This window comes from Oceanithermus profundus DSM 14977, assembly GCF_000183745.1.
In the GTDB taxonomy this organism is placed as follows: domain Bacteria; phylum Deinococcota; class Deinococci; order Deinococcales; family Marinithermaceae; genus Oceanithermus; species Oceanithermus profundus.
This window is the reverse complement of the sequence record NC_014761.1, coordinates 1,720,516-1,830,127: the sequence shown is the minus strand read 5'-3', so window position 1 is coordinate 1,830,127 and position 109,612 is coordinate 1,720,516. Positions and strand designations below refer to the sequence as shown.

General features: G+C 68.9%; 112 protein-coding genes, 1 tRNA gene, 1 other RNA gene and 1 riboswitch (2 of these 115 running past the window's edge). Of the genes, 40 read left to right on the top strand and 74 right to left on the bottom strand.

Annotated features, from left to right (window positions below; translation table 11 throughout):
- Positions 1-344: the 5' end (the start) of a nitroreductase family protein gene (locus tag OCEPR_RS09160; RefSeq protein ID WP_013458438.1), read on the bottom strand. Its footprint begins 616 nt before the window's first position; only the first 344 of its 960 coding nucleotides appear in the window; the start codon lies at positions 342-344; its stop codon lies off the left edge, out of view.
- Between the two features lie 97 nt (positions 345-441).
- Between OCEPR_RS09160 and OCEPR_RS09155 the strand changes: the two genes are divergently transcribed.
- From OCEPR_RS09155 to OCEPR_RS09135, 5 genes are all read left to right on the top strand, one after another.
- Positions 442-1,584, top strand: a complete 1,143-nt coding sequence (locus OCEPR_RS09155; RefSeq protein WP_013458437.1) for a Re/Si-specific NAD(P)(+) transhydrogenase subunit alpha — start codon at positions 442-444, stop codon at positions 1,582-1,584.
- Entirely contained in the window at positions 1,581-1,874 is a 294-nt protein-coding gene (locus tag OCEPR_RS09150; protein WP_013458436.1) for an NAD(P) transhydrogenase subunit alpha part 2, read from the top strand. The genes OCEPR_RS09155 and OCEPR_RS09150 overlap by 4 nt, the downstream gene beginning before the upstream one ends.
- A 3-nt stretch (positions 1,875-1,877) precedes the next feature.
- Positions 1,878-3,251 carry an NAD(P)(+) transhydrogenase (Re/Si-specific) subunit beta gene (locus tag OCEPR_RS09145; protein ID WP_013458435.1) on the top strand — a complete coding sequence of 458 codons (1,374 nt, stop codon included), beginning with the start codon at positions 1,878-1,880 and terminating at the stop codon, positions 3,249-3,251.
- Positions 3,252-3,313: 62 nt separating this feature from the next.
- A complete protein-coding gene (locus OCEPR_RS09140) occupies positions 3,314-4,501 on the top strand; it encodes a glycine C-acetyltransferase (RefSeq protein ID WP_013458434.1) in 1,188 nt (395 codons plus the stop codon).
- A 99-nt stretch (positions 4,502-4,600) separates the two neighbouring features.
- Positions 4,601-5,719 carry a GGDEF domain-containing protein gene (locus tag OCEPR_RS09135; protein WP_013458433.1) on the top strand — a complete coding sequence of 373 codons (1,119 nt, stop codon included), beginning with the start codon at positions 4,601-4,603 and terminating at the stop codon, positions 5,717-5,719.
- On the opposite strand, the gene metK is transcribed toward OCEPR_RS09135, so the two are convergent.
- From metK to OCEPR_RS09110, 5 genes are all read right to left on the bottom strand, one after another.
- Entirely contained in the window at positions 5,716-6,894 is a 1,179-nt protein-coding gene (metK, locus tag OCEPR_RS09130) for a methionine adenosyltransferase (protein ID WP_013458432.1), read from the bottom strand. The two genes, OCEPR_RS09135 and metK, sit on opposite strands and share 4 nt — an antisense overlap.
- 67 nt (positions 6,895-6,961) lie before the next feature.
- Positions 6,962-7,783, bottom strand: a complete 822-nt coding sequence (rsmA, locus tag OCEPR_RS09125) for a 16S rRNA (adenine(1518)-N(6)/adenine(1519)-N(6))-dimethyltransferase RsmA (RefSeq protein WP_013458431.1) — start codon at positions 7,781-7,783, stop codon at positions 6,962-6,964.
- Positions 7,761-8,255, bottom strand: coding sequence for a CarD family transcriptional regulator (locus tag OCEPR_RS09120; protein WP_041554165.1), 495 nt, complete (start codon positions 8,253-8,255; stop codon positions 7,761-7,763). Before OCEPR_RS09120 ends, rsmA begins: the two co-directional genes overlap by 23 nt.
- Positions 8,256-8,265: 10 nt before the next feature.
- Positions 8,266-9,036 (bottom strand): metallophosphoesterase, encoded by a 771-nt coding sequence (locus OCEPR_RS09115; RefSeq protein WP_013458429.1) that lies wholly within the window; start codon positions 9,034-9,036, stop codon positions 8,266-8,268.
- Positions 9,036-9,551: a hypothetical protein gene (locus OCEPR_RS09110; RefSeq protein WP_049773534.1), complete on the bottom strand. Its 516-nt coding sequence runs from the start codon at positions 9,549-9,551 to the stop codon at positions 9,036-9,038. The genes OCEPR_RS09115 and OCEPR_RS09110 overlap by 1 nt, the downstream gene beginning before the upstream one ends.
- 95 nt (positions 9,552-9,646) lie before the next feature.
- Here OCEPR_RS09110 and OCEPR_RS09105 point away from each other — a divergent pair.
- Positions 9,647-9,722 (top strand) — tRNA-Ala (locus tag OCEPR_RS09105).
- Between the two features lie 44 nt (positions 9,723-9,766).
- On the opposite strand, the gene OCEPR_RS09100 is transcribed toward OCEPR_RS09105, so the two are convergent.
- Genes OCEPR_RS09100 through OCEPR_RS09085 form a run of 4 tightly spaced genes read right to left on the bottom strand, consistent with a single transcriptional unit; the run spans position 9,767 to position 16,272 of the window.
- Positions 9,767-11,377 carry an FAD-dependent oxidoreductase gene (locus OCEPR_RS09100; RefSeq protein WP_013458427.1) on the bottom strand — a complete coding sequence of 537 codons (1,611 nt, stop codon included), beginning with the start codon at positions 11,375-11,377 and terminating at the stop codon, positions 9,767-9,769.
- Positions 11,374-12,864: a glycerol kinase GlpK gene (gene glpK / locus OCEPR_RS09095; protein WP_013458426.1), complete on the bottom strand. Its 1,491-nt coding sequence runs from the start codon at positions 12,862-12,864 to the stop codon at positions 11,374-11,376. The genes OCEPR_RS09100 and glpK overlap by 4 nt, the downstream gene beginning before the upstream one ends.
- A 51-nt stretch (positions 12,865-12,915) precedes the next feature.
- Positions 12,916-14,535 carry a GGDEF domain-containing protein gene (locus OCEPR_RS12320; protein WP_049773533.1) on the bottom strand — a complete coding sequence of 540 codons (1,620 nt, stop codon included), beginning with the start codon at positions 14,533-14,535 and terminating at the stop codon, positions 12,916-12,918.
- Between the two features lie 36 nt (positions 14,536-14,571).
- Positions 14,572-16,272 (bottom strand): ABC-ATPase domain-containing protein, encoded by a 1,701-nt coding sequence (locus OCEPR_RS09085; RefSeq protein ID WP_013458424.1) that lies wholly within the window; start codon positions 16,270-16,272, stop codon positions 14,572-14,574.
- Between the two features lie 50 nt (positions 16,273-16,322).
- Between OCEPR_RS09085 and OCEPR_RS09080 the strand changes: the two genes are divergently transcribed.
- From OCEPR_RS09080 to OCEPR_RS09070, 3 genes are all read left to right on the top strand, one after another.
- Positions 16,323-16,772, top strand: coding sequence for a tRNA (cytidine(34)-2'-O)-methyltransferase (locus OCEPR_RS09080; RefSeq protein ID WP_013458423.1), 450 nt, complete (start codon positions 16,323-16,325; stop codon positions 16,770-16,772).
- 122 nt (positions 16,773-16,894) lie between these two features.
- On the top strand, positions 16,895-17,407 hold the full coding sequence (locus OCEPR_RS09075) for a hypothetical protein (protein WP_013458422.1): 513 nt from the start codon (positions 16,895-16,897) through the stop codon (positions 17,405-17,407).
- A 42-nt stretch (positions 17,408-17,449) separates the two neighbouring features.
- Positions 17,450-18,112 (top strand): hypothetical protein, encoded by a 663-nt coding sequence (locus OCEPR_RS09070; RefSeq protein WP_013458421.1) that lies wholly within the window; start codon positions 17,450-17,452, stop codon positions 18,110-18,112.
- Here the strand turns inward: OCEPR_RS09070 and OCEPR_RS09065 are convergent.
- The 5 genes from OCEPR_RS09065 to OCEPR_RS09045 form a co-directional block, all read right to left on the bottom strand.
- Positions 18,109-19,206 (bottom strand): [LysW]-lysine hydrolase, encoded by a 1,098-nt coding sequence (locus OCEPR_RS09065; protein ID WP_013458420.1) that lies wholly within the window; start codon positions 19,204-19,206, stop codon positions 18,109-18,111. The genes OCEPR_RS09070 and OCEPR_RS09065 overlap by 4 nt on opposite strands.
- Positions 19,203-20,366 (bottom strand): [LysW]-aminoadipate semialdehyde transaminase LysJ, encoded by a 1,164-nt coding sequence (gene lysJ, locus OCEPR_RS09060; protein WP_013458419.1) that lies wholly within the window; start codon positions 20,364-20,366, stop codon positions 19,203-19,205. Before lysJ ends, OCEPR_RS09065 begins: the two co-directional genes overlap by 4 nt.
- Before the next feature lie 149 nt (positions 20,367-20,515).
- Positions 20,516-21,319 (bottom strand): [LysW]-aminoadipate kinase, encoded by an 804-nt coding sequence (locus OCEPR_RS09055; protein ID WP_041554851.1) that lies wholly within the window; start codon positions 21,317-21,319, stop codon positions 20,516-20,518.
- Between the two features lie 126 nt (positions 21,320-21,445).
- Positions 21,446-21,727 carry a GIY-YIG nuclease family protein gene (locus tag OCEPR_RS09050; RefSeq protein WP_013458417.1) on the bottom strand — a complete coding sequence of 94 codons (282 nt, stop codon included), beginning with the start codon at positions 21,725-21,727 and terminating at the stop codon, positions 21,446-21,448.
- A 296-nt stretch (positions 21,728-22,023) separates the two neighbouring features.
- Entirely contained in the window at positions 22,024-23,046 is a 1,023-nt protein-coding gene (locus OCEPR_RS09045) for a phosphagen kinase (RefSeq protein ID WP_013458416.1), read from the bottom strand.
- A 156-nt stretch (positions 23,047-23,202) separates the two neighbouring features.
- Here OCEPR_RS09045 and OCEPR_RS12850 point away from each other — a divergent pair, with 156 nt between their 5' ends.
- On the top strand, positions 23,203-25,026 hold the full coding sequence (locus tag OCEPR_RS12850) for an RNA-directed DNA polymerase (protein WP_013458415.1): 1,824 nt from the start codon (positions 23,203-23,205) through the stop codon (positions 25,024-25,026).
- Here OCEPR_RS12850 and OCEPR_RS12845 read toward each other — a convergent pair.
- The 5 genes from OCEPR_RS12845 to argC all read right to left on the bottom strand — a co-directional run bounded on the left by OCEPR_RS12845 (position 25,012) and on the right by argC (position 29,350).
- Entirely contained in the window at positions 25,012-25,209 is a 198-nt protein-coding gene (locus OCEPR_RS12845) for an AMMECR1 domain-containing protein (RefSeq protein ID WP_148229344.1), read from the bottom strand. The genes OCEPR_RS12850 and OCEPR_RS12845 overlap by 15 nt on opposite strands.
- 167 nt (positions 25,210-25,376) lie before the next feature.
- The gene (amrA, locus tag OCEPR_RS09040) at positions 25,377-25,958 is read right to left on the bottom strand and encodes an AmmeMemoRadiSam system protein A (protein WP_013458414.1); all 582 of its coding nucleotides are present in this window, start codon (positions 25,956-25,958) and stop codon (positions 25,377-25,379) included.
- Between the two features lie 12 nt (positions 25,959-25,970).
- Entirely contained in the window at positions 25,971-26,753 is a 783-nt protein-coding gene (gene amrB, locus OCEPR_RS09035; protein WP_013458413.1) for an AmmeMemoRadiSam system protein B, read from the bottom strand.
- 13 nt (positions 26,754-26,766) lie between these two features.
- On the bottom strand, positions 26,767-27,840 hold the full coding sequence (gene amrS, locus OCEPR_RS09030) for an AmmeMemoRadiSam system radical SAM enzyme (RefSeq protein WP_013458412.1): 1,074 nt from the start codon (positions 27,838-27,840) through the stop codon (positions 26,767-26,769).
- A 475-nt stretch (positions 27,841-28,315) separates the two neighbouring features.
- The gene (gene argC / locus OCEPR_RS09025) at positions 28,316-29,350 is read right to left on the bottom strand and encodes an N-acetyl-gamma-glutamyl-phosphate reductase (protein WP_013458411.1); all 1,035 of its coding nucleotides are present in this window, start codon (positions 29,348-29,350) and stop codon (positions 28,316-28,318) included.
- Between the two features lie 108 nt (positions 29,351-29,458).
- On the opposite strand from argC, the gene OCEPR_RS09020 reads away from it, so the two are divergent.
- Positions 29,459-30,502 carry a hypothetical protein gene (locus tag OCEPR_RS09020; protein ID WP_148229288.1) on the top strand — a complete coding sequence of 348 codons (1,044 nt, stop codon included), beginning with the start codon at positions 29,459-29,461 and terminating at the stop codon, positions 30,500-30,502.
- Here the strand turns inward: OCEPR_RS09020 and OCEPR_RS09015 are convergent.
- The gene (locus OCEPR_RS09015; RefSeq protein ID WP_013458409.1) at positions 30,444-30,938 is read right to left on the bottom strand and encodes a DUF488 domain-containing protein; all 495 of its coding nucleotides are present in this window, start codon (positions 30,936-30,938) and stop codon (positions 30,444-30,446) included. The genes OCEPR_RS09020 and OCEPR_RS09015 overlap by 59 nt on opposite strands.
- Before the next feature lie 190 nt (positions 30,939-31,128).
- Here OCEPR_RS09015 and OCEPR_RS09010 point away from each other — a divergent pair, with 190 nt between their 5' ends.
- On the top strand, positions 31,129-31,665 hold the full coding sequence (locus OCEPR_RS09010; RefSeq protein WP_013458408.1) for a hypothetical protein: 537 nt from the start codon (positions 31,129-31,131) through the stop codon (positions 31,663-31,665).
- On the opposite strand, the gene lysX is transcribed toward OCEPR_RS09010, so the two are convergent.
- The 8 genes from lysX to cmk all read right to left on the bottom strand — a co-directional run bounded on the left by lysX (position 31,662) and on the right by cmk (position 37,791).
- The gene (gene lysX / locus OCEPR_RS09005; RefSeq protein ID WP_013458407.1) at positions 31,662-32,528 is read right to left on the bottom strand and encodes a lysine biosynthesis protein LysX; all 867 of its coding nucleotides are present in this window, start codon (positions 32,526-32,528) and stop codon (positions 31,662-31,664) included. The two genes, OCEPR_RS09010 and lysX, sit on opposite strands and share 4 nt — an antisense overlap.
- A 72-nt stretch (positions 32,529-32,600) precedes the next feature.
- Positions 32,601-32,765, bottom strand: a complete 165-nt coding sequence (gene lysW / locus OCEPR_RS09000; protein ID WP_013458406.1) for a lysine biosynthesis protein LysW — start codon at positions 32,763-32,765, stop codon at positions 32,601-32,603.
- Positions 32,762-33,061: a hypothetical protein gene (locus OCEPR_RS08995; RefSeq protein WP_013458405.1), complete on the bottom strand. Its 300-nt coding sequence runs from the start codon at positions 33,059-33,061 to the stop codon at positions 32,762-32,764. Before OCEPR_RS08995 ends, lysW begins: the two co-directional genes overlap by 4 nt.
- Positions 33,062-33,064: 3 nt before the next feature.
- Positions 33,065-33,589 (bottom strand): LeuD/DmdB family oxidoreductase small subunit, encoded by a 525-nt coding sequence (locus OCEPR_RS08990; RefSeq protein ID WP_013458404.1) that lies wholly within the window; start codon positions 33,587-33,589, stop codon positions 33,065-33,067.
- A complete protein-coding gene (locus tag OCEPR_RS08985; protein ID WP_013458403.1) occupies positions 33,586-34,824 on the bottom strand; it encodes a 3-isopropylmalate dehydratase large subunit in 1,239 nt (412 codons plus the stop codon). Before OCEPR_RS08985 ends, OCEPR_RS08990 begins: the two co-directional genes overlap by 4 nt.
- Before the next feature lie 109 nt (positions 34,825-34,933).
- Positions 34,934-36,076 carry a homocitrate synthase gene (gene lysS, locus OCEPR_RS08980; protein ID WP_013458402.1) on the bottom strand — a complete coding sequence of 381 codons (1,143 nt, stop codon included), beginning with the start codon at positions 36,074-36,076 and terminating at the stop codon, positions 34,934-34,936.
- Between the two features lie 826 nt (positions 36,077-36,902).
- Positions 36,903-37,040, bottom strand: coding sequence for a hypothetical protein (locus OCEPR_RS13035; protein ID WP_013458401.1), 138 nt, complete (start codon positions 37,038-37,040; stop codon positions 36,903-36,905).
- Between the two features lie 100 nt (positions 37,041-37,140).
- The gene (gene cmk, locus OCEPR_RS08975; RefSeq protein ID WP_013458400.1) at positions 37,141-37,791 is read right to left on the bottom strand and encodes a (d)CMP kinase; all 651 of its coding nucleotides are present in this window, start codon (positions 37,789-37,791) and stop codon (positions 37,141-37,143) included.
- Positions 37,792-37,849: 58 nt separating this feature from the next.
- Between cmk and lipB the strand changes: the two genes are divergently transcribed.
- The 5 genes from lipB to OCEPR_RS08950 are packed head-to-tail and all read left to right on the top strand — an operon-like array spanning position 37,850 to position 41,129.
- Positions 37,850-38,509: a lipoyl(octanoyl) transferase LipB gene (gene lipB / locus OCEPR_RS08970; protein WP_013458399.1), complete on the top strand. Its 660-nt coding sequence runs from the start codon at positions 37,850-37,852 to the stop codon at positions 38,507-38,509.
- A 10-nt stretch (positions 38,510-38,519) separates the two neighbouring features.
- Entirely contained in the window at positions 38,520-39,494 is a 975-nt protein-coding gene (lipA, locus tag OCEPR_RS08965) for a lipoyl synthase (protein ID WP_013458398.1), read from the top strand.
- Positions 39,487-39,813, top strand: coding sequence for a DUF3054 domain-containing protein (locus tag OCEPR_RS08960; protein ID WP_013458397.1), 327 nt, complete (start codon positions 39,487-39,489; stop codon positions 39,811-39,813). The genes lipA and OCEPR_RS08960 overlap by 8 nt, the downstream gene beginning before the upstream one ends.
- Before the next feature lie 13 nt (positions 39,814-39,826).
- On the top strand, positions 39,827-40,705 hold the full coding sequence (locus tag OCEPR_RS08955; RefSeq protein ID WP_013458396.1) for an NAD(P)-dependent oxidoreductase: 879 nt from the start codon (positions 39,827-39,829) through the stop codon (positions 40,703-40,705).
- A 46-nt stretch (positions 40,706-40,751) separates the two neighbouring features.
- Positions 40,752-41,129: a hypothetical protein gene (locus OCEPR_RS08950; protein WP_013458395.1), complete on the top strand. Its 378-nt coding sequence runs from the start codon at positions 40,752-40,754 to the stop codon at positions 41,127-41,129.
- Positions 41,130-41,283: 154 nt separating this feature from the next.
- On the opposite strand, the gene OCEPR_RS08945 is transcribed toward OCEPR_RS08950, so the two are convergent.
- The 6 genes from OCEPR_RS08945 to OCEPR_RS08920 are packed head-to-tail and all read right to left on the bottom strand — an operon-like array spanning position 41,284 to position 49,098.
- Positions 41,284-42,972: a sugar phosphorylase gene (locus OCEPR_RS08945; protein WP_013458394.1), complete on the bottom strand. Its 1,689-nt coding sequence runs from the start codon at positions 42,970-42,972 to the stop codon at positions 41,284-41,286.
- Positions 42,960-44,228, bottom strand: coding sequence for a glycosyltransferase family 4 protein (locus OCEPR_RS08940; RefSeq protein ID WP_148229287.1), 1,269 nt, complete (start codon positions 44,226-44,228; stop codon positions 42,960-42,962). The genes OCEPR_RS08945 and OCEPR_RS08940 overlap by 13 nt, the downstream gene beginning before the upstream one ends.
- A gap of 1 nt (position 44,229) precedes the next feature.
- The gene (locus OCEPR_RS08935; protein WP_013458392.1) at positions 44,230-45,465 is read right to left on the bottom strand and encodes a carbohydrate ABC transporter permease; all 1,236 of its coding nucleotides are present in this window, start codon (positions 45,463-45,465) and stop codon (positions 44,230-44,232) included.
- Position 45,466: 1 nt separating this feature from the next.
- Positions 45,467-46,726 carry a carbohydrate ABC transporter permease gene (locus OCEPR_RS08930; protein ID WP_013458391.1) on the bottom strand — a complete coding sequence of 420 codons (1,260 nt, stop codon included), beginning with the start codon at positions 46,724-46,726 and terminating at the stop codon, positions 45,467-45,469.
- Positions 46,727-46,786: 60 nt separating this feature from the next.
- Positions 46,787-48,118, bottom strand: a complete 1,332-nt coding sequence (locus OCEPR_RS08925) for an ABC transporter substrate-binding protein (protein WP_013458390.1) — start codon at positions 48,116-48,118, stop codon at positions 46,787-46,789.
- Positions 48,115-49,098 carry a LacI family DNA-binding transcriptional regulator gene (locus tag OCEPR_RS08920; protein WP_245544456.1) on the bottom strand — a complete coding sequence of 328 codons (984 nt, stop codon included), beginning with the start codon at positions 49,096-49,098 and terminating at the stop codon, positions 48,115-48,117. Before OCEPR_RS08920 ends, OCEPR_RS08925 begins: the two co-directional genes overlap by 4 nt.
- 158 nt (positions 49,099-49,256) lie before the next feature.
- On the opposite strand from OCEPR_RS08920, the gene OCEPR_RS08915 reads away from it, so the two are divergent.
- On the top strand, positions 49,257-50,507 hold the full coding sequence (locus OCEPR_RS08915) for a glycerate kinase type-2 family protein (protein ID WP_013458388.1): 1,251 nt from the start codon (positions 49,257-49,259) through the stop codon (positions 50,505-50,507).
- Between the two features lie 386 nt (positions 50,508-50,893).
- Here OCEPR_RS08915 and OCEPR_RS08910 read toward each other — a convergent pair whose 3' ends face one another.
- The 17 genes from OCEPR_RS08910 to OCEPR_RS08830 form a co-directional block, all read right to left on the bottom strand.
- Positions 50,894-51,892, bottom strand: coding sequence for a DHH family phosphoesterase (locus OCEPR_RS08910; protein ID WP_013458387.1), 999 nt, complete (start codon positions 51,890-51,892; stop codon positions 50,894-50,896).
- A gap of 11 nt (positions 51,893-51,903) precedes the next feature.
- Complete coding sequence (gene aroA / locus OCEPR_RS08905; RefSeq protein WP_013458386.1) at positions 51,904-53,247, bottom strand: 3-phosphoshikimate 1-carboxyvinyltransferase; 1,344 nt, start codon at positions 53,245-53,247, stop codon at positions 51,904-51,906.
- Positions 53,248-53,253: 6 nt separating this feature from the next.
- A complete protein-coding gene (locus tag OCEPR_RS08900; RefSeq protein WP_013458385.1) occupies positions 53,254-54,177 on the bottom strand; it encodes a thiamine pyrophosphate-dependent enzyme in 924 nt (307 codons plus the stop codon).
- Positions 54,178-54,185: 8 nt separating this feature from the next.
- Complete coding sequence (locus OCEPR_RS08895; protein WP_013458384.1) at positions 54,186-56,054, bottom strand: 2-oxoacid:acceptor oxidoreductase subunit alpha; 1,869 nt, start codon at positions 56,052-56,054, stop codon at positions 54,186-54,188.
- 52 nt (positions 56,055-56,106) lie between these two features.
- A complete protein-coding gene (locus OCEPR_RS08890) occupies positions 56,107-56,886 on the bottom strand; it encodes a PilW family protein (protein ID WP_013458383.1) in 780 nt (259 codons plus the stop codon).
- A 15-nt stretch (positions 56,887-56,901) separates the two neighbouring features.
- A complete protein-coding gene (locus OCEPR_RS08885; RefSeq protein ID WP_013458382.1) occupies positions 56,902-57,309 on the bottom strand; it encodes a type IV pilus modification PilV family protein in 408 nt (135 codons plus the stop codon).
- A complete protein-coding gene (locus tag OCEPR_RS12315; protein WP_013458381.1) occupies positions 57,306-57,716 on the bottom strand; it encodes a GspH/FimT family protein in 411 nt (136 codons plus the stop codon). The genes OCEPR_RS08885 and OCEPR_RS12315 overlap by 4 nt, the downstream gene beginning before the upstream one ends.
- On the bottom strand, positions 57,713-58,153 hold the full coding sequence (locus OCEPR_RS08875) for a hypothetical protein (protein ID WP_013458380.1): 441 nt from the start codon (positions 58,151-58,153) through the stop codon (positions 57,713-57,715). The genes OCEPR_RS12315 and OCEPR_RS08875 overlap by 4 nt, the downstream gene beginning before the upstream one ends.
- Entirely contained in the window at positions 58,150-60,267 is a 2,118-nt protein-coding gene (locus OCEPR_RS08870; RefSeq protein WP_013458379.1) for a hypothetical protein, read from the bottom strand. The genes OCEPR_RS08875 and OCEPR_RS08870 overlap by 4 nt, the downstream gene beginning before the upstream one ends.
- Positions 60,268-60,361: 94 nt before the next feature.
- The gene (locus tag OCEPR_RS08865; RefSeq protein ID WP_013458378.1) at positions 60,362-62,239 is read right to left on the bottom strand and encodes a DUF4900 domain-containing protein; all 1,878 of its coding nucleotides are present in this window, start codon (positions 62,237-62,239) and stop codon (positions 60,362-60,364) included.
- Positions 62,240-62,249: 10 nt separating this feature from the next.
- Positions 62,250-63,215, bottom strand: coding sequence for a PilW family protein (locus tag OCEPR_RS08860; RefSeq protein WP_013458377.1), 966 nt, complete (start codon positions 63,213-63,215; stop codon positions 62,250-62,252).
- A 4-nt stretch (positions 63,216-63,219) separates the two neighbouring features.
- On the bottom strand, positions 63,220-63,654 hold the full coding sequence (locus OCEPR_RS08855) for a type IV pilus modification PilV family protein (RefSeq protein ID WP_041554147.1): 435 nt from the start codon (positions 63,652-63,654) through the stop codon (positions 63,220-63,222).
- Entirely contained in the window at positions 63,651-64,115 is a 465-nt protein-coding gene (locus OCEPR_RS08850; protein ID WP_041554140.1) for a GspH/FimT family pseudopilin, read from the bottom strand. The genes OCEPR_RS08855 and OCEPR_RS08850 overlap by 4 nt, the downstream gene beginning before the upstream one ends.
- Before the next feature lie 99 nt (positions 64,116-64,214).
- Positions 64,215-65,600 carry a dihydrolipoyl dehydrogenase gene (gene lpdA, locus OCEPR_RS08845; protein WP_013458376.1) on the bottom strand — a complete coding sequence of 462 codons (1,386 nt, stop codon included), beginning with the start codon at positions 65,598-65,600 and terminating at the stop codon, positions 64,215-64,217.
- A gap of 9 nt (positions 65,601-65,609) precedes the next feature.
- Positions 65,610-66,959, bottom strand: a complete 1,350-nt coding sequence (locus OCEPR_RS08840; protein WP_013458375.1) for a dihydrolipoamide acetyltransferase family protein — start codon at positions 66,957-66,959, stop codon at positions 65,610-65,612.
- 15 nt (positions 66,960-66,974) lie between these two features.
- The gene (locus tag OCEPR_RS08835) at positions 66,975-67,949 is read right to left on the bottom strand and encodes an alpha-ketoacid dehydrogenase subunit beta (RefSeq protein ID WP_013458374.1); all 975 of its coding nucleotides are present in this window, start codon (positions 67,947-67,949) and stop codon (positions 66,975-66,977) included.
- Positions 67,950-67,964: 15 nt separating this feature from the next.
- Positions 67,965-69,074 (bottom strand): thiamine pyrophosphate-dependent dehydrogenase E1 component subunit alpha, encoded by a 1,110-nt coding sequence (locus tag OCEPR_RS08830; RefSeq protein WP_013458373.1) that lies wholly within the window; start codon positions 69,072-69,074, stop codon positions 67,965-67,967.
- A 157-nt stretch (positions 69,075-69,231) separates the two neighbouring features.
- Between OCEPR_RS08830 and OCEPR_RS08825 the strand changes: the two genes are divergently transcribed.
- Together OCEPR_RS08825 and OCEPR_RS08820 are read left to right on the top strand one after the other, a co-directional pair.
- A complete protein-coding gene (locus OCEPR_RS08825) occupies positions 69,232-69,666 on the top strand; it encodes a 23S rRNA (pseudouridine(1915)-N(3))-methyltransferase RlmH (protein WP_013458372.1) in 435 nt (144 codons plus the stop codon).
- An 84-nt stretch (positions 69,667-69,750) separates the two neighbouring features.
- Positions 69,751-70,044 carry a winged helix-turn-helix transcriptional regulator gene (locus OCEPR_RS08820; protein WP_013458371.1) on the top strand — a complete coding sequence of 98 codons (294 nt, stop codon included), beginning with the start codon at positions 69,751-69,753 and terminating at the stop codon, positions 70,042-70,044.
- Between the two features lie 57 nt (positions 70,045-70,101).
- Here OCEPR_RS08820 and groL read toward each other — a convergent pair whose 3' ends face one another.
- The 3 genes from groL to OCEPR_RS08805 all read right to left on the bottom strand — a co-directional run bounded on the left by groL (position 70,102) and on the right by OCEPR_RS08805 (position 72,961).
- Entirely contained in the window at positions 70,102-71,733 is a 1,632-nt protein-coding gene (gene groL, locus OCEPR_RS08815) for a chaperonin GroEL (RefSeq protein ID WP_013458370.1), read from the bottom strand.
- 12 nt (positions 71,734-71,745) lie between these two features.
- Complete coding sequence (gene groES / locus OCEPR_RS08810; protein WP_013458369.1) at positions 71,746-72,054, bottom strand: co-chaperone GroES; 309 nt, start codon at positions 72,052-72,054, stop codon at positions 71,746-71,748.
- A 130-nt stretch (positions 72,055-72,184) separates the two neighbouring features.
- The gene (locus OCEPR_RS08805; RefSeq protein ID WP_013458368.1) at positions 72,185-72,961 is read right to left on the bottom strand and encodes a TrmH family RNA methyltransferase; all 777 of its coding nucleotides are present in this window, start codon (positions 72,959-72,961) and stop codon (positions 72,185-72,187) included.
- Between the two features lie 76 nt (positions 72,962-73,037).
- Here OCEPR_RS08805 and glgC point away from each other — a divergent pair, with 76 nt between their 5' ends.
- Genes glgC through OCEPR_RS08790 form a run of 3 tightly spaced genes read left to right on the top strand, consistent with a single transcriptional unit; the run spans position 73,038 to position 75,378 of the window.
- On the top strand, positions 73,038-74,297 hold the full coding sequence (glgC, locus tag OCEPR_RS08800; RefSeq protein WP_013458367.1) for a glucose-1-phosphate adenylyltransferase: 1,260 nt from the start codon (positions 73,038-73,040) through the stop codon (positions 74,295-74,297).
- Complete coding sequence (locus OCEPR_RS08795; protein ID WP_013458366.1) at positions 74,294-74,992, top strand: SagB/ThcOx family dehydrogenase; 699 nt, start codon at positions 74,294-74,296, stop codon at positions 74,990-74,992. Before glgC ends, OCEPR_RS08795 begins: the two co-directional genes overlap by 4 nt.
- Positions 74,992-75,378 (top strand): gamma-glutamylcyclotransferase family protein, encoded by a 387-nt coding sequence (locus OCEPR_RS08790; protein ID WP_013458365.1) that lies wholly within the window; start codon positions 74,992-74,994, stop codon positions 75,376-75,378. Before OCEPR_RS08795 ends, OCEPR_RS08790 begins: the two co-directional genes overlap by 1 nt.
- On the opposite strand, the gene OCEPR_RS08785 is transcribed toward OCEPR_RS08790, so the two are convergent.
- A complete protein-coding gene (locus OCEPR_RS08785; RefSeq protein WP_013458364.1) occupies positions 75,347-75,646 on the bottom strand; it encodes a hypothetical protein in 300 nt (99 codons plus the stop codon). The genes OCEPR_RS08790 and OCEPR_RS08785 overlap by 32 nt on opposite strands.
- 122 nt (positions 75,647-75,768) lie before the next feature.
- Between OCEPR_RS08785 and OCEPR_RS08780 the strand changes: the two genes are divergently transcribed.
- From OCEPR_RS08780 to folE, 6 genes are read left to right on the top strand one after another with little or no spacing between them, the layout of a single operon-like run.
- The gene (locus OCEPR_RS08780) at positions 75,769-76,161 is read left to right on the top strand and encodes a helix-turn-helix domain-containing protein (RefSeq protein WP_013458363.1); all 393 of its coding nucleotides are present in this window, start codon (positions 75,769-75,771) and stop codon (positions 76,159-76,161) included.
- A gap of 3 nt (positions 76,162-76,164) precedes the next feature.
- Positions 76,165-76,908 carry an ImmA/IrrE family metallo-endopeptidase gene (locus OCEPR_RS08775; protein WP_013458362.1) on the top strand — a complete coding sequence of 248 codons (744 nt, stop codon included), beginning with the start codon at positions 76,165-76,167 and terminating at the stop codon, positions 76,906-76,908.
- Entirely contained in the window at positions 76,901-77,677 is a 777-nt protein-coding gene (locus OCEPR_RS08770; protein ID WP_013458361.1) for a CDP-alcohol phosphatidyltransferase family protein, read from the top strand. Before OCEPR_RS08775 ends, OCEPR_RS08770 begins: the two co-directional genes overlap by 8 nt.
- Positions 77,650-78,063 carry an NUDIX domain-containing protein gene (locus OCEPR_RS08765; RefSeq protein ID WP_013458360.1) on the top strand — a complete coding sequence of 138 codons (414 nt, stop codon included), beginning with the start codon at positions 77,650-77,652 and terminating at the stop codon, positions 78,061-78,063. Before OCEPR_RS08770 ends, OCEPR_RS08765 begins: the two co-directional genes overlap by 28 nt.
- Positions 78,056-78,769, top strand: coding sequence for a bifunctional dihydropteridine reductase/dihydrofolate reductase TmpR (gene tmpR / locus OCEPR_RS08760; protein ID WP_013458359.1), 714 nt, complete (start codon positions 78,056-78,058; stop codon positions 78,767-78,769). Before OCEPR_RS08765 ends, tmpR begins: the two co-directional genes overlap by 8 nt.
- Before the next feature lie 8 nt (positions 78,770-78,777).
- Positions 78,778-79,392, top strand: a complete 615-nt coding sequence (gene folE / locus OCEPR_RS08755; RefSeq protein ID WP_013458358.1) for a GTP cyclohydrolase I FolE — start codon at positions 78,778-78,780, stop codon at positions 79,390-79,392.
- 26 nt (positions 79,393-79,418) lie between these two features.
- On the opposite strand, the gene OCEPR_RS08750 is transcribed toward folE, so the two are convergent.
- Genes OCEPR_RS08750 through OCEPR_RS08730 form a run of 5 tightly spaced genes read right to left on the bottom strand, consistent with a single transcriptional unit; the run spans position 79,419 to position 85,380 of the window.
- The gene (locus OCEPR_RS08750) at positions 79,419-79,865 is read right to left on the bottom strand and encodes a hypothetical protein (protein ID WP_013458357.1); all 447 of its coding nucleotides are present in this window, start codon (positions 79,863-79,865) and stop codon (positions 79,419-79,421) included.
- 12 nt (positions 79,866-79,877) lie between these two features.
- Positions 79,878-83,069: a hypothetical protein gene (locus tag OCEPR_RS08745; RefSeq protein ID WP_013458356.1), complete on the bottom strand. Its 3,192-nt coding sequence runs from the start codon at positions 83,067-83,069 to the stop codon at positions 79,878-79,880.
- Positions 83,070-83,071: 2 nt separating this feature from the next.
- Positions 83,072-83,578: a hypothetical protein gene (locus OCEPR_RS08740; protein ID WP_013458355.1), complete on the bottom strand. Its 507-nt coding sequence runs from the start codon at positions 83,576-83,578 to the stop codon at positions 83,072-83,074.
- A gap of 10 nt (positions 83,579-83,588) precedes the next feature.
- Positions 83,589-84,452 (bottom strand): fimbrial biogenesis chaperone, encoded by an 864-nt coding sequence (locus OCEPR_RS08735; protein WP_013458354.1) that lies wholly within the window; start codon positions 84,450-84,452, stop codon positions 83,589-83,591.
- Positions 84,453-84,510: 58 nt separating this feature from the next.
- Complete coding sequence (locus OCEPR_RS08730) at positions 84,511-85,380, bottom strand: hypothetical protein (RefSeq protein ID WP_013458353.1); 870 nt, start codon at positions 85,378-85,380, stop codon at positions 84,511-84,513.
- A 252-nt stretch (positions 85,381-85,632) separates the two neighbouring features.
- On the opposite strand from OCEPR_RS08730, the gene OCEPR_RS08725 reads away from it, so the two are divergent.
- On the top strand, positions 85,633-87,423 hold the full coding sequence (locus tag OCEPR_RS08725) for a hypothetical protein (protein ID WP_013458352.1): 1,791 nt from the start codon (positions 85,633-85,635) through the stop codon (positions 87,421-87,423).
- On the opposite strand, the gene OCEPR_RS08720 is transcribed toward OCEPR_RS08725, so the two are convergent.
- The 8 genes from OCEPR_RS08720 to OCEPR_RS08685 all read right to left on the bottom strand — a co-directional run bounded on the left by OCEPR_RS08720 (position 87,420) and on the right by OCEPR_RS08685 (position 93,816).
- The gene (locus OCEPR_RS08720; protein ID WP_013458351.1) at positions 87,420-87,902 is read right to left on the bottom strand and encodes an HD domain-containing protein; all 483 of its coding nucleotides are present in this window, start codon (positions 87,900-87,902) and stop codon (positions 87,420-87,422) included. The two genes, OCEPR_RS08725 and OCEPR_RS08720, sit on opposite strands and share 4 nt — an antisense overlap.
- Position 87,903: 1 nt before the next feature.
- A complete protein-coding gene (locus OCEPR_RS08715) occupies positions 87,904-88,590 on the bottom strand; it encodes a uracil-DNA glycosylase (protein ID WP_013458350.1) in 687 nt (228 codons plus the stop codon).
- 7 nt (positions 88,591-88,597) lie between these two features.
- Positions 88,598-90,163, bottom strand: a complete 1,566-nt coding sequence (locus OCEPR_RS08710) for an acyl-CoA carboxylase subunit beta (protein ID WP_013458349.1) — start codon at positions 90,161-90,163, stop codon at positions 88,598-88,600.
- A gap of 24 nt (positions 90,164-90,187) precedes the next feature.
- The gene (locus OCEPR_RS08705; protein ID WP_013458348.1) at positions 90,188-90,592 is read right to left on the bottom strand and encodes a type II toxin-antitoxin system VapC family toxin; all 405 of its coding nucleotides are present in this window, start codon (positions 90,590-90,592) and stop codon (positions 90,188-90,190) included.
- On the bottom strand, positions 90,589-90,831 hold the full coding sequence (locus OCEPR_RS08700; protein ID WP_013458347.1) for an AbrB/MazE/SpoVT family DNA-binding domain-containing protein: 243 nt from the start codon (positions 90,829-90,831) through the stop codon (positions 90,589-90,591). The genes OCEPR_RS08705 and OCEPR_RS08700 overlap by 4 nt, the downstream gene beginning before the upstream one ends.
- A gap of 87 nt (positions 90,832-90,918) precedes the next feature.
- Entirely contained in the window at positions 90,919-91,884 is a 966-nt protein-coding gene (locus OCEPR_RS08695; RefSeq protein ID WP_013458346.1) for an electron transfer flavoprotein subunit alpha/FixB family protein, read from the bottom strand.
- A gap of 9 nt (positions 91,885-91,893) precedes the next feature.
- Positions 91,894-92,652: an electron transfer flavoprotein subunit beta/FixA family protein gene (locus tag OCEPR_RS08690; protein WP_013458345.1), complete on the bottom strand. Its 759-nt coding sequence runs from the start codon at positions 92,650-92,652 to the stop codon at positions 91,894-91,896.
- A 9-nt stretch (positions 92,653-92,661) separates the two neighbouring features.
- Complete coding sequence (locus tag OCEPR_RS08685) at positions 92,662-93,816, bottom strand: acyl-CoA dehydrogenase family protein (protein WP_013458344.1); 1,155 nt, start codon at positions 93,814-93,816, stop codon at positions 92,662-92,664.
- Positions 93,817-93,979: 163 nt separating this feature from the next.
- Here OCEPR_RS08685 and OCEPR_RS08680 point away from each other — a divergent pair, with 163 nt between their 5' ends.
- The 6 genes from OCEPR_RS08680 to OCEPR_RS08655 all read left to right on the top strand — a co-directional run bounded on the left by OCEPR_RS08680 (position 93,980) and on the right by OCEPR_RS08655 (position 101,136).
- A complete protein-coding gene (locus OCEPR_RS08680) occupies positions 93,980-95,350 on the top strand; it encodes a tryptophanase (RefSeq protein ID WP_013458343.1) in 1,371 nt (456 codons plus the stop codon).
- A 506-nt stretch (positions 95,351-95,856) separates the two neighbouring features.
- Positions 95,857-95,985, top strand: a riboswitch (FMN riboswitch).
- Between the two features lie 103 nt (positions 95,986-96,088).
- Complete coding sequence (gene ribD, locus OCEPR_RS08675; protein WP_041554825.1) at positions 96,089-97,201, top strand: bifunctional diaminohydroxyphosphoribosylaminopyrimidine deaminase/5-amino-6-(5-phosphoribosylamino)uracil reductase RibD; 1,113 nt, start codon at positions 96,089-96,091, stop codon at positions 97,199-97,201.
- Entirely contained in the window at positions 97,201-97,791 is a 591-nt protein-coding gene (locus OCEPR_RS08670; RefSeq protein ID WP_013458341.1) for a riboflavin synthase, read from the top strand. Before ribD ends, OCEPR_RS08670 begins: the two co-directional genes overlap by 1 nt.
- Positions 97,788-98,981 carry a bifunctional 3,4-dihydroxy-2-butanone-4-phosphate synthase/GTP cyclohydrolase II gene (locus OCEPR_RS08665; RefSeq protein WP_013458340.1) on the top strand — a complete coding sequence of 398 codons (1,194 nt, stop codon included), beginning with the start codon at positions 97,788-97,790 and terminating at the stop codon, positions 98,979-98,981. Before OCEPR_RS08670 ends, OCEPR_RS08665 begins: the two co-directional genes overlap by 4 nt.
- Before the next feature lie 162 nt (positions 98,982-99,143).
- Positions 99,144-99,596 carry a 6,7-dimethyl-8-ribityllumazine synthase gene (gene ribH / locus OCEPR_RS08660; RefSeq protein ID WP_013458339.1) on the top strand — a complete coding sequence of 151 codons (453 nt, stop codon included), beginning with the start codon at positions 99,144-99,146 and terminating at the stop codon, positions 99,594-99,596.
- A gap of 7 nt (positions 99,597-99,603) precedes the next feature.
- On the top strand, positions 99,604-101,136 hold the full coding sequence (locus tag OCEPR_RS08655; protein WP_013458338.1) for an O-antigen ligase family protein: 1,533 nt from the start codon (positions 99,604-99,606) through the stop codon (positions 101,134-101,136).
- Positions 101,137-101,372: 236 nt separating this feature from the next.
- On the opposite strand, the gene OCEPR_RS13190 is transcribed toward OCEPR_RS08655, so the two are convergent.
- Positions 101,373-101,726, bottom strand: coding sequence for a type IV pilin protein (locus OCEPR_RS13190; RefSeq protein WP_013458337.1), 354 nt, complete (start codon positions 101,724-101,726; stop codon positions 101,373-101,375).
- Positions 101,727-102,041: 315 nt separating this feature from the next.
- Here OCEPR_RS13190 and OCEPR_RS08645 point away from each other — a divergent pair, with 315 nt between their 5' ends.
- Positions 102,042-102,905, top strand: a complete 864-nt coding sequence (locus OCEPR_RS08645; protein ID WP_049773528.1) for a DMT family transporter — start codon at positions 102,042-102,044, stop codon at positions 102,903-102,905.
- Here the strand turns inward: OCEPR_RS08645 and OCEPR_RS08640 are convergent.
- The 3 genes from OCEPR_RS08640 to OCEPR_RS08630 are packed head-to-tail and all read right to left on the bottom strand — an operon-like array spanning position 102,877 to position 104,621.
- Entirely contained in the window at positions 102,877-103,407 is a 531-nt protein-coding gene (locus OCEPR_RS08640; RefSeq protein WP_013458335.1) for an HNH endonuclease, read from the bottom strand. The genes OCEPR_RS08645 and OCEPR_RS08640 overlap by 29 nt on opposite strands.
- A 12-nt stretch (positions 103,408-103,419) precedes the next feature.
- Entirely contained in the window at positions 103,420-103,653 is a 234-nt protein-coding gene (locus tag OCEPR_RS08635; RefSeq protein WP_013458334.1) for a hypothetical protein, read from the bottom strand.
- A gap of 5 nt (positions 103,654-103,658) precedes the next feature.
- The gene (locus tag OCEPR_RS08630; RefSeq protein ID WP_013458333.1) at positions 103,659-104,621 is read right to left on the bottom strand and encodes an MBL fold metallo-hydrolase; all 963 of its coding nucleotides are present in this window, start codon (positions 104,619-104,621) and stop codon (positions 103,659-103,661) included.
- An 86-nt stretch (positions 104,622-104,707) separates the two neighbouring features.
- On the opposite strand from OCEPR_RS08630, the gene ssrA reads away from it, so the two are divergent.
- Positions 104,708-105,059: a transfer-messenger RNA gene (gene ssrA, locus OCEPR_RS12550) on the top strand.
- A gap of 76 nt (positions 105,060-105,135) precedes the next feature.
- Complete coding sequence (locus OCEPR_RS08625; RefSeq protein ID WP_041554135.1) at positions 105,136-106,449, top strand: APC family permease; 1,314 nt, start codon at positions 105,136-105,138, stop codon at positions 106,447-106,449.
- A gap of 721 nt (positions 106,450-107,170) precedes the next feature.
- Here the strand turns inward: OCEPR_RS08625 and OCEPR_RS08620 are convergent.
- Positions 107,171-108,325 carry a M24 family metallopeptidase gene (locus OCEPR_RS08620; RefSeq protein ID WP_013458331.1) on the bottom strand — a complete coding sequence of 385 codons (1,155 nt, stop codon included), beginning with the start codon at positions 108,323-108,325 and terminating at the stop codon, positions 107,171-107,173.
- A gap of 114 nt (positions 108,326-108,439) precedes the next feature.
- On the opposite strand from OCEPR_RS08620, the gene OCEPR_RS08615 reads away from it, so the two are divergent.
- A protein-coding gene (locus OCEPR_RS08615) for a peptide ABC transporter substrate-binding protein (RefSeq protein WP_013458330.1) crosses the window boundary here: on the top strand, positions 108,440-109,612 show its 5' portion. 699 nt of this gene lie beyond the right edge of the window; 1,173 of the gene's 1,872 nt are visible here — the first part of the coding sequence; it begins with the start codon at positions 108,440-108,442; its stop codon lies beyond the right edge, outside the window.

Genomic DNA, 109,612 nt, shown 5'->3' with positions numbered 1-109,612 from the left:
CCCGCCAGGGTGGCGTCGACGAGGGCGAAGTGCAGGCCGGTGCGCGGCCAGTGGGCCATCGCCTGCCCGCGGTGCGCGAGCAGCCGCTCCAGGCGGTGCACGTCGGCCAGGGGGACGAAGAACTCGGCCGCTTCGGCGACGTGCGCCTGGTCGCCGGCCAGGTGGGCGAGTTCGCGCCGCAGCTGGGGATCGGTCACGCGCAGGATCGAGTAGAGCTGGGCGCTCGCGTCGGTGGGGGCGCGCCGCGCCGCCGCCAGGATGCGCTCCAAATCGCCCTCGCGGAGGGGTTCGGGCTTGAAGCGGCGGATCGAGCGGCGCTCGAGCAGGTGCGTGAGCTGGTCCATGCCCCTAGCCTAACCGACCGGGTACACACGCCCCATTCCGCGGTTTTTGGTCGATCGGTATAATCCACTAGGTTAACGCCGCTTGGAGGGGAAAGACATGGCCATCAAGATTGCAGTACCCAAGGAGGAAGCCCCGGGCGAGCGCCGGGTCGCCCTCGTGCCCGAGGTCGCCGGCAAGCTCGTCCGACAGGGGCACGCCGTCGCCGTCGAGAGCGGCGCGGGCGTGGGGGCGCACTACCTCGACGACGCCTACGAAAAGGTAGGCGCCCAGCTGGTGGAACGGAGAACCGAGCTCCTCGGCGGAGCGCAGATCGTGCTCAAAGTGCAGCCGCCGACCGAGGACGAGATCGACGCCCTGCCCGAGGGCGCCGTGCTGATCGGCTTCATGTACCCGCACCGTTACCCCGAGCGGGTGGCGAAGATGCGCGACAAGAAGCTGACCGTCTTCGCCATGGAGCTGGTGCCGCGCATCACCCGCGCGCAGGCGATGGACGCGCTCAGCAGCCAGGCCACCGTGGCCGGCTACAAGGCGGCCCTGATCGCCGCCGACACCATCGACCGCTTCCTGCCCATGCTGACCACCGCCGCCGGGACGATCCGGCCCGCGCAGGTGCTGGTGCTGGGGGCGGGCGTGGCGGGCCTGCAGGCCATCGCCACCGCCAAGCGTCTGGGCGCGGTCGTCAGCGCCTACGACGTTCGCCGCGCCGCCGGCGAACAGGTGAGGAGCCTCGGGGCCAAGTTCCTGGAGCTCGAGATCGACGCCGAGGCCGAGGGCGGCTACGCGCGCGAGCTCACCGAAGAGGAGAAGGCGAAGGAGCGCGCGATGGTCGAGGAGGCCATCGTCGCCGCCGACATCGTGATCACCACCGCCAACATCCCCGGGCGCCGCGCGCCCATCCTGGTGACCAAGGACATGGTCGAACGCATGAAGCCGGGTTCGGTCATCGTCGACCTGGCCGCCGAGTCGGGCGGCAACTGCGAGGTCACCCAGCCGGGCGAGACCGTGCAGGTGGGCGACGTGCGTGTGGTGGGCCCCTTGAACCTGCCGAGCGCGCTGGCGGTGCACGCCTCGGAGATGTACGCCAAGAACCTGCACAACTTCCTGGAGCTCATCCTCACCGAAGAGGGCGGGCTCGAACTCGACTGGGACGACGAGATCCTGGCGGGCAGCGTGCTCGTCCACGACGGTGAGATCAAGCACGCGCCCACGCGCGAACTCGTGGAAGGAGGCGCGGCATGATCAGCGGAACCTGGGCGGCGCTCTACATCTTCATGCTCGCGGCGTTCACCGGCTACGAGGTGATCAGCCGCGTCCCCGTGGTGCTCCACACCCCCCTGATGTCGGGATCGAACTTCATCCACGGCATCGTGCTCGTGGGGGCGATGGTGGTCCTCGGCCACGCCGAGACCACCCCGGAGCTGGTCATCGGCTTCATCGGCGTGCTGCTGGCCGCGGCCAACGCCGCCGGCGGCTACGCGGTCACCGAACGGATGCTCGAGATGTTCGAGCGGAAACCGAAGGAGGGCTAGGCCATGGAGACCTTCATTCAGCTCGTTTACTTCGTCACGGCCTTCCTCTTCATCCTCGGCCTCAAGCAGATGAGCCACCCCGCCACCGCCAAGCGCGGCATCGTCTGGGCGGGGTACGCCATGCTGGCGGCCACGATCGTCACCTTCGCCTGGCCCGGCCTCGGCAACTTCTTCCTGATCATCGTCGGCATTCTCGTCGGCGGCGGCGCGGCCTGGGTCATCGCCAAGAAGGTGGCCATGACCGACATGCCGCAGATGGTGGCCATCTACAACGGCATGGGCGGCGGCGCCGCGGGCGCGATCGCCGCGGTTGAGCTGCTGCGCCACAGCGCCGGCCAGGGCGAGATGACGACCGGCCTGCTGGTGCTCGCCCTGCTGGGCGGGCTCATCGGCGCGGTCTCGTTCAGCGGCTCGATGGTGGCCTTCGCCAAGCTGCAGGGCCTCGTCAATTCGCGCGCGGTCACCTTCCCCTTCCAGCAGCCGATCAACATGGCGGTGCTGGCCGTCTCGGTCCTCTTCGCCCTCGCCTACCTCTTCGGCGCCCAGGGCACCGGGGTGGTGCTGTGGTTCTTCGTGCTGGCGCTCCTCTTCGGCGTGCTCATGACCATTCCCATCGGCGGCGGCGACATGCCGGTGGTGATCTCGCTCTACAACGCCTTCACCGGCCTGGCCGTCGGCTTCGAGGGCTTCGCCATCGGCAACCCGGCGATGATCATCGCCGGTACGGTGGTGGGCGCGGCCGGCACCCTGCTCACCATCCTGATGGCCAAGGCGATGAACCGCTCGCTCTACAGCGTGCTCTTCGGCGCCTTCGGCGCGGTGGAGCAGGAGGGCGGAGAGATCAAGGGCAGTCTCAAGCCGATGGAGCCCGAGGACGCCGCGAGCCTGATGGCCTTCGCCAACAAGGTGATCATCGTGCCCGGGTACGGCATGGCCGTGGCCCAGGCGCAGCAGAAGGTCAAGGAGCTCATGGAGGAGCTCGAGAAGCGCGGGGTCGAGGTCAAGTTCGCCATCCACCCGGTGGCGGGCCGCATGCCCGGTCACATGAACGTGCTGCTCGCCGAGGCCGGCATCCCCTACGAGAAGCTCTTCGACCTCGACGAGATCAACCCCGAGTTCGAAACCGCCGACGTGGCCCTGGTGATCGGCGCCAATGACGTGGTCAACCCCGCCGCGCGCCGCGAGGGCAGCCCCCTCTACGGCATGCCCATCCTCGACGTGGACAAGGCCAAGCAGGTCTTCGTGCTCAAGCGCGGGCGCGGCAAGGGCTTCGCCGGCATCGAGAACGAACTCTTCTACGCCGACAACACCAACATGGTCTACGGCGACGCCTCGGAGACCCTCAACAAGATGGTCCAGGCGCTCAAGAACCTCTAGGCGCCGCGCAAGACCGACCGGCCCGCCCTTCGGGGCGGGCCTTTTGGTGGCAGAATGGGGGCATGAGCCTGAGTCTGCGCGAACGCATCCGATCGGTGCTCGACCAGCTGAAGCAGGAGGGGCTGTACATCACCCCGCCCGTGCTCGAGGCCCCGCAGGAGCCCGTGACCCGGGTGAACGGCCGCGAGGTCGTCAACCTGGCCTCGAACAACTACCTGGGCTTTGCCAACCACCCGCACCTGAAGGCGCGGGCGCGGGAGTTCCTGGAAATCTGGGGTGCGGGCAGCGGCGCGGTGCGCACGATCGCCGGCACCTTCAGCTACCACGAGGCCTTCGAGCAGCAGCTGGCGGCCTTCAAGGGCACCGAGAGCGCCCTCGTGCTGCAGTCGGGCTTCACCGCCAACCAGGGGGTGCTGGGGGCGCTCTTGCAGCCGGGCGACCTCGTCTTCTCCGACGAGCTCAACCACGCTTCGATCATCGACGGGCTGCGCCTCACCAAGGCCACCCGCCACGTCTTCCGCCACGCCGACGTGGCGCACCTGGAGGAGCTGTTGCAGGCCCACGACACCGACGGGCTTAAGCTGATCGTGACCGACGGGGTCTTCTCGATGGACGGCGACGTGGCCCCGCTCGACCGCATCGTGCCCTTGGCGGAAAAGTACGGCGCGCTCGTCTACGTGGACGACGCCCACGGCTCGGGGGTGCTGGGCGAGCTGGGGCGGGGCACCGTGCACCACTTCGGCTTCCACGAGAACCCCAACGTCGTCCAGGTGGCCACGCTCTCGAAGGCCTGGGCGGTGGTGGGCGGTTACGCCGCCGGGGCGCGCGAGCTGCGCGAGCTGCTCATCAACCGGGCGCGGCCCTACCTCTTTTCGACCTCGCACCCGCCCGCGGTGGTGGGGGCGCTGGTGGGGGCGCTCGAGCTCATCCAGCGCGAGCCCGAGCGCATCGAGCGGTTGTGGGGCAACACCCGCTACTTCAAGGAGGAGCTGGCCCGCCTCGGCTACGACACCATGGGCAGCCAGACCCCCATCACCCCGGTCCTCTTCGGCGAGGCGCCGGCGGCCTTCGAGGCGAGCCGGTTGCTCCTGGAGCGGGGCGTCTTCGCCGTGGGCATCGGTTTCCCCACCGTGCCGCGGGGCAAGGCGCGCATCCGCAACATCGTCACCGCCGCCCACACCCGCGCGCAGCTCGACCGGGCGCTCGAGGCCTACGCCGCGGTGGGGCGCGAACTTGGCGTAATCGGCTAGCGGCTCCGCCGCGGACCGACCCGGGCGGACGCCTGGGGTAGAATGGTCTGTACTTTCTACGCGACGTGCGGGTGCGGGCCGGGGCGAGGTACGGGGGGCATGAAGGAACACACGACGGGGTCCGGACACATCACCTTGCTGGAGCGGGTCAGCTCCGCGCCCTTCGGGCGCGTGCGCCGGGTGCTCGTCATCGGGGTGTTGCTGCTGGGCGCGGTCGCCAGCCTGGCGGCGCTCTACCTCCAGGTCGCCATCGAGGCGACGAACCCCGTCGACCTCACCTTCCTGCCCCTGATGTTCGTCCTCTTCCTGGGCATGGGGGTGGCCCTCGTCTACCGCCCCGACAAGCTGCACCTCGTCGAGAACGCCGCCTATTTGATGCTCGTGCTCTACGGGCTTTCGATGCTGGTCTACCAGGTGCGCTACACGCTTCCCGAGCTGCACACCTTCACCGAGACGATGTTCTGGTTCCCCATGCTCTACCTGGTGGCCTACCTGCTGCACCGCCGCGCCATGGCCTTCCGCATCGCCACCGGCATCTGGGTGGTGGCGCTGGTGCTGGGGCTCCTCTACACCCCTTTCGGAGAGCTTTGGCGCAACAAGGACGCCGGGGCCTTCAACGCGCTGCTGCAGTTCTACATCTCCGGCATCGTCTACGCGATGCTCCTCTACGCCTTCTCGCGGATCGAGGAGAGCTACGCCGAGAACCGCATGCTCGCCTACCTCGACCACCTGACCCAGCTGCCCAACCGCCGCTACGGCGAGGCCGTGCTCGTGCACCTCTTCCGCCAGATGCGCGAACACGGCGGCACCTTCAGCGTGATCATGCTCGACCTCGACGGCTTCAAGAAGGTGAACGACCGCCACGGGCACGACGTGGGCGACCGCGTGCTCAAGCGCTGCGCCCTGCTGATCCAGCGCTACCTGCCGCGCGGCGCGCGGGTGATCCGCTGGGGCGGGGAGGAGTTCCTGATCGTCCTTCCCGACCTCGAGGAGCGCGCGGCCCTGGCCGTGGCCGAAGAGGTGCGGCGGGGGCTCGAGCGCTCACCCCACGAACGGGTGGGGCCGGTGCTGGCCAGCCTCGGGGTCGCCGGCTGCCGCCCGGGCGACACGCTCGACACCCTGATCCAGCGCGCCGACCAGGCCATGTACCTCGCCAAGCAAAACGGCGGCAACCGCGTCGTGGCGTTCTCCCAGCTGCTGCAGACCGCCCAGGCCTAGCCCCCGGCCGCCTGCAGCAGATCGGCGACCCGGCGCGTCTCCTCCCAGGGGAAGCCTTCGCGCCCGAAGTGGCCGTAGGCCGAGGTCTCGGTGTAGATGGGGCGCAGCAGCTCGAGCTCCTCGATGATCGCGAGGGGGCGCGGGTCGAAGACCTTGCGCGCCACCTCGGTGATCTGGCTGTCGGTCAGGGTCCCGGTGCCGAAGGTCTCCACGCGCAGGCCCACGGGCCGCGCCTTGCCGATGGCGTAGGCCACCTCCACCAGGGCGCGCTCGGCCAGGCCGGCGGCCACGAGGTTCTTGGCCATGTAGCGGGCGTAGTAGGCCCCCGAGCGGTCCACCTTGGTGGGGTCCTTGCCGCTGAAGGCGCCGCCGCCGTGGGGGACGGCCCCGCCGTAGGTGTCGACGATGATCTTGCGTCCGGTCAGGCCGGCGTCGCCGTGGGGGCCGCCGAGGACGAAGCGGCCCGAAGGGTTGATGAGGAAGTGGGTGTCGTCGCGCAGCAGCCCCGCGGGGATCGCCTGGCGCACCACCTTTTCGATCAGGTCGTCGCGCAGCTCGTCGGGGTCGATGTCGGGGGCGTGCTGGGCCGAGAGGACCACGGTCTCTACGTAGAGGGGCCGGTCCCCGTCGTAGGCCACGGTGACCTGGGCCTTGCCGTCGGGGCGCAGGTAGGGGAGCTCGCCCGACTTGCGCACCTCGGCGAGGCGGCGGGTGAGCCGGTGCGCCAGGGTGATGGGCAGCGGCATCAGCTCCTCGGTCTCGCGGGTGGCGTAGCCGAACATCAGCCCCTGGTCGCCCGCGCCCACCTGGTCGTAGGGGTCGGTGGAGCCGAGCACGCGCACCTCGTAGGCGGTGTTGACCCCCCCGGCGATGTCGGGGGACTGCTCGTCGATCGCCGAGAGCACCGCGCAGGTGTCGCCGTCGAAGCCGAACTTGGCGCGGGTGTAGCCCACCTCCTTGACGGTGCGCCGCACCAGGTCGGGCAGGTGCACGTAGGCCTTGGTCGTGATCTCGCCCGCGACCAGGACCATGCCGGTCTTGACCAGCGTCTCGGCGGCGACGCGCGCCGCGGTGTCCTTCGCCAGGATGGCGTCGAGGATCGCGTCGGAGATGCGGTCGGCCAGCTTGTCGGGGTGCCCCTCGGTTACCGATTCGGATGTCACCAGTCGTAGCAACGTCGCCTCCCGGGTGCTCGTGCGGCCTCGGCCGCTCAGCTATGAATATACCGCGTGCGCGGCGGGATCACGAAGCCGGCGCGCCCAGCGCGGCGTGCAGCTTGCGGAAGTCTTCGATGCCCAGGCGTTCGGCGCGCACCATCGGCTCGAGCCCCGCCTCCGCGAGCGCGGCGAGGACGCGGTCGCGCGGCCAGCCCGCCTGTTCCAGGTTCTTGCGCAGGGTCTTGCGGCGGGCGGCGAAGGCCGCCTCGATGAGGCGGAAGAGCTCCGGGTCGTCGGGGGCACCGGTGTGCTCGAGCTCGACGAGGGTCGAGGTCACCTTGGGGCGCGGGTAGAAGGCCTCGGGCGGGAAGTCGCGCACCTTGCGCACCCGCGCGTGGTGGGCGGCGCGCAGGCTGAGCAGGCCGTAGGCGGGGGTGCCGGGGGCGGCGGCGAGGCGCTCGGCCACCTCGCGCTGCAGCAGCACCACCAGACGCCCGAAGCGGCCCTGGCGCAGCAGCTCGCTGAGCAGCGGGGTGGCCACGTTGTAGGGCAGGTTGCTGACGAAGAGGCTGCCCGGCGGCACCTCCGACCAGTCGCAGTCGAGGGCGTCGGCGAAGCTGAGCTCGACCGGGAGGCCGGCCAGGGTCTCGCGCAGCACCGGCTCGAGCCGGGTGTCCTTCTCGATCGCGTGCACCCGGGCGCCCGCCAGCGCAAGGGCGCGGGTGAGCGTGCCCAGCCCGGGGCCCACCTCCCACACCTCCTGGCCCGGCCGCACGTCCGCGGTGCGCACGATAACGTCGAGCAGCCCGGCGTCCACGAGGAAGTTCTGCCCCAGCCTCCGGTCGGCGGCGAGGCCGTAGCGCTCGAGGAGGGCGCGGACGGTGCTAGGCTTCGTCAGCGAGGGCATTCAACCGTTCGGTCAGGTAGGCCTCAGCGGCCTGGAGGTCGCCGTTTTCGGCGAGCGCCAGCTCTTCACTGAGGATGCCCACCAGCTCGCGGTACTGCTGGTGCTCGGTGCCCGAGAGCGGGCGCAGCTGGTGGCGGCGGTGCAGCGAGGCGAGCATGCGGGCGAGTTCGAGGGGGTCGCTCTCGCTGAGGGCGCGGCCGATCTCCCGCTGGCGCGCGGGCCAGCCGCTGGCGAGGTCCCGGGCCTCGCCCAGCGCCCGCACCAGCGCGTCGCGGTCGGCGCCGGCGAGCGGGGGGCGGAGGCCGAGGCGCTCGGCCTTCTCCACCGGGACCATGATCGTCCCCGGCTTGCGCAGCAGCTCGATGACGTAGTAGGTGTTGCGCTCGCCCATGACCTCGCGCTCGGCGATTTCGCGAATATACCCGCCGCCCTGGGCGGGGTAGACGACCGGGTCCCCGACGTTAAACCCCATGGCCGCCATCTTAACCCGGGTCCGGAGATTGGGCAAACCGCACCACCTGCCACTCGACGCCGTCGGGGAGCGGGATCAGCTCGAGGTACTGGCCCAGGTCGAGGGCGTCGATGAGGGCGAAGCCGTGCCGTTCGAAGACGCGGATCCCCTTCTTCATCACGGTGTGGCCGTAGACCCCGAAGCGGTAGCCGGCGCGGGCGAGGTAGTCGGGGTGGGTGAACCACCACTGCTTGGGCTCCTTCGACTGGTAGAACATGTCGTCGTACTCCTGGAGCCAGGGGGCGGGGCCGACGTGGGCGAAGTGGATGCCGTCGATCACGAATTCCTTGGGCAGCCCGCCCAGCCACTCGGCGAGGGTTTCGGGCAGCGGGGTGCCGCCGCGCTCGGGGTCGAACTCGGCGTGTTCGATCCCCGAGGCGTTGCCGAGCAGGAACTTGTGGTCGAGCGCCGCCTGGTCGTGGTTGCCGCGCAGCACCACCACGAAGCCCCCCGCCTGGTCGACGAAGTGCTTGACGCGGCGCAGCGCGCGCACCTGTTCGCGGGCGGCGCGCGCCAGGTGGTCGGGGTTGCGGGGGTCGTAGGGCTCGAGCCCGGTGAGGCGGGTGTAGGCCTCGCGGGTCTTGGGGTGCACCAGGTCGCCGAGCAGCACCACCCGCAGGTGGCCGGCGCGCAACGCCGGGGTGGGGAGGTAGTGGGCGTCGGCGGCGCCGGCGTGCCGCAACGCCTGCCAGAGCTTGCCGTACTCGGCGTGCACGTCGCCGATGGCGACGATCCGCGGCATCAGGAGGGCTCCTTTTCCAGCAGCAGCGCCCGCAGCTCGCCGTAGAGGCGTTTGGTGGTCTCGGGGTCGCTGCCGTAGCCGCCGTACTTGACGACGAGCGCCGCCGCCTCGCGGCCCTTGCCCGCCTCCCGCAGCCGCGCGATCAGGCGGTCGATCAGCTCCTGGGCGCTGGGTTTGGCGGCCTCGGCCCGGGGCGGCGCCTCGCGGCGGGCCTCGGGGTGCGCGGCCGGCGGCCGCCCCACGCCCGCCTGCGCCGCCGCCCGCCAGAGCGCGGCCTCCGCCGCGGCCTCCAGCGTCGCGCCGGTGCCGACGCCGCTCTTGACGGCGCCCCCCAGCTCGAGGCTGCAGCTCACCGCCGGCGGCTGCACGGAGGCCACCTCGAAGCGGCAGCTCCAACCGCCGGGCCCCCAGACGGCGTCGAGCTGTTCGTAGAGCCAGGCGGCGGCCGAAGGTTCGGTCCCCAGGGGTCCGGCCTCCAGAAGCGCGTGCATCGCGTCCCAGCCCGCGTCGTCCATTGGCGCCATTGTACCCTGTTCGTCGCCTTTTCGCGCCGCTGCACGCTCAAAACCCTAGACAGCCCGGCCTCCGGCGGCTAAGATGGTTCCTGCGTGGGGCCGTGGCGCAGTTGGGAGCGCGCCTGAATCGCACTCAGGAGGTCAGGGGTTCGAATCCCCTCGGCTCCACCAGCAAGGCCGGGCAAACTGCCCGGCCCTTTCCTTTGGCCCGGTCTTCAGAGCGCTTCGAGCAGGCGGGTCCGCGCCTCGTCCACGTGCGCCTGTTGCTCTTCCACGCTCCAGCCCAGCTCGGCCGCCATCAGGTCGGCGGTGCGCTTGAGCGCCGCGAGGGCCGCCTTCTGGTCCAGGAAGGCCAGCCGGGTGCGGCGCGCGAGCGCGTCGATGGGGGTGACGGCCATCTCCCGCCGCACCGCCCAGACGACCTCGGCCTCGACGAAGGGGTGCTCCTGCGCCAGCCGTTCGCCGAAGCCCTCGGCGGCGAGGCGGGCCACCTCGGGCGCGCGGTCGCCGTAGCTTTGGTTCAGGTGCCGGGCCACGTCCTCGTCGAGGCCGAAGCGCTCGACCAGGCCGCGCCAGCCGTCCGCGTCGAAACCGGCGGCCCCCTCGACGAAGACCCGGTCGGTGATGCAGCCGCGCGCCGGGTGCAGGTCGCGGGTGCGCACCACGTAGTCCACCAGGTCCTCGGCCATCTTGCGGTAGGTCGTCCACTTGCCGCCGGCGATCGTGACCAGGCCGCTGTCCGACTCGCTGATGATGTGGTCGCGGGCGAGTTCGGCGGTGTCGTGCGCCTTGGGGTCCCGCACCAGCGGCCGCAGCCCGCTCCAGGCGGCGAGGATGTCGTCCCGTCCGGGCTCGAGCGCGAAGTAGCGCTTCAGGTGCCGCAGGATGTAGTCGATCTCCTCCTCCTGCGGGCGCGGGTGGAAGCTGAGCTCGGCGGGTTCGTCGGTGGTCCCGGCCAGGGTGTGCCCCATCCAGGGGAGCACGAAGAGGACGCGCCCGTCCTCGGTCTTGGGGATGAGCAGGCCCGTGCCCGGGGGGCTGAACCGGCCGGGCAGGACGATGTGCACCCCGGAGCTGGTGACCACCATCGGGGGGGCGTCGGGGTCGTCCATGCGGCGGATCAGGTCGGTGAAGGGGCCGGTGGCGTTGACCACGGTGCGGGCGCGCACCGTGAAGTCCTCGTCCGCCAGGCGGTCGCGCACCTCGGCGCCGGCGACCCGGTCCCCCTGCTTGACGAGGCCCGTCACCTCGACGTAGTTGGCGACCGTCGCCCCTTCGCGCAGCGCGGTCAGGATCACCGCCACGTTCATCCGCGCGTCGTCGAACTGGCCGTCGTAGTACTCCACCCCGCCGACGAGCCCCTCCTCCTTGAGCTGGGGGAACTCCTCGAGCGCCCGGCTGCGGGGGACGAAGCGGCTGGGCTTGAGGCGTTCGTGCCCTGCGAGCAGGTCGTAGGCTTTGAGGCCCGAGAAGTAGTAGGGCACCTCCCAGGCCCGGTAGAGCGGCGTCAACAGGGGAATGGGGTGGGCCAGGTGGGGCGCGAGGCGCAGGATGATGCCGCGTTCGCGCAGGGCGTCGCGCACCAGGTTGTACTGGACCCGGTCGAGGTGCTTGACCGCGGCCTCGAGGTAGCGCACCCCTCCGTGGACGAGTTTGGTGCTTCGGCTCGAGGTGCCCTCGGAGAAGTCGCCGCGCTCCACCAGCGCCACGCTCAGCCCCCGGGTGGCGGCGTCCAGCGCGATGCCCGCCCCGGTGGCGCCGCCGCCGATGACGAGCAGGTCGAAGGTCCGGTTCTTCAGTGCGTCGAGCTGCTTTTCCCGGTTCATGCTCCAGCTCCTTCCGCCCAGCCTCGGGCGCGTGCTACGGCTTCGTGCCAGCCCGCGATCAAGCGGGCGCGTGCCTCCGGATCGCCCGCGGGTTCAAAGCGCCGGTCCGGCTGCCAGGCGCGCGCCAGCGTGGGCAGGTCCGCCAGGTCGGCCCCCACGGCGGCGGCCATGGCGGCGCCCAGCGCCGTGGTCTCGGTGACGCGCGGGCGCTCGACCGTCCGGCCCAGCAGGTCGGCCTGGATCTGCAGGAGCAGGTCGTTGGCCGCGGCCCCGCCGTCGGCGCGCAGGGCGGCCAGGTGCACCCCGGCGGTCTCCATCGCGTGCACCGCGTCGTAGACCTGCAGGGCGATGGCCTCGAGGGTGGCCCGGGCGATGTGGGCGCGGCCGCTGCCCCGGGTCAGCCCCACGAGCAGGCCGCGGGCGTGGGGGTCCCAATAGGGGCTGCCCAGCCCCGTGAGCGCGGGCACGAAGTAGACGCCCTCGCTGCTGGCCACGCTGGCCGCCAGCGCCTCGATCTCGTGGCTCTCCTTGATCAGGCCCAGCCCGTCGCGCAGCCACTGCACCGCCGCGCCGGCGACGAAGATCGAGCCCTCGAGCGCGTAGCGCAGGGGCTCGTCGCGAACCCGCCAGGCCACGGTGGTGAGGACGCCGTCCCCCTGGAGCGGCTCGGTCCCGGTGTTCATCACCAGGAAGGCGCCGGTGCCGTAGGTGTTCTTGGCCATCCCAGCCTCGAAGCAGGCCTGGCCGAAGAGCGCGGCCTGCTGGTCGCCGAGCACCCCGTGGATCGGCACGGGCCCGCCCAGCCACTGGGGGTCGGCGACCCCGAAGTCGCCCACCGAGGGGCGCACCTCGGGCAGGACGGCGCGCGGCACCCGGAAGAGCTCGAGCAGCTCGTCGTCCCAGCGGCCGGCGTGGATGTCGAAGAGCAGGGTGCGCGACGCGTTGGAAACATCGGTGGCGTGCACCGCGCCTCCAGTCAGGTTCCAGACGAGCCAGCTGTCGATGGTGCCGAAGGCCAGCTCGCCGGCTTCGGCGCGGCGGCGCAGCCCCGGGTCCTCGAGCAGCCAGGCCAGCTTGCTCGCCGAGAAGTAGGGGTCGAGGACGAGGCCGGTCTTGGCCCGCACCCGCGCCTCCAGCCCCTCGCGTTTCATGCGGTCCGTCAGCTCGGCGGTGCGGCGGTCCTGCCAGACGATGGCGCGGCTGACGGGGCGCCCGCTGCTGCGCTCCCAGAGCACCACGGTCTCGCGCTGGTTGGTGATGCCGACGGCGGCCAGGTCCCCGGCGGTCAGGCCCGCCTGCTCCAGCGCCGCCCGGGCCGTGGCCAGCTGGGTGTGCCAGATCTCCGTCGGGTCGTGCTCCACCCAGCCGGGGTGGGGAAAGTGCTGCTCGAACGGCTCCTGGGCCAGGGCGACGATGCGACCGCTGAGGTCGAAGACGATCGCCCGCGAACTGGTGGTCCCCTGATCGAGGGCTAACAGATACGCCACGGGTGGCCTCCTACCCCTACCGTACAACGCGGCCCGGGGCGCGCGCCCCGGCTAGGTCGCGGTCACGATGCGGTCGCGCCCCTCCTGCTTGGCGCGAATCAGCGCGTCGTCGGCCTCCAGGATCCAGCGGAAGACCTCGGCGCTGTCGTGGGGGATGCGCCCCCCCGCGAGGCCGACGGAGGCGGTGACCCGTTCGTGGATGTCGGTCAGCCGCAGTTCGGCGATGCGCGCACGGACGCGCTCGAAGATCTGCACCGCCTGCTGCAGGTCGCTGTCGGTGAGCAGCACCAGGAACTCTTCGCCCCCCCAGCGTACGGCCAGGTCGTCCTCGCGCAGGTTGCGCTCGAGCAGCTCCGCGACGGCCTGCAGGAGCACGTCGCCGGCGGCGTGCCCGTAGCGGTCGTTGACCCGCTTGAAGCGGTCGAGGTCGAGCATGGCCAGGGTGATCGCCCGCTGCCCGCGCCGCGCGCGCTCGAGGGCATAGGGCAGCTTCACCTCGAAGCCGCGGCGGTTGAACAGGCCGGTGAGCGGATCCGTGTGCGCCTGGATCTGCCAGTCGAGGGAACGGATCACCTCGCCCAGGCGCTGGCCCACCATGCGCACCAGCAGCTTGAAGAAGGGTCCGCAGCGGCGCGAGCCCCCCAGGTAGACGCGTCCGAGCTGGATGCCGCGGTCCTCCAGGGTGCGGCCGTAGCGGGTGCGCTCGCCCACGATCAGGTCGTCGAAGACGCTCAGCCGCAGGCCCACGACGTTCTCGCAGGCGCGCCGGAAGAGCTCGAAGAGTTCGCGGGCCAGGCTTTCGGGGGTGGGCGGCTGCCGGGTGACGGGGAAGAGGGCGAGGTCGCCGAGGATGCTGCTCCACTGGGTCAGTTTGGACTCGGAACGGGTCTTGGCCAGGTGCAGCGGCAGGATCACCGAGAGGATGCCGCCCCAGGCGGCCAGGCTGCTCAAGGCGACGATGTAGCGGGCCGTGAGCTGGGGAGCCTCCGCGCCCATCCAGTTCAAGACCACCAGCGCCCACATCGCCATGAAGACCGTCACCGCGACGATCAGGTGGACGGGCTCGATGCGGCGCGCGCCGGCTTCCAGCCGCAGCCCTTCGACGATCAGCCACAGGCTCGCGGTCCAGATCAGGAACCCCCACTGCATCCCCTCGGAGCTCGCGAGCGGCGGCAGGGTGGCCCAGCTGGTGATCCCGATCTGCACGAAGACGAGGGTGGGCAGCCAGAGCAGCCGCGCCTCGGGCGCCCTTCCGCGCGGCACCGCGTACCAGGCGGGCAGGCCGTAGTAGAGAAGCAGGAGTTGCAGGAGCAGCAGCACGTAGAGGTGGGTGGCGGGGTGGACGTGCTGGATCGCCGCGAAGGTGAAGCCGATGGGGAAGAGGGCGAACGCGTAGAGCCCCGGCGGAAGGCGGGCCCCCTGCGCCAGCCGCCGCAGCAGCAGCACGAAGGGGAGGTAGCCGGCGAAGAGGAGCAGCCAGAGCAGGACGTTCAGGTTGGGGGAGCGGCTCAGCAGCCCCAGCAGCGAGGCGAAGTAGAGCGCCCAGGCGGTGCCCCACAGGGCGAGGGCGGTACCCGCCAGCGGCCCGAGCTTGGGCATGCGAAAGGCCCGAACCACGAGCCAAAGTACGGCGACGGCGCCGATCAGCACCAGCGCGGGTAGGGCTGCCACATCCTCAATATAGGGGGAGCGGCGGGTCCGTTCCTACTAAGGTGAACTTTTTTCGGAACGCCAGGGGCGGACGCGCAGGCTGCGCAGCCGGTTGATCGTGCCGGCGAGCTCGTAGCGCCGCGGCCGCGCGAGTTCGGGGGCCGGATCCAGATGGTGCAGGCCGTGCTCGTCCAGCTCGCGCTCGAGCTGGGCCAGCAGCTGCGCCAGGGTGCGGTCGCCGGCGAGCTCCCGGAGCCGCGCCATCAGGTGGCCGATGGCGCGGGTCTGGCTGGGATCGACGAGCTGCTCGAGCCCCCGCAGGTCCAGGGTCTCCCGGCCGAAGAGCAGCGTTTCCGTGCCCTGGGCCTTGATCTTCACCCGTCCGCCCCGGCGCGGGTCGAACGACGCCGCCTCGGGCACCCGCGGCCGCACCCGCAGCGGGTGGGCGGGGTCGCCCACCGCGCGCCCGGTTGGAAGTTCCCGCACCAGCGCGCGCGCCTCCTCGGTGGCGTCGCGCACCCGGTAGTTTTCCAGCAGCAGCACCCGGTCGGCGACGTCCAGGTAGTCGCCGCCGCCGCCGGTGACGAGCAACGTCGAGACCCCCAGGCGCTCGTGGAGCTCACGCACCCGGTCGATCAACGGGGTGATCGTTTCGCGGCGGACGAGGCGCTGCATGCGGGCGTCGCGCACCAGCAGGTTCGTGGCCGAGGTGTCCTCGTCGAGCAGCAGCACCCGCGCCCCCACCTCGAGCGCCTCCTGGATCGCCGCCGCCAGACTGGTGGACCCCGAGGCGTCGGCGGTGCTGAAGAAGTCGGTGGAAGCGCCGAAGGGCAGGTCGTGGACGAAGGGGGTGAGGTGCACCCCCGTCACCGCCCGGCCGTCCTCGCTGCGCAGCTTGACCGTCGTGGAGCGGGTGACGACCCACTCGCGCCCGTCGCCGGGGACGTGGGGGTAGACCCCGCGCTCGATCGCTTCCAGCAGCGTCGTCTTGCCGTGGAAGCCGCCGCCGGTGACGACGGTGACCCCCTCCGGCAGGCCCATGCCGGTCACGGGGCCGTGGTGCAGGGTCGCGAGCGTCACCCGCAGCTCGGGCGGACTCTCGAAGGGGACCGCCCCTGAAAGCGGGCGGCTGGAGACGCCGCTTTCCCGGGGCAGCACGCTGCCGTCGCGCACGAAAGCCACGAGCCCGAGGCTTTCCAGCTGGGCCTGCAGGTGGGCGTGGTCCTCGGTCAGGTCGGCCCAGGCGCGCGCCTGGGCGAGGTCCAGGCGCGCCGCGTGGAGCGCTTGCAGCGCCTGCGGCAGCACCTCGGTGAGCAGCCGGGCGGCGGCCTGGCCCAGGACGGTGCGCCCGCGCGCGGGCAGCCCCACGCGGAAACGCAGCTCCAGGTAGTCGGGGCCCATACAGGCGGCGGCGCGCTCCAGCACCTCCGCGCCCCCCGCGTCAACGAAGAACTGGCAGGAGCGCCCGCTGCCGACGCCCGGGCAGCTCTGGACCGCGCGTTTGAAGACCCGCAGCAGGTAGTCGAGCAGGCCCGTCCGGCGCGCCCGGTTCGACCAGAGCTCCGGAGGCAGGCGGTGGACGCTGTGGGGCAGGCGGACGCGGAGCCGGGTGGGGGTGGCGAAGGGGTCGGGCTGGACGTGGTCCACCAGCAGCGTAAACCCGGGGCCGACCCAGGCCCCCTCGATGCGACGGTAGGCGCGGTAGCCGTGCCCGTCGAGGCTTTCCAGGAGTTGCGCGAGGGCGCCGAGGTCGTTCACCCCAACAGTTTATCGGGCCCGGGGCGGCGGCCGCGTGGGAGAATAGACCCGTGCCGCGCATCGTGCTCTACGAACCCGAGATTCCGCAGAACGTGGGCAACGTCGCCCGCACCGCGGCGGCCACCCGCACCGAGCTGCACCTGGTGCGGCCCTTCGGGTTCCGCTGGGGGGATCCGCGCCTGAAGCGCGCCGGCCTCGACTACTGGCCGCACGTACGCTACGTCCTCCACGACTCCTGGACGGCCTTCCTGGAGGCGTTGCCCGCGGGGGCGCGCGTCTGGGCGTTCTCCACCAAGGCCGAGCGCTCGCTCTACGAGGTCCGCTTCCACCCCGACGACTACCTGCTCTTCGGTCCCGAGACCCGGGGGTTGCCCCAGGCGGTGCTCGCGCGCTTCCCCGCGCTGCGCATCCCCATGCCCGGGCCGGTCCGCTCGCTCAACCTGGCGGTGAGCGTAGGCGTGGCCGTCTACGAGGTCTTGCGTCAGAACCCGGAGCCGTAGAAAACCGCGCGGCGATGGGATAAAATAAAACCAACCCAACTTCGTGCGGCGGGCGGCTTCGCGCACTCCGTCGGTTTTGCCTGCTTCGACCCTGGGTTTCGCGAGTGGAACGGAGGTGGCGGATGAAGGCAAGGATGCTGGGCGTAGGCTTGGTGCTGCTGATGGCCGCGTTCGCGCAGGTGACGGTGCAGCCGGTGGCGGATCCGGGTCTGATCGACGACGACACCATCGCGGGGTTCCCCCTGCTCACGCGGATGCCCTGGGACCGCGAGGCCTACCGGTTGCAGCTCGACCGGCCCCGTACGGTAACGGTCGAGTACTGGCTCAACGGCCGCAAGCTTGGCGCGAAGAGCAAGGCGTTCGAAGCCGGCCCGCTGGTGGTGGCCACCGGTTACCGGCTCGAACAGAATTCGGGTTGCTCGCTCTTTTGGAGCGTGACGATGAAGGGCGCCGACGCCGCGGCGCAGAAGATCGCCTGCCTGGAGATCGCCCCCATCTTTCCCCCGAGCTTGATCCTTCGGGGCGCGCTGCCCGATGCGGTCGAGCCCGGCCAGACCTACCTGCTGGCCTGGCTGCGCTACACCGACGCGCTCTCGCGCACGGGCGACCTGGTGGTGACGCTGGTCTTGGAGTAGGGGCGGCCCCGGCCGTCCGCTGGGGCCGAACGGAGGAGCGGCATGCTGCGGAAAACGCTTTTGGGGTTGGGGTTGCTGGTGCTGGCCTCGCTGGCGCTGGCTCAGGTTTCGGTCAAGGACCGCTGGCGGTACACGCCCTTCGCGCAGAAGGATGCGGTCACCGCCGAGCGTCTGCTGCGCTACACCTTCGCCGCCGCCGGCGAGCGGCTGCGTTTCGAGGTGCGGGTCGACGGCCGGGTGGTGGCGCGCTTCGCCAAGCGGGCGCGTGGAGAGCTGGTCTTCGTGGTCAGGCTCGAGCCCAAGCCTCTTCGCGACAGCGGTTTGGTCGTGGCCCGTAGCGTGGTTCAACTCGAAAAGGAGCGCCAGTACACCGTTCTGGCCAAAACAACGAAACGGGAGGCGACGAGAACGATCACGCAAACCTACGTTTCCGAGCCGGAAGACCCCCCGGACGTCATCACCAGAACCCAGGCGCGGCGTGGTGACCGGATAATCAGCAAGACACAGGTTTCCGGCCAGGAACCGGGCACGCTGGTTGACGTTGCGATCGAGCTGCCCTTCGCGGGCGTGCGCGCGCCGGCGACGCTCACCCCGCGGCTGGCCATGTCCGCTGAGCTGGAGGTCGGGCAGCGCTACGAGCTGCTTACCGGCCGCTGGGGCGAGGGGCACGCGCTCGCCGTCTACGTGACGCCGCTGGCGGACTAGGCTGCGCCGCCCGGGGCGCGGGCCAGGTGCTCCAGCGCCGCCCGCAGCGCAGCCACGCCCTTTTCGAACTCCTCGAGGAGCACGTGCTCGACCGGGGTGTGGTCCAGGGTGCTGTCGCCGGGGCCGTAGGCCACCATCGGCACCGGCCAGTGCGGCGCCAGGACGTTCATGTCGCAGGTGCCGGTCTTCAGCTTGAAGACCGGTCGGCCCCCTACTTTGCGGATGCCCACGCGCATCGCCCGGGTGAGCGGCGTGTCCTTGGGGCCCTGGTAGGGCACTTCGCGGCCGGAGAAGTCGAGCTCGAGCGTCGGGGGGGCGTAGGCCAGCAGGTGGCGGATCGCCTCTTCGGGCGGCAGCCGCGGCGGCAGCCGCAGGTCGAAGAAGAGCTCGGCGCGCTGGCGGGTGTCCACCGGGTGCACCTTGAAGTCGCGCAGCGAGTACTGCACCTGATCGAAGGCGCGCATGCCGGTGTTGAAGCCCTGCGTCCAGGCGCGGATCGAGTTGAAGTAGTCGATCAGCTCCTCGGCGGCGTTGGGCTCGTGGTGGGCGGAGTGGAAGTTGTCCTTCTCGCGCCGCACCCGCACCAAGAGCCGCCCCTTGTAGCCCAGGGTGATCCCCTCCCAGCCCGAGGGCTCGCCGATGATGGCGAAGCTGGGCTTGATCTTGTCCGCTACGAAGCGCGCCCCCTTCGAACTGGGGGCCTCCTCCTCGGTCGCGCCCACCAGGTGGAGGGTGAAGACGTCCTTTAGCTCCTCCGGCAGCCCGGCCGCGGCCAGCACGAAGGTCACGAACGGCCCCTTGGCGTCCACCGCGCCGCGGCCGAAGAGCTTGCCGTCCTCCACCCGCACCGGCACCTCGCCGGGCACGGTGTCGATGTGGCCCACCAGGGCCACCTGCAGCGGGCCGCGGCCCCAGACGCCCCGGGCGTTGTCGGCCTCGTCCACCCAGGCCTCCATCCCCAGCGCCTTCATCCCGCGCACCAGGTACTGGGCCACCAGCCGCTCCTGGCCCGAGGGGCTGTGGATCTCCAGCGCCCCGGCCAGGAAGCGCACCGGGTCGGCCAGGGGCGAGTACTCGAGGGGCGGCAGGGTCACGCGAGCACCTCGCGCACCGCCTCCACCACCCGCTCCAGGTCGGCTTTTTCGATGACGAGCGGCGGCAAAAAGCGGATCACCGTTGGTCCGGCGGCCAGCGTCAGCACCGCGTGCTCCTTTTCCAGCCGGGTGATGTAGGGGGCCGACTTCTCCTTGAGCTCCATCCCCACCATCAGCCCCTTGCCGCGCACCTCGCGCACCTTGGGCGAGTCGATCCGACGCAGTTCCTCCATGAACCACCCGCCCAGCTCGGCGGCGCGCTCCCAGAGCCGGTTCTCCTCGATGTACCGCATCGCCGCCACCCCGGCGGCCATCGCCAGCGGGTTGCCGCCGAAGGTGGTGCCGTGGCCGCCCTTGGGCATGCCGTCGGCCACCGCGTCGGTCATGACGATCGCCCCCATCGGCATGCCGCCACCGATGCCCTTGGCCAGCGTTAGGATGTCGGGCACCACGCCGTAGTGCTCGAGCGCGAACAGCTTGCCCGTGCGCCCGAAGCCGGTCTGGATCTCGTCGAGAATCAAAAGCGCGCCCTTCTCGCGCGTCACCTCGCGGGCCGCCTGTAAGAACTCAGGCGTAGCCGGGCGCACCCCGCCTTCGCCCTGCACCGGCTCGATGACGACCGCCGCGGTCTCCTCGTCCACCGCCGCCCTGAGCGCCTCCACGTCGTTGTAGGGCACGAACTCCACCGGCCCCACCACCGGCTCGAAGGGCTGGCGGTACTTCTTTTCCCAGGTCAGGCTCACCGAGCCGAAGGTGCGGCCGTGGAAGGCGCGCATGGTGCTGATGAACTTCTTGCGGCCGGTGGCGGCGCGGGCGAACTTGAGCGCCCCCTCCACGCTCTCGGTGCCGGAGTTGGTGGGGAAGACGCGCACCAGCCCTTCCGGGGTCAGCCGCGTAAGCGTCTGGTAGAACTCGGCCCGCTTGGCCGAGGGCAGCGTCTGCGGCAGGATCATCAGCGTCTCGGCCTGTTCCTGGATGGCCTTTACCACCTCCGGGTTCGAGTGTCCCACGTTGGCCACCCCGTAGCCGCCCACGCAGTCGATGTACTCGCGGCCCTCGATGTCCCAAACGCGCGCGCCCTTGCCGCGAACGATGACCAGCTCGTGCTTGTTGTAGACCCCCGAGTCGTGCCGCTTCTCGATCTCCAGCCAGTTCTGCATGTTTATTCCCCCTTAACGCAACTCGGCCCGCATACGCGAGCCGAGGGAACCGGTGAGCCAACGGGCGGCTACGGCTTCCCCCGGACCTCCGGTTTGCGCGGTTTCAAGGCCTTCATCTCCCCGAGCCTACGTTCCCGACCAGCGTTTTGTCAACGCACCACCGTGCCGGCGCCGGCGAGGGCTTTGGATATGGGCGCTTCCACGCGGGCGTCGCCGAAGACGACCCGGCCCACGCCGCCCTTCACCGCGTCGGCCGCGCCCAGCACCTTCTTCTTCATCCGCCCCTGGGCGAAGTTCATGAAGTCCTCCACCCGGTCCGCGGGAATCTCGGCGATCAGGCTCGACTCGTCGGGAAAGTTGCGCAAGAGGCCGGGCACGTTCGAGAGCAGCAGCAGCGCCTCGGCCTGCATCTGCACCGCCACCTGGGCGGCGGCGGTGTCGCCGTCGGTGTTCATCGCCTCGCCCTCGTAGCTGATCGCGGGCGGGGTGAGCACCGGCAGGTAGCCGGCGCCGAGGAGCAGGTTCAGGAGCTCGGTGTTGACCTTCTCCACGCTGCCGGTGAGGTTGTCGCGCCGCACCTTGAGCTTGCCGTTTTCGATGTACTTTACGGCCTTCTTGCGCCGCCCCTCGAAGACGCGGCCGTCGATGCCCGACAGCCCCACCGCGTTGACCCCTTCGCGTTGCAGGAGCTCGACGATGAGCTTGTTCATCTTGCCGGCGTAGACCATCTCGAAGATCTCGAGCGTCTTGCGGTCGGTCAGCCGGCTGGTGAGGCCGCCGGGGTGTTCCAGGAAGACCGGTGGGTGCCCCAGCGCTTCGGCGATGCGGTTGGTCTCGGCGCTGCCGCCGTGCACCAGCACGAGCCGCCGGCCCTGCTTCCACAGCGCCGCGGCGTCGCGCGCCACCGCCGCGTAGTCGATGCCCTCGGAACCCCCCACCTTGACGACGATCAGCCCGTCTTCCATACGTTCCGTATCTTCTCAGGTCTTGCATAAAGGTGCAAGCCGCCGTTGTCGGAGTGGGAATGGGTGAGGCGATGCGCGACAAAAAGCAGCATAACAATTAGGTCGCGCCGAAAATTAAGCTAGCGAGGAAAAAAGGTCTTCCCACTCGGGGTTCGATTGCTCGATGAGCTCCACCTTCCACGATCTGCGCCAGCGTTTTAGCTGTTGCTCGCGCTGCAAAGCGGCGTTTGCGTCTTCGTGAACTTCGTAGTAGACCAGGCGATGGACGCCGTACCTGCGCGTAAAACTACTTAAGCCTTCTTTGTGTTCCCACACACGCCGGCGCAGGTCGCGCGTCAGGCCCACGTACAACGTCCCGCGTTTGCGGTTGGACAAAATGTATACAATGTAGGCCATCGTTCGTCATGTTACGTAATAAAAAGGGTTTCGTGCGGCCACAGGGCACGACCGCCGTGGATCCCGGCTCGCGGGGCTTCGCCCCTTGGCCGGGAATTCGATTAATAAGCAGTAGCAAAGCGTTTGGGGTTTTGAGGGGTCCGGAGTGCGCGAGTACCGTTTTGATCTTCCAGATTTGCGCGTACTCGGGTACGAAGAATAGCGGTAAGGCTCTAAGCGAAGATCGTAAAATTCTCGAATCCCCGGCCAAGCAGGCCGCAGGCCTGCGCGAGCCGGGGTCCACGCTGGCGCGTACTTTAAGTCCGCTGCTCCGCCGCGATCAGCGCGGCCACCCCTTCGGCCAGCCGCCGCACGGCCTCCACCTCGGTGATCCCCAGCCGCTGCTTGTTGGAAACGTCGTAGACCGCGCCCTCGCTTTGCGAGTGCTCCCCGTGGGTGCCGCGCACCTGCAGGCCGTGCTTTGCGGCGAGGGCCTTCAGCCGCGCTTCGTCCGCCGCCAGCCCGGGCAGGCGGACGTGGACGCTGGCGCGCATGGCGGTGCCCAGGTTGGTGGGGCAGCTGGTCAGGTAGCCGAGGCGCTCGGAGAATGCAAAGGTCAGGCGGCGCTCCAGCTCGGCCAGCGCCCGCGTCAGCCGGGCGAAGACGCGCTGCAGGTTGGCCCCGGGCTCCATCGAGATGATGCGCAGCTGGTCCTCCTCGTTCACCCAGACGAGGAAGGTCTTGTCCGGGTTGTGGAAGATGCCGCGGGCGTCGGGCCAGTCGCGGTTCAGCCCCGCGGCCTTAAGGAAGCGGTCGCCCTCCTTGAAGAGGAAGTGACTCTGGATCAGCCGCTCCCTGGTGGCCCGGTCCATCGCGTAAAGCGGATGGTAGCTGCCCGCCAGCTCGCCGGAAAGATCCTCGAGGGCGCGCACCACGGTCGCCTCGACGATGCGCCGCTCGCGCCGGGTGAGCGCGGAGCCGAAGGGGAAGCAGCAGAGGTTGCGGGCCACGCGGATGCGGGTGGAGACGACGTAGCGGCCCTCGGGGTCGGGGTTGGGGGCGTTCAGGTGGGCGGGCTCGAGGTCGCTTTCGTGCCGGGCTTCCGGTCCGAAGCCGTGGTAGTCGGCGATGATCGGGTCGAAGAGGGGGGCGAAGAGGGTGTAACTTTCCTCGTCGCCGGCGTAGACGCCCACGGCGCTGTCGGGGTTCTTGAGCCCCGAGGCAACGACGTGCTCGAGCCGCACGCCGTAGCGGGTCTCGCGGTCTTTGAGTTGTTCCCAGACCTCGGGGGTCAGGTAGCGGGCGAGCAGCGAGCCGCCCTGAGGGTTGGGGAGGGTCATCTCTACCTAAGTATAGTCATGCCGGACGAGGGGGATGATTTCCCAACGTTCAAATTCCCTTGCAAGAATAGAGACAGGCAATGTTTAATATGGTAAATGGGAAAGGCCTGCACAAATAAGTTCCAAGGACGGTTTCGTGATAAGTATAAACGCAACATGCAGTTGGATTCACTACCGGGTTTAATTCCTAAGAAGTGGAGTTTACTAAAATTTATCCGTTACGGTGCATTGCCTGCAGGCCTCCCCCCGTCATTTTCTATGCACTCCTTATCTCAAAAGATAAGTACTATAACAAATTTAGCTATCGGCACCAACGATAAATTTGCCCCGGTGGTATTTACATTTCCCCGACCGGGAATCGAAGGTAGGAGGCGCATTGGCCACGTATTGAATCCCGTTTCAATAATCCGTATTGGAACCGAATTGAAAAATAGATGGCCACTCTTCCGCTCGGTGCTAGTAGAAGATATCGAATGCTGTATTGAATCCTCCTTACCGCTCGAGGATCCTGAAAAAATACGGTATATAAATCCCGCGATGACACATACGAATATTTCCACGCTATTGGATAGCATACATATTGCGTATAAATATATGGTTAAAGTTGATATACAATCATATTACTCATCAATATATACACATTCATTTGAATGGGCGCTGGCTGGAAAAGATAATGCAAAAAATAAATGCAATAATTGCTCTAGTGATGAGAAGGAGCGCTATGAGGCTGGAAGGAGCTTGGATACCGTCATAAGGTCTGCTCAATCAGCTGAAACATATGGTATTCCAATTGGTCCAGATTCATCATTTGTTGCTGCCGAGTTAATAGGGAAAGCAATCATAAAAAGTCTTATAGCAGAACTTAAGCAAAGAAAGCACGGCGATTTCTTTATAATTAGGCATGTTGATGATATACACATATATACTAATAGCAATCCTCAGGAGATTCTAGCAGCTGCAAGAAAAGCATTTCGCATTTGGAATTTAACACCTAATGAGGCGAAGTTCAACGTGACGACAACATCGTCTATACGACATGATACTTGGACAGAAAGAATATCTAGTTTTATGCCAGATGGGCAAGAAAAGATGTACGAGTTTAGTGAACAAGATAGAAAATATGCAAAAAGAGATAAATTTAAATACATTGAAATAGATTATTGGAATTTGAAAAATTATTTAGCGATTATTAGGCAACTGCAAGATGAAAATCCACATAAATCTGTCATTACTTACGGTCTTAGAAGATTACATTTTAATAATCGAATATACCCATCAAAGGGTTACGGTAAACCATATTTAATGAATGATCAAAAAGAATATTATTTGTATTTAGATATGCAACTTAGTTCTCTACTCACGGCATATCCTCAATATATAGATGTAATCACTGACGTATATTTGTGGTATGAAAAATGGCAAAGATACAGCCCTAAGTATTTAAAAGTAGCGTTAGAGAATATAATAGATAATGCGACGGTGTTGAGCGATCACCATTTTGAACTTGCATGGAGTCTGTGGTTAGCTATGCATTTCAAAATATTGATCTCGGATGAAATTATGGATAAGTTATTTGCTACAGTACGTGACACGGTAACAATATTGCAGTTGCTCAGCTATTCATATTGGTGGTCGAAGCAGATAGGATCAGAAAAAGTGAAGAGCTATATAGTTAATCTAAAATACCGTATCGACAATTCGGAAACCTCAATTGCCCGCTTTTCTACTATGGAAGATGCATTTAAAAGTGAAGACTGGCTTTTCTACTATAGCTTGCATTTCGCTCCATGGCCTGACGTAGATCAGTTGAAAATACCGATTAAAAACTCAGGAGAAGGCATTGGCGAACTTATTCAAGAAATGTGGGATAGAAAAATAGAAATATTCAAATGGAAAAGGCATATAAGAGCGGCAGATCGCCTGCTCGGCGTTTCGCGTAAAGGTCGGGGTGGAGTATCAGCGCGTTTATACCCGACGTAGCAAATACTTAATAATATCAACATAATAAACAGAAAAATTAATAGTAGGATCACTGTACACCGTAGAGTCAAGTCCGGCTTTCCGGGCCAGTGAGGCCAGGAAGCGTTTCGGATCGGGAATCTGCTCCCAGACCTGGGGCAGGTAGGTGGCGCGGCCGGGCGGGTGTTTTGGGCACCGGCCCATCTCGGGTGTGAGCTTCTGGATCAAGGCATCATGCTGGTTTATTCGAGCCGCACGCCGTAGCGGGTCTCGCGGTCCTCGAGTTCGGCCCAGACCTCGGGGGTCAGGTAGCGGGCGAGCAGCGAGCCGCCGCCGGGGTTGGGGTAGGCCATCTCGCCCCGAGTATAGGCCTACGCCAGGTCGCGGCGGGTGAACTTCTCGACCGTGTAGAAGGCGAGCCGGGTGGCGGGGTCGGCGTAGACGCTCGGGGAAAGCCCGGCTTTCTGGGCCAGCGAGGCCAGGAAGCGCTCGGGGTCGGGCAGCTGCTGCCAGACCTGGGGCAGGTAGGTGGCGCGGCCGCGCGGATGCTCGAGCACCAGCCCCATCTCCGGGCTGAGCTTCCGGATCAGGTCGTCCAGGCTCTCGTACGGAAGCGGCTCGGGCGGCGAGAGCACGCTCACCTCCACGTCGGTGCGCGGCCACTCGTGCGCCGCGAGCGGAGGGAAGCGCGGGTCGCGGAAGGCGGCGGCCAGGGCGTTGCGGTGGGTGTCCTCGGCCAGCGGCCGAACCGGCTCGAGGCTGCCGATGCAGCCGCGCAACCGCCCGCCCTGGGTGAGGGTGACGAAGCTGGCCCCCGGCTGCGCCAGCCGCGGGGGCAGGCCCGCAAGCGCCGGCGGGTGCAGCGGACCGCCGTTAAGGGCGTTTTCGATGGCCGACTCGGCCACGTCGAGCAGCCTTCGTTTTTCCTCGTGGTTGAGCAGGTTTTCCTTCATGGCTTCATAGGTTCAGTCGTAACGCAGCGCGGCGTAGCCCACGACCCGCGAACGGTCGCCGGAGGTGTCGCCGCTGGTGGCGTAGGCCAGGAGCTCGGGCCGCCAGGAGCGCCGGTCGGCCAGCGCGGTGAGGGCGGCCCAGGGGTGACGGCCGCAGGCCTCGCGGTGCGAGAGGCCCCGGGCGTCCAGCGCCAGGGCGGTCTCCAGCGTGGCGGCGTCGAGCTTCCGCGCTTCGGCGTCGGGGTGGTAGTGGGAGAGGTCGGTGCTCACCACCAGCACGTCCCCGGGGCGCAGCACCGCCTCCAGGTGGCCGGCGACGGCCAGCGGGTCGACCAGCCCGAAGAGCAGCGGCACCAGCTTGAACCCGCCCAGGACGGCCTGCAGGAAGGGCAGCTCCACCTCCAGGCTGTGTTCCGGCTGGTGGGGTTCGTCGGCGGTGGTGAAGAGCGCCGAGCGCTCGAGCAGCGCCCCCACGCGCTCGGTGTCCACCGGTACCTGCCCCAGGGGCGTTTCCCAGTAGGTGTAGGTTCCGGTGGAAACCCCTTCGAAGGCGAGGTAGTGCGCGGGGCCCATCAGGAAGACCGTAGGGGTCTTTCCGGCCAGCGGCTCGAGCGCCCGGAAACTGTACGCCGCCACCGGTCCCGAGTAGACGTAGCCGGCGTGGGGGGCCACCACCGCCTTGGGGGCGTGGGCGGGCGGCCTGGTGGCCATGGCCAGGAGTTCGTCGACCATCCGGGCCAGCTGCATGGGTTCGGCCGGGTAGAAACTTCCGGCCACTGCGGGTTTGCGTACCATCGCCTTCTCCTTTCTAGGCCCACACCCCGGGGATCCTGGCCCCGCACTTGTGGCAGACCCCGCGCTCTTCCCAGAGCTCGTGCACCCGGTAGCCGTCGCGCGCGATGAGCGGTGCGCCGCAGCTGGGGCAGTAGGTGGTGGAGCGCTCGAGGTCGCGCACGTTGCCCAGGTAGACGAAGTTGAGCCCTTCTTCCTTGCCGATCTCGTAGGCTTCGATCAGCTTCTCGTGCGGGGTGTAGGGGATGTCGCGCATTTGGTAGTCGGGGTGGGCGGCCGAGAGGTGCCAGGGAATGTTCTTGTTGATCCCGGCCAGGAACCGTGCGATGCCCCGGATCTCCTCGGGGCTGTCGTTGTGGCCGGGGATGAGCAGGGTGGTGACCTCCATCCAGACCTTTCCCCACCTCTCGGTGCCCAGGAACTCGATGTTCTCGAGCACCGGCTTTAGCCGCGCCCCGGTGATCTCGCGGTAGAACTCCTCGGTGAAGCCCTTCAGGTCCAGGTTGACCGCGTGCAGGTAGGGCTCCACGTACTCCCAGGCGTGTTTCGTCTCGAAGCCGCTGGAGACGAAGACGTTGCGCATGCCCCGCTGGGTCGCCAGCTTGGCGATGTCGTGGGCGTACTCCACCCAGACCACCGGTTCGTTGTAGGTGTAGGCGATCAGGCGTGCGCCCACGCGCTCGGCGGCCTCGACCACCCGTTCGGGCGGCCAGTCCTCGCCCACGTAGCGGTCGGTCTCGCCGGTGGTGGGGTCTACCTTGAACTCGCGGAACTGGCTGATCTGCCAGTTCTGGCAGAACTTGCAGAAGAGGTTGCAACCCACGGTGCCCAGGCTGAGGATCGCCTCGCCGGGCAGGAAGTGGTACAGCGGCTTCTTCTCCACCGGGTCCACGTGGACCGCGGCGGCCTTGCCGTAGGTGACCAGGTAGAGCTTGCCGCCAAAGTTGCGCCGCACCCCGCACTTGCCCGCCTCGCCCGGGGCGACGCCGCACCAGTGGTGGCAGGCGGTGCACTGCACCCAGCCCTTCGGCAGCGGGCGGTAGAGCGCGCACTCGTGCAGTTTGGGGGATACGGTGGCGGGTTGTTCCATTTGATAGGCGCAGCGGCTTAATATGCCTACACTCATATTTTATCACAATAACGGGCCGAGTAAAGCCAGCGTGCAGGTCGCGCGGGGGCGGATCCAAAACTGGTACGCGGTAAGTGGTTCGCCGTACGTGGTAGGGGTAAACCGTGTGTCCCCCGCAAGGGCGGAACAGCGATTGCGTGGCGTCACGGCTTGGCGGTCGCAAACACCGCATCCTCCCCTGGGGGAGGGTCGGGGTGGGGGTTGTCGGCGTTGTATGGCCCGAACGCCCGGCCGTGAATAACAGTTTGCGCGGGTCGGTTTGTTGCAACCTGATCTTGGCTTTTTGCGAGGCTGGATCCCGGATCAAGTCCGGGGCAGGGCGGCGACCCGACCAAGGCAACCGTACGAAGCGTTCGGAACCTATGGGAGGGTTTTAACCCTCCTATAGGTTCTTCCCACAACGGACCGGCTGCTTATCGCTTTGCCCGGCCCGGTCTTAAGGGTGCAGCCCCGGAAACTCGAGCCCCGTCCGCTCGTCCCAGCCCATGCGCAGGTTCAGGGCCTGGATCGCGTGCCCGGCCGTGCCCTTGACCAGGTTGTCGATGGCGCTGATGACGACCAGGCGGCCGGTGTCGGGCTCGAGCTCGAAGCCCACGTCGGCGTAGTTGGACCCCGTCACCACCTTGGGGTCGGGGTAGCGGTGGATGCCCCGGCGCTGCTTGACCAGGCGCACGAAGGGCTTGTCCGCGTAGAACTCGCGGTAGGCCTGCCAGACGTCCTGCTCGGAGAAGCCGTCGGGGATGAAGACCTGGGCGGTCATGAGGATGCCGCGGATGCGTTCGGTGGCCACCGCGGTCATGTGCACCTCGGGGGTGCCCGGCAGGTAGTCGATCACCTCGGCGGTATGGCGGTGGCCGGTGGGCTTGTAGACCCGCAGGGCCCCGCTGCGCTCGGGGTGGTGGCCGGCGGGGCTGGGTTCGGCTCCGGCGGCCGAGGAGCCGACCATCACGGTCACGAAGACGGCGTGCCGGGCCACCAGGCCCTGGGCGTAGAGCGGGTAGAGGCCCAGCAGCGTGGCCGTGGCGGTGCAGCCGGCGCCGGCGAGCCAGTTCGCGTTCTTGATGGCTTCGGCGTTGATCTCGGGGTTGGCGTAGGCGAACTGCGCCAGCAGATCGGGGCGCGGGTGGGCGCCGTAGAAGCGTTCGTAGAGCTCGAGCGTCTTCAGCCGGAAGTCGGCCGAGAGGTCGATGATGTAGGGCGCTTTCTCCTTGTAGTAGTCGAAGTTCTGCGCCGCCACCCCGTGGGGCAGCCCAAGCACGATCAGGTCGGCCTCCTCCAGATGCTCGGGATCGCTGAACTTGAGGTTCGTCTGCCCCCGCAGGTTGGGGTGCACGAAGCTGACGGGCTGGCGCAGGTAACGGCGGCTCGTCACCTGCACGACGTCCAGGTAGGGGTGGCCCAGCGCCAGGCGCAGGAACTCGCCCCCGGCGTATCCGGAGCCTCCGACGATGACGGTTCTCAGGGGTTCCATGCTGCCTACATGGTAACAGGGCGGTGCGAACGCCGGGCCGCGCCGGGGTGCAGAAGAATCTGCGATGATTGCAGGAAGCGGCTATACTGATTTCAAGGAGGGATCGTGTTGCCGCCCAAGATATTCCGCGCATCGTGGCTGCCGTTGCTGTTGTTCCTCGCCTTCGCTCCGGTGGTGCGCGCTCTCGATCCGGCGGCGCAGCTGCACGCCGCGTATCCGGACCTACTCGAAGCCCTTGCGGCCGACGGGGTGCACCTCGACTTGACGCGCGCGCGGCTGGACCGGCTTCCTTCGGATCCCGAGCTCGCGTGGGTGCGGGTGCCCGAAACCCACGTTCCCGCTATGCGCCCGTGGACCGTGACGCTGGAGCTCGAGCTCGAAAACGACCGGCTGGCAAACCCCCGGGTGGTGCTCGAGGCAGGCGGCGAGGAAGCGTTTCCCTACGGCATCCGGGCCGTGTCGTGGAGCCTGGACGGCGTTTTGCAGGGAGCGAACGCCATCGTCATGAACGTGCCCCCGGGCGCCGACGCGGCCTACGACCGCGCGGGCGAGCGCATCTTCCGCGACCGGCTGCCGGCCACCTACGCCTACCTCCAGTCCCTCGAAAACCGGCGGGCACGGCGCACCGATTTGGCGCTCGGCGTTACCTTGCTCTTCGGCCTGGGCCTGGTCTTCTTCGCGGTCACCCAGCCGCGAGCGTTCTGCCGCTGGGCGGCGTGCGACGGGCGCTGGACCGTCCAGACGGCCGTTTTTATGGGGATTGTGCTCGCCATCATCTTGTGGATCAACAGCCCCTTCGCAACCGAAGCCTCCTTCGAGCTCAACCTCTTCCTCATCTGGGCCATGGCGGCCGCAAGCGCCACGTCCGCGCTGGCCCTGAACGCTCCCTCGCGCGACCTGGACCACTTCGTGCGCGGCCTGGTCATCCTCACCGCGCTCGGGCTCGCGGCGGCCGAAACGCTGAACGTGCTGGGCATCGCCCGGCTCAACGTCTACGCCTTCGTTATGGGCTATCTGGTCGGAATGACGCCGCTTTCGCTCGGCCTGCAAAAAGGCTGGCTGCGGCCGCCGGCCAGCCAAGCGACGAAAGCGCCTAATCCAGCCGACCCGAAAACAGCGGCGCCTCCTCCGCCCGAAGCTGGGCCTCGGTGACGAGGCGGCCGTCTGCGCGAATGTGGCCCACCTCCTCCGCTTCCAGGGCGCTGAACTCGATCAGGCCGCGCACCACCAGGAAGCGGCGGTGGCAGCGGCGCGGGTCCTCCTCCGCGCAGACCAGGGCCACAGCGTGCCGGCTGGCGAGCTCCACCAGCGTCTCCAGGCCCTCACGAAACTCCGGGTCGCGCAGGCGCGCCTCCACGTTTAGCTTCTGGCGGCTGCCGTGGGGCACGCCCCCGAGCCGGTCGCCCATCCAGACGTAACCGAAACCGGCCTCCTGCAGCGCCTCGGCGAAGGGCCGGTGGTTGTACTGGGGGTTGCGACGCGAGAAGGGGCGGGCGCGAACGTCCACCACCACCTCGACGTTGTGGGTGCTGAGGAGCTCGAGAAAGCGCTCGAGCGGCAGGTTGGAGTGGCCCAGGGTGTAGAGCATCCTCAAGCGCAGGATACCCGAACGGAGCCCGCGGCCGCGGCAGGGGCGTCTGGGCTCGGGTCAGGCCGCCGGCGAGGTTTGGGCTCCGACGCTCTACCGCCACCTGGATCGGCTCGCAACGGTCCTGTTCTCATATATGGTCTAGACAACGATGGTAGAATGCAAAGCGATTCCAAAGGGGGTTTGGATCATGAAACGTGTGATCGCCGTTGCGGTGCTGGTGCTGGCCCTGGGGGCGTTCGGCCAGGTTCCCCCCAACATGACCTACTTTGGCTCCGAACGGCTCGAGCCCGCGCCCGAATCCGTCGTTCAGGTCGTCAAGGAACAGCTCGCGGACGTCTTCGCGGTGCTCGCTCAGGACGGCCTGACCTTCGACTGGGAGGGGGCTTGGGCGGACCTGCGGTTCTACCGCCTCACGCCGAACGTCTCCTATCAGGTCTGGGTTCCGGTCGCGGGCCGCTCCGATCTGGTCTTTTCGGCCGTCGTTTGGGACGACCGTGCCTACAACCCGCTCCTCTACATCGAGGCCCGGCCCGACCACTGGGCGGGTTGGAGCCTGCGGTTCATGCCCGGGAGCGACCCCTTCAGCGCCTTCGTGTCCTACGGGCACCGTGAAGCGTCTGCCCGTCCCTTGGTAACGAGCGGCGAGGTCCGGGTGCTCTTCGCCGAGCAGCTGCCGCACGCTTACCGGACGTTCTACGTGAGCAAGGTAGCGGCCGCGCGTTAGCGCGGCCGCTCCGCCTCTGCCGCGGCTTGGCCGAGGGCGGCGGCGTAGCTCAGGATCTTGCCGGGGATGTCCACTCCGGTAACGCTCACCGAGTTCTTGAACTCCATGGTGTGGTTGACCTCGTTGACCAGCAGGCCGCGTTCCGACTCGAAGACGTCCACCGCCAGCACCCCGCCGCCGACGGCCGCCGCCGCGGCCAGGCTGATCTCGGCCAGTTCGTCGGTGACCGGGCAGTTCTCGGCCACCGCGCCGCGGGCGGTGTTGGTGATCCAGTGGGCGCTCGAGCGGTAGATGGCGGCCACCGGTTCGTCGCCGACCACGAAGACGCGGACGTCGCGGCCCGGTTTTTCCACGAACTCTTGCAGGTAGTAGAGCTGGTGCTGGTAGCCCATGAACTGCTTGTGCTCGAGCAGCGCCTCCAGGGCGTCGCGGTCGTTTACCCGGGCCACCATCCGCCCCCAGGAGCCGACCACCGGCTTGACCACCAGCGGGTAGCCCCAGCCCTCGGCGATCTCGAGGGCCGTTTCCGCATCCAGCGCCAGCGCGGTGCGCGGCTGCGGCACTCCGGCGCGCGCGAGCGCGGCCGAGGTGGCCCACTTGTCGCCGGCGGTCTCGATGACCTCGGGGCGGTTGACGGTCGGAAGGCCCAGGGCGGTCAGGTAGCGGCTCGCGGCCAGCCCGCGCGACTGGCTGACGGCTCGCTCGAGCGCGGAGCGGACGCCTTCCAGTTCACCCGGCCGGTTTTCCAGGTCCATGACCAGCCGGGGCAGGTAGACCTTCTTCCAGGCCAGGCCCAGCCGGTCGGCCGCTTCGAAGAGCAGTTTTTCGTCGCCGCGGATGCGGTCGTAGAGGATGGCCAGCATAGCTGTTGGGGGTGGGACGTGGGAGGTGGGATGTGGGGAAAACCTACTTCCTACACCCCACCTCCTACCTCCTTATTCGCCCCAATCCTCCGCCTCTTCCGGCGCCAGCTCCACCTTTAACGGCTCCACGGAGACCACTTCGAGCTCCGCGCCGCAGTCGTCGCAGATCAGCAGTTCGCCGAGTTCCGGGTTTTCCAGCGTCAGGGTGGCGCCGCATTCAGGGCAGGTCACGTTCATAGTTCTTCTTCCTCCACGTCGCCCCAGTCGGGCTTGAAGGTAAAGCCGCACTCGGGGCAGGTCAGGGGTCCTTCGCCTTCCACCTCGATCGGGGTCTCGCAGCGGGGGCAGTCCACGAAAAAGCCCCCTGCCGCCTGCACCACGCGCAAGGTTAGCGGTTCCATCAGGGCCACTTCGACCACCGCGCCGCAGGCCTCGCACTCGAGCAGGCTTCCCTCGTCGAGCCGGTCCAGTACCTCTCCTTCCAGCAAGAGGGGTTCGTTGCACACCGGGCATTCCACGCTCAGGGCTTCCATGCCTCACTCTACCCCCGGGAAGTCGCCGTGCTTCTTGAAGTACTCGAGCACGGACCCTTCCTCGAGCGCCGCCAGCAGGAAGGCCGGCGGGGGCTCGAGCCGGTAGGTGCGCCCCCTGAGCTCCAGGGTGCCGGTGCGGATGTCGTAACGTACCTCGTCGCCGTCTTTTGCTGCGTTCACCACCTCCTCCGAGATGAAGGGCACGATGCCCAGATTGACCAGGTTGCGGTAGAAGATGCGGGCGTAGCTCTTCGCCACGATGGCGCGCACCCCCAGCTTTTTCAGCGCTTCGGGGGCGTACTCGCGGCTCGAGCCCAGCCCCAGGTTGCGCCCCGCCACGATCAGGTCGCCCGGCCGGTACTCGCGGGCGAACTCGGGGCGCAGGTGGGCGAAGGCGTAGTTCTGGAAGACGTCCTCCCCCACCATGAAGGGGGCGTACTTGCCGGGGAGCACGTCGTCGGTGTTGACGTCGTCGCCGAAAAGCCAGATTCGGGAGGTGGGATGTGGGGCGTGGGGTGTGGGATTCATCCGGCAACCTCCTCTTCGTCGGGAATGCGGCCCAGCACCGCCGCCAGCGCCGCGGTGCGAGGGCTCGCCAGAAAGACCTCGGCGTCGGCCGCGCCCATCCGCCCCTTGAAGTTGCGGTTGGCGGTCGAGACCACCCGCTCGCCGCTGGCGGCCACCCCCATGTGCCGGCCCATGCAGGGGCCGCAGCCGGGGGTGCCGATCGTCGCCCCGGCCTCGATCAGGGTTTGCAACACGCCTTCTTCCATCGCCCGCTGCAGCACCCGGCTCGAGGCCGGCACCACCAGCATCCGCGTCCCCGGCGCCACCCGCCGCCCGCGCAGCACCTCCGCCGCCGCCCGCAGATCCTCGATGCGGCCGTTGGTGCAGGTGCCCACGAAGACGAAGTCCACCTCCGCCCCGGCGTAGTCGCCAAGGCCATGCACGTTGTCCACGTAGAAGGGCGCGGCTAGCCGCGGCGCGAGCGCCGTCAGGTCGATCTCCAGCTTGCGGGCGTAGACCGCGTCCTGGCCCGCCCGCAGCCAGTCCGGCACCTCGTAAAGGTCCAGAATCTCGCCCGAGGGCGCCACGATCCCGGCCTTGGCCCCGGCCTCCATGGCCAGGTTGGCCAGCGTCACCCGCTCGCTACGCCCGAAGGCCTCCTCGGCGCCGCCTTCCAGGTGGATCTCGACGGCCATGTAGGTTGCCCCGTCGGCCCCCAGTCGGCCCACCATCTCCAGCGCCGCGTCCTTGGCGCTCACCCCCGGCCGCGGCCGGCCGCGGAAGGTGACCTTGACCGACTCGGGCACCCGCAGCCAGGTCTTGCCGCTGGCGATGGCCAGGGCGATGTCGGTCGCCCCCATGCCGGTGCCGAAGGCGCCGACGCCGCCGTAGCTGGTCGAGTGCGAGTCGGAACCCACGATCAGCGCCCCCGGCCGGGCCACGCCTTCTTCGATCAGCACCTGGTGGCAGACGCCGCGGCCGACCTCGTAGAAGTTGACGCCGGTGCGCCGCGCCCACGCGCGGCCGCGCTTCTGCGCCTCAGCCACGTTCACGTTGGCCGCCGGGGCCACGTGGTCGTAGACCAGCGAGACCCGCTCGGGGTGGCGCGGCCGGGCGCCCAGCTCTTCCAGCCGGTCGATGACGGTGGGCACGATCGAGTCGATCGTCATCGCGTGATCGACCTCCACCACCACCAGCTCCCCGGGCCGCACCGGCCGCCCGACCTTGTGCGAAAGGATGGCCTGGGCGAGGGTCACGACAACCTCCGGTTGGGAAGTAGGAGGTAGGAGGTGGGATGTGGGGAAACATGAGCGGCGCGCCTACCGCCCACATCCCACCTCCCACATCCGCGACGCTTTGCGGCGCTCATGCCATCACCCACTCCCGCAAGATCCCGTCCAGCTCTTCCAGCGTAAGCTGCCCGCGGTCGGCCAGCTCCTTGATGCGGTGGGTGAGCCGGTGCAGTTCCTCCTCGCCGAAGGAGAGCCCCAGCTCCTCGGCCCGCTTCTTGATGGCGGCGCGGCCGGTGAGGCGGCTGGCCACGATCAGCTTGCGGCTCACCCCGAAGACCTCGGGGTTGTAGGCCTCGTAGGACTCGGGGTTGAGGTAGATGGCCTTCAGGTGCATGCCCGCCTTGTGGCTGAAGGCCGTGGCCCCGGTGATGTAGTTGTTGAAGGGGATCTCCACCCCCACCATGCGGGCGATCATGCGGTCGAGCTCGGGCAGCATCTCCAGGCGGTACTTGCTCCGCACGTAGTCGGGCTGGACGGTGTACATCCGCGCCAGGAAACCGCCCAGCGGGGTGATGCCGTTGCGCTCGCCGATGCCCAGGATCGTCGTGTCCACGTGGGTGGCCCCGGCCTCGAGGGCTTCGAAGGCGTTGGCGATGGCGCCGCCGGTGTCGTTGTGGCCGTGGAACTCGATGTCCACCTCGGGACCGATGGCCCGGCGCACCTCGCGGACCAGGGTGTAGACCTGGCGGGGTGTGGCCACGCCGACGGTGTCGGCCAGCCCCACCCGGTCCACGTAGGGCGCGACCGCGCGGTAGATCTCCAACAGATCGTGCTCGTCGGAGCGGAAGGTGTCCTCGGCGGAGAAGCGCACTTCCACCCCGGGCGCCTGTTCGCGAATGAAGGTGATGACCTCGAGCGCCTCCTCGATGATCCGCGGCACGTCGCGGCCGTGGGCGGCGCGCAGGTACTTGCTGGTGCCGAAGAGCAGGTCGATGCCCTGGACGCCGGTTTCCAGCGCCGCCTCGGCGGCGTCCTTGCGGGTCTGGATGTGGGTGATGACCTTCGTGGAGAGGCCCAGGCCGGCCACCGCCCGGGCGTCGCGGGCCGATTGGGGCGAGGCCACCGGGGTGGTCACCTCCAGGTACTCGATCCCGAAGGCGTCGAGCGCTTTGGCGATCTCCACCTTGTCGTCGGTGCTGAAATGCGCCCGCTCGAACTGCTCTCCTTCGCGCAGCGTGGAGTCGATGATGGCCCACTTTCGTTCCTGCTCGATCATCCCGTCACCTCCCGGCTAAAAAAGAACCGGCCTGCAAACGTTTGCAGGCCGGAGGCGTGGCGCGCGCTAGACTAGCCCGCTCCTCCGGCGTACAGTTTTTTGGCCTCCCGGTACTTCATGGTTTGCAATATTATTCAAGGTGGGTCTTGTTGTCAAGGGCTTGATGGGCGGTACGCAGTACGTGGTGCGTGGTACGTGGTACGTGGTTGAAGAATGGCTTGTAGCTTGTAGCCGGTGGCTCGTGGTTTTTGACTTCTTCGTGGCAGTAAAAGCCTTCGGTTCGGTTGCGAAATAAGAAGGCGCCCTCCCCCTTGGGGAGGGCCTGGGTGGGGGTTTTGGCGTTGATCAAGCCGAAGGTCCATCTTTCGCTTCGTGACAAACCCACACCCCACACCCTGCCCCTTACTCCCTGAGCGGCGACCCCCACTCCGGCCTGCGGCCACCTCCCCCGAGGGGGAGGCAGGGGCAGTTCGCAGTACGTGGTTCGTGGTTCTTAGCTCACAGTAAAAGAAAGGTTTATGGCCCGTAGCTCGTGGTCCTTGGTACTTTGTATGCTTCTTCGCGGCAGTGAAAGTTTCGGTTCGGATGCGGTGCAATAAGACGCCCTCCCTTGGGGGAGGGCTGGGGTGGGGGTTGGCAAAGCAGTGCGTGGTACGTAGTACGTAGTGAAAAAGCCTGTGCAGCCCGCGGGGGTCGTGGGCACTGATCAAGCCGAAGGCTTGTCTTCCGCTTTGAAAAACCTACCTCCCACACCCCACTTCCTACCCCCTTAAACGGCAAAAGCCGGGCCCTGCCCGGCTCGCGTTCGGGTCGGGGGCGGCGCGGTCTACTTGCGCCCGGCGAACCAGCGCCAGCGACGGGGCGGGTGCGCCAGCTGCAGCGGCGCCTCGCTGACCTGGATGCGCTTGCCCTGCAGGCGCAAAACCAGCTTGGCGACGGTGCGGGTGCGAAGGTTGCGCAGCACGGTGACCTCCTTGGCCCCAGGTTAGCCGCGCCGGCCCGGGAATGTCAAGTAAGCCGGTAGGGATTTGCGGATATGAAAACAGTAGCTGTTTGCAAGAAGCTCAGGCGTCCAGCCCGGCCGGGAGGTAGCGCATGATCGCGCCCACCACCTGGTCGAGCGTCAGCTCGCTGGTGTCGATCACCTGGGCGTCCTCCGCCGGCTTCGACTGCTTGGCGTCGCGCTCGTCGCGCAAACGCAGCATCTTTTCGATCGCCGCCACGTCGTCCGCGCGCTCGCGGGCCCGGCGGCGGGCGCGCACCGCGGGGCTCGCCGTCAGGTAGAACTTGTAGGGCGCGTGGGGGAAGACGGCCGTGCCCATGTCGCGCCCCTCGACCACGAAGGGCGGGGGCACCTCGCGCAGCCGCGCGTTCACGTAGGCGCGCACGCGCGGGTGGCGGGCCACGGCGCTGACCACCGCGTCCACCTCGGCGGTGTGCAGGTGCGGGGTCAGGTCCTCGCCGTTCGCCAGCACCCGGTTGCCGTGGGTGTTGGGCACGAGCCGGACCGGGTGCGCCTCGAGCAGGCCCAGGATGGCCGCTTCGTCGTCGGGATTCACCCCGTAGCGGAGCACCTGGTAGGCGACGCCGCGGTAGAGCAGTCCGCTGGAGACGTAGGGCACCTCGAGCGCCTGGGCGATGCGCCGGGCGACGCTCGATTTGCCCGAGGCCCCGGGGCCGTCGATGGTGATGATCAAGGGGGGTTCGTTCTCCACCGCCTCCCACCTTAACCGAGGGCGCGCGGGTTTTGTCAACGCGCCGTAAACTGGGGGCGTGGACTTCGCGGTCGAGGACTGGGGGCGCGTCCCCTACGGCGAGGCCTGGGCGCGGCAGAAGGCGTTGCACGCGCAGGTGGTGCGCGGCCAGCGGCCGCCCACGCTGGTGCTCACCGAACACCCCCGCACCCTCACCCTGGGCCGGGCCGCCACCGGTGAGAACCTGCTCTTCGCCGAGTCCTGGTACCGCAAGCAGGGGTTCGAACTCTTCTGGGTCGAGCGCGGCGGCGACGTGACCTACCACGGCCCCGGCCAGCTGGTGGCCTACCCCATCTTCCCGGTGGCCAGGCGGGTGCGCGATTTCCTGCGGCTCTTGGAGGCGGTCGTCGTGGACGTGGCCGAAAGCTACGGCCTGGAGGCTTACGCCACCCCCGGTTACGCCGGCGTCTGGGTGGGCGAGGAGAAGCTGGCCGCCTTCGGCGTGGCCGTCAAACAGGGGGTGGCGATGCACGGGCTCGCCCTGAACGTGAACACGGACCTCGCCGACTTCCAGGTGATCGTTCCCTGCGGCATCAAGGACAAGGGCGTGACCAGCCTGCAGCGGCTCCTGGGCCGCGAGCTCGAGATGGACGAGGTGAAGGAACGCCTCACCGCCGCCTTTCGGACGCGCTTCGCCGACGTGAGCGCGCCTACGCTGGGCATGCCGGGGCCGGGTTAAGCTGGGTGCGATGAAGAAGATCACCCTCACCGACCCTGTGACCGGCGAGGCCCGGGAGGTGCCGGTCGTGGAGGGCGGCGTTCGGACCGAGCGTCCCCAGCCGGTGGACCGGCAGCGGCCCGACTGGCTCAAGGCCCCGCTGCCCACGGGGGGCACCTACGCGCGGCTGAAGGGGTTGGTGCAGGAGCTCGAGCTGCACACCGTCTGCCAGGAGGCGCGCTGCCCCAACGTGGGCGAGTGCTGGGTGCACGGCACCGCGACGATCATGATCCTGGGCAAGGTCTGCACCCGCGCCTGCAAGTTCTGCGCGGTCTCCACGGGCAACCCCGCGGGCTGGGTGGACCCCCGCGAGCCCGAGCACGTCGCCCGGGCGGTGGCCGAGCTGGGCCTGGGGTACGTGGTGCTCACCAGCGTGGACCGCGACGACCTGCCCGACGGCGGGGCGGGGCAGTTCGCCGCGGTGGTCCGCGCCATCAAGGAACGCAGCCCCGGCGTGCGCGTCGAGGCCCTGACCCCCGACTTCCAGGGGGGCGAGGAGGCGGTGCGCACCGTGCTGGAAAGCGGTCTGGACGTCTTCGCCCACAACCTGGAGACGGTGCGCCGGCTCACGCCGCGCGTGCGCGACCCCCGGGCCGGCTACGACCAGAGCCTGGCCGTGCTCGACTACGCGGGGCGCTACGTCCGCGGGCGCGGGCTCGACGTACTCACCAAGTCGAGCCTGATGGTGGGCCTCGGCGAGACCGACGAGGAGATCGCCCGGGCCATGGACGACCTGCGCGCCGCAGGGGTGAGCATCCTGACGATCGGGCAGTACCTGCGCCCCACCCGGCACCACCTGCCGGTGGAGCGCTACGTGACGCCCGAGGAGTTCGAGGCCTACCGCCGCATGGGCCTCGAAAAGGGGTTCGTCGAGGTCTTCTCGGGGCCGCTGGTGCGGAGCAGCTACCGCGCCGAGCGAGTGTTCAAGGAGGCGCAGGGTGGCTAAGCGCGTCTGGGAGGCGGGCGTCTTCGTCCTCTTCGCGGTGGTGGGGGCGATCAGCCACGGGCGCGAGGTGACGCTCCCGGGCGTGCTTGTGACCGCCGCGCCGCTGTGGCTGGCCTGGGGGCCGCTGGCCCGCTGGCGCGATCCTTACGAAGGCCCGCTCGTAAACCTCTTCGTCGTCTGGGTGCTGGCGTTGCCGCTCGGGGTCGGGCTGCGCTCCTTGCTCCTGGGTTCTCCACCCACCCCGCAGCTGCTCCCCTTCCTGCTCGTCGCCATGGCCTTCACACTGCCGCTCATGGCGCTGGGGCGGCGGCTCGCCTAGCTATACTGAGGGCATGAAACCCAAAGTGGCGTTCCTGGGGCTCGGGGCCATGGGGTACCCCATGGCCTGCAATCTGCAGCGCGCGGGTTTTCCCACGCTGGTCTGGAACCGCACCGCCAAGAAGGCCGAGGAGCACGCCTCCGCGTGCGGCACGACCGCCGCGAGCCTGGAGGCGGCGGCGATGGCCGACGTGATCTTCAGCTGCCTGCCCACCTCCGCGGAGGTGGCCGAGTTGGTGGCGCGGATGCGCCCGCACCTGCACTCGGGCAGCGTCTGGGTGGACTGCACCTCGGGCGACCCAGAGGCGAGCCGGCGCATCGCGCGCGATCTGAGCGAGCTGGGCGTCGCCTTCCTGGACGCCCCCGTCTCCGGGGGCACGACCGGGGCCGAGGAAGGGACGCTCACGGTGATGGTGGGCGGCTCCGAGGAAACCTTCGAGCGCGTGCGCCCGGTGCTCGAGGCCGTGGGCAGGAAGATCGTGCACGTCGGGCCCGTGGGGGCCGGCCACGCCCTCAAGGCGGTGAACAACACGCTACTGGCCGTCAACCTCTGGGCCGCGGGCGAAGGGCTGGCGGCGCTCGTCAAGCAGGGGGTGGACCCGCGGGTGGCGCTCGCGGTCATCAACGCCTCCAGCGGCCGATCCAACGCCACCGAGAACCTGATTCCCGAGCGCGTCGTCACCCGCGCCTGGCCCAACACCTTCAAGCTGGGCCTGCTCACCAAGGACGTGGGCATCGGCATGAAGGTGCTCGACGGGGCCGACCTGCCGGCGCCGGTGCTGCGCCTGACCTACGAGGTCTACCAGATGGCCAAGCGCGAGATCGGACCCGACGCCGACCACGCCGAGGCGCTCAAGCTGATCGAGCGCTGGGCCGGGACGGAAATCTCCTGAGCCGTTCTCACCCGCGGCGGTAGAATGGGTTCGGAGGAAAGCCACTATGAAGGTCTTTGCCTACACCATCCACAAGGACCCGGGTCCCAACGGCCCCAACATGGAGCTTCACCAAACGCTCGACAACCTGGGCGGCAGCAAGCGCAAGACCGTCGAGTGGATGGTCGAGACCGACCTGGAGGCGCGCCCCGTCAAGAAAGAGCTGCTCAAGCGCCTGGAGAACGGCGAGGCGCAGATCCTGGCGCTGGGGCACCTGCACCACCTGTTCGCCTCGCTCGAAGAGCTGAAGGCGTTCTACGACGAGATCATGGTCAAGCACGGCGTGGACCTGGTTTCTTGGGGGGCGGGCCTGGACACCCGCATCAAGCGGGGGCTGGGCAGCGAGCGCACGCTCGAAGAGTTCCTCATGCTCCTGCGCGGCTGAGGACGCGACCCGAAACGAAAGGGCGGCTTGCGGGCCGCCTTTTTTCGGTTCGCGGCGGGGGATTGCAAAAGGCGCGAGGTTCGCGGTGTCGGATGGGGTCTCTGCCGCCCTGCCCGCCGGGTCCCGGACCGGACCCGGGCGGAAGCGGAGGCGGTCAGGCCTCGTCCCGCGTCAGCCAGAGGTCGGCGTAGGGCTCGAGCACCCGGGCGCGGCCCGCGGGCGCGCCGGTGCGGGCGTCGCGCCAGCCCTCCGTCTCCAGCACGAGCGGCTGGGGCTGCCCGGTGACGTTGACCGCCACCAGCGCCCGTTCCCCCTCCGCGCCGCGCTCCACCGCGAAGACGCCCGCGCCCAGGTCGAGCACCCTCTGGGGCGCCGCCGGGTGGAAGGCGGGGTGGCCGGCGCGCAGGGTCAGCCGCGCCTTCAGCCCGTCCAGGATGCGGCGCGGACGCGATCCGGGGTCCGTGAGCCAGGCCTCCACCTCGGCCTCACGGAACTTGCGGCGGTTGAGCTTGCGTTTCTCGCCGCTTTGTTCGTAGCCCTTCCGCCAGTTGGGGGTTCCGAAGAGGGCGTGCACGTAGACCGCGGGCAGGCCCGCGAGCGCCAGCATGATCGCGTGGCTGGCGAGCAGCCGCCGCACGCCCAGCGCCTCGGGGGTGCCCGGCGGGTTGAGGGCGTCGTACCAGGTGGTGTTGAGCTCGTAGGGCGCGGGGCCCGCGGGGGTGTCGCGGTAGCTGACCTCGCCGCCGTGGGCGAGGGTGCGCTCGACCAGGAAGGCCACTTCCTCCGGCGGCAAGATCCCCTCCACCGGCCGCAGCCCGATGCCGTCGTGGCTGGCCAGGAAGTTGAGGAAGGCCGCCTTCGGGCCCGGGAGCTCGAGCTCCGCCGCCCAGCGCGCAAGCGCACGGGCGTCGCCGCGGGCGAAGGCGTGGAGCACCAGCGGCGGCAGCGCGAAGTTGTAGACGAGCTGGGCCTCGTCCTCGCCGCTGCCGAAGTAGGCCACGTTCTCGGCGTGGGGCACGTTGGTCTCGGTGACGAGCGCCACCTCGGGGGCCGCGGCGTCGAGCGCGGTGCGGAAGAGCCGGACGACCTCGTGGGTCTGGGGCAGGTTCAGGCAGGTCGTGCCCGGCTCCTTCCAGACGAAACCCACCGCGTCGAGGCGCAGCCGCCGCGCGCCGTGAGCGGCGTAGAAGAGCAGCAGCTCGAGCACCTCGAGCAGCACCTCGGGCTCGCGGTAGTTGAGGTCCACCTGGTCGGCCGAGAAGGTGGTCCAGACCCGCTTCGGCCCGCAGGCGGTCTGGAACTCGGTGAGCAGCGGGGTGGTGCGCGGGCGCACGACCCGGCTCAGGTCCCAGTCCTCCGGGGGCACCAGAAAGTAACGCCGGTAAGGCTCTTCGCAGCGCAAGAAACCCTGGAACCAGGCGCTTTCCTGCGAGGCGTGGTTGATCACGGCGTCGAGCATCAGCGCGTAGCGCTCCGCCAGCGCGCGCACGTGGTCCCAGCCCCCCAGGCGCGGGTCCACCGCGCGGTAGTCGATGACCGAGAAGCCGTCGTCGGAAGAGTAGGGGTAGATGGGCAGCAGGTGCACGCCGCTGAACGCGGGGGCCAGCCAGCGGTCCAGAAAGCGCGCCAGGGTGGCCAGCGGGGCCTCGTCCTCGCGCGTGATCTGGTCGCCGTAGGTGATGAGCCAGGCCTCGGCCGGGGAGGTGGCGAGCGCCCGCGGCCTGCGGGCCAGTTCGGGATGGGCGCGGGCGAAGTTTTCGATGCGCTCCGTGAAGACGGGCGCCCAGCGCTCCGCCGCCGCGGCGCCGTAGAGGAAGGTGAGGTGCTCGGTTAGGCGGGCCACCGGACCTCCTTCGCGCGCGTCCGCGCTTGCTCCAGCGCGGTGCGCGACACCCTGCGCAGGGCGTCGTAGCCGAAGTGGCGGCGGGCCAGCGCGCGGTTGTGTTCCACCACGCTGCGGCGCAGCTCGGCGTCGTCGAGCAAGCGGGTCACGCCACCGACCACCTCGGGGGTGATGCGGTCCTCCACCTCCACGAAACGGAACCCCTTGGGGCGGATGTCGCTCAGGTAGACGGGGTAGCGCCCGATCAGCAGCGGCTTGTTCATCCAGACGGCCTCGAGCATGGCGTTGCCGAACCCCTCGTAGCGGCTCGGGTAGGTCACGAAGTCGGCGTGCAGGTAGGCGTCCCAGAGGCTGTAGACCTTGTGCTGGCCGGAGAAGCGCCGGCGCGGAGCCACGTACTCGTGGGCGAAGCGCAGGTCCACCCGGCGTTCCGCGGCGTAGGTCTCGAGGCCGCGGCGGTAGTCCTGGCCTTCGTCGCCGGCGGCGTGGCTGACCAGCAGCACCGGGTCCCGGGCCGCCAGCTCCGCGGCCAGGTCCACGGCCAGCTCGATGCGCTTGCGGGGGATGACCCGCGTGGGTTGCAGCAGCAGCAGCTGGCCGGGGCGGATGCCCAAAGTCTCGCGGAAGTCGGCGTTGAAGGCGTCGAAGCCCGGCGGCGCGCGGTCGTAGTCCATCACGTTGGGCAGGAGCAGCGAGTCCAGGCCGCGGCGCTCTTTGAGCTCGCGCTGCGCGATCGAGTTAATGGAAAGCTGGACGACCGCGTGGTCGGGGGGGAAGTAACGATCCAGCAGCGGCCGCACGTGGCTGCGGGCGAAGCGCGGGCGCTCCCAGGGGTAGTCGTGATTGTGGCTCACCGCCGGCAGGCGCCGCCGCTGCACCAGCCGCCACAGCGCCAGCGCCAGCGGCAGGTGCATGGGGATGGCCCAGGCGTTCTGCACCACGAGGAGCTCGGGGTTCAGTTCCTCGAAGACCGGATCGAGCCGTGCGGCAAGGCGCACCCCGGCCTCCTCGATCTCGCGGGTCAGGTGCGGGTCGAGCCCCTCGCCGGCGAAGGCGCGTTCGGTGAAGGCCCGCACCTCCGGCCGGGCGAAGTGCATCTCGGGCACGAGCACGCCCTGCTCCTCGTCGGGGTCGAGCTCCCCCGCCAGGTACCAAACCTCGTGCCCCGCTGCGCGCAGCACCTCGCGCATCTTGGCCGCCTCCAGGCTCACCCCGTCGGTACCCGCCAGACGGGTGGACGCCATGACGACGCGCACCTTAGCCCTTCACCCCTCCCGCGGTCAGGCCGCCCACCAGGTACTTCTCGAACCAGAAGAAGAGGATCATGATGGGTACGGTAACAATCACCGCGCCCGCCATCAAGAACTGCCGCGGCACCTCCTGGCTGTTGAGCCCCACCATCCCGCGCGAGAGGGTGAAGAGCTCGGGGGTGTCGAGGAACATGAAGGCGAAGAGGAACTCGTTCCAGGCGATCATGAAGACGTAGAGCCCCACCGAGGCCAGCGCCGGAAGCGCCAGCGGCAGGGTGATGCGCCAGATCACCTCGAAGCGGCTGCAGCCGTCGATCAGCCCCGCCTCCTCGAGGCTCGCGGGGATGGTCTCGAAGTAGCTGCGCAGCATGTACAGCGCCACGGGCAGCGTCTGCGCCAGGTAGACGATGATCAACCCGATCAGGTTGTCGCGCAGGCCCAGCTGGGTGAAGATCGTGTAGAGCGGGATGGCCAGCACGATTGCAGGAAACATGTAGGTGAGCAGGATGGCCCGTTCCATGAGCGCGCGCCCGCGGAACTCGAGCCGCGCCACCGCGTAGGCCCCCAGCACCGCCAGCGCCAGGGTGATGAACATCGTGCTGACCGAGACGAAGGCGGTGTTGCCGATGTAGCGCAGGAATTTGAAGGTGACGAGCACCTCGCGGTAGCCCACGAGCATTTTCTTGAGGCCGGGCCAAAAGCCTTCCGAGAAGACGTGCAGCGGCAGGCCCAGGTTGGCGGGGTCGGCCAGGAACTCGGCGCGGGGCTTGAGCGAGGCCGCGACCATCGCCCAGAAGGGGAAGACGACCATGAAGACGAAGACCAGGAAGGCAGCGCCGCGCAAGAGCCGCAGCCCCACCAGCTCCCAGGCCTCGCTGTCGGGGCGCTCGAGCCGCACCTCGCGCAGCCCGTAGGCCGCGGCGAGCCCCGCCAGGCCGCCCGCGGCCAGCGGGGCGAGCAGGTTCCAAAAGGCCCCGAGCCCCAACCGGTAGGGGTCGCCGCCCGCCGCCAGCGCCCAGACGAGGGCGAGTCCGATCCCGGCGAGCGTCATGGGAAGGAAGCCCAGCCGTTCGCGCCGCGCCAGCGCCCAGGCCAGCGCCCCCAGCAGCAGGCCGCCGGCGAGCGCCGCGTCCAGGGGCAGCACGGTCTTGAGCCCGCCCCAGAGGACGAGCAAGAGCGAGACGCTGCCCAGGCTGGCGAGCGCCGCGCTCAGTCCCACGAGCAGGGTCAGCACGAGGGCCACGTCACACCTCCCCCTTGGGCGCGTAGCGGAAGTAGACGATCAGGAAGAGGGCCAGGATCGCGAAGAGGATCACCGCCTGGGCCGCGCCCTGGCCCAGGTTGGCCCGGGCGAAGGCGAAGTCGTAGACCTTGATCGTGATCGTCTCGGTGCCCGCCGCGCCGCCGGTGAGCAGGAAGATGTCGTCGAACTTGTTGAACGTCCAGATGAAGCGCAGCAGGAAGAGGGTGGCGAGGATGCCCACCACCTGCGGCAGGGTCACGAAGCGGAAGCTGGCCCAGATGCCCGCGCCGTCCACCCGCGCCGCCTCGTAGAGCTCGCTGGGGATGGCCTGCAGCCGGGCGAGGATGAAGAGGAAGGCGAAGGGGAAGTAGCGCCAGCCCTCGAAGAGGATGACCATCGTGAGCGCCAGCGGCACCTGGACCGTGAGCCCGAAGAACTGCACCGGCCAGTACCTTTGCGATAGGAAGGGGATCGGGTCGTGAACGAACCCGTACTTTAATAAGAGGGCGTTGATCGTGCCGGCGAAGGGGTCGAGCAGGAAGACCCAGGTGAAGGCCACCGCGATCACCGGGGCCACGTAGGGGAAGAGGAAGAGGCCCCGCAGCACCTGACGGCCGGCGAAGGGCGGCGAGAGCAGCTGGGCGGCGAAGAGGCCCAGCAGGATCGAGAGCAGGGTACCGAAGATGGTGTAGGCCAGCGTCACCTTCAGCATCGGCCAGAAGTCGGGGTCGGTGAGCACGGCGCGGAAGTTGTCGAGGGTGAAGGGGCGCGCCAGGATGGGGTTGGGGGCCCGGCTCTCCACCGCGGGGCGGGTGTCGCGCGGGTAGGGGGCGCCGGCTTCGAAGTAGGCGGGGCCGGCGGTGAAGCGGAGCGTCAGGTTGACGGTCTGCTTGGGCTCGAGCCCGCCCGTAAGCTCGCAGACGATCTTCGCGCCCTGCACCCGGCAGGCCTCGGGCAGCTCGGCAGGGGTGAGGCCCGGGGGCAGCGCGTCCTCGATGCGGGCCCAGGTGATGGGGTTGCCGGTGCGGTTCTGAACGCGGTAGCGCACCACCAGCGCCTCGCCCACGGCGCCGGGTTGGGCGCGCACCGACTCGCGCACCGCGGGCCGGGGCGGCCGCAGGTCCCCCAGCTGGATGGGTTTGAAGGCGATCCAGAAGTTGGCAATGACCGGCAGGATGACGATGGCGATGACGATGCTGAACGTCGGCAGCAGCATCCAGAACGCCAGCCGGGCTTCCCGCGCCTTGAGACCTCGTGGCATGTCGCCTCCCGAGGAGTAGGGGAGGGGCCGGGGCGAGGCCCCGGCCCCCGAGGGCGAAGGTTACTTGAGGGCTTCGACGGCTTTCTGCATCTCCGCGGCGGCCTGTTCGGCGGTCAGCTCGCCGTCGAGGTAGCGGCGCACGATCTTGGGGATCGTCTTCTCGCCGTAGAGCTTGCCGACCAGCTCGCCGTAACCGGCGCGGAAGCCCCAGCGGTCGGCGACGTCGAGGCCTTCGAGGATCGTCTTGATGACCTCGGGCGGGTAGATGTCGCCGAGCGGACGCTTGCGGTCCACGCCCACCGGCAGCTTGGCCCAGCCGTTCACGAACTTCTGCGGGTCGTCGGGGGTGCCGCGGCGCACCGGGAACTTGCCTTCCGGGGCGACCGAGAGCCACTCGAGGTAGCCGTCGGTGAGCAGGAACTTGACGAACTTCTTGGCGTTCGCGGTGTCGGCGTCCACGGTGATGCCCATGTAGCTGATCTGGGCGTAGCTGGCGCCGCTGGGGTTGTCGGGACCGGCCAGCTTGGCCAGGAAGCCGGTGCGCTTGGCCAGTTCGTCCGAGGTGGGGTTGCCGAAGGCCGTCACCGGGACCGAGTCGCGCAGGCCCGCCAGCTCGTCGAGGATGAAGGGCGACCAGACGATCTGCAGCGCCTTGCCCGCCAGGTAGAGTTCACGCGACTGCTTCCAGTAGAGGTTGCCCGGGGGCGAGGCCTCGGCCAGCTTCTTGTAGAACTGCAGCGTGTGCACCATCGCCGGGGTGTTCAGGGTGATGTTCCCGTTGGCGTCGACCAGGCGCACCCCGTTGGCCAGGGCGATGTGCTCGAAGACCTGCTGGAAGTAGGTCTGGCTGGGGTCGGTGGCGACCACGAAGCCGTACATCTTGGGCGGGTTGTGGAAGGCTTCGATGCCGGCCAGCACCGCCGCGAAGGTCTTGGGCGGGTAGAGGCTCTTCTGCTTGAAGAGGTCCTTGCGGTAGACGATCAGCTGGGTCCAGCCGTCGGTCGGCACCGCGGTGTAGTTGCCCTCGTAGCTGGCCAGCTCGAGCGCCCCCTTGGCGAAGGTGTTCTCGCCCAGCTCGCGGACCACTTCGGTGGCCGCCTCGGTGTCGAGGATGCCCTGGGCGGCCCAGCCCACGGTGTAGTCGAGCGGGTGGAAGATGACGTCGGGCAGCTGCCCGGCGGCGAAGGCCGCGGTGATGCGCTCGGAGAGCTGGTTTTCCTCGACGGGCACGACCTCGACCTTGATCCCGGTCTTGGCGGTGAACTCGGCGGCGATCTGCCGCTGCACCTCCATGCGCTTGGGCTGGTTCTCCGTCGTCCACCAGACCAAGCTTTGCGCGAGGCCAAAGCTTCCTAGCGCCAATGCGAACAGCACCATCCAGACTTTTCTCATAGCCCACCTCCGTATTCCATTACCGACGCGCGAGGTACGAGCTCGCACGACAGCACCACGTTTTCGGGGCGCTCGCCCCGGGTGACGGCCAGCGCCGCGCGCGCGGCGGCCTGGCCCAGCTGCTGCGCCGGCTGGCGCAGCGTCGTGAGCGGCGGATCCAGGTAGGCGCCGAACTCGAGCCCGTCGAAGCCGACGACGCTCACGTCCTCGCCCACCCGCAGCCCGGCTTCGCGGAAGGCGCGGTAGGCGCCCAGCGCCATGCGGTCGCTGGCGACGAAGACGGCCGAGAAGCCGCCCTGTCCGATCAGGGCTTCCGCGGCGCGGTAACCGCCGGCCTCGGTGAAGCCGCCGTCGGCCACCGGGCCGGGCGCGAGGCCGGCCGCCGCCAGCGCCCGCCGCCAGCCGGCCAGGCGTTCGCGGCCGGCGCGGCGGGGGCCGGCGATGTGGGCGATGCGCTCGTGGCCGTGCTCGATCAGGTAGCGGGTCGCCCGCTCGGCGGCCGACTCGTTGTCGATCGTGACCATGGGCGCGGCCAGCTCGGCGCCCTCGCGTTCGACGAGCACCAGCGCGGGCAGCTCGCCCTGCATCGCCGCCAGCGCCTGGGGCCCCAGACCCGAGCCGATGAGGACGAGCGCTTCGACGTCGCGGGCGGAGAGGTCGCGCAGCACCTGCCCCTCGCGGCCGGGGTCGCGCTCCGAGCTCTCGACCAGGTAGGTGTAGCCCGCCTGGGCGAGCTCGAGCCCGATGCCCCGGAGCATTCGGCCGTAAAGCGGACCGGTGGCGTCGGGGATGACCACGCCGATGGCGCGGCTCTTGCCGGTCGCCAGCACCCGCGCCGCGGGGCTGGGGGAGAAGCCCAGCCGCCCCGCGACCTGCAGCACCCGCTCGCGGGTGGAGGGGGCGACGCGGCCGCCGTTGAGGGCGCGCGACACGGTGGCCACGGAGACCCCGGCCGCGTCCGCCACCTCGTAGATCGTCACCCTTCTCCGCAAAGCGTTTTTCTCCTTCCTTATCGTGATGTAAGCGGTTACATAAGCACAGCGTCAAAGCAGGGCTGCCGTTGATGTAAGCGTTTACACGTCTATACTTAAGCTAGTCGCCCTGCATGCGGCTTGTCAAGGGTATACCGGAGGAGAGGATGCGCGACCTACTGGAAACCTCGTTTCGAACGGCCCTCGAAGCCACCGATCCGGCGCGCCGGGTGGCGGCGGAGGCGGGCCGGCTCGAGCCGGCGCCCACCGCGGTGCTGGCCGTGGGCAAGGCGGCCGGGCCGATGCTCGCAGGGCTCGAGCGCGCCGGGCTGCACCTCCCCGGCTTCGGCGTCACCCGCTACGGCCACGGGGTGCCGCTCGCGCACTACGAGCTCGTGGAGGCGGGGCATCCCGTTCCCGACGCCGCGAGCGTCCGGGCCGCCGAACGGGCCCTCGAGCTCGCCCGCGCCCTCGGGCCCAACGACCACCTGCTCGTCCTCGTCTCCGGCGGGGGCAGCGCGCTGTGGTGCGCCCCCTGGGGGCTCGAGCTGGAGGAGCTGCAAGCGCTGAACCGCGCCCTGCTGGCCTCGGGCGCGGCCATTTCCGAGATGAACGCGGTGCGCAAGCACCTCTCGCGCATCAAGGGCGGGCGGCTGGCGCAGGCCACCCGCGCCCGCGTGACCGCCTGGCTCGTCTCCGACGTGCCCGGCGACGACGTCAGCACCATCGCTTCGGGGCCCACGGCCCCCGACCCCACGACCTTCGCGGACGCCCTGGCGGTGCTCGAGCGCTACCGCATCGACGCCCCCGCGGCGCGCGCCCATCTGGAGCGCGGCGCCGCCGGGGAGCTGCTCGAGACCCCCAAGCCCGGCGACCCGCTGTTCGCCCGGGTGACCAACCGCATCCTGCTGGCGAACGCCGACCTGCTCGAAGCGACCGCCGGCTTCTGGCGCGGGGAGGGCTGGCGGGTGCACCTCCTCTCCGACCGCTTCGAGGGGGAGGCGCGCGAGCTGGCGCGTTTCCACGCGGCCCTGGTCGGGTCGGCCCGGGCGCACGGTTTCCCCGCCCGCCCGCCCGTCGTCCTCGTCAGCGGGGGCGAGGCTTCGGTGACCGTACGCGGAACGGGCCGGGGGGGCCGCAACCAGGCCTTCCTCGCCTGGTTGGCCCACTTCCTGGGCCCGGACGGCGCCTGGGCGCTGGCCGCCGACAGCGACGGCATCGACGGCAACTCCTCGGCCGCCGGCGCGTTCCTGCGCCCGGACACCCTGGCCCGGGCCGCCGAGCTGCGCCTCGACCTGCGCGCCTACCTGAGCCGCGACGACAGCCACGGCTTCTTCGACGCCCTGGGCGACCTCGTCGTCACCGGCCCCACCCACAACAACCTCAACGACCTGCGCGTCGTCGTCGTGGAGCCGTAGTATCCCGGTGGGGTGGCCGCCTAGGACCCGGTCCGGGGTTCGTGCCGTGCGAACGGCCGAGATTGGGCCGCCACCGGCGGCTTGGCACTTATCGACTCAAGATTGTTACGATTTGACCAATCGGCAGCAACCCGACCGTGGTGTGCGGCGGGCACGCGCCCTGAATCAAGTTCAGGACAGGCTCCGGCCCGCGGGCGCTCTGCGCCCTTGGCCGGGGGTTCGTTGGCGTGCGGGGTATGGAAGGGGGCATCGAGTTTCCGGGTTGGAATCCGCCGTCGGGCTTGCGGGCTGCTAAAAACTCACCTTCCGCGCCCCGCTTCCTGTTTCTAAATTACCCTCTACCCCCGCACGAGTTTTAACGGTCGTGGCGAGCCGCGGGTGCGCGCTCAGCTCAGGAACCCGGCCCGCTTCAGCTCTTTTTCCACCGCCGCCAGCACCACCGGGTAGGCCTCCTCGAGCGAAACCCCCTCCAGGGTCGCGCCCGCCGCGGGCACGTGGCCGCCGCCGCCCAGCTCCACCGCGATGTTCTGGGCGCTCACGCCGGCGCGGCTGCGGATCGAGACCTTGGTGGCGCCCTCGCGCTCCTTGAGGAAGACGGCCACGTAGCTGCCTTCGGCGTAACGGATCACGCCCACGAAGTCGTCGGAGTCCTCCTCGGTGCTGCCGGCCTCCTCGGTCATCCGACGGGTGACGTGGGCGCTCACGGCCAGACCGCCGAAGTGGAACTGCACCGTCGAGAGGACCATCCCCATCAGCTTGAAGTACTGCGGCGGGCGCCACTGCAGGCGGTCGGTCAGCTCGGCCAGCTTGACCCCGTGGGCCACCAGCTCGGCGGCGGTCTCGAGCACCTCCGGCGTGGTGTTGCCGAAGCGGAAGTTCCCGGTGTCGGTGATCAGGCCGGTGAGCACCGGCGTGGCGATCTCCTCGGTCCACTCGACCTCGAGGGCGTCGATCAGGTCCTTGACCATCTGGGCGGCCGCAGCCTTGGACGGGTCCACGATGTGGATCTGGCCGAAACGGCTGTTGGAGCCGTGGTGGTCGATGTTGATCACGAACCCCTCGACCGGGGCCCCCACGGCGCGGTGGCGGTCGCCGGAGTCGAGGACGACCAGGACGGCGTCGTCGGGCAGCTTCTCGACGGGTTCGTGGTACTCGTCTTCGCGGGGCAGGAAACGCAGGAAGCGCGGCGGCTCGACGATCCACCAGACCTTCTTGCCCAGCTGCCGCAGTGCCCGAGCCAGGCCCAGGGTGCTGCCCACGGCGTCGCCGTCGGGGTCCTCGTGGGCGATGATCACGACGGTCGCGTCGGTGGCCCGCAGCACGTCGGCCACCAGGCGCATCTTCTCCCAGTAGTGGGGCTCGGGTTGGTTGTTGATCCGTTCCATGACCTTTCAGCTTACACCGTTTCGACGTGAAAACCGAGGCGTTCCAGGTAGTCCCAGTAGCGGGGAAAGGTCTTGGAGGTGGTGCCGGGGTTGGCGATCTCGAGCCCCGGGGCGGCGAGCGCCAGCAGCGAGAGCGCCATGGCGATGCGGTGGTCGTCGTGGGGGTCGAGCCGGGCCGGGCGCGGCCGCCCGGGCCAGACGGTGAGCCCGTCGGGGCGCTCTTCGGCGCGGAGGCCCAGCTTGGCGAGCTCGGCGGCCATCGCGGCGATGCGGTCGGACTCGTGGTGGCGCACGTGGGCCACCTCGGTGATCGTCACCGGCGCGTCGGCCAGGGCCGCGAGCGCGGCCAGGGTGGGGGTCTGGTCGCTCATCGCCTTCAGGCTCACGGTAAAGCCGCCGCGCAGCTTTTCGGGGCCGCGCACGGTGGTGCGCCGGGGCGTGAGCTCGACCCGCGCCCCCATGCGCTCGAGCACGTGGACGAAGCCCAGGTCGGGCTGCAGGGTGGCCGAGCCGATGTTGGTCACCGTCACCTCGCCGCCGCTGGCCGCGGCCAGGGCGAAGAAGTAGGCGGCGCTCGAGGCGTCGGCCTCCAGTTCCAGGCGCTGCCCCCGGTAGCGGCCGGGCTTTACGGAGATCTCCGAAAGCTCTGCGTCTTCCTCGGCCTCGGCGCCGAAGGCCCGCATCATCGCCAGGGTGATCCGCACGTAGGCCGGCTGCACCATCCCGCCCGCCACCCGCACCGTCACCGGCCCGCGGGCGTAGGGCGCGGCCAGGAGCACGCCGCTGGTGAACTGGCTGGAGACGTGGCCGGGGATCGTCACCTCGCCGCCGGCGAGGCCCGCGCCGTGGACGACGAGGGGGAAGCGCCCCTCCTCGCCGGCGTAGTCCACGCGGCCGCCCAGGGCGCGCAGGGCGTCGACCAGCGGCGCGATGGGGCGCTGGCTCATCCGCCGGCTGGCGCGCACCCGAAAGCGCCCCGCGGGCGCGGCGGCCAGCGCCGGCGGCAGGAAGCGGCCCAGGGTGCCGGCCGCGCCGATGTAGACCTCGGCCTCGCCCGCGGGCCAGCGCCCGCCGCCGCCGGCGATGCGGGCGGTCTCGCCCATAACCTCCACCTCGAGCCCCAGCGTGCGCAGCGCCTCCAGCGCCCACCAGGCGTCGTCGCTCTTCAGGATCCCCGCGAGCTCCGACGCGCCCTCGGCCAGGCCCGCCAGCACGATGGCCCGGTTGGTCACGCTCTTGGAGCCGGGCACGGCCAGCTCGGCGCGCACCGGTCCCGGCGGCGGCGCGAGCCGCACCGCGGCGACGCCGGCAAGGGTGCTCCAGGGGCTGCGGGCTTCCAGGTCGGCCTCGCTCATGGCCTCTTATTCTGCCACGCGGTGGCAGCGCATCAAGGCGCGCGCGCGATCGGCCTCGCCGCCGGGGGGCCGGGTGGCCGGCGCGGTCTCTGGGTAGCCCGGCAGAAACTCGCCCAGCCGCTCTTCGAAACTGGGCAGCTCCGCCTGCCAGAAGACGCCGGTGGGGATGCGCTCGCCCCACTCGGTCGCCTTCAGGGTGAAGCGGGCCATCCGCTCGGCGCGTTCGGCGTCGCTCATCTCGCGGGGCACGCGCGGGTCGTAGCCCTCGGCGTTAATGTCGTAGACGCGCGGCGCAAACCACTCGCGGGTGTGCAGGTTGTTGTAGGTGGGGCAGGGCTGCAAAACGTCGATCATCGCCAGGCCCCGGTGCTCGATGCCCTGCTGCATCAGCCGCGCCAGGTTCTTCACGTCGTAGGCGTAGCCGCGGGCGATAAAGGTGAAGCCCGCGGCGAAGGCCAGCATCAGCGGGTTGACCTTGCTCTGGATGTTGGGCCGGGCCAGGCTCTTGGGTTGGGCCCCGAGCTCGAGCGTCGGCGAGGCCTGCCCCTTGGTCATCCCGTAGACCTCGTTATTGAAGATCAGGTAGAGCAGGTCGGGGTTGCGCCGCCCCACCCCGACGAAGTGGCCGGCGCCGATGCCCATCCCGTCGCCGTCGCCGGCCATGGCGATGACCGTGAGCTCGGGGTTGGCCAGCTTGACCCCCTGGGCCACCGGCAGCGGCCGGCCGTGCAGGGTGTGGACGCCGTAGGTGGCGGCGTAGTGGACCGTCTTGGCCGAGCAGCCGATGCCGCTCACCAGCACCGCGCGGCCGGGCTCGATGCCCAGCTTGTAAAGCGCCGTTTGCAAGGCGCTGAGAATGCCGTAGTCGCCGCATCCCGGGCACCAGTCCGGCGCCAGGTCCGACTTGTAGTCCGCGAGTTTGAGCTCCATGCTTCCTCCTAGACGCCGGCGCGGAGCACCGTATACGCCCCCGCCTCGCCGCTCAGGACCGCCTCGAAGGCGGCCCGCACCTCTTCGATCGTCATCGGCCGGCCGTTGTACTTGACGATGAGGTGGTCCGGCCTGCGCCCCGTCTCCTGCGCCAGCAGGCGGGCGAACTGGCCCGACTGGTTGTACTCGAGCACCACCAGCCGCCGGCCCTCGAGCAGCGCCTCGAGGTCGGGGAAGGGCAGCAGGAAGCGCACCTGGACGTAGCCCAGGTCCAGCCCCTCCATCGCTTCCAGCGCCACCCCTTCGGTCGAGCCCCAGCCGAGCACCAGCGTTCCCGCCTCGGGGTTGTGGGTCCGGTACATCGCCTCCGGGCCCAGCCACTCTCTGAGGGCCTCGATCTTGGCCGCCCGTTTTTCCATCATCGCGTCGCGCAGCTCGGGGTCTTCGGTGATGTGGCCGACCTCGTCGTGCTCGTCGGAGGTGATCCAGTAGCCCGCGCCCGGCGTGCCCACCGGGATCCGGGGCGAGACGCCGCCCTCGGCCGCCAGCGAGAAGCGCGGGAAGACGCCTTCGGGCGCCTCGGCCACCAGGCCCGGGTCGGGCTCGACGGCGCCGGCGTCGAAGGGCTCGACCGTGCGCGTGGTCGAGGCCAGGTACTTGTCCATCAGGTGCACCACCGGCAGCTGGAAACGCGCGGCCAGGTTCATCGCCAAAGCCGCGTCGGCGAAGGTGTCCTCCACGTTCGCGCTCGCCAGCACCGCCCGCGGGTAGTCGCCGTGGCCGGCGCCCAGGGCGAAGCGCAGGTCGCCCTGCTCGGTGCGGGTCGGCAGGCCGGTGCTGGGCCCGCCGCGCTGGTAGAGGCTGACGACGAGCGGCGTCTCGGTGATGCCGGCGAAGCCCAGCGCCTCGGTCATCAGCGCGAAGCCGGGGCCGCTGGTGGTGAGCGCCGCCCGCGCGCCCGCCATCGAGGCGCCGATGGCCATGTTGACCGCGGCCAGCTCGTCCTCCACCTGGACCACGACCACGCCCGCCTCGGGGTGGGCCTCCAGGTAGAAGGGCTCGTCGGTGGCGGGGGTGATGGGGTAGTAGCTCATGAAGCCCAGCCCGGCGGCCACCTTGCCCATCGCCGAGGCGTGGGAGCCGTTGACGTAGATCCGCTCGCCGGGCGAGCCGATCGGCTCCAGCCCGGCGTCCGCCAGCGGCTCGACCCGCCGGTAGACTTCGGCGGCCACCTGGCGGTTGAGCTCGGCCGCGCGCGGTTTGGCGGCGAACTGGGCCGCCAGCGCGGCGTCCAGGAACTCCAGCGGATAGCCCAGCAGCGCCAGCGAGGCGGCCACCGCCACGGTGTTGAGCGTCTTCTTGGCGGTGAGGGCGTCGGCGCCCACGGCCTCGCCCACCTCGCGGGCCAGGGGTTCGAGCGCCAGCGGCACCAGCCGCACGCCGCCGGCGCGGTAGCGCTCCAGCGTGCGCTCGAGCACCGGGTCGCCCCCGCCCAGCGCCGCTGCGATCCGCCCGTAGGCCGCGCCGTCGAGCATGGCCAGCTTGGAAAGCGGCATCCGGGCGGCGTCCGGGTCGTAGACGAGCACGCCCCCGGGCTTGACTTCGTACAGGTGCCGCGCCAGCGTCTCGGCGTCGAGCGCCGCCAGCAGGTCCACCCGCTCGAAGAAGGCCCGGGTGGGTCTTCGCGCCGCGCGCACGTCGAGGTAGCTGTGCCGCCCCATGATGTTCGAGTGGTACTCGCGGCGGGCGCTCACCCACCAGCCGCCCCGGGCCAGCGCCTGGGCGAAGAGGGTGGCGGCGGTCTCGATGCCGCCGCCCTGGGGTCCGCCCACGCGCCAGGTGAAGTCGTCCAGTTTGGGACGTTCCATACCGCCCATCTTAAGTCGAACCACGCCCCGGGAAAGGGGCGTGGGTACCGGTGGGCGGCTTCTAGTTGCCGGTGCCGGGCGGTGCGCTGCGCGGTATGGCCCGGGCGAAGAGGTTGCGGCGTTCCTGTTGCAAGGGTTGCCCGCGGTAACGGATGCCCAGGCTGACCACCACGTTGTCGATCAGCGCGAGGGCGTTCGTGGGGTCGCGGGTGTCGCTGGCCGAGAGGAGCAGCGGGTCGATGGGTTTTCGCGAGGTCTGCGAGAGCGAGTTCGCCGTGTAGACGACGGCGGTCTGCGCCGGCACCACCGCGTCCGCCACCACGCCGACGCTGGAGGTCAGGCCCGAGAAGTCGCGGGTGGGGAGCGAGTTGACCGGCCAGCTGACCCACTTGATCAGGTGTTCGACGAGCACGCGGTTCCCCGCTTTGGGGTTTTCGCCGAGGACGCCGACGTAGTCGGAGCGGTTCCCAAGGGTGTAGACCACCGCGCAGTAACGGTCGCGGTTGCTGCTGGTGCTGTCGTAGGGGTTGCTCCCTCCTTCGTTGCAGTAGGGGCTTCCCCAGGGGAGCAGCATGGCCAGGGTCTGACCGCCGGTGGTGACGCTGGTGCCGTCGGGCAGGGTGAGCGTCTGGTTGCCCGGGTAGATGTAGGCCGCGCCCGAGAACAGTTCGCTGACGCGTAACAACGCCAGGCGGGCGTCCTCGCGGGCCTGCTGGGCCACGATCTGGCGGTTGGCGATCTCCTGGTTCTTGACGATCATGCTGGTGGTCAGGATCAGGATGACGCCGAAGACCGCCATCGAGATCATCAGCTCGATCAGGGTGAAGCCGTTGCGTTTCATCTTCGCCACCCGTCCTTAGTTGGGGTTGCCGATCAGGGTGGCGCCGCGGGCCAGGGTGCGTCCGCTGCGGGTGACCGTGATCGTGATCTTGCGCATGGGGGGCGGGCTGGCGGTGGCGGCGCTGCCGTTGAGGTTGAGGTTGTCGGCGCGGATCGTGACCGTAAAGGTGGAAGGCAGCATGCGGTTGAGGTCGGAAAGCCGCGGCGGGGTCGCGGCGGCGTTGTAGTTCGCGGCGCTCTTCCAGTAGATGCGGTACTGCTCGAGCGCGCCGTTCACGTACTCCATGGCCAGGCTTTGTTCGTTGGTGCTCGAACTTACCCGCAGGTTGCTGGCCATGCTTCCGGCGACCGCGACGATCACCACACCGATGATCGCGAGCGAGATCAGGATCTCGACCAACGAGAGGCCTTTTGCGTTTTTCACGGCAGGATCACCTTCCCTGTGGGCAGCACGACCACTCTGCGGGTCTTGGGTCCGGTGGTCACGGTAAACACGTACTGCTGGTCCGGCAGTCCCCGGCCGCTGAAGTTCAGCGTCGTGGGCGGCGCCACCGCGGCCCGGTGGGGCAGCCGCCCCTCGCGCACGAGGTTGCCGGAGGCGTCATAGATTTGGACCCGGTTGCCCGCGAGGGTCACGCTCATCGCCTCGCTGCGTTTGAGGGCGCGGTTGCGCGCCTGGGTGATGAAGTTGGAGAAGCTGCGGGCGCTCTCGTTCACGCGCAGGGCCTTGAGGTAGTTCTGCAGGTTGGCGGCGGTGATGGCGCCGATGACGCCCAGCAGCGCGAGCACGAGCAGTAGCTCGAGCAGCGAGAAGCCGCGGCGGCGTTTCATCGTTCCTCCCCCCGCTGATAGTCGAGGCGGAAACGGATGCTCTCGGGAAGCTGCTCGTAGACGAAGTCGTTGACCAGCAGCTTGCTGCCGTCGCGCAGCACCAGCACGGTGAGCCCGTTCTCGCTCGCGTACTCCTTGACGTCGGTGAGGGCCAGCTCCGAGGGCGGCAGGGTGTTCAGGGGGGCGGCCGGCTCGGCCTTAGGGGGGTTCTGCGCCTCGGACGCCAGGCTGCCCTCCAGCACGATCGTCGCTCCCTGCTCGGTAACGATCGTGCGCCCAGCAGGGTCCGGGTCCGTCGCTTCGGCGGCGGTCGCGGCCGCAGGGGGTTCGGCCGGGGCGGCCGCGGGCTGCGGGCGCTCCCGCAGCTTGAGCACCAGCCCGGCCACCAGCAGCAGGGCCAGCACCGCGATGAGGAGGTTCAGCGTCCTTCCGTTCATTGCACGTGCTCCGTGGTGCGGTCGGAGACCCGCCACGACATCGTCTGGCCGACCGCGCCCTTGACCAGGTTGAACCCGAAGCCGCCGTTGCGCAAGCGGAAGTCGTAGTTGATGGTAAAAGCGCAGTCTTCGGTGCCGGGGACGTAGTAGGGGTCGCCCGGCTGCCCGCAGTCGCTCGCGGGGTTGTCGGGGTCGCCCAGGAAGTCGTAGCGGCGGCTGCCCACGTACCAGCGCTTCATCCACCAGGCTTGGTAGCGCCCCGGGGCCAGGATCCCCAGCTCCTTGGCGATCAGGCCGCCGGAGATGGCGAGCGGTTTCATGCTCGTCTTGCCGGCGATCCGCTGGTTGGCGTAGAGGAAGGCGTCCACGGTGGAGACCTGGGTCTCGTAGTTGCGCTCGTTGTCGATGATGATGCGCAGCGTTTTGCCGTCGATGCGCCAGAAGCCGCGCAGGCCGCCCTCGCTGAAGTTGCCGTAGCCGCTGTTGCGGTTGTCGAGCCTACGCGCCAGACGCCGGGCCAGGCGGGTGGGCAGGCCCGAATCGATCAGGTCCTGGCGAATCTCGCTGCGCGACATCCCGTAGTAGCCGCCGCGCCAGCTGTTGTAGGACATGCGCTCCGTGCCCAGCAACTGCTTGTAGAGGGCGTCGTCCATCCAGGGCTTGAAGTTGCCGTTGGAACGGATCGTGCCCGGCCGGAAGGCGTAGCTGTAGGCGTCGCGGCTCACCGAGGCGGAGCGGTTGGCGCGGCGGCAGACCACGTTGCCCGACGACACCGCCTCGCCGTCCACGTTGACGTAGCCGCCGCCCTTCCGCGTCAGCTCGTCGCCGTTGCGCTTGTCGAAGCAGCGGGTGCCGCTGTAGAAGCCGAACTGGGAGCGGTAGTAGTCGGCCGACTGGCGCTCGGCGGTAGGGAGCAGGTTGCCGCTCGAGTCGCGCTCGGTGTAGTCGCCGATCACGATGTTGCCGCGGGCGGCCAAGCGCAGCTCGTCCTTGCCTGCGGCGATGTTGGCGCGGGCGCACTCGTCGGCGTCGCTGATGCCCGAGCAGACGCCGCGCCCCGGCGGGTCGGGCGGGTCGGCCACCTGGACGTTCCCCGCGGTGTAGAGGTTGCGCCCCGCGTAGATCGCGCCCTTGCCGGTCACCACGCCCTTGATGATCACGTCGCCTTCGACGAAGATGTCCTCGTCGATCACGATGGGGTTGCTGGGGGTGCCGATGAGGACCAGGTTGCCGTTATAGACCCGGTTGACCCGGCTCACGTTGGACCCCGTCGGCAGCGAGGTGATGCGTCCGCCGATCGGCACGCCGTAGATGATGCCGCCGCTCAGGCTTCCCATGGCGTTCTGCCGGGCGATCTCGCGGTTGATGGGCGGGAAGTCGGGTACGCCGTCGCCGTCGGTGTCGCTGGGGAGCATGTCGCCCGAGTAGTTGGTGGTGACGCTGCCGGTGACGAGGGCCCCGTTGATCTTTTTCGGGCTGCCGCTGAGGTCGAGATCGTCGCGGGTGATGTCGCGCGCCGCGTAAACGCTGCCGTAGATGGTCGAGCCGCCCTCGTGGGCGCCGCTGCCGATGCCGCTGCGTCCCTCGGTGCCCCAACCGGGCCGCATGAACTCGAGCGAGCCCACGTCGCCTCGCACGCGCAGGTGGCAGTAGATGCAGTTCGTCGTCTCCGAGAGCATGGCCAGCTTGAAGATCTGGCTCTGACCGAAGCTGACCCGCCGGACCACCGTCTGTTTGTCCCCGCCCTGGGACGCGGTGGCGGCGACCTCCACCCAGCCGTAGGGGTCGGAGGGGGGCGAGACGCGCAGCACCCGCCACTTGCCGGTGATGCCGCCCATGACGTTGACGGTGTGCACCTGGGTGGTGTCGAGGGTGCGCAGGTAGTTGCGTACCGAATAGTTGTTGTTCTTGAAATCGCTGATCAGCTTCAACCGCGCCTGCTCCGACACGCCGTCCGCCGCCTGGACCAGCGCACTGTGGGATTTCACGGTCTTGACGCTGCGGATCTGGTTGACCGTGCTGGCCGTAAAGATCATCACGATCATGAACGCGATGACCATCGCGAAGATCGTCGTGATGAGGGCGATGCCCTTTTGTCTAGATCCTTTCCCCATGCTTATAGCGTAGGTGGAAGGACCTTCCCCGAGTACCCTCAAACGGGGGTGTGGGGAACCGCTCCGGCCCGGGAGGGCGCGGAGCGGTTCGGGGTCAGAACTCCTTGTAGGTCAGGCGCTTGACCTCGACGTCGTTGAGCTGGAAGACCCGCGTGGTCGGGAAGTTGGGCGGGGTGAGGCGGCTGTTCTCGAAACGGCGGTCGTACTCGAAGGTTTCCAGGTAGCCGCTGCTGATGCTGCCGCCGCGGCCGATGACGCCGCGCAGCTGGTCTTCCCACTGGATCAGCCCGCCGAAGAGGCGCATCTTGCCCTGAGGGCCGCGGGTGTTGTAGTTCTCCACCGCGAGCCCCTTGCCGTTCGCCGCCGAAAGGAAGGAACCCCAGAGGTAGATGTCGTCGACCGCCCCGACGCGGATGGTGATGTCGTCGGTTTCCGAGAAGACCCCCAGCACCGTCCGCAGCGGCCCGCTGGCCGAGGCGCAGCGGGGATGGCTGGCCAGGTAGCTGCTGTTCGTCATCTGGGTGGGGTCGCACTCGTAGACCAGGTCGGTGTACAGGCCGATGCCCCCCACCGCGGTGATGTTGAGCTGGGTCTCCAGCGAGAGCGCCGGGGGGATCGTGCTCGGCGGAGGGTGGTCGGGCGAGTCCGTGGGGACGGGGCCGGTGCGGTCCGGAGCGCGCAGGGCGTCGATGACGCCGTTCACGTAGATCTGCCCCGTGGGACCACCGGTGCCCAGCGGTGCGGGGCCGTTGGGCACGCCCAGCAGGTTGGTGGCGTTGCCCGAGGGGTCGGTGATCGTGGTGGTGTCGGTGTTGTAGTCCACCAGGATCGTCCAGGTGTTGCCGCCCTGGGTGATGCGGTAGGTCTGGGTGCCGTCGCCGCCCGCGGCCACGAGCAGCTCGTCGACGTTGCCCTCGATGTAGATCCCGCCGGTGACGCGGCTGCCGTCGTTGACCAGGTAGACCCCGTCGGGGATCGGGTTGGCGCCCACACAGGGGCTGATGCCCAGGCTCGAGCAACGGTCGGCGTCGGTCACCGGGTCGGGCACCCCGTCGCCGTTGTTGTCCTCGGTGGGGTCGAGGCCCAGCGCGGCCCGCTCCTGCGAGAGCGCGTTCGTGGGCAGCTCCACCCGCGGCGCGTTCCAGTCGTACCCCTTGTCGAAGACCGGCTCCGTGCAAGGCGGCCGCGAACCCGCGTTAAGGAACCTGCGGTAACCCAGGCCGTCGCGGCAGGTGTTGAAGATGTCCCAGAACCACGCGCCGCCGTCGGAGGCGGTGATGCGGCCGCGGAATACCGGCGTGCCCCAGAAGCCCCAGTTGCTGTTGGCGTGTACGGGCCCGTCGAAAACCGATCCGGTGGGGAAGAAGCCGCGATCGCCGCCGGCGTCCTCCACCAGGAAGAGCCACTGCGACAGGCTGGCGCGGCCGAGTTTGACGGTGAGGAAGCCTTCTTCCTGGATCCGGCGCTTCCCATTCCCCGAAGTGCCGGTGGCGACCACCTTGTACTCGGCGGTGTAAGTCTGAAACTGGCCGCCGCCCCCGGCGGTGGGCATCGAGGCGATGCGGAAGTTGCGTACGTCGTAGCTGAGGCTGGCGCTGCCCACGCCCGCCAGCTGGCTGGCCGGGAGCGAGGCGTAGTTGGTGTTGAGTTCGTTCGTGATCTGCGAGGCCACCGTGTCCCAGGCGCTCTCGGGGATGACGTAGTCGCTGGTGGGGTCGCCGCCCCCGACGATGAAGCTGGTCGCGTAGCCGTTGACGATCGGTTGCAGCACCGAGAAGAGCTGCGTGTCCAGCACGTATCCGGCGTAGGTCGCGCCGGCCTCGGCGACGTTGCGGGCGCGGCTGCTGAGCAGGTTGTTCTTGTTCTGGCGGATCTCGCTCAGCGTGTCCACCGAGAGGATCGCGATCACCGCGACGAGCACCATCATCAGGACCAGTGCGGTGACGAGGGCGATGCCTTGTTTTCTCCTCATGCCTTGCCTCCTAGTTCAACCGCAAGTCCACGGTCTCGGTGATCTCGTAACGCCCGGGGCCGCCGCCGGCGGTGAGCGGCGCGGGGGTGGTTCCCGCGAGGTAGACGCGGACGGCGCGAACGAGGCCGCCCACGTAGACGCCGCTGCCCTTGGGGTCGTCGGTGTAGGCCGAACCCAGGGCGGCCGCCGCGGCGGACAGGGAGTCGTAGAAGCGCAGCTGCTGGATCGTGCTGCTGGCGGCGGTGGGGTCGATGGGAACGCCGTAGCTGATGCGCAGCGTGTCGACGTCGAAGGCCACGATGCCGCTGTAGGGGCCCTCGCTGGTGCCCAGACCGGTGCGGCGGTAGAGCACCGAGCGGGCGGCGTCCTGGGGATCGGGGCGGAGCTCGTAGGTCACCAGCTGCACCTTGAAGGCGTAGGTGTTGGGCTGCCAGGTGCCGCTGAGGCGATCGCGGTTGTGCTGGATCTTGTCGTGGTTGGGCGGATTTCCGCCCGCGGCGGTGGTGGCCGGGCGGCAGGGTTGGGAGAAGTCCCGCAGGTTCTGGATCTGGGTGATGGTGACCAGGTCGGCGGCGCTGCCGTTGGTGATCAGCACCAGGTCGCCGGTATCGAAACCCGAGGCGTCGCAGACGGCCGTTTCGACGGAGTTGGTGTAGCTGTTCCCGGGGGCCTCCGCGACGGCGGTGTAGAAACCCTTGGAGACGAGGATTGCCAAGCGGTCGCGCGCCGAGCAGGCGTCGCCCGCGGCGCTGCACCCCGAGGCGGGGTCGTTCCACAGCCCCAGCTGCGAGGCCGAACGCAGGTCCTGGGTGATCTGCTGCATGGCCACGCGCAGGTTTTGCTGCAGCTCCACGTAGACGCTCTGGCTGTGCTTCGTCTGCAAGCCGCGGGTCAGGGCCACCGCGACGATCCCGATGAGGACGATCAGGATCCCGATGGCCAGCAGGGCCTCGATCAGCGTGAAACCCCGCCGCATGCGCCTACTGGCGAACGAGCGAGACGAGTTCGACACGGCCCTCACCTCCCCGCTTCTTGTAGTACCCCGTCACCAACACCCTCCAGATGATGGGGTTGGTGGAGTACGCCTCCGTCTTGACCACGAACTTGAACCGCCCCCACTCCTGGGCGATCTCCGCGAAGTTGGGGTCGCCCGCCGCCGTGAAGACCGAGTCGCTCGTGTAGTCGTAGCCGTAGTCGTAGGTGCGGGGGGTCGTAAAGTAGTTGAACGGAAGGCTGCGGCTGCGGAAGCGGTCCATCCAGGCTTCGGTGGCGGCCACCGCTTGGGAGCGTACGCGGTTGTCGGCGTTGTGCCGCATGCTGGAGACCATCGTGGTGACCGCGGCGAAGCTGACGACCGTCACCACCACGAGGGCGATGAGCACCTCGATCAGGCTGAAGCCCTTGCGCGTCCTCATGGTTTCACCACCCGGGCCGCTCCGGTCATGGAAGGCACCACCTTGAGGGTGTGGCTGCCGTCGGTAAGCGTGATCTCGTAGGGGCGGGGGCTGGCCGGGAAGTTTCCGAATCCCCTGGAATCGAAGGTGATCGCCTCACCGGCCGACCAGCTCGGCGTAATGCGGTTCGGAAGGTCGTAGCTGCGCCGCGTCGTCCAGTTGGTTCCGTCGGTGGAGAACTCGAGGTCGTAGCCGCCGGATTTGAAGCTGAGGCGGCAGCTGCCGCTTTTGGATACCGCCTGCGAGCGGCAGCTCTGCAGGTCCTGGGCGATGCGGTGGGCCACGCCCTCCAGGTCGAGCCGCTGGCGGGCGTTGCCGAACGAGACGGCCACGATGCTCATGAGGGTGGCCAAGACGGCCAGTACGATCAGCAGTTCAATAAGTGTGAAGCCGATTGGAGTAAATGCAGCTTTCTTTGACAAGGCCCCTCCTTTTAAATCCTACGGCGCGGCCGAAGGGACGGTTACCCCCAAGTGGGGGTAACCGGGTCTGCTGCAGGTTGTATTAAGGTAGGACCCGCTTCAGCGATTGAGGATGTGGATGGCCCGGCCGTGCAGGTTTTCGGCGGCCTCCATCAGGTTCTCGGCCAGCGTGGGGTGGGGGTGCACGGTCAGGGCCAGGTCGCCGGCCGTCGCCGCCATCTCCAGCGCCAGGGTGGCCTCGGCGATCAGGTCCGAGGCGCCCGGTCCCAGGATGTGCGCGCCCAGCAGCAGGTCGTTCTCGGCGTCGGCGACGAGTTTGATCAGGCCTTCGGTCTGCTGCAGGGTGAGGGCGCGGCCCGAGGCCGAGAAGGGGAAGCGCCCCACCCGCACCTCGAGGCCGCGGGCTTTCGCTTCGGCTTCGGTCATGCCGACGCTCGCGAACTCGGGCTGGGTGTAGACGACGCTGGGGATCTGCTGATCGAAGGCCGCGGGCCGGCCCGCGGCGTGCTCGGCGGCCACCAGCCCTTCCTTCATGGCCTTGTGGGCCAGGAGCGGCGGCTTGGTGACGTCGCCGATGGCGTAGACGCCCGGCACGTTCGTCTCCAGGTGTTCGTTGGTGGGGACGAAGCCGCGCTCGTCGGTGCGCACGCCCGCGGCCTCGAGGTTCAGGCCTTCGGTGAACGGCACCCGGCCGACGGCCAGCAGGATCTTGTCGGCGTCCAGCACTTCCTGCTCGCCGCCTGCGGCCGGCTCGACGGTGACCCGCAGCCCGCCCCCCGCCTTCTCGTAGCCCGCGGCCTTGGTGGCCGTTTTGACGACGATCCCCTGCTTCTTGAGGCTGCGCGCCAGCAGCTTGACGAGCTCGGGGTCGCTTCCGGGCAGGATCTGCCCTTCGTACTCGACGACGGTCACCTCCGCACCCAGGCGGGCGTAGATGGAGGCGAACTCGAGCCCGATGACGCCGCCGCCGATGACGAGCAGGCGTGCGGGCACCCCGTTTTCGACGCGCAGCATCTCGGTGGAGGTGAGCACGTGCTCGCCGTCGGGCTCGAAGCCGGGCAGCACCGCCGGTTTGGACCCGGTGGCGACGATGATCTTCTTCGCCTCGAGCTTCTTCCCGTCCACCTCCAGCTCGCGGGGGCCGGTGAAGCGGGCGAACCCCTTTACGAGCTCGACCCCGTTGCCCTTCAGCAGGCTGGCCACGCCGCCGGTGAGCTTCTTGACGATCTTGTCGCGCCAACGGCCCATCTTGGCCAGGTCGCGCTCGGCTTCCGAGAAGACCAGGCCGAACTCGGCGCCCTTCGCGGCGTGTTCCAGGGTCTCGGCGGCGTGCAGGAGCGCCTTGGTGGGGATGCAACCGACGTTCAGGCAGACGCCGCCGACCGCGCCCGCCTCGACGGCGGCGACCTTGAGGCCGAGCTGGGCGGCGCGGATCGCGGCGTGGTAGCCGCCCGGCCCGGTGCCGATGACGATCAGGTCGTACATGGTTTCTCCTTAGACGGCGTGCAGCATCAGCCAGTAGGGGTCTTCGAGGCGGGCGATGACCTCGCGCAGGAAGAGCGTGGCCTCGGCGCCGTCCACCAGCCGGTGATCGAAGCTGAGCGAGAGGTAGAGCATCTCGCGGGCGACGATCTCGTCGCCTTTGACGACCGGGCGTTTCTGGATGGTGTGCACGCCCAGGATAGCGGCGTCGGGCACGTTGATGATGGGGAAGGAGAAGAGCCCCCCCAGGTTGCCCACGCTGGTGATCGAGAAGCTGGAGCCGCTGACCTCCTCGGGCGTCAGCTTGCCTTCGCGGGCGCGGGCTACCTTGTCGCCGATCTCGGCGGCCAGCTCGAGGAGGGTCTTCCGATCGACGTCGCGGATCACCGGGACGACGAGCCCCGCGTCGGTGGCCACCGAAAGGCCGAGGTGGTAGTACTTCTTGAGCACCATTTCGCCGCGGGCGTCGTCGAGGCTGCTGTTGACCACCGGGAACTTCTTCAGCGCCTCCACCGCGGCCTTGAAGATGAAGGGCACGTAGCTCAGCTTCACCCCCGCCTCCTCGGCGCGCTCCTTGAGCCGGCGGCGCAACGCGACCAGCTCGGTGACGTCGGCCTCGTCGACGACGAGGGTGCGCACCGTGTGCAGGTGGCTGGCCATCATCTGCTGGGCGATGATGCGGCGCATGCCCCGCAGCGGCACGCGCTCCTCCAGCTCCTCGTAGCCTGCGGGGGTGCGGTAGGGCACGGGGGGCGGGAAGCCGGCGGGCGCCGCCGCGGCCGGGGCCGCCGGGGCCTGTTCAGCGTAGGCGCGCACGTCCTCGACGCGCACCCGGCCGTTCGGGCCGGAGCCCGGCACCTGGGCGATGTCGATGCCCAGCTCCCGGGCCAGCTGCCGGGCCGCGGGCACCGCGAGCACCCGGCCGTACTTGTTCACCCCGGCGCGCGGGCGTTCGGCCACCGCGGGCCCTGCGGGTTTCCGCGCGCCCGAGGCGAAGGGGTTCTTCACCTCGGCTTCGGTCTTGTCGGGTTTGAAGAGCGAGAGCCGTTCGCCGCGGTCCTCTTCTTCGGCCACCGCGGCGGCCGCGGCCGCCGCCGCTTCGGCGGGCGCCGCCGCGGCCTCGGCGCTCTCGTCGATCAGCGCGATCGGCGTTTCGACGGGAACCACGTCGCCCTCGCCGACGAGCTTCTTCACCAGCACGCCCGCGAAGGGGCTGGGCAGTTCGACGGTGACCTTATCGGTCATCACCTCCACCAGCGGCTGGTCCTTGGCGACGACGTCGCCCTCGTTGACCAGCCACTTGAGGATCTCGCCTTCCACCACGGACTCGGCGAGTTCAGGTAGGAGCACTTCCTTGGGCATGGCACCTCCCGGGCGCTAGTAGTCGAGCAGCTTCTTGGCGGCGTTCAAAATCCGCGTCACCGTGGGCATGTAGAGCTTGTCCTGGGCGTAGGGGTAGGGGGTGTCGAAGCCGGTGACGCGCGCCGGCGGGGCCTCGAGCTGGTCGAGCACCTCCTCGGCGATCGTCGCCGCCACCTCGCTGGCGAAGCTGGCGTGGCGGGGGGCGTCGGAGACGATCATGACGCGGCCGGTCTTGCTCACCGCCTCGAGCACCGTTTCCTTGTCCCAGGGCATCAGGCTGCGCAGGTCGAGGACCTCGGGGTGCACGCCCACCTTTTCCAGTTCGTCCGCGGCCTGCAGCACCTCGGGGGCCACGGGCCCGTAGTAGACGATCGTGAGGTCCGAGCCCTGACGGCGGGTGACGGCCTCGCCCAGAGGGATGGTGTAGTCCTCGTCGGGCACCTCCTCCTTGACCGCGCGGTAGAGGCGCTTGGGCTCGAGGAAGACGACCGGGTCGTCGTCGCGGATCGCGGTCTTGAGGAGCCCCTTGGCGTCGTAGGGGGTGCTGACGGCGACCACCTTGAGGCCCGCGGTGTGCACGAAGTGGGCCTCGGGGCTCTGGGAGTGGTGGTGCCCGCCCTTGACGCCGCCGCCCGAGGGCATGCGCACCACCATGGGGGCGGTGAACTGCGCGCCCGAGCGGTAGCGCAGCTTGGCCGCCTGGCTGACGAGCTGGTCGAAGCCGGGGAAGACGTAGTCGGCGAACTGGATCTCGGCCACCGGGCGCAGGCCGTGGGCGGCCATGCCCACCGCGGCGCCGATGATCGCCGCCTCCGAGAGCGGGGTGTCGATCACCCGGTCGGGGCCGTACTTCTGCTGCAGGCCTTCGGTGGCCAGGAAGACGCCGCCGCGCTTGCCGACGTCCTCACCCAGCACCACCACGGCCTCGTCGCGCGCCATCTCTTCGTCGAGCGTGCGTGCGATCGCCTGCACGAGGGTCATCGTTGCCATGTCGGACCTCCCGGCTCAGGCGCCCAGCTCTTCTTCGAGGAGCCGGCGCTGTTCGATCTGGGGCCAGAGGGGTTCTTCGTAGACGTCGTCGAACATCCAGACCTCGGGCACCGGACCCGCGGCCTCGGCCTCTTCGAGCGCGCGCGCCAGCTCGGCCTCGGCGGCTTCGCGCAGCTCGGCCTCCCACTCGGGGGTCCAGAGCTCCTGGCGCTCCAGGAAGCGGCGGTAGCGCTCGAGCGGGTCGCGCTGCTTCCAGTGCTCCACCTCTTCCTTGGGGCGGTAGAGGCGGTCGTCGTCGGCCGAGGAGTGGGGGCCGTAGCGGTAGACCACGGCCTCGACGAGCGCCGGCCCCGCGCCCGCGCGGGTGCGCTCGATGACCTCCTGCATCACGTAGTAGCTCGCCAGCACGTCCATGCCGTCGAGGTAGTAGCCGGGCATGCCGTAGGCCTTGGCCTTGACGGCCAGGTTCTCCGATCCCGTCTGCTTCTGCAGGTCGACGCTGATGGCGTAGCGGTTGTTCTCGACGACGAAGACGACGGGCGCGCCCTGGGCGGAGGCGAAGTTCACGCCGGCGTGCCAGTCGCCCTCGCTGGTGGCGCCGTCGCCGAAGGTGGTGACGACGACCTGGCCGGTGCCCTGGATCTTGGCGCTGATGGCCGCGCCGGTGGCCGGCGGAATGTGCGAGGCGATGGGCGAGGCGACGGTAAAGGCGTTGAGCGGCTTCGAGCCCGGGTGGTTGGGCATCTGCCGCCCCTTGGCGGGGTCGGCGCGGGTGGCCAGGGTCTCGCCGAAGATCTCCACCGCGGGCACCCCCAGCGCCAGCAGCATCCCGTGGTCGCGGTAGTAGGGGAAGAGCCAGTCGAAGCCCCGCTTCACCGTATGGGCGATGGCGATCTGGATCCCCTCGTGGCCCGCGGCCTCCATGGCGAAGCTGGTCTTGCCCGAGCGCTGCAGCAGGAGTAGTCGTTCGTCGAGCAGGCGGGCGGCGACCATGTCGCGGTAGAGGGCGCGCAGCTGCTCCTCGTCGAGGTCGAGGTCGAACGGCCCCACCCACTCACCGTGTTCGTTCACCAACGCGATCGGGTCGCGGGTGAACGGCTCGAAACGTTGGGTGTCCTTGATCATAGCGTCCTCCTTGGGTCAGGGGCGTAAAAAACCCCGGCCACGGCCGGGGGCGGTCCGCCACGGCGTACCGATAATCACTAGCGCGAGAGCGTTTTCGCGGTTTGGCATCCCTACCCCTTTGCGCTTCATTATAAACTACCCCGCATGGAGGCCGAATGTGCGTTGGCGCATCGTTGGCGTCGGGCGGCCTAAACTGGCCTACGCCCGCGAGGGCGTGCGCTTCTACCTCGAGCGGCTCGCCCCCATGGCCCGGGTGGAGACCGTCTTCGTGCGCCCCGGCCGCCGCGAGGGCGCGGCGCTGCTCGAGGCCAGCGAGGGTTGGTACCGCATCGTCCTCGACGAGCGGGGCCGGACCCTGCGCTCACGCGAGCTGGCCGAGCGGATCTCGGACTGGGAGCTGCGCGGGGTGGGGAAGGCGGCCCTGATCGTGGGCGGCGCCGAGGGGCTGGCGCCGCAGGTGCGCGCCGCCGCCGACTGGGTCTGGAGCCTGTCGCCGCTCACCCTGCAGCACGAACTCGCCCTGCTGGTCGCCCTGGAGCAGATCTACAGGGCCTATACGATTAAGAGAGGGTCGGCCTATCACCGCGAATAAGAAAAGCAACGACGCCAGATATATTGGAACAATAGGTGAAACTGGTACCGTCCCACGTTGCGGTATACTGGACGGGTGAACGCCATGACGAGCGAACCAATCGAGACGGCGCTGGCCTTGTTGGGACGCCAGGGAACGTACCGCGTGCTGCGCGCACTGCTCGACGGACCGATGCGTTTCGGAGAGTTGCAAGGGGTCACGCGGCTGCTGCCCCGCACGCTATCGTTGCGCCTGAAGGAAATGGACGCCATGGGCTGGGTCGTGCGCGAACAGTTCGCCGAGGTGCCCCCGCGGGTGGAATACCGCCTCACCCCGGCCGCCGTGGCTTTGGAGCCTCTGCTGCGCGCCGTCGAGGCCTGGGCCGAAGAGCACGCCTGAAGGGCGCACAGGAAGCGCGCGGCCCCCGAGGGCCGCGCGCTTCCTGTGTGAAGCGGTTTAGAAGTCCATGTCGGGCATGCCGCCGGCGCCCGCGGGGGCCGCTTCCTTCTTCTCGGGCTTCTCGGCGACCACGGCCTCGGTGGTCAGCACCAGCGAGCCGATCGAAGCGGCGTTCTGCAAGGCGCTGCGGGTCACCTTGGCGGGGTCGACGATGCCGAACTTGAGCATGTCGCCGAACTCGCCGCTCTGGGCGTTGAAGCCGTAGTTGGGGTCCTTCTTCTGCAGGATCTCGTTGACGATCACCGAGCCCTCGAAGCCGGCGTTCTCGGCGATCTGGCGGGTGGGCTCCTCCAGGCTGCGGCGCACGATCTTGGCGCCCGTGGCCTCGTCGCCCTCGAGCTTGGCCAGGACCTTGTCCACGGCCTCGGTGATGCGCAGCAGGGTCACGCCGCCGCCCGGGACGATGCCCTCCTCGACGGCCGCGCGGGTGGCCGAGAGGGCGTCCTCGAAGCGGTGCTTGCGCTCCTTGAGCTCGGTCTCGGTAGCCGCGCCCACGCGGATCACCGCGACGCCGCCCGAGAGCTTGGCGAGGCGCTCCTGCAGCTTCTCGCGGGCGTACTCCGAATCGGTGGTCTCGAGCTCCGCCTTGATCTGGTTGATGCGGGCCTCGATGTCCTCCTTCTTGCCCTTGCCGCCGATGATGGTGGTCTCGTCCTTGGTGATGCGCACCAGCTCGGCCTGGCCCAGCATCGAGAGGGTGACGTTTTCGAGCTTCAGGCCCAGCTCCTCGCTGATCACCTGGCCGCCGGTCACCGCGGCGATGTCCTTGAGCATCTCCTTGCGGCGGTCACCGAAGCCGGGGGCCTTGACCGCGGCGACGTTGAGGGTGCCGCGCAGCTTGTTGACCACCAGGGTCGCCAGGGCCTCGCCCTCGACGTCCTCGGCGATGATCATCAGCGGCTTGCCGGTCTGGGCGACCTGCTCGAGCACGGGCAGCAGCTCGCGGATGTTCGAGACCTTCTTCTCGACGATGAGGATGTAGGGGTCCTCGAGCTGCACCTCCATCGCCTCGGGGTTGTTGACGAAGTAGGGGCTCAGGTAGCCCTTGTCGAACTGGTAGCCCTCGACGACCTCGAGCTCGGTCTCCAGGCCCTTCGACTCCTCGACGGTGATGATGCCTTCCTTGCCGACCTTGTCCATCGCGTCGGCGATCAGCTGGCCCACCTCGGGGTCGTTGGCCGAGATGGTGGCGACCTCCTCGATGGCCTTGCGGTCCTCGACCGGCTGGGCCATCTTGTGGATCTGCTCGACCGCGGCCTCCACGGCCTTGTCGATGCCGCGCTTGAGGCTCAGGGGGTTGGCGCCGGCGGCCACGTTCTTCAGGCCCTCGCGCACGATCGCCTGGGCCAGCACGGTGGCCGTGGTGGTGCCGTCACCGGCGACGTCGTTGGTCTTGGAGGCCACCTCCTTGAGCAGCTGAGCGCCGATGTTCTCGAGGTGGTCCTCGATCTCGATCTCCTTGGCTACGCTGACGCCGTCCTTGGTGATCGTCGGCGAGCCGAACTTCTTCTCCAGCACCACGTTGCGGCCCCGGGGGCCGAGGGTCACGCGCACGGCGTTGGCCACCGCGTTCACGCCGCGCTCGAGCGCACGACGGGCTTCTTCGTCAAAAACGAGGATCTTTGCCATGGTCTACCTCCCTTACTTCTCGACGACCGCGAGCAGGTCGCGCTCGGACAGGATGATGTACTCGTTGCCGTCGATCTCGATCTCGGTGCCGCCGTACTTGGCGAAGACGACGATGTCGCCCTCCTTTACCTCGAGGGGCACGCGCTCGCCGTTGTCGAGCAGCTTGCCGCTGCCGACGGCGATCACCTTGCCCCGCTGGGGCTTCTCCTTGGCGGTGTCGGGCAGCACGATGCCGCCCTTGGTGGTCACTTCTTCCTCGATGGGCTCAACCACGACCCGGTCTGCTAGGGGTTTGATCATTACCTTGACCTCCGATGCCATGATTGCCTCCCTTCGCCCCTTTGACACTTAGGGGTCCAGAGTGTCAATCCACCGCACATTATGGGGGGCGCGGCGGGGGCTGTCAACCCCGCACACGCGATTCCTTGCAAGCAAGTTGAGCGGCTTATTGTCAACCCCGGCGCTGCCGGCGCAGCCCCTCGTAGAGCAGGAGCGCCGCGCTCACCGAGGCGTTCAGACTGTCGGCGACGCCCTCCATGGGGATGCGCACGGCGAGGTCCGCCGCCTCGAGCCAGCCCGGGGGCAGCCCCCGGTCCTCCGCCCCCACCACGAAGGCCGTGGGGCCCGAGAGGTCGGCCTCCCAGTAGACGCGCCGGGCCCTCGGCGCGGCGGCGACGATCTGCAGGCCGCGTTCCCGCAGCCAGGCGCGCGCCGCGTCGTGGTCCACCGCCGCCAGCGGCAGCGTGAAGACCGTCCCGGTGCTGGCCCGGATCACGTTGGGGTTCTCCGGGTCCACCGCCTCGCCCACCACCAGCACCGCGTCCGCGCCGCTGGCGTCAGCGCTGCGCAGCATGGCCCCGAGGTTGCCGGGTTTTTCGATCTCCACGGCCACCAGCACCCGCCGCGGACGCGTCGGCAGGTCTTCGAGGCGGCGCGCCGGGCGTTCGAAGACGCCGATGAGCGCCGGCGGGTTCTCGCGGTAGCTGACCTTGCGCATGGCCGCCTCCGAAAGTTCATAGACCGGCGCATCCGCGAGCAGCGCCGCTTCCTCCGCGCCCGCGCGCTCGGGCCAGACGAGCCAGGCCTGGGGCCGGATCCCCGCCGCCCGCGCCCGCGCCGCCTCGCGCGCGCCCTCCACCAGGAAGCGCCCCTGTTCCAACCGCCCTCGCCGGGTCTTGAGCTCCGCCCAGGCCCGGACCTTGGGGTTACGCGCGCTCGTGATCCGCACGGGTTCATTGTATGCTCCGCTGTGGCGTACGCCCCGGCGGCTGCGGGTATGCTGGGGAAAACGCAAAGGAGCGCCTATGCCGCCTGCCAAACGTTTGCGCGTACTGGGGATGATCCTCGCCGGAGGCCAGGGGAGCCGGCTCTACCCGCTGACCGCCAAGCGCTCGAAGCCCGCGGTGCCCTTCGGGGCCAAGTACCGGATCATCGACTTCGTGCTCAACAACTTCATGAACTCGGGCATCTACTCGGTCTACGTCCTCATCCAGTACAAGGCGCAGTCGCTGACCGAGCACATCCAGCGCTACTGGCGGTTCGGCGCGTTTCTGGACGACCACTTCATCATCCTCGTGCCGGCGCAGATGTACCGGTACGAGGAGCTGGGGCCCGTCTGGTACCGCGGCACCGCCGACGCCATCTACCAGAACCTGCACCTCATCGACAACAACGACCCCGAGGTGGTGGCCGTCTTCGGCGGCGACCACATCTACAAGATGAACATCCGCCACATGGTGGACTTCCATCAGGACGTGGCCGCCGACGTGACGATCGCCGCCTACACCGTGCCCATCGAGGAGGCGAGCCGCTTCGGGGTCATTCAGGTGGACGAGCAGTGGCGCATCGTGGACTTCCAGGAGAAGCCGGAGCACCCGAAGCCGATCCCCGGACGCCCCGGCGAGGCGCTGGTCTCGATGGGCAACTACCTGTTCGACAAGGAGCCGCTGGTCGAGCTGCTCGAGCGCGACGGCAAGGACCCCGAGTCGTCCCACGACTTCGGCAAGGACGTGCTGCCCGCGGCGCTCGCGGGAGGGCTGCGCCTCTTCGCCTACGACTTCCAGAGCAACCCCATTCCGGGCGCCGAGGGCGCGAACACCTACTGGCGCGACGTGGGCACCCTCGACTCCTACTTCGAGGCCAACATGGACCTAGTGGCCGTCCTGCCGCAGTTCGACCTCTTCAACCCCGAGTGGCCGCTGCGCACGGCCAACCTCTTCAGCCCCCCGGCCAAGTTCGTGCACGAGACCGGCGAGCGGGTGGGGCAGGCCTTCAACAGCCTGCTCGCGGGCGGCGTGATCGTGAGCGGGGGGACGGTGCGCGAATCCGTGCTCTTCCGGCGGGTGCGCGTCAACTCGTACAGCCTGGTGGAGAACGCCGTCCTCTTCGACGACGTCGAGGTGGGGCGGCACGCCAAGATCAAGAACGCGGTGATCGACAAGAACGTACGTATACCCGAAGGCGTCGAGATCGGGTACGATTTGGAAACCGACCGCGCGCGCGGCTTCACGGTGACCCCCGGCGGGGTGGTGGTGGTGCCCAAGGGGTATCGGTTCGACCTATGAAGAAGAAAGACTTCGGACACGCGTTCCTGGCCTACACCCGGCTGAGCCCCGGACAGGCGTTGCCCGGAAACGGACAGCGCGTGCCCACGGCCAAGGTGTACGCCAGTCCGCTCGAGACCGTGGACCTGCCCGAGGCGCGCAAGAGCGGGGGGCCGCAGACCTGGCGGCTGATGGCGCAGCTGCGGGCGCAGACGCCGGAGCTGGAGCTGACCCTCACCCCCGGCGACCTGGCGCAGATGCTGCTGCCGCTCTCGGACCGCGACGGGCGCCGCGGCTACCTCTCGAGCGCCGGGGCCTACCCGGTCGAGGCCTACCTGGTGGTGCGGCGGGTGCAGGACACCTTCCCGGGCGTCTACCACTACGCGGTCAAGGCCCACCAGCTCGAGCAGATCGCCCCCTGCCCCGACTGGGCGGCCTGGGAGGCGGCGCTCGCGGACGCGGTCGGCGTCGGCCTCGCCGGCGTCTACCTGGTCCTTACCGCGGTGCCGGCGCGCAGCGTGGCGCGGCTGGGGCCGCGCGGCTACCGGCAGGCGCTCTTGGAGGCGGGCAAGGCCGCGCACGCCACCTTCACCGCGGCGGTGGCGCTGGGGCTTGCGGCCCGCGAGGCGGAGTGGTTCTACGACGAAAGCGTGGCCCAGGTGCTGGGGCTGCCCGAGGGCGAGTACCCGGTCGCGGTGGTCATCGTCGGGCGCTGATGGATCGGGCGGGCGTCTTCGTCTACGGCAGCCTGCTGCCGGGCGCGCGCTACCACGCGGTGGCCCGCCGCGCGGGCCTGGTGCGGCGCACCCCCGCGCGGCTCGAGGGGTACCGGCTCTACGCGCTGCCCGCCGGCTACCCGGCGGCGGTGCCGGGGGCGGGCGCGGTGGAGGGGGAGCTCTTCGAGTTTCACGACCTCGAGGCCGCATTGCGCGTCCTCGACCGCTTCGAGGACGAAGGCGGGCTCTACCGCCGGGTGGCCGTGGACGTGAAGACGCCCGCCGGCGTGCGGCGGGCGTGGGCCTACGTGGCGGACGCCGCGGCGGCGGCGCGCCGCGGCGGGGTGCCGTGGCCTAGCGGGCGCTGGCGGGGACGGCGCGCCTGAACGCGCGCGGGCGGCGGAGGAAGCGGGTCCAGCGGGGGCGCGGGTGGTAGGTGCGGCGGTAGGCCTCGAGCGCCTTCAGCCAGAGGGTGAGGCGGGCCGCCTGGGGGTGGCCGGCCGCCTGCAGGCGCGCGAGGGCCGCCTTGATCTCGGCCTCGAGCCGGTCGAGGCCGGCGCGCCCCTCGCGGTTGTCCACCTCGATGAGCAGGTTCAGCATCGCGGCGGGCAGGGCCTGGGGCGGGGTGCGGAAGAGGCGCTGGATTCTTTTCATCGTGAACAACCTCCCTGTAATTATGACTGTACCATAACGATATGGTAAGCTACAAGTATGGAGAGTGAATTACGTCTTGACCGTATCGCTACCGCGCGGTACCCTAACGCTAAGGAGGTGCCATGAAGCTGGCCGAGCGGTTTCGTGAGTTGCGCAAGGAGCGGGGCTGGCGGCTGAAGGACGTGGCCGAGGCCACGGGCCTCTCGATCCCCTACCTCTCCGACCTGGAGCGCGACCGCACCAACCCCAGCCTGGAGACGCTGCGCACCCTCGCCGAGGCCTACGGGATGAGCGTGCACGACCTGATGGCCCCCGTCGACTTCTACGGCGAGCGCACGCCCGCGGCGCTGCCCCGGGGCCTGGCCGAGCTGCTGGAGGACCCGGTGCTGGGCGCGGAGATCACCCCCGACTGGGTGGAGACCCTCTCGCGCATCGAGCTGCGCGGCAAGCGGCCCGAGAACAAGCGCGACTGGTACGAGATCTACCTGCACCTGAGGCGCGTGCTCGAGGGCTAGGCGATGACGGCGGCACAGACGCGGCGGCTGCGCGCGGCGCTGGAGGCGCGGGTGCTCGAGCGGGCGGCGGCCTTTCGCGAGCGGCACGCGCCGCTCACGCCCGACCGCATGGCCGCGGGCGTCGGTTTTCGCTGGCGCACTGCGGCGATCGCCGGCCGCGACGGCCTGCTCGACGCCGCGAGCCGTACGATCCTCGTTGCCGAGGGGCAGAGCCCCCGGCGCCAGCGCTTCACCCTGGCCCACGAGGTGATGCACCGGCTCATCGAGCAGGACGGCGATCTGCTCTCCGATCTGCACGAGGCCTACGAGGGGGCGGCGCTGGAGCGGGCGCTGGAGCGGCTGTGCAACCTGGGGGCGGCGGAGATGCTGCTGCCCCGCGCCGAAGTGGAGCGGGCGCTGGCGGCGGCCGGCCCCAACCCGCGGCTGATCTGGGAGCTGGCGGAGCGCTTCGGCGTCAGCGAACCGGCGGCCGCGGTGGCGCTGGTGGGGGCGCTGGGGCCGGGGGCGCTGGCGACGGTCTTCGGGGGGCGTCCGCTCGCCGTCTACTTCGCCTTCGGCGCGGCCGCCCCGGCGCGGGGCACGGTCCTTCCGGAGGCGCACCCGCTCGCCGCGGTGCTGGCGGCGGGGCTGCCCCACCGGGGGGCGCTCGCGCTGCCCGGCGGGGCGCGCGCCGAGCACGCCTGGGCGCGGCCCCGGCGCGGCCGCGTCTACCTGCTGGCCGCCGGGGTGGAGGCCGCGGGTGGGTGAGGCGCCGCGGCTGGCCGACGGCCTCAAGCCCCGGCCCGCGGAGGAGGTGCTGAACCGGCTCGTCTTCCGCCCGCTGGGGCACGCGGTGGTGCGGCTCGTCTGGGGCACGCCGATCCGCCCCGAGCACCTGGTGCTGGCGCACGGCCTGCTGGGGCTCGCGGCCGCGGGCCTGATCGGGCTCGGACACGGCCTCGCCGCCGCGCTGCTGTTGCAGCTCGTCACCGTGCTCGACAACGCCGACGGCCAGCTGGCGCGGGCGCGGCGGCAGGTCAGCCTCCTGGGCCGCTACCTCGACAGCGAGGTGGACCTGCTCGTCCACGCGGCCCTCTTCGCCGCCCTCTACCTGCGCACCGGCGACGCGGCCGGCGCGCTGCTCGGCTTCGCGATCCTGACGTGGGTGCTCTCGCTCGACTTCAACCTCTCGGCGCTCGCCGCCGGCGAAGCCGGGGCGGACGCGCCGCCGCGCCCGGGGCTGGAGGCGGCGCTGGCGCGCGTCTACGCGGCGGTCTTCGGCTGGCAGGACCGGGCGATCCGCGCCGCCGAGCGCGCGCTCGCGCGGCGGCTGGGCACGAGCGGCGAGGCCTGGTGGCCGCGGCCCTTCCTGGCCTTCTTCGCCAACCTGGGGCGGACGACCCAGTTCGCGGTCCTGGGGCTGGCGCTGGCGCTAGGGCGACCCGAGGCCTACCTGGGGTTTCTGCAGCTCACGGTCTTGGCGCTGCCGCTGGTCTATGCTGTTCGCATATGGCACGCTATCCGATCCCCACGGTAGGCGCGCTGGTGCGCGGCCCGAGCGGGCGCGTGCTGCTGGTGCGCACCACCAAGTGGAAGGGGCTGTGGGGCGTTCCCGGCGGCAAGGTGGACTGGGGCGAGCGGCTCGAGGACGCGCTCCTGCGCGAGTTTCGCGAGGAGGTGGGGCTCGCGCTCGAGGGTGTGGAGTGGGCGCTCTTCCAGGAGGCGATCTTCCCGCCCGACTTCTACAAGCCCATGCACTTTCTGCTCTTCAACTACTTCGCCGAGAGCTCCAGCGAGGCGGTCGTCCCCAACGAGGAGATCGTCGAGTGGGCCTGGGTGCCGCCCCGCGCGGCGCTCGACTACCCGCTCAACGTGCACACCACGCCGCTGGTGGAGCGCTACCTGGAGGTGAAGGGTGGCTAGGGCGGCGCTGGTGACGGGGGCGGCCCGCGGCATCGGCCGGGCCGTGGCTCTGGGCCTGGCCGAGCGCGGCTTCGACGTCGCCGTGCACTACCGCAGCCGCCGCGCGGAGGCCCGCGCGGTCGCCGCGGCGGTGCGCCGAACCGGCCGCCGGGCGGTGACGGTCTCGGGCGACCTCACCGACCCCGAGGCGGCGCGGGCGGCGGTGGAGGCCGCGGCGCGCGGGTTGGGCGGGCTGGCGGTGGTCGTCAACAACGTGGGCGACTACCTCTACAAACCCATCGAGGAGGTGACCCCCGCCGAGTGGCGGGCGGTCCTCGACTCGAACCTGAACACCGCCTTCCACGTCACCCAGGCGGCGCTGCCCCACCTGCTCGCGGGCGGCTGGGGGCGCGTCGTCTTCCTGGGGTACGCGGGAGCGGGCCAGACCGTGGCCAAGCCCCACATCACCCCTTACTTCGTGGCCAAGACCGGCGTCGTCCTCTACGCCAAGGCGCTGGCCGCGCGGCTCGCCCCCCACGGGGTGACCGTCAACGTGGTGGCCCCCGGCGTGGCCGAGAACTCGGTGACCCAGCCCCTCGGGGAGATTCCCATGGGTCGCGTGGCCTACCTGGAGGAGCTGGTGGACGCGGTAGGGTATTTCGTCAGCGCGGCGGCCGACTACGTGACCGGGCAGGTGCTCGAGGTCGCGGGCGGCTGGAACCTGTGAGGAGCGGCATGAAGAAACGCATCGAACTGGAAGACACGGGCATGACCTTCGAGACGGCCTACGACCTCGAGGCGATGAGCCGGTTGGCGCGGAGCTGGCTCGAGCAGATCGGCGAGGACCCCGCGCGCGAGGGGCTTGCCGATACCCCGGGCCGCGTGGCCCGCGCCTGGGCTTTCCTGACCCGCGGCTACCAGCAGAGCCTCGAGGAGGTCATCAACGGCGCGGTCTTCGAGGCCGAGGGTTCGGAGATGGTGGTGGTGAAGGGGATCGAGTTCTACTCGATGTGCGAGCACCACCTGCTGCCCTTCTTCGGCCAGGTGCACATCGGCTACATTCCGGACGGCAAGATCCTGGGGCTTTCCAAATTCGCGCGGCTGGTGGACATGTACGCCCGGCGGCTGCAGCTGCAGGAGCGCCTGGCCACCCAGATCGCGGGGGCGCTCATGCAGGTGCTCGAGCCCCGCGGCGTAGGGGTCGTCGTCGAGGGGGCGCACCTGTGCATGATGATGCGCGGCGTGGAGAAGCAGCACTCCACCACCGTCACCTCGGCGATGCGCGGCGTCTTCAAGGAGGACCTCAAGACGCGCGAAGAGTTCCTGGCGCTGCTGCGCTCGCAGCCCTAGCGGCCGCGGGGTCCCGATCCGCGCCCTCAGGGCGCGGGCGGTGCCGGCAGCTCGCAGCCGGGCACCGCGTTGCTGGCCCCCGCGCCCGAAGCGATTGTGACCGTGAACTCGGCGTCGCCCACGCCCTCGACGTGCAGCCGCACGGTTCCGCTCTGAGCGCCCGCGGGCACGAGGAAGAGCAGCGTGGCGGGGTCCTGGGCCCGGGTCAGTTCCACGCGTTCGGGCGCGAGCCCCGGTTCGGGCGGGAAGAGGATGTAGTTGGGGCCGTCGTCCCAGTCCGCCTGGGTGCCGAAGTTGTTGCCGGTCAGCGCCATCCAGTCGCCGGCGCGCACCGGGCAGCCGGCCGTCACGTCGGGGACGGCCGACAGCACCTTGAGCGCCCCCGTGGTGCGGATGCCGCCCGTCTGGGTGGAGCAGGCCCCGAGCACCAGCAGGGCGAAGACTCCCAGCAGCGTTCCTATGCTTTTCTTCATGGCCGTTCCTCCTTACCTTTCTCCGGTGCTCGCGGGAAGCACCGTGATCCGGCTTTGCGAGAGCGCCTCGCCGTCCGCGACGACGTAGGCCTCGAACGCGCCCGCCCGCTCGGGCGTCCACTCGGCGAACCAGCGGTAGCCGTCCTCACTGGTGAACTCCACGCCGGCCTCTTCGCCGATCACCAGCCGCACCGACGACGCCCGGAAGAGGAGCGTGAGCTCGAGCCGGCGCGGCTGGCCCACCTGGAACTTCACCGGGTCGAGTTCGTAGAGCGGTCGCCGGACGACCGTGGCCACGGCCACCGTCTCCACGACCTCCGCCTCCCGGGCCGCCCGCACCTTGAGCATCAGCGGGCCCGTGGGGACGGACGGGGGCATGCGCACGCGCACCGTGTAGGTGCCGTCGTCCCGGCGCTCCAGCGGGTAGCTGGCGCCGTCGAGTTCCAGCCAGACCTGCTCGGGGTCGCCCTGGGCGATGGCGCGCACCTCGAACTCGGCCCCCGCGGCGACGACGGGCGAGGGCAGGGTGGCGAAGACCGCCAGCTTCCCGGGGTTGTAGGTGGTGCGCACCTGCTTGGGCGGCGGCGCGGCGCCGAGGCGCACCACCCGGCCGCTCTTCCCCGGCTGCAGCTCGACGCGGGTCGGGGCCGAGGTGGCCCGGAAGCGCGGGGGCAGCAGGTCGGGGTCGGGCGCCACCTCGTAGACGCCGGGGAGGAGGCCGGTGGCCAGGGCGCGGCCGCGTTCGTCGGTGCGGAAGCTGCGGTTGGAGGGCCCGATCAGGCGGACGCCGCCGTAGGGGATGCCCCGTTCGCCCTCGTCCTGGACGCCGTTGCGGTTCGCGTCGTGGAAGAGCACCAGGAGGATCTGGGCCGTCGGGGCGAGCGGGAGGTTGAGCAGGTAGCGCCCGCCCTCCTCGACGCGCAGCTCGGTGGGCCGGTAGAGGTCCAGGGTCGCGGGCAGGCCCTCCAGCTGCGGCGTGTGCACGCCCGGGCGGGCTTCCAGCGCGTAACGGCCGCTTTCGTCGGTCTCGGCGCTGGCGCCGCCGAGGTGCACGATCAGGCCGGGTACCGGCGGTTCGCCTTCGTCCTGCACGCCGTTGAGGTTGCGGTCGATGAAGGCGACGCCGCGCACGCGCCCCACCTTGCGCCCCCCGAAGACGCTGACCACCGCCTCGGGCGTCGGGAACCGCCAGGCGAAGTCGTAGCCCAGCTGCACGCTGAACCGGTGCGTCAAGCGCTCCACGCCCCGCCCGAGCCCGTCCGGGTCGCTGACGGCGTAGCCGACGAGAAGGCCGAAGGGGCTGCCGAACAGGCTCTTCTGGGCCAGGTAGAAGCTCAGGCGGTCGGCCTCGCCGTGCTCGAGGTCGAGCTCGCTGGCGAAGCCGGCCCCCCAGTACTGCTGCCAGCCGACCCCGACGGTCTCGCTGTAGGCGTCCGCGAGCTTGACCGTGTACTTCGCCCGCAGCACGGTGAGCGGCCAGGGCCGCCAGCGCACGCCCAGCTGGGCGCCGTAGGCGTGCGGACCCACCAGCGTGTAGTTGCCGCTGCCGCTCAGACCGAAGTTGCCGTAGCCGAGCCGGCCGCTGAAGGTGGCGACCTGGTGCGTGGTCCCGTCCGCCGGGACGTAGCGCAGCTTGTAGCCCACGCCAAAGCTCGATCGCACCCCCGCCAGGTTTGGAGGACGGACGGCGAGGGAGGGGTTGAGGCTGAACTCGAAGGGCCGCCCCGCCGCCTGCTCGAGCGTCGTGGTGACGCGCAGCGAGGTGCGCGGCAGCGGGGTCGCGAAGACCGAGCTGATGGCCTTCCAGCCTAGACCCTCGGGGCGCTGCTGCAGGTGGGCGGTTCCGCGCACCCCCAGGGGGTAGACGCTGCGGGTGCCCCCGGTGAGGGTCAGGGTGTAGAGGCCCAGCTGGGGGCTGGCCGACAGGGACTGGAGGACGCTGAAGCGCGCCCCCTGCCAGAGCAGCCCCTGCCGCGCCGTGCCGACCAGGGTGTACCCCCCCGAGAGGATGCCGTTGAGCCGTCCGCCCAGCCGCAGGCTCAGCGAGCGGTTGAGCGTGCGGCTGTAGTCGACGCTGAAACGATCCCGGCGCGACCCCTGCGCGGCATCGACGCTGGCGTTGAGCTGCAGGTTCAGGGACCGGAGGGTGCTGACCGCGCTGACGGAGAAGCCGCCGGCGCCCAGGTCGTAGCGGCCGTTCAGCCCCACCCCGTAGCGCCAGCCCTTGGTCTGGAACCCCGTGCGCAGCCCCATTCCCGTGGTCGTCGCCGAAAGCGCGGCGTCCCACTTCGGCCCCTTGAGCCCCAGCGCGAGGCTGGACGGGGCCTCGGGCCACCAGCGGGGGCTCTGGCCTCCGAAGGCCGAGGTGCTGAGCGAGGCTTCCACGAAGTCGGAGAGCCGGCCGCTCAGGCTGGGTTTGACGCTGTAACGGAAGACCGGGGAGGCGAACCGCCCCGCTTCGAGGAGGGCGCCCACGCCCACGCTGCCCGAGAGGCCGACGCGCAGCGTGGGGTCGGGCCCCCCCGCGCCGAGCGCGTACGGATCCAGCCAGCGGGTGGTCACCCGCACCTTGCGTTCCAGGCCGCCGAAGCCGGAGCGGGCGCGCACCCAGGTGATCATCGTGTACCCCGGCGACACCCGTCGACCGTCGCCGATCTGCAGGGTGAGGACGGCGGTGCCCTCCTGACCGGGGTCGAGCTCCAGAACGGTGGGCCTCAGGAAGGCCTCGCCGGTGTTGGCCTCGGCTTCGAGGGTGATCCGGTCGCGCAGGTTGCCGCGGTTGATCACGGTGATGCGGTAGGCGATCGGCTCGCCCATGCGGGCCTCCTGCTTGTCCTCGGCGTAGAGGATGAAATCGGCTTTCGCGAGCACGGTGACGTCGGCGGAGGCTTCGGCGAGCAGCCGCTCACCGTCCCAGATCCGCAGCGTCACCGGGTGCACGGATCCGGCCGGGGTGAGTTCGGGCACGCGCAGCGTCACCGCCACCAGCGTCCTTTCGCCCAGGCGCAGCCGCTCGGGCAGGGGGAGGACCAGCCAGCCTTCGGGCGCGACCACTTGCGGCCGCACCTCGCCCTCGCCCGAGAGGGCAAAGAGCAAGGTGGCGTACGCTCCGGGCCCGACCTGGGTGCCTGTGGCGGGCTGGATCTCGACGCCGCTGGCCCAGGCCGCCCCCAGCAGCAACAGGCAGGCGGCCCAATACCTCATGGTTAGGGTTCCCGGATGGCGCTGACCACCACGTTGACGGCGTAGTTACCGGGCGGTTCGTTGCCCTTCAGCTCGAGGGCGAACTCGAGCCGGATCTCCTTCCAGCCTTCGGTCGCGCCCACGTCGGTGTAGAACACCTGGGGCGCACTGCTGCCGCGCAGCCAGGGGCCTTCGTTGACGCGGAAGAGGATCTGGTCCGAAGGGATGAGCCGGTTGCCGCTCTCGTCGAGCAGGTCGGGGATCTCGAGCAGCAGGCTCCAGACCCCGGGCTGGTTGACGAAGACCTGGACGGGCAGGACCCCGTCCTCGGGGGTGGTGGCCGCGTAGCGCGCCGGAAAGCTCGGGGGCGGGTAGTTCTGCAGGTTCAGCTCGAAGCCGATCGTGGTCGTGGGCGTGCGCACCGAGATCACCTCGGGGATCACCGCCTGCACGAACCAGGTGGCCTGCGCGTAGCCGATCGGCGCCAGCAGGACGAGCAGGACCAGGATGTTTTGGACGGTACGTTTCATTTCGCCTCCGTCAGGGTGTGCCCTGTTGCGTCTCGGGCTCCGACTTCGCGGCCGGAGCCGGCTTGACCAGGTCGAAGGGAAGGCTTACCACCGTCTGCCCCGCAACGTCCACGGTTTCGCTTCCGTAGTTGAGCACCGCGAGGATAACGTAGTCTCCTTTTTTGATGGGTCCGAAAAAATTGGCGAGCAGCACCCGGGTCGCACCGGGCAGCACGACGGTCCGGTCGATCTCGGCCTCGCCCACGACGTTGCCGCCGGCGTCGCGCACCTCGAGCCGGCCCGTCACCGCGTAGGCTCCGTTGCCGGTGTTGGCGTACTGAATGGCGATGGCGATCGGCTGGTCGGGCTCGTCGGGCGGCACCGCGGCGATGCCCAAAATCTGGCCGTCCCACTCGATGGGGGGAACGTTGACGTAGATCGTGTGGGCCACCCGGATCTTGAAAGTAGCGATGTTGGCGCCGGGCTGGGCGTTGGGATCCTCCCCTTGGAGGAACAGCACGCTCCAGTGGGTGCCCGCCGCGGCGTCCTCCGGCACCTTGATGGTGTAGCGGACGATCTTTTTCTCGCGGCCCGCGAGCATGAACTCGGCGGGCGAAAACGTGATCCAGGAACTTGCGCTTTCGGGCAGGCTGCCGGGGTCCAGGTAGACGGGCTGGCCGTCGGGCTGGTACATCCAGTCGCCCAACGAGACCCGCACCCGCGTCGGCTCGGCGCCGGGGTTGGCGATCAGGATGCTGGCGGTCTTTTCCTCCCCGGGCCGGGCGGTGAAGATCGCGGCCGGCGGATCGATGGCCACCGCGGTCTGCGCCCAGGCGGGGGAGGCGATGCAAGCGGCGAGAACGGTGAGCAGCGGTGCGATCGCCCGTATGCGCATGGTTGCCTCCAGAAAGCAGGTAAGGTGGGGCCCTGGCCCCACCTTACCTCAAAGGACGCTACTGAGGGGTGCCGAACTGCACGTCGGCGGACTGCAGGGTGTAGGTCAGGTCGGCGCGGCTCTCGCCCCAGGTGTCCGAGTTGATCTTCACGGCCACCACGATCAGGGTGTCGAGCCAGCTCTTGTTCTTGCAGCTCTCGGGAATGTTGTCCCCCAGTACCTGGTCTCCCGTGGGCCCGAAGTTCAGGGTCTTGGGGATCAGGTGGCGGGTCGCCCCGTCGGGCAGGTCGTAGAGCCCCGTCGCCTTGTCGTTGACGAAGCTGTAGCAGGTGTTGCCCTGGATGTAGAGGTGCTCGATGCTGGGGTACTCGTCGTCCAGGTCGTTGCGGTTGGCGGTCAGGTCCCAGTAGCTCCAGTTCGAGAAGAGCTGGAGGACGAAGGTCTTGTAACAAACGAAGTAGCCCTTCGAACCCGGCACCAGCTCGCCGTTGTCGTCGATCTCGATGGGCGGGTAGGAGTCGACGACGCCGTTGCCCACGATCGAGATCTTCGGCCAGGTGCCCGTCTCGTAGTAGGTGCCCCCGGGCAGGACCTGGGTCTGGCTCCAGAACTCGTCACTCAGATCCAGCGTTTCGTCGGCGCCCTTGGCGTAGACGCAGGCGATCGTCGGGTCGTTCGCGAGCGGGTCCGAGGCGTGGGGCCAGCCCGATCCGTCGAGCGCCTCGAGGTCGAAGGTCAGGGTGGTGGTGTCGAGGTGCAGTGCGGTCGCCTGCGGAAGGATGAGCTTGACCGTTTGGTTCACGCTGGCGCTGTCGGCGCCCTTGTCCACCGCGTCCGGCCCCTCGCTCGTCGGCCCGATCACGGGCGTCTGGGCGAAGGCGAACGCCGCCACAGCAAATAGAGAAGCGACAATCCACTTCTTGTTCATGCGGTCCTCCAATTCATAACGCAGTCTTGGGGCCTAGGGCCTACAGCGGATCGTTCACTCTAAGTTTCCTCACCTCCCTCTCTCTTGATGCTCACTCTAATGGCCGTCACACGTTCGGCCGTTAAGTCGAGGTAAGCTGTAAGAGACAGAGCGAAGCGACGTAGCGTTATCGATTTGGTTAACGACCGCGGACTTCTTAACGCCGAATTAACGCTTCGGTTAACGTTTTATCCGTGCATTCGGGGGGATTGTATGGCGCAAATTCAATCGGCTATCGCGCAACTTACCCTGTTCGGCGCCGCGGGGCTGTACGTGGGCGGCAAGCGGGTTCCGCTGCGGAACAAGTCCCTGGCCATCCTCTACTACCTGGCCATCGAGGGCCCGATCAGCCGCGCGGCCATGGCCGAGCTGCTCTGGGAGCACGCCAGCGCGCGCCAGAACCTCAGAGTCGAGTTGCACGAACTTCGGCACACGCTTCGCAAGCTGGGCATCGTGGCCTTCGAGGACCGCCGCGACCCGCTGGTGCTGCCCCCGGGCATCGTCCTCGACACCACGCCGCGCACGGGCCAGATCCTGGAGGGTTTGGAGCGCGTCTCCGACAGCTTCCGCGAGTGGCTGGCGGGGTTGCGCGGGCGCACCACCCAGGTCGACGAGCAGCCCGCCGAGCAGATCCACGCCCAGGCCTCGGAGCTGGCCCGCGAGATCGACCCGCCGTTCCTGCTCATCGTCAAGGGCAGCCCCCTCGCCGGCTTCAAGACCTTCGCGCTGCAGCTGGCGCGCGAGATGGGCCTTCCTTTCATCGAAGGCGTCGAGGGCGGCGCCACCGCGGTGCGCTACCTGCCGCTTCCGCAGACGGAGGCCCAGGTCAAGAAGGTGCTCAAGGACGACAAGTCGGTCTGGATCCTGCCCACCGCCCCCTTCGGCGAGGACCACAGCACCTTGCTCGAGCTGCGGGCCCAGTGGCCCGCGGACCGTGCGCGCTTCGTGACCCTGCAACCCCTCTCCTGGCCGGCGGTCGTCGAAGGGCCCCTGCAGGACCTCCCCTTCGAGCGCGCGGCGGAGATCTACCTGCGCTCGGGTGGCGACGCCGCCCACCTCAAGCACCTGCTCGAGCTCTACCGTTCCGGTCAGGAAGAGCTGCCGCTGCCGCAGCAGGTGCGCGCCGCCTACCAGCGGGAGAGCCGCTTCCTCAGCTACCCCGCGCGGCTGGCGCTCGAGCGCCTGTCCGTGCACCCGGGCACCCTCTCCGACGGCTTGATCGAAGCGCTGGAGGCGCACGAACACCTGGACGAACTGGAGCGGCGCGGCTGGCTCGCCTACGACGACGAGTGGTACTTCGCCAGCGAGCCCGCCCGGCGCGTGCTCTACCAGGCACTCCAGCCGGGGCGGCGCGCGGAATACCACCGGGCCGCGGCGCGTTACTTCGCGGCGAAAGGGGACCTGATCGCGCGTTACCACCACGAACTCGCGGCCGACCCGGAGCGCCGCTCCATCGAACCGCCGGAGAGCCTGTCGCCCTGGGCGCGGGCGGTGTGGGGCCTCGAAAAGGGCGAGGACGGCGGCGGCGCCCCGCGGGTCGAAGGGCTCGAGCCCCTCGAGGAGATCTTTTCCGAGCCGCCCGAGATGCGCGGCGACGGCTGGGGGGTGTACGACAAGCGGTTCTACTTCGTCCGCAACGGCCCGCCGTACCGCGACAACGAGCTGGTCTTCCCGGGTGCCGACGAACCGGTCCTGATCCGGCTCAAGGGCCGGGGTTTCGTGGAGAACGTGCTGGGAATCGGGCTGGACGGCGAGCGGATGCCGCTGGTGCTCCAGGTGGGGCGGAGGCCGCTGGTGATCTTCGCGCCGGTGAACCGCGAGGTGCCGTTGAGCGGCGTGACCCTGCTGCCGGTGCGCCGTTTCGAGGTCTGGGCCGTGGTGCCGCGGGGGCAGAAGCTCCGGTTCACCAGCGCCGCCGAGCGCGCGGTGGTGGAGTTCAGCCTCGACGTCTACCGCGTGCGCGGCGCTCCGGAGGAGGCCGGGCTGGCGCGGGTCTCGGCCTAGAACTCGGCGTCGATCTCCCGCAGGCGCGCCGCCCAGGGGGTCGTTCCGGCGTGGTGTTCCCCGACGATGCGGGCCACGCAGGGGTCGGCGATGCGGTCGGCCGCATAGCGCGGGTGGTGCTGCCGCACCTGCCAGGCGCCGGCCAGCCCCCCGCGCAGGGGGTAGGGCTCCACCGCCGGCGCCCAGTGCTCGAAAAGCGCGGTAAAGACGCGTTCCCAGACGTTGTAGGGGCGGACCGCCTTACCCGCGTCGTGGATCAGGGCGGCGCGTACGGCGCAATCGGGGGCGTCGGGCCAGCGCTCGACCAGCCGCCTGGCCACGGCCACGTTGTGCTCGCGGTCGCGCACGTCCATGGCGCGGTAGAGCGCGGCCTCGTCCGGCGCCAGGCGGGCGAGGGCCCAGGTGTCGTCGGGGCGGCAGAGCGCGGGGAAAAAGCCCTTCGCGAGCCGGATCAGGCGTTTCTTGGTGACGAGCACCATGCTACGCCAGCTCCGCGAGCGCCTTCGCGCGGGCAAGGACCTCGTCGAACATGGCCGCGGTGAGCCGGCCGGTCTGGGTGTTCTGGCGGCTCACGTGGTAGCTGTCGAGCAGCACCCGTCCATCCGGGAGGGCGTGTTCCGCGCCGTGGGCGAAGGGAAAGCGCGCCTTCACCAGACCGTGGTGCTCGAGCAGCGCGTCGTGGGCCAGCCGGCCCAGGGCCAGGTAGACCCTGAGCTCCGGCAGCAGCGCCAGCTCCCGCGCGGTCCAGGCGCTGCAGGCGGCGAACTCGGCGCGGGTGGGCTTGTTGCCCGGGGGTGCGCAGCGCACCGCCGCGGTGATGTAGGCCCCGCGGAGCTCGAGCCCGTCGCCCGGGCGCTCCGAGCGGGGCCGGCTGGCGAGCCCGGCCCGCCACAGGGCGGGGTAGAGGAAGTCGCCCGAGGCGTCGCCGGTGAACATGCGTCCGGTGCGGTTGGAGCCGTGGGCGCCCGGCGCCAGGCCGAAGATCAGGAGGCGCGCGTTCGGGTCGCCGAAACCGGGAACCGGTCGGGCCCAGTAGGTCTCGGCCCGGAAGGCCCGGCGTTTCTTCCGCCCCACCTCCTCGCGCCAGGCCACGAGCCGCTCGCAGCGGCGGCAGGCGGCCAGCTCGCGGTAGAGGTCTTCCAGACGCTCCGGCGTCACGCCCGCCATTCTAAGCCTAGAGCGGAATGTTGCCGTGCTTCTTCCAGGGGCGTTCCTCGTGCTTGTCCTCGAGCATGCGCAGGTGCCGGATCAGGTGCCGGCGCGTCGTCTCGGGCGGGATCACGTCGTCGATGTAGCCCCGACCCGCGGCGATCCAGGGGTTGTCGAAGCGCTCCTTGTACTCCTTGATCTTCTCGGCGCGGGTGGCCTCGGGGTTGGGGCTTTGCTGGATCTCGCGCCGGAAGACGATGTTGGCCGCCCCCTCGGCCCCCATCACCGCCACCGCCGCGGTGGGCCAGGCGAGCACCACGTCGGCCCCCATGTCGCGCGAGTTCATGGCCAGGTAGGCCCCGCCGTAGGCCTTGCGGGTGATCAGCGTGATCTTGGGTACGGTGGCCTCGGCGTAGGCGTAGAGCATCTTGGCGCCGTGGCGGATGATCCCGCCGTGCTCCTGGGCCACGCCCGGGAGGAAGCCGGTCACGTCCACGAAGGTCACGATGGGCAGGTTGAAGGCGTCCATGGTGCGGATGAAGCGCGCGGCCTTGTCGGCGGCGTCGATATCGAGCGCGCCGGCCATGAAGCGGGGGTTGTTGGCCACGATCCCCACCGGCTGGCCGCCCAGCCGCGCCAGGCCCACGATGATGTTGCGCGCCCAGCCCGGGTGGATCTCGAGGAAGTCGCCTTCGTCCACCAGCGTCCGGATGACCTCGTGCATGTTGTAGGGGCGGCGCGGGTCGGGGTTGACCATGTCGAGCAGCTCCGGCGCGGTGCGGTCTTCGGGGTCGTCGGTGGGACGGTGCGGCGGCTTTTCCTTGGCCGAGGAAGGCAGGAAGCTCAGGATCTTGCGGATGAGCGTCAGCACCTCTTCCTCGTTCTCGCCCTCCAGGTGGGCCACGCCGCTCTTTTTCGCGTGCACGTCCGCGCCGCCCAGCTCCTCGAAGCTCACCTCCTCGCGGGTCACGGTCTTGATGACTTCGGGGCCGGTAATGAACATGTAGCTGCTCCCGCGGCTCATAAGCACGAAGTCGGTGATCGCCGGGCTGTAGACCGCGCCGCCGGCGCAAGGGCCCAGGATCGCCGAGATCTGGGGCACCACCCCCGAGTAGACGGCGTTGCGGTAGAAGACCTCGCCGTAGCCCGAGAGGCTGTCCACCCCCTCCTGGATGCGGGCGCCGGCCGAGTCGTTGAGCCCGACGATGGGCGCGCCGACCTTGACGGCCATGTCCATCGCCTGGGCGATCTTGCGGCCGTGCATCTTTCCGAGCGAGCCGCCCAGCACCGTGAAGTCCTGGCTGAAGACGAAGACGGTGCGGCCGTCGATGGTGCCGTAGCCGGTGACCACCCCCTCGCCGGGGGCCTTCACGCCCTTCATCATCTCGGTGTCCAGGTGCTCGACGAAGGTGCCCAGTTCCACGAAACTGCCCGGGTCGAGCAGCTTCTCGATGCGCTCGCGGGCGGTCAGCTTGCCCTGTTTGTGTTGTTTTTCGATGCGCTCGGGGCCGCCGCCTTCCTGGACCTGCTTGCGGCGTTCCTCCAGCTCGGCGATGAGTTCTTCCATCCAGGCGCGGGTGTTGTCGGCCATAACGTTTTCATGATACCCGCACGGTCAAGGTTGGACGACCTCGAGGCCGTCCGCGGGGAACCTTTCGTCGAAGGTGTACAGGCGTTCCGCGCCGTGGCTTTTTGCCGTTGCCCAGAGCAGGGCGTCGGCGTAGGACACCCGCCCGGAAGGGCGCGCGAGCAGAAGCGCCAGAACGGCCTCTTCCTTGGGCAGATCGAGCAGGTGCAGGTTTTTCTTCTGTAGTAGTTCTACGAGCGCGTCCACCACCTCGGCCCTGGGCACCTCGTAGACCTTTTCGAGCACGAAGGCGGCTTCCACCAGGACGATGCTGTGGAGCGCCACGGGCTCCGGGCCGTCGAGCAGCCGCGCCGCGCGCTCGGCCAGCTCGGGGACGTCGCCGGTCAGGTAGCGTACGACCACGCTGGTGTCCACCAGAGGAGGCGCGCTCACCGCTCTTCCGTCCAGGCCTTTTCGCGCGCTCGCCGCAGCTCGTTTTCGGAGAGTTTACGCTCCGTCCTGCCCGCCAGGCGGCCCTTGAGGGAGCGCTCGTGGGGTGGCGGGAAGAAATAGACCTCCAGGTGGTCGCCCACGAGGCGTTGCACCGCGATCCAGCCGGGGCGGACGCCCAGCCGCTCGCGCGCTTCCTTGGCGATGACCACCTGGCCCTTGGGTCCTACCTTATAAGCCATAGTCTTACCTCACATGTATATTACTACAAACTAGGAGAAAAGTAGAACCACCCGGGAACGCCCGGGTGGTTGCCACGAGCCGGAGGTTCAGGCCCCCTTGAGCTTCTTCACCTCTTCGATCATCGCCGGCAGCACCTGGTGCACGTCGCCGACGACGCCGTAGTCGGTTTCCTTGAAGATGGGGGCGTCGGGGTCCTTGTTGACGGCGACGACCACCTTGGACTTGTTCATGCCCGCCTGGTGCTGCACCGCGCCCGAGACGGCGAGGGCGAAGTAGACGTTGGGCTGCACGGTCTTGCCCGTCTGGCCCACCTGCTCGGCGTAGGGCCGCCAGCCGGCGTCGATGACCGCGCGGGTCGCGCCCACCGCGCCGCCCAGCAGGTCGGCGAACTCCTCGATCAGCTTGAAGGCCTCGGCGCTGCCCATGCCGCGCCCGCCGGTGACGACGATCTCGGCTTCGGTGAGCGAGACCTTGCCGCCGGTCTCGGCGATCTTCTCGAGCACCTCCACCTTCTTCTCGAGCTCGCCCAGCTCGACCGCCAGCGGTTCCACCGCGCCCGCGCCGGCGGGCTCGGCCAGCGGGGTGGTGTTGGGCTTGACGCTGATCACCGCGGGCAGGGAGCCGGCCTGCTTTTCCAGCACGCGGTTGAGGAAGCTGTACTTGGTGGCGTAGACCTTACCTTCTTCGGCCCAGCTGTCGAGGGTGTCCTCGAGCAGGGCGGCGTCCATCTTGACCGCCAGCCGCGCGGTCCAGCTGCGGCCGGTGCGGCTCGCGGGGGCCACGACCACCTTCGCCCCGGCGGCCTCGGCCGCGGCGTGGGCGGCCTTAGCCCACTTCTCGGCGGTGTAGGTCTCCCAGTCTGGGCCGCTCACCACGAAGACCTTGCTCACGTAGTCCTTGGCCTTCTCGGCCACGCCTTCGGCGCCGGGGCCGACCACCAGGCCCGCCACCTCGCCGCCCAGAGCCTCGGCCAGCTTGCGCGCGCGGCTCACGCCCTCGAGCGCGCCCTTGCGCAGTTCGTTGCCGTCGTGATCCATTACCACGAGAATCATCGTCGCCTCCTAGAGCACCTTGGCTTCTTCGTGCAGCAGCTTGATGAGCTCGGCGGCGGCCGCGGCGGGCTCCTTGGTGCCGTCGATGATCTTGCCCTTGCGCTCGAGCTCCATGATCTGCTGCTCGAGGATCTCGACCTTGCTGCCGCTCACGCCCAGCTCGGCGGCGTCGATCTTCTTGATCTCCTTCTTCTTGGCCTTCATGATGCCGGGCAGCGTGGGGTAGCGGGGTTCGTTGAGGCCCTGCTGGGTGGTGAAGACCGCCGGCAGCGCCACCCGCACCACCTCGGCGCCCTCGTCCACGTCGTGCGTGGCCTTGGCGTGGCCGTCTTCGAGCTCGAAGGCGGTGGTCCAGGTCACGCTCGGCCAGCCCAGCGCCTCGGCCACCGCGGCCCCCAGGGCCTGGCTGTCCCAGTCGGCCTGCTGGCCGCCAGTGAAGACCACGTCCGGGGCCTCCTCAGCCAGGACCTTGGCGAGCGCGCCCGCCTGGGTGACCGGGTCCACGTAGCCCTCGGCGGTGATGAGCACGCCGCGGTCTGCGCCCATGGCCAGCGCGGTGCGCATGGCCTCCTCGGTGCGCTCGGGGCCGAAGGCCACCACCACGGCCTCGCCACCGTGGGCCTCTTTTAATCGGATGATCTGCTCGACGGCGTACTCGTCCATCTGGTCGAGGATCAGGGTGGCCCCCTCGAGGTTCACCCTGCCGCCGTCCACCTTGATCTTCGATTCCCCGTCGGGAACCTGCCGGATGATCGCCACGTACTTCATACCGCCTCCTTATCTGAGCGCCTTGAGAATGTTGCGCGCGATGATGATGCGCTGGATCTCGTTGGTGCCCTCGTAGATCTGGTTGAGCTTGACGTCGCGGAGGAGCTTCTCCACCGGGAAGTCGTTCACGTAGCCGTAGCCGCCATGAATCTGGATCGCCTGGTTGGCGGCCTCGAAGGCGACCTCGCTGGCGTAGGCCTTGGCGATGGCGCTGGCGCTGATGTGCTCGGGGTCGTTTTGGTCGGCCAGCCAGGCGGCGTAGTAGGTGTACATTCGCGCCGTCTCCAGGCCCATCTTCATCTCGGCCAGCTTGAACTGGATGGCCTGGAAGTCGGCGATCGGGCGGCCGAAGGCCTCGCGCTCGAGCGCGTACTTGGCCGACTCGTCGAGCGCCCGCCGGGCCACGCCCACCGAGCCGGCGGCCACCGGGATGCGCGTCTTGTCGAGGGTGAGCATGGCGATCTTGAACCCCTCGCCCTCCTCGCCCAGGCGGTTCTCCACCGGCACCCGCACTCCGTCGTAGACGATCTCGTAGGTGGGGGCGGCGCGCTGGCCCATCTTGCCGTGGATCTTGTTGAAGCTCACGCCCTCGCGGTCGTTCTCCACCACGATGGCGATCACGCCCTTGTGCCGCAGCGCCGGGTCGAAGGTGGCGAAGACGACGTTGAAGTCGGCCTCCTTGGCGTTGGAGATCCACATCTTGGTGCCGGTGATCACGTACTCGTCGCCCTCGCGCACGATGCGGGTGCGCAGCGCCGCGGCGTCGGAGCCGTTGCCGGGCTCGGAGAGGGCGAAGGCCGCCAGCGAGGGCCGCTCGGCGAGCGGGCCCAAAAAGCGCTTCTTCTGCTCCTCGGTCCCGGCGATCAGGATAGGGGTGATGCCCAGCTCCGACGCCATGGGGATGGTGTAGAAGCCCATGTCGGCCCAGCCCAGCTCCTCGCCGATGATCACCTCTTCGACCAGGCCCAGACCCAGCCCGCCGGCCTCCTCGGGCACGCTGATGTTGAGCAGCCCGATCTCGTAGAGCTGCTCCACCAGCTCCCAGGGCACCTTTTCGCTCTGGTCGTACTCGGCCGCCCGCGGGGCCACCTGCTCGCGCGCGAAGCGGCGCGCCAGTTGTTGCAGCTGTTTTTGTTCGTCGGTCAGCGAGAAATCGAGCGCCACGAAGCCACCTCCAGACCGCCGGCCACCCGAGGGGGCCCTCTCCTTTGACCCAGTCTAAATATTTTGGCCGGGCCCTGCAAGCCGGCGCGTGTTCATCGTATCACGCCACTACCGGCGAAAAAGCGTTATATATCCCGGGGTAGCATGGACGAAAGGAGGTTCCATGAAAACCATCATCGAGCCGTTCCGGATCAAGACGGTCGAACCCATCAAGATGACCACGCCCGCCGAGCGCAGGACCCTCATCGAGCGTGCAGGCTTCAACCTGTTCAAGCTGCCCGCCGAGGACGTGATCATCGACCTGCTCACCGACTCGGGCACCAGCGCCATGTCCTCGGCGCAGTGGGGCGCGCTGATGCAGGGCGACGAATCCTACGCGGGTGCGCGCAGCTGGTACCGCTTCGAACGGGCCGTCAAGGAGATCTTCGGTTTCGAGCACGTGATCCCCACCCATCAGGGGCGCGCCGCGGAGCGCATCCTCTTTAGCGTGCTGGTGAAACCCGGCCACGTCGTGCCCAGCAACACCCACTTCGACACCACCCGGGCGAACATCGAGTTCGCCGGCGGCCGGGCGGTGGACCTGCCCGCCCCCGAGGCCGCAGACCCGGCCTCGCGCGCGCCCTTCAAGGGCGACATGGACGTCCGGGCGCTCGAGGCCCTGATCGCCGAGGTGGGGCCCGAGCGCATCCCGGTGATCATGCTGACGGTCACCAACAACTCGGGCGGCGGCCAGCCGGTGAGCATGGCCAACATCAAGGCGGTCTCGCGCATCGCCCGCACCCACGGGATCCCCTTCTACATCGACGCCTGCCGCTTTGCCGAGAACGCCTGGTTCATCAAGCAGCGCGAGCCCGGTTACGCGGACAAGACCCCGCGTGAGATCGCGCGCGAGATGTTCTCCTACGCCGACGGGGCCACGATGTCGGCCAAGAAGGACGCCTTCGCCAACATTGGGGGTTTCCTGGTCACCAACGATGGAGAGCTGGCCGCCCAGGAGCGCGATCTGCTCATCCTCACCGAGGGTTTCCCCACCTACGGCGGCCTCGCCGGGCGCGACCTGGAGGCGATCGCCGTGGGGTTGGACGAGGTACTGGAGGAGGACTATCTGAACTACCGCATCGTCTCCACCGCCTACGTGGCGAACAAGCTGGACGCGGCGGGGGTGCCGGTGATGCTTCCGGCCGGCGGGCACGCGGTCTACCTGGACGCGCGCCGCTTCCTGCCGCACGTGCCGCCCCTCCAGTACCCGGGGCAGGCGCTCTCGGTAGAGCTTTACGTCGAGGGCGGGGTGCGCGGCGTGGAGATCGGCACCGTGATGTTCGGCAAAGACCCCCACACCGGCGAGGAGAAGCCGGCCCACTGGGACCTGGTTCGCCTGGCCATCCCCCGCCGCGTCTACACCCAGAGCCACATGGACTACGTGGTGGAGGCGGTGGCGCAGGTCTACCAGCGGCGCGAGGAGATCGGCGGCATGCGCATCGTGCGCGAGCCCCGCTTCCTGCGGCACTTCTCGGCCGAGTTCGCGTGGGTGTGAGGTTGGGATGTAGGAAGTGGGATGTAGGATGTAGGATTTTTCAGAACGGAAAGTAAACCTTCGGCTTCATCAATACCACAACCCCCTCCCCGGCCCTCCCCAAGGGGAGGGAGAAAAAGATGTGCCAAGCAGCCCGGTTCCGGCAAACAGCAAGCCTCCCCCTTGGGGGAGGTGGCCGCAGGCCGGAGGGGGGTTTTGCCATTAGGTTTTCGTATCCCCGGGCGAACCCGCGAAGCGGGTGAGACCCGGGAGCCTGCCCTGAACTTGATTCAGGGCCTGTCCTGAACTCGATTCAGGATCCATGCTGAATACGAAGCCGAAGTTTCGTTGCCGTTAACGATCCCCACCACAGGCCACAGGCTACTTGCCGCAGGCCTTGCCGTTACCAAGTACCAGGCGCTACGAACCACCCGGGCGGACCTGCGTGTTTGCGCACTTCCCGCAAGGGACGCCCGTCACCCCGGTCCGTGTTACATTGGCCTTAGGCGCCCCGGGCGCCCACAACGCAGCTCCTTCGGGGCAGGGTGAAATTCCCGACCGGCGGTGAAAGCCCGCGAAGCCCGGCGCAAAGCGCGGGGCCCGACCCGGTGGAACTCCGGGGCCGACGGTGAAAGTCCGGATGGGAGGAGGAGGTGAAGGGCCCTCGGGCCCGGGTATGGTCTGGAGCCATCAACCCAAAATTCGCCGTGCGTCCTGGAGGTCGCTGCCTTGAGCTTTAGCGACCCGGACCGCCGCTTCATGCAACGGGCGCTGGCGCTGGCCGAGCGGGCGCGCGGCCACACCAGCCCCAACCCCATCGTCGGCGCGGTGGTGGTCTCTGGCGGCCGCATCGTCGGCGAGGGCTTCCACCCGCGCGCCGGCGAGCCCCACGCCGAGGTCTTCGCCCTGCGCCAGGCGGGCGAGGCGGCCCGCGGGGCGACGGTCTACGTGACCCTGGAACCCTGCAACCACCACGGCCGCACGCCGCCGTGTTCGCTGGCACTCCTCGAGGCCGGCGTGAGCCGGGTCGTCTACGCCGCGGCCGACCCCGGTGAAACCAGCGGCGGCGGGGCTGAGCGGCTGCGCCGTGCGGGCGTGCGGGTCGAGGCGGGCCTGCTGGAAGAAGAGGCCCGCGTCCAGAACCGCGCCTTCTTCCACGCCGCCGCCTTCGGCCGGCCTTTCGTGCTCTGGAAGGCGGCGCTCACCCTCGACGGCAGGGTGGCCGCCCGCGGCCGCGGCGGCGAGGCGGTTTCGAACACCCTCAGCCACCGCGTCGCGCACGGCTACCGCCAGGCTTGCGCGGCCGTCGCCGTGGGCGCGGGCACGGTGCGGGCCGACGACCCGGCGCTGACGGTGCGCGCGCCCGATTTTCGCGCCTTTGCGGCGATGGTCGAGCCGCCCCCGCTGCGCGACCCGCTCAAGGTGGTCTTCGATAGCCAGGCCAAAACGCCGCCCTCGGCGCGGCTCTTCGAACCGGGGCCGCGCGGCGAGCCGGCCCGGGTGCTGGTCTTCGTTGGCGAGGACGCGGATGCGGACCGGGTGCAGGCGCTCGAGGCCGCCGGGGCCGAGGTGGTTTCGCTGCCAGCGGGTGAGGGCGGCCTGAGCGTGGAAGCGGCGCTCGCAGAGCTCTACCGGCGGGGCGTCGACTCGCTGCTGCTCGAGGGCGGGCCCCGACTCGCGGGCTCCTTCGTGCGGGCGGGGCGGGTGGACCGGGCGGCCTTCTTCGTTGCCCCGCGCATCCTGGGCGAGGGGCGTGGCCTGATCGAGGGATTCAGCTTTGGCTCGATGCAAAGGGCGATGCGTTTTCTGCCCGAGCGCTCGGAGGTGCTGGAAGGCGACCTCTGGCTCGAGGGCCGTTTGGAGGTGGGTTAGTGTTTACCGGAATAGTAGAGGAAGTCGGCCGGGTGACGCAGGCCGAGCCAAAGGGCGGCAACCTGCGTGTCTGGATCGAGGCGGAGAAGGTGCTGGAGGGTACCGAGGTGGGCGACTCGATCGCCACCAGCGGTGCCTGCCTGACCGTGGTCGAGCTCTCGCCGCGCGGCTTCGCGGTCGAGCTGGCCCAGGAGACCGTAAAGCGCACCGCGCCGCGCTGGCGGCCGGGGGCGCGGGTCAACCTGGAGCGGGCGGCGCGCGTGGGCGACCGGCTGGACGGCCACCTGGTCACCGGCCACGTGGACGGTGTGGGCCGGGTGACGCGCTTCGACCGCCGCCCCGGGGCGCACGACCTCTACGTGGAAGCGCCGGCCGAGCTGGCCCGCTACATCGCCGCCAAGGGCTCGATCACCATCGACGGCGTTTCGCTAACGGTGGTGGAGGTGCGCGGCCAGGTCTTCTCGGTCACCCTGATCCCCCACACCCTGCAGGTGACCACCCTGGGCGAGCTGAAGCCCGGCGACGCGGTCAATCTGGAGATCGACATCATCGCCCGCTACGTCGAGCGGCTGCTGGAGGTGCGAACGTGATTCACCCCATCGAAGCCATCATCGAGGACCTACAAAACGGCAAGCCCGTGATCATGGTGGACGACGAGGGGCGCGAGAACGAGGGCGACCTCATCTTTCCCGCCCAGTTCGCCACCAAGAGCCTGGTCAACTTCGCGGTGAAGGAAGCGCGGGGGCTGCTCTGCGTGGCCATCACCCCCGAGCGGGCCCAGGCTCTGGAGCTGCCGCCGATGGAGAAGCGCAACACCGACCCTCACGGTACCGCCTTTACCGTGAGCGTGGACGCCGCGAGCAGCACCACCGGCATCTCGGCCGCCGAGCGGGCGGTCACCATCCGGCTTTTGGCCGAGTCGAGCACGGCCCCGGCCGACCTGCGCCGGCCCGGCCACGTCTTCCCGCTGGTGGCCCGCGAGGGCGGGGTGCTGCGCCGCGCCGGGCACACCGAGGCGACCGTCGACCTTCTGCGGCTCGCGGGGCTCGAGCCCGTGGGGGCGCTGATCGAGATCATGAAGGAGGACGGCGAGATGGCGCGGCTCGCGGAGCTGGAGGCGTTCGCCGAACGCCACGGGCTCAAGATCGGGACGATCGAGAGCCTGATCCGCTACCGGCTCGAGCGCGGCGATGGCTTCGTGACCCGCGAGGCCGAGGCCACGTTGCCCACCGAGTTCGGCGAGTTTCGCATCGTCGGCTACCGAGACCGCATCACCGGCGAGGAACACGCCGCGTTGGTGATGGGCGAACTCGACCCCGAAGAACCCGTGCTGGTGCGGATGCACTCGGAGTGCCTGACCGGCGACGCCCTGCACAGCCTGCGTTGCGACTGCGGCTTCCAGCGCGACCTGGCCATGAAGCGGATCGCTGAGGAGGGGCGCGGGGTCCTCGTCTACCTGCGCCAGGAGGGGCGCGGCATCGGTTTGGTCAACAAGATCAAGGCCTACCACCTGCAGGACAGCGGCCTGGACACGGTCGAGGCCAACCTGGCGCTGGGATTCCCGCCCGACCTGCGCGACTACGGGGTGGGGGCGCAGATCCTCTACGACCTGGGGGTGCGCAAGCTGCGCCTACTCACCAACAACCCGCGCAAGATCCGGGCGATGGGCGGCTACGGGCTCGAGGTGGTCGAGCGGGTGCCGCTGCGCAGTGGCGACAACGAGCACAACGCGCGCTACCTGAGGGCCAAGCAGGAGAAGCTGGGGCATTGGATGGATTGATTTGGGATGTGGGGTGTGAGAGGTAGGAAGTAGGAGGTAGGGTAGTGTCCGCGTGGCTGGGCCCGCAGCACATGTAGGGGCGGGCCCATGTGCCCGCCCGACGGCAACGAGGTTCGTAAGTTTTCATGCACGGTACGTGGTGCGTAGTGGAGGAGGAAAAGAATGAAAGAGATCAAGGGAAACCTGAACGCCAAGGGCGTCAAGCTGGTGCTCGTCGTCAGCCGCTTCAACGAGTTCATCACCAAGCAGCTGCTCGAGGGCGCCGTGGACGCCTACGAGCGGCTGGGGGGCAGCAAGGACGACCTGACCGTCGTCTGGGTGCCGGGTGCGCTGGAGATACCGCTGGTGGCCAAGAAGTACGCCGCAAAGGAAGAAGTGGACGCCGTGGTGGCGCTGGGCTGCGTCATTCGCGGCGCGACCTACCACTTCGAGATCGTAGCGAACCAGTCGGCCAGCGGGCTCATGAAGGCGAGCCTCGACACCGGCAAGCCCATCGTCAACGGCGTCCTCACCACCGATACCATTGAGCAGGCCATGGAACGCGCCGGCACCAAGGCGGGCAACAAGGGCGCCGACGCGGTGATGGCCGCGGTGGAGCTGGCCGCGCTGCGATAATGGACGGGTGACCTACCTCAGGTACCTGCCCCACATCGCCTTCCTTTACCTGGCGTGGCGGGTTTGGGATTACCCCTACTTCATCTACACCGAGCCGCCGTTCTGGCTGGTTCTCGGAGGCCTCGCCGCACTCGCGTACTGGGGGCGCGAGCTTCCCTACGTGGGATGGCTGTGGTGGGGCTGGGGACTGCTAACCCTGACCTGGAGCCTTGCGCCGGGGAACACCCTCGTCGCGAGCCTTTGGGAGCTGCCCATCCTGGCGGCCCTGGCCGTCGGCCGCTGGCGCGAAGGCTTGGTGGCGTTCAACCTGTACCTGCTCTTCGTTGGGCTGTTCACGGCCTTGTCGCTCTTCCACTACGGCCTGGTCCAGTACTTTTCGGGTTCGGTGCACTACCTCCTGGGCGAGCAGGCGCTGTGGCTGGTGCCGCTGGCCCTCTACTGGATGCACACCCGTCCGCGTTACCGCTGGGCCGCGGCTTTACTGGCCTCCGTGGCCGTCTACGCCGTGCTCATCTCTGGAGCCCGCGCGGCTTACCTGCCGCTTGCGCTGGTGCTGGTCGCCTTTACCGCCATGGTGTCCCGGCAGGGGGTTCGCCCCGTCCGGGTGCTCGGCTCGCTGGCGCTGATCTTCACCGCGCTGTTCGCCGTGGACGCGGCGATCCCCGGACACCCGGCGCAGACCGCCCTCGTCTACAAGAGTCAGGTGACGCAACGCGACGCCCAAAACGTGGACGAGGGCATCGGCAACGTGGGCTCTCGTTTGACCATGTGGAAGCTCGCCGTGCACATGGCGGTGGAGCGGCCGCTGGGCACGGGGAACGGCAGCTACGCCCAGGTTTTCGAAGGTTTCATGGAAGTTCCCGCGTTCGACGGGGTATGGTCGCGCAGCCCGCACAACTACCTGCTCGAGACCCTGGCCACGGGGGGATGGCCGCGGTTCTTTATTCTGCTCGTGCTGCTCTGGCCGATCGTTCGCGGCTTCTACTCCGACGACTGGCCCTGGGCCCTCGCCGCCGCGGCGGTATGGACGACGCTGCTCTTCGACGTCACCGGCTTCATCCCCGGCTTCTTGATTCTGGCCTTCCTGTCCCTTGGACCTTTGCTGCCGCAAGGCAAGCTTTCGCCTCCGTGGGTTTGGGGTTTGGGTCTGGTGGCGGGCCTCGCCTTGGCGGCTTGGTGGTACCTACCCTGCACGGGACCCGAATGCGCGATCGAGCGGTACCGAGGATACCCGGAAAAAGTTCTGAGCGCCGTGCAGGCGAATCCGGAGGCGGCCGATCGGCTCCTGCGGGAAGCCGAAGTGCTGTACACGCGGTCCCCCTGGCCTATTTTAGGTATGTACAGGATCGCGACGTCGGAGCGTGAAAAAACAGCGCAGCTCGAACGACTTGTCGAGGAGTTTCCTTATTCCAACGCAAACTACTACGCTGCCCTGATCCGACGCTACGAGGAACAGGGAGATGAAGCGAAGGCCGCTGAGTTGCTGCAGAGGGCAAGGAAGTTGTTCCCGCATTCTACCAGGATTGATGACATCAAATAGTTGATTCGGCCATGGCCCATGACCATGACATTCAGATGCGTTTTCTTGTTCCAAAAGCAAGGTGAGGAAGGCTGACTCGTGCCGAAAAGGAGTTTCAGGTCCGAGTGTGAGGTTACCCTAATCCAATTCAAGTTGAGAAATATACGAGAGGAGCGCAACTTATCCTGCGTGACAATCTTCAGGTATAACAAAGATCCGGGCAACGGCCCGGATCTTTGAGTTAGGCGATGAGTACTCTACGGGAAGCTGACGCTCGTCTTCGTGCCGTTGGTGTAGGTAACGGAAACGCTGTTCATCTGCGCAGTGTAGGTGCAGTTGGTGACGAAGTTGCCAGGGTCATTGACCGAGTACTGACCGAAAGTGACGCCGTTGGTGCAGCTCCCGGCCGCAATGGTGTTGGCGGGGTCTTCAGCGAGGTAAGCCTGACCCGCGGTGTAGACGTTCTTGGCGAAGGCCTGGGCGGCGCGGTCGTTGGCCACCTGGCGGGCGCGGAGCAGGTTGGGGATCAGCACGGCGGCCAGGATGCCGATGATCGCGATGACGATCAGCAGCTCGATCAGGGTGAAGCCTTTGGTCTTGTTCTTGCGCATTTTTCGTTCCTCCTACTTTACCCACCGATCAGGTATCGGATACGCGGTGGGGTCCTGCGGTAGTGCATCATAGAACCTTGAGCCTTGGGCCGATAGTAGAGGCGGGACGTCGAACCCTCGTTTGCCTCTTAAGAAGAGAATAGAACCTTCAACCGCGGCGTGCCACCCCCATTTGGGGGTACGCGGCGAGCGGGGCGGGCCAAGCCGCAGGAGCGCCGTTCGGTACGTGCGAATTCCGCGGAACCGGTTGGCGGACCCCATCGCGGTGGGCCGGGCGACGAAGCCCGCGGGCGCGGCCGGTGCAGAATGGATGGGGTGGGGTACGTGTACATGCTTCTGGCCGCGAGCAGCTGGGCGTTGATCGGTCCGGTATCGCGGCTGGCGCTGGATTCGGGGATCGCCCCCGTGGAGGTGGCGTTTTGGCGGGCCCTGTTCGGGGGTGCGCTGTTCGCCCTGCACGCTTGGGCACGTCGGTTGCCCCGCCCCCACGGGCGAAGCCTGGGGGGCGCGGTGCTCTTCGGGGTGCTGGGCGTGGCCCTGTTCTACCTGAGCTACCAGTACGCGGTGGCCTACGGGGGAGCGGCGCTGGCCTCGGTGCTGCTCTACACCGCGCCGGCGTGGGTGGTGCTGGGCAGCCGCGCCTTCCTGGGCCAGCCGATTCGGCCGTACGGGGCGGGTTTGGTGGCCCTTACCCTGCTTGGGGTGACGCTGCTGGCCTGGCCCCTGGGGGGCTGGGCGTTCAATGCGGCCGGCGTGGTGTGGGGGTTGGTGTCGGGGTTGGCGTACGCGGGGTACTACGTCTACGGCAAGCTGCAGTTCGCGCGCTTCCACCCCGTGGCCCTGCTCGCCGTAGCCCTGCCGGTCGGGGCGCTGGTGCTGCTCCCCTGGGTCGATTTCGTGCACAAGGACGCCGCGGTGTGGGCGGCCCTCGCCGTCCTCTCGGTGGTCTCGACCTACCTCGCCTACCTCTTCTACGGCCTGGGGCTGCGGCGGCTCGAGGCGACGCGCGCGTCGCTGGTCGCCACGCTGGAGCCCGTGCTGGCCTCGCTGCTCGCCTTTGTCTGGTGGGGTGAGCGGTTCTCGCTCCTCGGCTACCTGGGGGCGGCGCTGGTGGTGCTGGCGGTCGCGGGCACCGCGGCGGAGCCGTGGTTCAATCGGCGTAGATCCGAGAGGCCGTGACCGGCAGAAAGGGGACCCACTCCTCGGGAACCTCGCGCAGCTCGAAGGTGATCCAGGCCAGGTAGCCCGGGGCCGAGGGTTTACGCAGCAGGGGCATGCCGGCTTCCTCGGGGGTGCGGTCGCCTTTTCGGGTGTTGCAGGCGTGGCAGGCGGCCACCAGGTTTTCCCAGGCGTCGCGCCCGCCGCGGCTCCGGGGGAGGACGTGATCGATCGTCAGGTGGCTCGAGCGTTTCCCGCAGTACTGACAGGTGAATCCGTCGCGGCGCAGCACGTTGCGCCGGTTAAGAGCAAGCCGCCCCAGGGGGCGGCGGATCATGCGGCGCAGGCGGATCACCGAGGGCACGGGCACCCGGCGGCTGGGGGTGCGCAAGAAATGCTGGCTTTCGATGATGGCGTCGGCGGTTTCGTTTTGCACGAGGATGACGCCGCGGCGGATCGTGGTCAACCCCAAGGGCTCGTAACCGGCGTTGAGCACCAGGATGCGCGGCGCGTTCAGGTTCATCTTGCGTCTATCTTAATCGGTTTCCGGGGGTTCTTGCCCGCCGGAGGGTTCGAAGCGCTTCAGGTACCACCACCCCGCGAACAACAACACCAGGTAGGCCCCCGAGGCCCAGGGGGAGTGCGACACGAAGAGGTAGAGCGCCGGAACGGCCAGGAAGGCCACGGCCCAGCGCTGCCCGGCGAGCCAGCCGCGCACGGCCAGCATGAAGCTCAGCAGCATCAAGAGCCCGGCGAAAAAGGGATCCATGGGTCCTAGCCTACCAACTCGAAGCGTACGGGCGTTTCCGGGAGCGCGCGGACCCGCCCCAGGTGCTGGAGGTGCACCAGGTGGGCCAGGGTTTCGGCCCAGGCGAAGCGGCGCTGGGCGGTGCTGAGGCCCTCCTGGGGAAAGAGCTCGAGCGAAAGCTCCCAGGCGGTGCGCGGGCCGCGGGCGAGCCGGTCCGCCAGAAAACGCAGGCGGTCTTTGTGGTGACGCTCGATTTCGCGTGCGCGGGCGTCCACGTCTTCGAGGACCGGGCCGTAGTGCCCCACCAGGGCCTGCCGGGGCTCGAGCCCCCGGATCTTCTCGAGGGAGCGCAGGAAGTCGCCCAGCGGATCGGGGCGGCTGCCCACCCATTTGCCCACGTTGGGCGTGATGCGGTCCAAAATCGCGTCGCCGGCGATCAGCGTTCCATCATCGCGCAGGAGCACCAGGTGGCCGTCCGCGTGCCCCGGCGTCCAGTGGACGGTGAACCGCTGGCCGGCCAGCTGCACGTCCTCGCCGTCCGTGAGGGGGCGGGGGTTCTGGGGCGGGCGGATGCGCCGATGCGTCGCCTCCATGACCTCCCGCAGGTCGGCGATGAAGGCCTCGGGCATGCCGTGCTCACGGAAGTGGGCGGTGGATTGCTCGAGCCAGGGCTCGAAACGGCTCCACCAACCGTGGTCGCGTTCGATGGCCACGTCGAGCATGTAAACCGGCACCCCTTGCGATTCGAACCAGCCCGCCAGGCCGTAATGGTCGGGGTGGTGGTGGGTCAGGACGACCGCGTCCAGGTCGCCCGGGCGGGCGCCGCGCTCGGCCAGCCCCCGTTCGATGGCGTGGCGGGCGTCGGGAAGGTCCAGCGCGGTGTCCACCAACACGAGCCCGTCGCCCTCGATCAAGACCAGGTTGACGTACTTCATGGGGTAGGGGATGGGTACCGGAAGGGGGTGCAGGCCGTCCAGAGCGAGGTCCATGCCATCATTTTAGACCCGGTCAAAGCGTTGAGGCGCCGCCGAAAATGTGATAGAATCACATTGCGTAGGTTCGTTGCACGTATCAAGGGGGCGATCCTGGGTTCGACGGGGGCCCTTGAAGGTGAGGCTGCGAGCCGAGGTGCCGGAGGCCTCGTAAAACACCGGCAACGCCAATAACTGGCAACGATAACTACGCTCTGGCGGCTTAACCCCGCCACGTCCCTGTCAAGCCCGGCCGGTGGCTCGGGCAGCGGACGACACTAAAGCCGGCTAGCCAAGGGCGAGGCTCCGTAACCCGAGGCGAAATTCCACGGAGCTGGGTCCTGACCGCCCGTCCGCGGGCCAAGGCAGGACCGAGAACCTGAAACGCGGACTACGCTCGTAGACGCCCACTGGATAGGCTCTCGGACGCGGGTTCGAGTCCCGCCGCCTCCACCAGATCGCCGGCCCGCCCCTCGGGGCGGGCGCTTCTTTTGGGGCCGGCGGCCTGACGCTGCGCCTCTAGAATGCAGATATGAAACCGACCCGGGGGAACGCGATGGGGCTGTGGGAGGCCGTGGCCATGGCCGTGGGCACAATGATCGGCGCCAGCATCTTCACGATGCTGGGTTTGGGGGCCAAGATCGCCGGGCCCAACCTCCCGCTCGTCTTCGTCCTCAGCGGACTGCTCGCCCTCTTCGTGGCCTACTCCTACGCCCACCTGGGCAAGCGTTACGTTTCCAACGCCGGCCCCATCGAGTTCATCGTTCGCGGCGTCGGCGATTCGGTGGTCACCGGTGCGCTGGCCATCCTGTTCTGGTTCAGCTTCGTCGTTTCCATCGCGCTCTTCGCCAAGGGCTTCGCGGGGTACTTCCTGCCGCTCGTGCACCTGCCCGTGGCCGGCCTGGCCCAGGGGCTGGTCGAAGCCGGGGTGGTGGCCGCGTTCACCGCGCTCAACTTCTTCGGTTCCAAAGCCGTGGGCCGCGCCGAGTTCTGGATCGTGCTGATCAAGCTTTCGGTGCTGGGCGTCTTCGTGGTCCTGGGGATCTGGACCGTCCACCCCGACTGGGTGACCCCCCGCTTCGATCCGGTGCACCTGCGGGGCACACTCTACGGCGCGGCCATCTTCTTCCTCTCCTACATGGGCTTCGGCCTCGTCACCAACGCCTCGGAGAACCTGGAAAACCCGGAGGTGAACGTACCCCGGGCCATATACCTGAGCATCCTCATCGTCAGCGTCGTGTACGTCTCGGTCGCCCTGGTGGCCGTGGGCAACGTGGCCCTACCTGACCTGTTGAAGGCCGAGGAGTACGCGCTGGCCGAGGCGGCCAAGCCGTTTCTGGGCGCCTTCGGCTACGTGCTGGTCTCGCTGGGGGCGTTGTTCTCCATCAGCTCCGCGCTCAACGCCACCCTCTACGGCGGGGCCAACATTGCCTACGCGCTGGCGCGGCAGGGTGAGCTGCCGGCGGCCTTCGAACGCAAGGTTTGGTTCAGCGCCACCGAGGGGTTGTACGCGACCGCGATCCTGGGTTTGCTGTTCGCCCTCGCCTTCGACCTTTCGGGCATCGCCGGCATCACCAGCTCGGTGATGATCATGATCTACCTGTTCGTCTTCGTGGCCCACTACCGCCTGCTGCGGACCGGCCAGGCCGACGGGCGGCCCTGGTTCGTGGTGCTCTCCTTCGTGGTGGTGGCTTCGGTGTTCGGGGTGCTGCAGGTCTACCAGTGGAACCAGGGGCGCGCCGCCTTCTGGGCCACCTTCGCCGCCTTCGCGCTGGCCCTGGTGTTCGAGGCCGTCTACCGGGGGTTGACGCGCAGGGCCATTCGCCGGCGGAACGCAGGCGGCTAGGGTTCGCGCGGGCGCGTCGATCGTCCCGTTCCCACAACACGGTTTCGTTACTGCAGGGGGCGTTTCCGCCAGCGCCACGCCGGGGCCGCTGCGCCGCCAGGACGCGCTGTTCAAGGCGACATGGCCGTAGCGTCATGCACGGCCTGGGCCCTCGGACCAAGTCCGGGACAGGCCCGCTCGCGGTCGCTACGCCCCTTGGCCGGGGACACGAACAACTTCTTTTTTCCTGAACAACAACGTATCCCCGGACGACCGAGGCTAATAGCCGAGGGAGATCCGGGGTCCATGCTGTACATAAAACCGAGATTTCGTTGTCCCTGAATATCGTCGCTTATTCATCGGAATGTTGGCGCAGCTTCAACCACGGGTCGGTGACTCGGTCTGGATCCCAGGTCGCGCGGCTTCGCCGCTTGCCTGGGATGACGAGAATATGTTTGGGTCAAATCGAACTTGCTTCGTCATTCCAGCCAAGCAGGCCGGAGGCCTGCGCGAGCTGGAATCCAGAGCTTAAAGCATGGTGACCGCTCCGTCTTCGTCTGACGGCGTCTTAAAAAGCCCCTACCGTTGCCAAACGTTTGGGCGCGGTCGTTCCGTCTTGGCCAGCGTCCACCACCAACACCACGGGCGGGCACACGAACACGCCCCATACGACGTACTACGAACCACGTACTACGCACAGTTTCTTCATAAATCTCGAGCTAGAGGCGTAATTTTCTTCCCATCAAAGCACGTCCATCTCACCCTGCACCTCCGTCGTCACCTCGGGCCCGGACTCGTGCAGGAAGACGTCGATCTCGCTGCGGATTCCGAACCGCCCCTCCAGGTAGACGCCGGGCTCCACGGTGAAGGCGAGTCCGGGAATGAGGGGGCGGGTGTCGTGGCTCTCGAAATCGTCCAGGTGGGTGCCGCTGCCGTGGGGACCCCTGCGCCCCAGGTGGTGGCCGGTGCGGTGGAGCACGCATTCGCCGAAGCCGCGCGCCTCCAGCACCTCGCGGGCGGCGCGGTCGGCCTCCCAGCCGGCCGGATGGCGGCCGGCCGCGTAGGCCTCACGCACCAACGCCACCGCACGGTCGCGCGCGGCCGCCACCGCTTCCCAGGCCTGCAAGGCTTCGGGCGAAACCTGCCAGCCGGCCATCCAGGTGATGTCGGCGTAGACCCCGCCGGGCTCGCGCGCCCAGAGGTCGAGGAGGACGACGTCGCCGGGCCGCAGGGCGGCGTCGCTTCCGGCTTGGGGGGTGTAGTGGGGGCGGGCGGCGTGCGCGCCGAAGGCCACGATGGGCGGGTGGTCGTACTCGACGCCGCGTTTCCCGAAGACGTCCAGCATGACCCGCTGCACCTCCAGCTCGCGCGGGGGGTCGTCCGGCAGACGCGCGCGCAAGAACGCCAGCGCGGCGTCCCGGGCTTCGTGCAGTACCGCGGCGGCGCGGCGGTGGGCGGCCAGGTCGTCTGAGCTCCAGGTCTGCAAATGCAGCATCGGCAGGGCCGCGCTCACCACTTCTACGCCCAGGGCCCGCACCCGCTCGACGAAGCCGGCGTCGACGCGGGAGAGGTAGGGGATGCGGGCGCCCGGCTGGTAGTCGAGGGCGGCGCGCGTTACGCCTTCGAGCAGGTGCTCGAGCCCCCGGTCGAACTCCTGCCAGCGGGCGTAGGGGAGGCGTTCACCGGGCAGGTGGTCGAAGCGTTCGAGCTCCAGGCGGTGGGCGAGCAGCCGCGGCTCACCCGCGGCCGGAACCAGGTAGGCGAAGCGCCGGGTCAGGTGCGCCCGGCCCAGCTCCAGGGCCTCCAGCGCCAGCGGGTTCGACGCGCCAAAGCTGTAGAAGAGCCAAGCGGGCAGCCCTGCTGCGCCTAGGGCCTGACGTAGAATCTGCGGATCCATGAGACCAGCATAGGCCGAAACGTTCTTTATTGCGTTTCCAGCGGTGCTCCGTATAATAAAAGCGGTGAAACCATCGCCATGGATATGGGGCCGCAAACCCCGGAAAGGAGGAGTATGAAGCGAATTCTTCTTACTCTTGGGCTAGTAGCTGCAGCGGGTCTGGCGCTCGCCGGACCGAGGGACAACAGTCTGGTCGTCGGCGCTTCGCAGGAGCCGCGCGTCCTCGGGGACGCCTGGGCCTTCGTGAGCAGCGCCGCCATCGCCAGCGAGATCGAGAACTTCCTCTGGGCGGGGCTCGAGTACATCGACATCGACGGCAACGACCAGCCCTACCTGGCCACCGAGGTGCCCACCACCGAGAACGGGCGCGTCAAGGTGACCGACCTGGGCGAGGGCAAGAAGCGCATCGACATCCACTACACCCTGCGCGACGACATCTTCTGGTCCGACGGCGTCCCCATCACCTCGGCCGACGTGGCCTTCTTCTACGAGGTGGGCAAGTACCCCGGCGCTCCGGTGCAGGACCCCTCGTACTGGAACCGGGTGAAGCTCTCGGTGCAGGACGACCGCAACTTCACGGTCAGCTTCGAGCCCGCCTACTTCTACGACCTCGTGGGCTCCGCGATCGGGATCGCCCCCGCGCACGTCATGAAGGGCGAGTGGGAGAAGACCAAGGCCGAGATCGCCAAGCTCGACCCCGAGAAGGACGCGGCCAAGATCACCGAGCTCTTCCAGGGCTTCGTCTCCAAGTTCGCCACGCCCAACGCGCTCAACAAGGGCAGCATGGTCTACTCGGGCCCCTTCACCCTCAAGAAGTGGGTGCCGGGCAGCAGCCTCGAGATGGTGCGCAACCCCAAGTTCTTCATCACCCCTCCGGGCGGCGCGGACAAGTACGTGCAGAAGGTCACCTACCGCTTCATCGGTGACACCAACGCCCTGCTCGTGGCCATCCTGGGCGGCGGCATCGACGCCACCTCCTCGGTCGCGCTCACCTTCGACCAGGCGCGGGCGCCCCAGCTCGTCCGCCGCGCCGAGGGCCGCTTCGACATCTGGGCGGTTCCGGGCGTGATCTGGGAGCACGCCGAGGTCAACAAGTTCGGCAACGTCCAGGAAGTCAAGGACCTGATGCTCGACAACCCCAAGACCCGCCAGGCGATCCTCTACGCCATGAACCGCCAGGGTCTGGTGGACGCCTTCTTCGACGGTCTGCAGCCGGTGGCCGACACCTGGGTCCACTTCGCCGACCCGAACGCCAACCCGGACGTCAAGAAGTACCCCTACGACCCC

Coding starts and splice junctions, on each gene's coding strand:
- OCEPR_RS09120 (WP_041554165.1), bottom strand. CDS start 8,255: ATGGGGTTTAACGTCGGGGACCCGGTCGTCTACCCCGCCCAGGGCGGC.
- lpdA (WP_013458376.1), bottom strand. CDS start 65,600: ATGTACGACCTGATCGTCATCGGCACCGGGCCGGGCGGCTACCACGCC.
- OCEPR_RS08915 (WP_013458388.1), top strand. CDS start 49,257: ATGCGCGACCTACTGGAAACCTCGTTTCGAACGGCCCTCGAAGCCACC.
- OCEPR_RS08875 (WP_013458380.1), bottom strand. CDS start 58,153: ATGAACGGAAGGACGCTGAACCTCCTCATCGCGGTGCTGGCCCTGCTG.
- glgC (WP_013458367.1), top strand. CDS start 73,038: ATGCCGCCTGCCAAACGTTTGCGCGTACTGGGGATGATCCTCGCCGGA.
- OCEPR_RS08955 (WP_013458396.1), top strand. CDS start 39,827: ATGAAACCCAAAGTGGCGTTCCTGGGGCTCGGGGCCATGGGGTACCCC.
- OCEPR_RS08930 (WP_013458391.1), bottom strand. CDS start 46,726: ATGCCACGAGGTCTCAAGGCGCGGGAAGCCCGGCTGGCGTTCTGGATG.
- amrS (WP_013458412.1), bottom strand. CDS start 27,840: ATGGAACAACCCGCCACCGTATCCCCCAAACTGCACGAGTGCGCGCTC.
- OCEPR_RS08855 (WP_041554147.1), bottom strand. CDS start 63,654: ATGAGGACGCGCAAGGGCTTCAGCCTGATCGAGGTGCTCATCGCCCTC.
- OCEPR_RS08895 (WP_013458384.1), bottom strand. CDS start 56,054: ATGGGCGGTATGGAACGTCCCAAACTGGACGACTTCACCTGGCGCGTG.
- OCEPR_RS08775 (WP_013458362.1), top strand. CDS start 76,165: ATGACGGCGGCACAGACGCGGCGGCTGCGCGCGGCGCTGGAGGCGCGG.
- groES (WP_013458369.1), bottom strand. CDS start 72,054: ATGGCATCGGAGGTCAAGGTAATGATCAAACCCCTAGCAGACCGGGTC.
- OCEPR_RS08725 (WP_013458352.1), top strand. CDS start 85,633: ATGGCGCAAATTCAATCGGCTATCGCGCAACTTACCCTGTTCGGCGCC.
- lysS (WP_013458402.1), bottom strand. CDS start 36,076: ATGATCGAGCAGGAACGAAAGTGGGCCATCATCGACTCCACGCTGCGC.
- OCEPR_RS09110 (WP_049773534.1), bottom strand. CDS start 9,551: ATGGACGACGCGGGCTGGGACGCGATGCACGCGCTTCTGGAGGCCGGA.
- amrB (WP_013458413.1), bottom strand. CDS start 26,753: ATGGTACGCAAACCCGCAGTGGCCGGAAGTTTCTACCCGGCCGAACCC.
- ribH (WP_013458339.1), top strand. CDS start 99,144: ATGAAAGAGATCAAGGGAAACCTGAACGCCAAGGGCGTCAAGCTGGTG.
- OCEPR_RS08785 (WP_013458364.1), bottom strand. CDS start 75,646: ATGAAAAGAATCCAGCGCCTCTTCCGCACCCCGCCCCAGGCCCTGCCC.
- OCEPR_RS08765 (WP_013458360.1), top strand. CDS start 77,650: ATGGCACGCTATCCGATCCCCACGGTAGGCGCGCTGGTGCGCGGCCCG.
- OCEPR_RS08630 (WP_013458333.1), bottom strand. CDS start 104,621: ATGGACCTCGCTCTGGACGGCCTGCACCCCCTTCCGGTACCCATCCCC.
- OCEPR_RS08795 (WP_013458366.1), top strand. CDS start 74,294: ATGAAGAAGAAAGACTTCGGACACGCGTTCCTGGCCTACACCCGGCTG.
- OCEPR_RS08870 (WP_013458379.1), bottom strand. CDS start 60,267: ATGGGGAAAGGATCTAGACAAAAGGGCATCGCCCTCATCACGACGATC.
- OCEPR_RS08700 (WP_013458347.1), bottom strand. CDS start 90,831: ATGGCTTATAAGGTAGGACCCAAGGGCCAGGTGGTCATCGCCAAGGAA.
- OCEPR_RS08860 (WP_013458377.1), bottom strand. CDS start 63,215: ATGCGGCGGGGTTTCACGCTGATCGAGGCCCTGCTGGCCATCGGGATC.
- OCEPR_RS09150 (WP_013458436.1), top strand. CDS start 1,581: ATGATCAGCGGAACCTGGGCGGCGCTCTACATCTTCATGCTCGCGGCG.
- OCEPR_RS08730 (WP_013458353.1), bottom strand. CDS start 85,380: ATGAACAAGAAGTGGATTGTCGCTTCTCTATTTGCTGTGGCGGCGTTC.
- OCEPR_RS09145 (WP_013458435.1), top strand. CDS start 1,878: ATGGAGACCTTCATTCAGCTCGTTTACTTCGTCACGGCCTTCCTCTTC.
- OCEPR_RS08710 (WP_013458349.1), bottom strand. CDS start 90,163: ATGGCCGACAACACCCGCGCCTGGATGGAAGAACTCATCGCCGAGCTG.
- OCEPR_RS08990 (WP_013458404.1), bottom strand. CDS start 33,589: ATGAATCCCACACCCCACGCCCCACATCCCACCTCCCGAATCTGGCTT.
- OCEPR_RS08635 (WP_013458334.1), bottom strand. CDS start 103,653: ATGGATCCCTTTTTCGCCGGGCTCTTGATGCTGCTGAGCTTCATGCTG.
- aroA (WP_013458386.1), bottom strand. CDS start 53,247: ATGAGCGAGGCCGACCTGGAAGCCCGCAGCCCCTGGAGCACCCTTGCC.
- rsmA (WP_013458431.1), bottom strand. CDS start 7,783: ATGCCCTCGCTGACGAAGCCTAGCACCGTCCGCGCCCTCCTCGAGCGC.
- OCEPR_RS12315 (WP_013458381.1), bottom strand. CDS start 57,716: ATGAAACGCCGCCGCGGCTTCTCGCTGCTCGAGCTACTGCTCGTGCTC.
- OCEPR_RS12850 (WP_013458415.1), top strand. CDS start 23,203: ATGCAGTTGGATTCACTACCGGGTTTAATTCCTAAGAAGTGGAGTTTA.
- OCEPR_RS08735 (WP_013458354.1), bottom strand. CDS start 84,452: ATGCGCATACGGGCGATCGCACCGCTGCTCACCGTTCTCGCCGCTTGC.
- lysJ (WP_013458419.1), bottom strand. CDS start 20,366: ATGCAGAACTGGCTGGAGATCGAGAAGCGGCACGACTCGGGGGTCTAC.
- OCEPR_RS08995 (WP_013458405.1), bottom strand. CDS start 33,061: ATGGAAGCCCTGAGCGTGGAATGCCCGGTGTGCAACGAACCCCTCTTG.
- lysW (WP_013458406.1), bottom strand. CDS start 32,765: ATGAACGTGACCTGCCCTGAATGCGGCGCCACCCTGACGCTGGAAAAC.
- OCEPR_RS08890 (WP_013458383.1), bottom strand. CDS start 56,886: ATGAAACGCAACGGCTTCACCCTGATCGAGCTGATGATCTCGATGGCG.
- OCEPR_RS08835 (WP_013458374.1), bottom strand. CDS start 67,949: ATGGCAACGATGACCCTCGTGCAGGCGATCGCACGCACGCTCGACGAA.
- lipA (WP_013458398.1), top strand. CDS start 38,520: ATGAAGAAGATCACCCTCACCGACCCTGTGACCGGCGAGGCCCGGGAG.
- OCEPR_RS09015 (WP_013458409.1), bottom strand. CDS start 30,938: ATGCTCTACACCCTGGGCCACTCCAACCTGCCGCTCGAGCGCTTTCTC.
- OCEPR_RS08925 (WP_013458390.1), bottom strand. CDS start 48,118: ATGAGAAAAGTCTGGATGGTGCTGTTCGCATTGGCGCTAGGAAGCTTT.
- OCEPR_RS08695 (WP_013458346.1), bottom strand. CDS start 91,884: ATGATTCTCGTGGTAATGGATCACGACGGCAACGAACTGCGCAAGGGC.
- OCEPR_RS08625 (WP_041554135.1), top strand. CDS start 105,136: ATGAAACCGACCCGGGGGAACGCGATGGGGCTGTGGGAGGCCGTGGCC.
- OCEPR_RS08830 (WP_013458373.1), bottom strand. CDS start 69,074: ATGATCAAGGACACCCAACGTTTCGAGCCGTTCACCCGCGACCCGATC.
- OCEPR_RS09100 (WP_013458427.1), bottom strand. CDS start 11,377: ATGAACCGGGAAAAGCAGCTCGACGCACTGAAGAACCGGACCTTCGAC.
- OCEPR_RS08720 (WP_013458351.1), bottom strand. CDS start 87,902: ATGGTGCTCGTCACCAAGAAACGCCTGATCCGGCTCGCGAAGGGCTTT.
- OCEPR_RS08780 (WP_013458363.1), top strand. CDS start 75,769: ATGAAGCTGGCCGAGCGGTTTCGTGAGTTGCGCAAGGAGCGGGGCTGG.
- OCEPR_RS08865 (WP_013458378.1), bottom strand. CDS start 62,239: ATGAGGAGAAAACAAGGCATCGCCCTCGTCACCGCACTGGTCCTGATG.
- OCEPR_RS08820 (WP_013458371.1), top strand. CDS start 69,751: ATGACGAGCGAACCAATCGAGACGGCGCTGGCCTTGTTGGGACGCCAG.
- OCEPR_RS08750 (WP_013458357.1), bottom strand. CDS start 79,865: ATGAAGAAAAGCATAGGAACGCTGCTGGGAGTCTTCGCCCTGCTGGTG.
- OCEPR_RS08790 (WP_013458365.1), top strand. CDS start 74,992: ATGGATCGGGCGGGCGTCTTCGTCTACGGCAGCCTGCTGCCGGGCGCG.
- OCEPR_RS09050 (WP_013458417.1), bottom strand. CDS start 21,727: ATGGCCTACATTGTATACATTTTGTCCAACCGCAAACGCGGGACGTTG.
- argC (WP_013458411.1), bottom strand. CDS start 29,350: ATGGAACCCCTGAGAACCGTCATCGTCGGAGGCTCCGGATACGCCGGG.
- groL (WP_013458370.1), bottom strand. CDS start 71,733: ATGGCAAAGATCCTCGTTTTTGACGAAGAAGCCCGTCGTGCGCTCGAG.
- OCEPR_RS13190 (WP_013458337.1), bottom strand. CDS start 101,726: ATGCGCAAGAACAAGACCAAAGGCTTCACCCTGATCGAGCTGCTGATC.
- OCEPR_RS08900 (WP_013458385.1), bottom strand. CDS start 54,177: ATGGAGCTCAAACTCGCGGACTACAAGTCGGACCTGGCGCCGGACTGG.
- OCEPR_RS09135 (WP_013458433.1), top strand. CDS start 4,601: ATGAAGGAACACACGACGGGGTCCGGACACATCACCTTGCTGGAGCGG.
- OCEPR_RS08680 (WP_013458343.1), top strand. CDS start 93,980: ATGAAAACCATCATCGAGCCGTTCCGGATCAAGACGGTCGAACCCATC.
- OCEPR_RS09075 (WP_013458422.1), top strand. CDS start 16,895: ATGAAGGCAAGGATGCTGGGCGTAGGCTTGGTGCTGCTGATGGCCGCG.
- OCEPR_RS09115 (WP_013458429.1), bottom strand. CDS start 9,036: ATGCCGCGGATCGTCGCCATCGGCGACGTGCACGCCGAGTACGGCAAG.
- OCEPR_RS09155 (WP_013458437.1), top strand. CDS start 442: ATGGCCATCAAGATTGCAGTACCCAAGGAGGAAGCCCCGGGCGAGCGC.
- lysX (WP_013458407.1), bottom strand. CDS start 32,528: ATGCTGGCCATCCTCTACGACCGCATCCGCGGCGACGAAAAACTGCTC.
- OCEPR_RS08640 (WP_013458335.1), bottom strand. CDS start 103,407: ATGAACCTGAACGCGCCGCGCATCCTGGTGCTCAACGCCGGTTACGAG.
- OCEPR_RS08950 (WP_013458395.1), top strand. CDS start 40,752: ATGAAGGTCTTTGCCTACACCATCCACAAGGACCCGGGTCCCAACGGC.
- OCEPR_RS09045 (WP_013458416.1), bottom strand. CDS start 23,046: ATGACCCTCCCCAACCCTCAGGGCGGCTCGCTGCTCGCCCGCTACCTG.
- amrA (WP_013458414.1), bottom strand. CDS start 25,958: ATGAAGGAAAACCTGCTCAACCACGAGGAAAAACGAAGGCTGCTCGAC.
- folE (WP_013458358.1), top strand. CDS start 78,778: ATGAAGAAACGCATCGAACTGGAAGACACGGGCATGACCTTCGAGACG.
- OCEPR_RS08840 (WP_013458375.1), bottom strand. CDS start 66,959: ATGCCCAAGGAAGTGCTCCTACCTGAACTCGCCGAGTCCGTGGTGGAA.
- OCEPR_RS08745 (WP_013458356.1), bottom strand. CDS start 83,069: ATGAGGTATTGGGCCGCCTGCCTGTTGCTGCTGGGGGCGGCCTGGGCC.
- ribD (WP_041554825.1), top strand. CDS start 96,089: ATGCAACGGGCGCTGGCGCTGGCCGAGCGGGCGCGCGGCCACACCAGC.
- OCEPR_RS08910 (WP_013458387.1), bottom strand. CDS start 51,892: ATGGAACGGATCAACAACCAACCCGAGCCCCACTACTGGGAGAAGATG.
- OCEPR_RS08715 (WP_013458350.1), bottom strand. CDS start 88,590: ATGGCGGGCGTGACGCCGGAGCGTCTGGAAGACCTCTACCGCGAGCTG.
- OCEPR_RS09010 (WP_013458408.1), top strand. CDS start 31,129: ATGAAACGTGTGATCGCCGTTGCGGTGCTGGTGCTGGCCCTGGGGGCG.
- OCEPR_RS09140 (WP_013458434.1), top strand. CDS start 3,314: ATGAGCCTGAGTCTGCGCGAACGCATCCGATCGGTGCTCGACCAGCTG.
- OCEPR_RS08690 (WP_013458345.1), bottom strand. CDS start 92,652: ATGAAGTACGTGGCGATCATCCGGCAGGTTCCCGACGGGGAATCGAAG.
- OCEPR_RS08740 (WP_013458355.1), bottom strand. CDS start 83,578: ATGAAACGTACCGTCCAAAACATCCTGGTCCTGCTCGTCCTGCTGGCG.
- OCEPR_RS08620 (WP_013458331.1), bottom strand. CDS start 108,325: ATGGATCCGCAGATTCTACGTCAGGCCCTAGGCGCAGCAGGGCTGCCC.
- OCEPR_RS09070 (WP_013458421.1), top strand. CDS start 17,450: ATGCTGCGGAAAACGCTTTTGGGGTTGGGGTTGCTGGTGCTGGCCTCG.
- OCEPR_RS12845 (WP_148229344.1), bottom strand. CDS start 25,209: ATGGGCCGGTGCCCAAAACACCCGCCCGGCCGCGCCACCTACCTGCCC.